The sequence below is a fragment of the Paenibacillus sanfengchensis genome (assembly GCF_036864765.1).
Lineage (GTDB): Bacteria > Bacillota > Bacilli > Paenibacillales > Paenibacillaceae > Fontibacillus > Fontibacillus sanfengchensis.
Window position 1 is genome coordinate 1 of record NZ_JBAGJC010000003.1, and the last position, 115,343, is coordinate 115,343.

Consider the following 115,343-nt stretch of genomic DNA (forward strand, 5'->3'; position numbering starts at 1 on the left):
TTTTCCATATCGATTTTTAAGTAATTGGCCAAAAAATGAAGGGGGTCAGAAAATAGATGCGTTATTCCATTTTATGGATATTAACTTTTTGTTCTATTTTGCCTCTTCACTCAGCTTCATTTTCTTCTTGGCTTGATCATTCCAACCGATGTGTTCATAATAGGCGGTTCCTTGTACATTTTTGTACTCCTTTGACGCCCTTTGTTGTTCTGGCTTTTACTCCTTCGATGAAGCTCGGATTCAAGTAGCAAATTAGGTTTCTCCCATAAAAGACGAAGTGATTGAAGCACTTCCCACAAACTCATTCGGGTTCCACTGATCACATGAATGAGCATGGCCATAGCATAAGCGATCAAAGCGATAAAGATCTGGTTCCCTATCCCTTGAGGATCATAGCTATACAGCTTCACTAATCGCAAATGCTGCTTCATCCACTTGAAAAATAGCTCGATCAGCCAACGCTGCCGATAGATGTCCGCGATTTCCTCAGCACTTAGGTCAAAGCACGAAGTAGCCAGACGATACTTGCGCCCCTTTTCATCCAAAAACTCTACAAGGCGTAAAGAATTCTCTGTCTTGCGAAAGGCACTCCCTAATTGAACGATAGCATCTCGGATGATGTTTGAATCCGGATGAACCGGCAGCTCTTGCTCCACCTGCCAAACCCTATGTTTTTCGTTGATTCGAGTTACGAATTGAACTTTTTGCTCTAGCCAAGTATCGAACTGTTTATACTTCACATAACCGCGATCCATCACGTATATTGTGCCGTCATCTTCGACCAGAAAGTTCATGGTTTCGTAGTCACTCACATTCCCCGTAGTAGGGATGGCCTTCTCAGGAATGACCTCTTTCTCTTCATTTTTAGTCAAAACCAAGACTCGAACATGAATTTTGATTTGAGTGTGGTCACGGGTTACGTACGCCCAGTTGGCCAGTGTCGCCGGAAGTCTTAGACAAGTCGAGTCGATAATCCGAATCTGTGTGCCCTTGATTTCCGATGGAGCTTTCTGCTTGACCTTGCCGATGAGTTCAAGGAATAGACCTTCGAGTATCTCGGTAGGAATCATCTTTAGACGCCTGGAGATTTGAGAACTACTGATGCTGGATAGTTCCAGACTTTCCTGCAGCGTTGTGCTTGTTCGAAGTGGCTTGAGAAATGTGTTCATAAGAATCCCACTTAGCGAGTTGGGAGGCTAAAATTAACTTGATACTTTTTAAGGTAGTAAGCTTGCGAACACGATGATCGGAAATTGGAAAGCTAAAATTTTCTTCAGAAATATAAGAAAAGCATTGACGAATCACAGATAAATTGTGTATGTTACCCATGGTTGGCTCCTTTTGTTGAGATGAGTTATGGGTAACGCATCTAACTCAACAATAGGAGCTTTTTTTATTTTATTCCATGAAAATAACATATAAATTAACATATTTAGTAAATACTGTTCCGTTAATTTCTTGTGTCAGGTTTAATGCAATGCTAGTGCCTAAAAATCCGCTATATCACACCGCCCAGCCAAATTCGACAAAATAGCGCCGCATCGAGCCCTTATCTACCTACCGGCTTCAGTCAGGTATTCAAAAAAATCATACGTAGGCCTAGTTATGCAAATGAATTAAACTTGTTTGCGATCCAATAGCTTCAAGCGGCACTAGTGGGAATAACAACAACCGTTGCATCAAATCTGGAAAAACGAAAATTACGCTAACGGCTGCCACAGCCGTTAATTGCCCTGAAAACACCGATTTCCAATTCTAATGGTCGCTACAGCGCTTATTTCGCATAAACGGGGCTGTTAGGGCAGTAATCCTGGAAAATAACGGCGCTCAAGACCGTTAGAATTTCGAATGGGCTACTTTTCGCAAAATAGCGGCTGCTACAGCCGTTAGACTTCCCCCGGCGTTAGTACCAGCCACGAAAGCCTGACTTTCTTTCGCAGGAATTCATTCTCGATAGCAGCAACAATGCAACAGGGTCTGTCGCAGGTCGTGTGCGGGTTAATGCAGCACCAGTGCTAATTACGGGAGGTTTTCCCGATCATGGCGGGGCAACAACAAGGCCGCCAAGCCAGGAAGATGGCGCGAACAGCTTATTCCGCCGGATAGACCGCGGCTCCGCTGCTTTTGTGGGCGATCCGGGCGGATGCGGCCGCGGCGAGACCCGCGACCAAATCATCCAGAAACACGTGGATGCGGCCCTCATCATTGTTGAGCCCGCCGATAATTTCCGGCTTCATCTTGTCCAAATACCCGAAGCTCGTCAACCCGATCATGCCGAAGACGCTCGTGATGCCGAGGGCCATCGTCTCGTCCACCCCGTACAGCGGCTCATCCGCTTCGAGAATCGCCTGCAGCGGCTCCGGCAACAGCTTGCGCTCCGCCAGTTCATCGAGGGCAATCCCGGTGAACAACGTATACTGCACCTCGCGCTTGTTCAGCACCGCCCTCACGCTGTCCAAGCATTCCTCCGCTTTCAGGTCCGCATGATACGGAGCCTGAAGAGCGTACACGATCCCGGCGATTTCCTCCAGCGCCACTCCCCGGCGCTTAAGCCACGCCTCCGCTACCTCATAGGACAAATCCGATCCCTCCCGAATCTAATGGACACTTCCCTCTCGTGTTCCTATGTGTATGCGGGGCAAACTTGAAATGTTCATGAAAAAAAGAAGCTGAGGGTACCCGATCATACGCCCCCAGCTTTACAGCTTATTTGACTTTCACGGTATCCGGGCCCAGCAGCCGCTCCATCTGCCGGAGCAGTTCCGGGGACGGCTTGACGCCGTACCGTTCGTTCAAGGCGAGCAGCTTGCCGGTGCTCTCGTAGAACAGCACGGTCCCCACGGGACCGGCATGCTCCACGAGCAGCGCCTTCAGCTGCTCCAGCAGGCCGGCGTTCTCCGCCGCCGCCGTGATCTTGATGAAGACGCGCTGCTGCGCCGGCGTCTTCCGCTCCTGCGCCGCGGCCTGCGCCCCCGCAGGCGCGGCGGGGGCGCGGCCGCCCCGGGCGAGGCCGCGCTTTAGCTGCGCGAGGCTCTGCGCGCTGAGCGGCGCCACCTCGTCGGCCAGCAGCTTGAAGCCTTCGTCCTGCTGCTGGACGGTGGCGCGAAGCGCCAGCAGAGCCCCTTTGGCGACGTGCCCGGAGCACCGCCGCCACACCTCGGGGAACAGCACGACCTCGCAGCGTTCGATCTGATCCTCCAGCTCCATAAAGGCCATCGCCTTCCCCTGTTTCGTGGTGATCGACTTCACCGAAACGACCATCCCGGCGGCGACAATTTTGCTGCCGTCGGCCGCATCGGCCAGCTCCATCAGGCGTTCCGCGGCCTCCTGCTCCAGCACGTCCTCGTAATCGTCCAGCGGATGCCCGGACAGGTAAAGACCGAGCAGTTCGCGCTCCAGCTCCAACTGCTGGGTCGCCGTAAACCGCGGAATCTCCGGATACTCGATATCCCAATTCGGTGTCAATTCGAAGTCGAACAGCTGGATCTGCAGATCCTCCCGCTCCTTGCGCCATTTCAGCGCCGCCTCCACCGTCTCGTCCAGCATGGCGAGCAGTTGGGCCCGGTGGCCCGGTAGCGCGTCAAATGCGCCGCCCTGGATCAAGGACTCGATCACCCGCTTGTTGCAGACCCGGAGATCGACCCGCCGGCAAAAATCGAGCAAACTGTCGAACGGGCGCTCTTTACGCTCCTGCAATATGCTCTCCATCGCCTGCGTACCGACGTTCTTGATGGCGGCCAGCCCAAAGCGGATAATGCCGAGAGAAGGCGCGGAGTTCTCGTCTCCGCTTTGCTTCTCACGGTCCGCTCCCTCACGTTGCGCCCCTGCTTGGGGCGTGAAAAGAATCCCGCTCTCGTTCACATCGGGCGGCAGCACGGTAATGCCCATCCGCCGGCATTCGACAATATATTCCGCCACCTTGCGGTGGCTTCCCATGACGGCCGTCAGCATGGCGGCCATAAAATGCACGGGATAATGGGCCTTCAAATAGGCCGTTTGAAAGGCCAGCACGCCGTAAGCGGCGGCATGGGCGCGGGGGAAGCCGTAATCCGCAAAGCGGACGATCATATCGTATACCGCGTTCGCTTCCTCCTCGCGATATCCCTGCGCCTTGCTTCCGGCGACGAAGTGGCCCCGCTGCTCGTCCAGCACCTCGCGCTTTTTCTTCGATACAGCCCGACGCAGCAAATCCGCTTCTCCGAGCGAAAAACCGGCCATCCGGGAAGCGATCTGCATAATCTGCTCCTGATACACGATGATGCCGTACGTATCCTTGAGGATCGGCTCCAGATCCCCGTGCGGGTAATCCACCGCCGTCTGCCCGTGCTTGCCCGAAATAAACTTCGGGATAAATTCCATCGGACCCGGCCGGTACAAGGCCAAAACCGAGATGATATCTTCGAAGTCCGTGGGTTTCAGCTCACGGAGCACCCGCCGCATCCCCGCCGATTCCAGCTGGAACACGCCGGTCGTTTCCCCGTTTCCGAGCATTTCATAAGTGAGCCGGTCGTCGTCGGGAACCAGCCGGAAATCCGGCGCATTTCCCGTTTGCTCTCCGATCCAGCGCATGGAGCGCTCGATGATGGAAAGCGTGCGCAGGCCAAGGAAGTCCATCTTCAGCAGTCCGACAGACTCCAGATTCTCCATGGAATACTGGGTCAAAGCGGTTCCTTCGCTGCCGGCCTGCAGCGGTACCGCATCCGTCAGCGGGTCGCGCGAAATGACCACGCCGGCGGCATGGGTGGAGGCGTGCCGGGGCATGCCCTCCACTTTCCGGGCCGTATCCAGCAATTTGCGGATCCGGGGCTGCGCGTCGTACAGCTGCTTCAGATCCGGGCTCTCCTTCATGGCCCGTTCAATCGTCATCCCCAAGTTCCCGGGAATCAATTTGGCGACCTTATCGACCTCCCCGAACGGCACGTTCAGCGCCCGGCCCACATCGCGGACGGCAGCCCGGGCGGCCATGGTTCCGAACGTGATGATCTGCGCGACATGCTCGGCGCCGTATTTGTCCGCCACATAGGCGATCACTTCGTCGCGCCGCTCATCGCTGAAATCGATATCGATATCCGGCATCGTCACGCGCTCGGGATTCAGAAAGCGTTCAAACAGGAGCTGGTATTTGATCGGATCGACGTTGGTAATATGCAGCACATAGGCAACCAGGCTTCCGGCCGACGAGCCCCGTCCGGGGCCCGTGGCGATGCCGTGGCGGTGCGCATAAGCGATAAAATCCCAAACGATGAGAAAATAATCGGAGAAGCCCATGCTGCCAATGACCCCGAGCTCATAATGTAGCCGCTCCTTCAGCTTAGCCCGCTCCGCTTCATCCCGCCACAGTTCCTGGTGTCCATACCGCTCTTCAAGTCCCCGCTCGCATAACGAGGCCAGGTAAGACGCCGACGTCAACCCTTCCGGAACAGGCCGATATTCGGGCAAAATATGGCGCCCGAACGTAAGCTCCAGCTCGCATTTGTCCGCGATCTTCGCCGTATTGTCCAGCGCTTCGGAAATATGGGGGAACAAGGCGGCCATTTGCGGACCGCTCTTCATATATAGCTGGCTGGTCCCGATCTTGAACCGCTCCTCATCGTCCACCGTCTTGCCCGTTCCGATGCAGATCAGCACGTCCTGGACCTCGGCATCGCCTTCCCCGAGATAATGGACATCATTGGTGGCCACCAGGCTGATCCCGGTTTCGCGCGCCAGGTCGACGAGCAGCGGGTTGACCTTCTTCTGCTCGGGCATCCCGTGATCCTGGAGCTCGAGGTAGAAGTCCTCCCCGAACGCGGCCTGGTAACGAAGCGCGGCCCGTTTTGCCTCCTCCAGCCGGCCGTGCAGCAGATGGTGCGGCACCTCGCCGCCAAGGCAGGCGCTTAGGCAGATCAGCCCCTCCTTATGGCGCTCCAGCACCTCCCAATCGATCCGCGGTTTGTAATGAAAGCCTTCCAGATGGCCGATCGAGCAAAGCTTCATTAAATTCCGGTACCCGGTCTCATTCTTGGCCAGCAAAATCAGATGGTGGATCGGCTGGTCCTTCCGGCTCCCCCGCTCCTTCCGGGATCCCGCCGTAAAATACATCTCGCAGCCGATGATCGGCTTGATGCCGTGCGAGCGGCACAATTTATAAAAAGGAACCGCGCCGTACATCACGCCGTGATCGGTCAGCGCCAACGCTTTCATGCCGAAAGCGGCCGCTTGGGCAACCAGCTCTTCCAGCCGGGCCGCACCGTCGAGAAGGCTGTATTCACTATGTACGTGGAGATGAACGAAGCTGTCCATGCGTTTCCTTCCTTTCCAAGTTGAACCGAAAATTTAGTTGGGTTAGGACTTAAATCAAAACGTTTGTTCCCTTTTTAAATATTTTATCATAGATTGCCTGCTTGCGCCCATAGAATGGTATAGAACCGGAATGGACAAGCGAAAACGGACGGAACGCAAAAAAGGGAGGCCAGCGGATGAGTACGTTTCTGACCAAGGCGGTCATGGATTTTTTCGTAGCGTTCGGCATCGTTGTAGGGGGAGCCATGGTAGGCGGGCTGGGTGCCATCGTGTCCATGCAGCCGCCGACGCAGACGATGCTGGATATCGCGGGAAGGATTAAGATATGGGCGCTCGCCGCCGCGGTCGGCGGTACGATTGACCCGATGCGGGTCATCGAAAGCAATTTCTTCGACGGAAATTTGTCCCCGGCGATCAAGCAAATTTTATATTTACTATTCGCATTTCTTGGAGCGCATATGGGTTCGGAGCTCGTGAGGTGGATGTGCGGAGGCAGCCGGGGATGAACGAACGGAGGGTCACAACGCGGGAGGCCCTAAGGGGATTTAAGCGGTTCATGCAAATTGCCGCCGTTTTTATTCTCGGCATGGTCGCCGGCAGCATAGGGTTCAACGTCGTCTATCAGGCCAGCTTCAACAAACTCTGGCTCGAAAATAAAGATTTGCAGATTCAACTCTATCAGGCCGAGGAAGACAACAAGACACTGAAAAAGTATCACAAACGCTCCACCGTCATCAAGGAAATCCAGGTCCGGGTCGAAGAGCGGGACCCTCCCCTGGACGCGCTGGCCGTCAAAGAGGTCGTACAGCAATTGCACGAGGAACTGGAGGTGCTGCGCGGCCGCAGCATCTTCGAAATCGACTCCGACGGCAAAATGGCCCGGACGCTGCTGAACCGGAAAATTTACGCGGTGCGGGACAAAGAGTACGCAATTCAGGTGAAAACGATGCTGGTAAGCGAGGGCGTGCTTCAGATCTGGGTCGATATCCGGCCCTATGTGCGAAGCTGAGGAATCATGCTACAATGAGAAATATCACAATCTATTATTCCAAAAGGAGCCGTGACCTTTTCCCATGATTGAAGTTTTAACTTATATCCTGTACGCCGGCCTGATTGTTTCCAGCGTCTGCTCCATCTTCTTCAGCATCAAATCCCGGCGTTCGCTGGATGCGCGCACCCGGGGGATCGCCCAGGCCAAATCGAATATCAGTATGGGCACCATGCTGATCGTGCTGGCCCTGATCCAAATGCTAATTTTTAGCGGCTCGACGGTCCGCGTCGTCGTCGGCGCTCTGTTCATGGTGCTCGGGGCTTTCAATATATTCGCCGGCATCCGCAACCATGGCTTCTTCTCCCGCCAGAACCCGGAATAAACCGGCCGCCTGATCGCCGCATTAGGCGTGGTCGATGGACTGCAGCGTCATGACGGCCTTGGACACCAGGAAATCCTGGTAGGTCATGACGATTTCCAGCTTGCACGCCCGTCGGCTCATCTCCAGGACGACCGGGGTAATCACGACCGGATTCTCGATCTGCACCGGACGCACGAAGTAAGTCGTCAGGTTGTCCACCACGTAGTCCGCCCCGCTCGCATCCTTCGCCGCGTTCAAGCCGGCCTGGGTCATCAGCGAAGTCAGCACCCCATGGGAAATCGTCCCGAGGTCGGTAGCCATTTGCGGCGTAATCATGCCGTGAAAAAACAACCGGCCGTTCTCGTCCCGCTCCTCCGCGAATCCGTTCCACATGAGATGCTCAAACGTTTCACCGAGCTGCGGCTGATTCCGGGCGTCCCGCATCGCCTGCAGCACTTCCCGCCGCGTCACCGAAGAAATCAGCTTCCGGTTGCGGTCGACGACGGGCAGAAAGTCGATCCCTTCCCACACCATGATCTGGGCCGCCGAAGCGAGCGACGTTTGCAGCCCGACCGTAATCGGATGCCGTGTCAGACACTTTTCAATGCTCTGATCCCCGCTGAGATCTTCCACATCCTTGCGGCTGACGATGCCGATCACCCGGTTCCATTCGTCCACCACCGGAAAATGCTGCGCCCCGGTCTCGATCGACAGCTGATCGAAATCGGAGATGTTGCTGGTCACCTTCAACATGTTGACTCTCGGCTTGCGCACGACGATATCTTCCACAAGCATAATCTTCTTCTTGATCAAGCGGTCGAAGATCGCCCGGTTGATCATCGAGGCTACCGTAAACGTATCGTGCCGCGAGGAAATGATCGGCAGCGATAAGCGGTCGGCCAGACTTTTGACTTCCCGGCTCGTTCCGAAGCCGCCGGTAATCAGCACGCCCGCCCCTTGCTCCAAAGCGAGCGAATGGGCATCCTCCCGGTTCCCCACGATCAAAAGGCTTCCCGCATCGATATAGCGGGCCATGGCATCGATCTTCATCGCGCCGATCACGTATTTATGCAGGTTTTTATCCAGACCGTCGGCTCCGCCAAGCACATGTCCCTCGACGATATCGACGACGTCCCCGAACGTCAGTTGATCGGTAATATTCCGCGGCTTCTTCTCCACGCGAACGGTCCCGATCCGCTCCTTCGTAATAACGATTCCGAGATTTTCCGCTTCCTTTACCGCACGGTAGGCGGTTCCTTCGCTGACTCCCATTCCTTTCGCCAGCTTGCGCACCGATATTTTGGTTCCGATTTTGAGACTCTCGATATGCTGTAGCAGCTGCTCGTGCTTCGTTACACTTTCTTCATGCCCCTGCAACTGTTACACCCCCAATCTCAATCTGTACTATTCTGTATCTATTATACACCATATCAACGCAAAAAAAAGCGGACATTCCGTGAGCAAATTTCGCCGGAAGATCCGCTAAACACTCGATCGCTTCATTTCGCCATTTCCTGAAATTTTGCCCTGTTCCGGAATGAACGTGAGGCGAATCACTCGGACTTTGACGGAATACCGAAGCCTTATGCAGAAACATTTTGCGTTGCGCCAATATGTGATTTGTATCACAATGCCATGATGACCGGTTGATATAATGATCGCAAATGCTTCAATATTTAAATAAACAGGAGGACCAAACTTATGAGCCAAACCTTTAAAACCACCGTCAACGCTACGGAGTACCCGCCGCAATTAAAGCATAAAACGATTTTTGCCGCCTTCAACAGCCTGGAGCCTGGAGAAGCGATGCTGCTTATCAATGATCACGATCCCGTGCCGCTGCGCTTTCAATTCGAAGCGATGCATCCCGGACGCTTTACCTGGGACTATCTGGAGCAAGGCCCGGACACTTTTCGTGTAAAAATCGGGAAAACGGAATAACCGAGGAGGAGATCCCATTGGCCACGATTGAGGTCCTCGATGAGAAGACCCTAAAAATCAAGGTAGGCCTTGAAGACGCACTCGCCATGATTGCCGAGGCCGAAAACGATCCGGAGCGTTATGCCGCTGAAATCTTGATGATTGCCGAGAAAATGCCGGAGTTTGAATACACCTACTTCTGTTTCTACGCCTACGACACGGCGGCTTTATTCGAAAAAATGCTCGGCATCGATCCGAAGCAGTATCTCTCCTTCTCGCTGGATGCCCCCGATTCATTCTTCTATACCCTCTATGGAGGTATGAAGGGGCTCAGCGGAATGGCACGCCTGTCCAGCGCTTTGGCTGCCGAGGCGTAAGCAAGCCCGAATTCCAAATCGGCCGGACCCTTCAACGCACCTTCAAGGTGAGCGAGGGTCCGGCCGATTTTTAGTTATCAGCGACCGAGAATGCGGAACCGCTTATTGTCACATCGACTTGCGCCTTTCCATTACCGCTCGTGTACGTGTAACTTGAAGCCCCATGCTTATATCCGGGCAATGAATCCGGGATGGTTAACGCGCTTTCTTTGATCCCCATAGAGAGCTTGTAATTGCTTGCGCCTTGATCGATGTGGAGACTTCCGGCACCGTTTTTCAACTCAAATTTGATTGTTTTGTTAAATCCTTTCGGCAGGATGGCCGACATACTCCCCTCATTGCTCGTAAGATTCAGATCCGCGTTCACGGCCGGCAAAGAGATGCCGGCTTTGTTGCCATTGACCGTAATCGTCCGGAATTTTTGGCTGGGTATGTTCAAAGTCACCATATCAATATCCTCCGTCGAAACACCTTGCTTCGGTCGGATTGAGATTTGCGTCGCCGAGTTCTTGGCGTTTTGTACCACGTTCATTACTTTGGCATTGTAGTCAACGGAGAGCTGTTCGCCCCGACTGATCTGCACTAGAACATTGCAATTCTCCGCGGCGAGTTCAAGTGTTTCGGCCCTGGCGGGAGAAGCCTGCCGATTGGCGGCTCCAGCTTCCGGAGAGTTCCAAACGGCTGTCATCAGCAGCAATCCCGTCAATAAAGAGGCGAGGATGACAATGCCGTTCTTTTTGGGCCGTATATCCATAATAAAATTGATGCGACTACGCAAGTTACGTTTCCCCCCATACAGATTGGTGAATACAGCGGTCCGGGCTTTTGACCCGTTTCGAACGACTTTAATCAAGGTTTCACCGTAGTTTTTTCGCTGCTGAAAACTCATACCTCGGAGAACCCGTTCATCGCACGAGAGCTCGCATTGCAAGGAAACCGCCCGGTCCATAAAATAAACCAAGGGATTGAACCAGTGGACCGCCTTCACCCCCAAAATAATCACCTTGTGCCATAGATCGAACCGTTTAAAATGAATCAGTTCATGCTTAAGAATGTGCGGATAGTCCTCTTCCTTCAAAATATCCCGGGGAAGCAAAATCACCGGATGAATCAGACCTGTTAACATCGGCGATGAAATGCTGTGGCAAAATTTTATCCTGACACCGGTTTTAATATTTAACTCCGAGGCCATGTTCTCAAAAGCTCCCAAAATCTCCGGATCCGTCACCGGCTCGCTCCAGCGTCTAGTCAGGTTCATAAACCGGATATGCCGATACACTTGGCAGAATAACGCAATTAAGGCGCCGGTCAACCAAACCACCGCCAAGATCCGCCAAACCGGATAAGGGGCGAAGGCCGCTTGATTGGCTTCATGAACTGTGGAGATCGGAAATCCGGCAAGCCCTTTCCCTTGCCCGGACATAGCGGGGAGCGGATCGGTAGTCGGCGCGTAACGGACCGGAGCAAAAGGCAACACAATATGAGGATGTACGGGGACCAGCCAGCCGATCGTGATCACCCACCAAATGATATACAACCATTTTGCGGCATATTTTTTGGCCAAGAAGGGGACCATCGCCATATACACCAATGTTACCAGCGACATGGAAAGCGAGCATCGAATAAACACAGATAAAGTTTCCTCCAACTCACTCCCTCTTTTCCTTCAGCCACTTCTCAAGCTCGTCCAGATCGTCTTCCTTAAAACGCTGGCTGCCGTGCAACGCTGCGATCAGACTGGAGAAGGAATTCCCGTGAAATCGCTGGATAAAGTCGCCGGTTTCAAATTTCAAATACTCCTCTTTACTGATCAGCGAAAAATACCCTCGTTCTTTGCTCTTTTTCTCACTCCGTAAAAAACCGCGTTCCACCAGCCTCTTCATCAAAGTAATAATCGTCTGCGCCTTCCATGCCCGTTCCTTTCCTAGCTGCTCCATCACCATCCCCGTTGTAATCGGCGGTTCATTCGCCCAAACCACCTTCATGATCTCAAATTCGGCATCCGGGAGCTTCTTCATCAAATTCATCGCGAACCTCCTTTTTCTACAGCTGTCTATAATGTATATTCTACACCTGTCTACAATAATGTCAACCAGTTTTTTCCTGAAAAATAGCCCGCCCTCTTCATTAAATGTGATGTGCGGTTCACGGGCGAGTTAGTTGGTTAGTTGGTTGGTTGGTTGGAGTAAGTTTACAGAAATATGGGGATTTGGAGGTTTAATGCGGAGGTTGGGTTGTTGTGGCATGGCTGCCTACATAAGGCCCCAAAAGCACTGGCGTTGCATGAAGCAATTTGAATGCCGTGGAGAAATAAGGGCCTGATGCGCACTGAAGTTGCATCAAACCTGACTTGGTGCTGCCTATTTTGAAACTTGTCGCCTCGGTGTGGCGAGTTGGATCCGGCGCGCCCCATCTCCCTAACCGCCGTCGCATGAGCAGCCTTGCAAGAAAGACGAAAATTAACGCTAACGGTTGCCACAGCCGTTATTTGCCCTGAAAACGCCGACTTCCCATTCTAACGGTCGCCACGGCGCTTATTTTGCAAAAACAGGCTGTTAGGGCGAGAATCCAGGTGAAATAACGGCGCTCACGACCGCTAGAATTTCGAAAGGGTTACTTTTCGTTAAATAGCGACTGCCACAACCGTTAGACTTCCCAAGTCTCACCATAGTCGCACGATGTCAGGCTGGATGCAACGCCAGGGCCTGATGCGGCGCTATTTTGTCTAATTCAGCTCATGGGTAGGGAATAGCGGACTTTTGAGGCCTTATTATTTGAAAAAGCAGGCCAACCCCCTATTTCGGGGCCCATAACAGGGCAATAAGGCCTTTTTTGACCGCTATCATTCCCCCGAAGCCGAATCGGGACGAAATAGCGCCCAAACGGCCGCTAGTGCGAGGGGCGGCTAGGGAAATGGGGGCCCCTGCCGAATTCAACTCGCCGCACCAAGGCGAAAAGTTTCAAAAAAGCGTTAATTTGAACAAAAGCATGGTCCCCCCATTATGGGAGGACCACTTATTCCTTAATCCTTAGGCGGACGGGCTCTACCTCGCCGAATAGTTCCGCGGCACGTAAGCGCAATAAGGATCGCTCTCCAGGTAGTCGCCGGTTACCGCATAGGCCCGCGCCCGGGAGCCGCCGCAAACCGTTTTGAATTCGCAGGCTCCGCATTTTCCTTTGAGCAGCGATTTATCCCGCAGCTGCCGGAATACGGGAGAGTTCCGGTAGATGTCCGCCAGGGATTGCTCCCTGACACTGCCGCAGTTTATCGGCAAAAAGCCGCTCGGGTACACCTCGCCGACATGGCTGATAAACACAAAGCCATCCCCGTCATTCACTCCTTTCGGGGAACGGCCCAACACATCCTTTCGTTTCGACGGCGACGCCCCGCCAGATCCCTGGCCAAAACCGCCGTCTTTTGAGTCCACGTTTCGTGCGGCGCTTAATGAGGCATTCACCACGCCGCCACCCGTGCCGTTCAAAGCTTCATCCCTACCAACGCCCGCTTCGGAATGCTTCTTCTGCAAAATGACCCGGCGGAAGTGAGGCGCCTCCGTCGCTTTCACACCGTATGGCATCTCCCGCTGCAGCCGAACAAGCCATTCCATGACGCGCTCGTGCTCCTCCGGCGTAATCATGTCGCGGACCATTCCTCTTCCCGTAGGGACGAGAAAAAAGACGCTCCATAATACGGCGCCGAATTCCCGTACTTTCTCCGCGATCTTGGGCAGGTCTTCCAAATTGTAGCGGGAAACGGTCGTATTGATCTGGATCGGAATGTCCAGCTCCCGCAAATATTCGATGCCTTTCATCGTCATTTGGTAGGAGCCCGGGGTGCCGCGAAAATGATCATGGATGGCCGCATCCGAGCCGTCGAGACTAAACGCCCAGCGGGATAACCCTACCTGCTTCGCCCGTTCCACGGCGGAGAACGTTACCCGCGGCGTCGCGCTCGGGGTCATCGAGACAGGCAAGCCTTTTTCATGAATCGCGTATCTGGCCAAGTCGTAAAGATCGGGCCGCATCAAGGGATCGCCTCCGGTGAACACAAAGAGCGGGCGGTCCATTTCGGCGATATCGTCGATCAGCTTCTTCCCTTCTTCGAACGTGAGCTGGCGGGGATCGGGACGGTATTGGGCCTCGGCCCGGCAGTGCAAACACTTTAAGGCACAGGCTCGTGTAACCTCCCAGATCACAATGAACGGATTGACGCGGTAATCCCTTTCCTGAACGATATTGGGTGTAAACTCCACTTGCTTCATCTCCCGAATAATTGATGTAACACCTTTTCAGCGGACTGCTTTCCCTGACGAATACAATCCGGCACGCCTACTCCTTCGTATGCGGCGCCGCAAAGCTCCACGCCCGGCAGATTGGTCCCAAGCTTGGCGCGCAATGCCGCCAGGCGTTCGACATGGCCAACCGGATACTGGGGCATGGATTGCGGGAGCCGGATGATTTCGCAAAACAACGGTTTTGCGGTAATGCCCATCAACGCGCGAAGCTCGCCGGCCAGTTCTTCCTTTATCGCTTCGTCCGGCTTATCGGTCCACTGTTCATCCCCCAGCCGACCCAAAAAGGTACGGAGCAGGACGACTTCCCGCGGGGCGGTATGCAGCCATTTCGACGAACTCCAGGTACATGCCGTCATTTTCCTGCCTTCCCCCCGCGGGACGAGAAAACCCGACCCGCCCAGTTCGGCTGGTATATCTTCCGCGCGAAACGCAAAGGTGGCGTTCGCTACGGATACGTAATGAATTTGCTCCAGGTAAGCCACGTCCGAAAACTCACCCAGCAGTCGAGCTGCCTCAAAGGCGGGCGCCGCAATGATCACGGCGTCCGCCGTCAACCGCTCCCCGCTCTCCAGGCTTAACTCGTAGCATGGTGTTCCGGGCGGATTCCCCGGCGCGGCGCCAAACCCGGGCCCGTGTCCCTTCCCGACCAAAGCCAGCGACGAGACGCCGTTCCCGTGGATCAGCCTCTCGCTCTCCAGGGAAGCCACAAGCGCCTCCACCAGCCCGTTCAGCCCGGTCTTGAGCGTTAAGAACATGCTTCCGGCCTCCGGGGCCGGGGTGCTTCCCGCCGTCTTCAATGGCTTGGGGGGTTGTTTTTTTCCCGCCAGCAGTCCAAGAATAAGGCTCCGATGCTTACGCTCCATTTCCATAAACTGGGGAAAAGTCGCCCGAAGGCTCAGCTGCTCCGTGTCCCCCGCATAAATTCCCGCAAGCAGCGGCTCGGTCAAATGCTCCAGGACTTCCCTGCCCAAACGCCGGCGGATGAAGCCTCCCAGCGACTCGTCCTCCCGGTCCCGCCTGGCGGGCAGGAGCAGATCCAGTGCGGCCCTGGCCTTGCCTGCAGGAGACAGCAGACCGGTCTTCACCATCGGCCATATCCGGGTGGGAATGCCCAGCATCAATCCGGGCGGCATCGGATGAAACCGGCCGCGGTGCAGAATAAAGTTCCGCTTGGCCGCCGGATTCGTCCCTGTCAGCAGATCTTGGAGGCCCAGGTCCTTCGCCAGCTCCAGTGCGGCCACTTTGCGGGCGAGAAAGGAATCCGGCCCTTGTTCGACAATGCATCCATCTTTATGCAGCGACCTGATTTTCCCTCCGAATCTCGCGCTATGTTCTATCAGAGTAACATTTACGCGCATTCCGTTCTCCCGGGCATACTTCCGAACATAATAAGCCGCGCTTAATCCGGAAATACCGCCGCCGATAACCGCTACCGATTTGACCACTAAGGCCAGCCTCCTCTTCCTCTTCCTCTTCCTCTTCCTCTTCTGGTATCGCTGTTCTATTTCGTTATCATATCCCGAAAAATATGCCCGCTTTATGACTGGAGTCACTCCGGTCCATCTTCCTTTCCGCTAGAATGGGTCAAAAAAACACGGGAGGGAAATAAATGACAAATCATACTGCAAATCGCACTGAGCGATCCGCCAAAACGGTCACCGGAGCCGAGCTGCTAATCCGCTGCTTGCGGGAGGAAGGGGTCGACACCCTCTTCGGCTATCCCGGCGGGGCCGTGATCCCGATTTATGACGCTTTGTACGATTGTCCGGATATCCGCCACATTCTCACCCGTCACGAACAAGCCGCCGTTCATGCGGCTGACGGTTACGCGCGAATTACCGGCCGCCCCGGCGTGGCGCTGGTCACCAGCGGCCCGGGAGCGACGAACGCCGTGACCGGCATCGCCAATGCCTTCATGGACTCCGTCCCGCTCGTCGTGCTGACCGGACAGGTCTCGACCGATCTGATCGGACGGGACAGCTTCCAGGAAGTGAATATCTTCGGCATGACGATGGATGTGACCAAGCATAATTATGTCGTCATGGAGGTGGACCAGCTTCCCCGCATCCTCAAAGAGGCGTTTCACATCGCGACTTCCGGCAGGCCCGGTCCCGTGCTGGTGGACCTGCCGAAGAACATCATGAACGCCAAAACGGAGCAAGGCCCTTTACGTCACGTTTCTCTGCGCGGGTACGCCCCCGTGCCGTCCATTCCGCAGGAAACGATCAACCTGATCGCGAATCGCGTCTCCGCCGCCGAGCGCCCCGTCCTGCTTGCCGGCGGCGGTGTGGTCTCTTCGGGAGCTTCCGAAGCGCTCCGCCAGCTTGCCGAAAACGCCGATATCCCGGTCGTGAGCACGCTGATGGGCATCGGCGCCTTTCCATCCGGCCATCCGCTCTATCTCGGCATGGTGGGGATGCACGGCACTTATGCGGCGAACCGGGCCGTCCATCAGGCGGACCTCCTGCTCGCGCTCGGGGTGCGTTTTAACGACCGGCTGTCGGGAAAGATCCAAGCCTTTTCGCCGAACTCCTGGAAGGTTCAGGTCGACATCGATGACGCCGAGTTGGGCAAAAATATTCCCGTTCACCTGGGAGTTCACGGCAACTTGTCCGAACTGATGGACGGGCTTGCGGCCTTGACATCCCCCGCTCCGCGCGGCGGCCGGTCCTGGGCGGCGGAAGCGGCCGGCTGGCGCCGGAGCGTGCCCCATTTCACCGCCAAGCCGGGGACATTGAATCCCCAGGAGGTGATCTCGCTGCTCCATAAGTTAACGGACGGCGAAGCGATCGTGGCCACTGATGTCGGTCAGCATCAAATCTGGACGGCCCATCATTATAAGTTCAAGCAGGCCCGGTCGTTCCTGACCTCCGGAGGCCTCGGCACGATGGGGTTCGGGCTGCCTGCCGCGATCGGCGCCGCCATCGGCGCGGCAGCCGCCGGACGCCGTGAGCCCGTCATCTGCGTCACTGGAGACGGAAGCTTCCAGATGAATCTGCAGGAGCTAATGACCGCGGTGGACTACGGGCTGCCGGTCAAAATCGCCATTTTGAACAACGGTTATCTCGGCATGGTGCGGCAATGGCAGCAGTTGTTCCACCAGCGCCGCTACTCTTCCGTCCAAATTTCTTCACCGGATTATGTCGCGTTTGCGGCGGCCTATGGTGTAACCGGTCTGCGCGCTTCCACCTTGTCCGAAGCCGAAGCGGTCATCCGCCAGGGCCTGGAATTGCCCGGCCCTGTCCTGATGGAATTCCGCGTAGTGGAAGAGCAGAACGTGTATCCGATCGTCCCTCCCGGGGAGAGCCACGACCGCATGATTCTCGAATGAAGAGAAGGGAGTGTCCCTGCCCGGAACGAAAAAACTGTCGAAAAAGCCGTCATCCCGGCTTTTCCGACAGTTTTTTTACATCTCTACATGCTCTGGCCATGTTTGCCTTCCTCCGACCACTTGCTCTGCCATTCCCGCAGCTTCGCCCGGCGGACCGCGTCGAGCGCCCGCTGCTTCTCCTCGTTTACGCCGAGAATGAAATGCAGATGGGCACCGATCACGAGAAACGCAAAGGCGGCCCAAACCGATCCAAATATGGATACCCAGCCCGCGCCAGGCTTAAAGGATATCATGGGCAGGGCGTAAACGAGCATCGCCAACGCAAGGATCAAATACACGACATGCTTGATTTTACTTTTCTTTTTTACCGTCTTCATTTAAGACCGCAGCTCCTTCGTCTTCAAATCTATATTTCTATTCTATGAAGACGCCGGAGAAATATGAGACAAGATTTACATCTGCGGTCCGTATAAATGCTGAAGACTGTCCGTAATGATTTTATTCACGTCCTGGATAATCACGCTGAGCCGCCGCTCGGCATCGAACAGCCGGCGGATATTCAGGTTCATGCTGAGCACCTCGAACAGCTTCTCCATCTTTTCCATCTCCTCGGGAGAGGGCATTTCACCGGTCATCATTTGCTGCTGCAGCTCATTTTGCCGGTTGCGGAAATCGTCCAGCATCCGCTTGCTCTCGGGATCGGCATCGACCAGCTTCATGGCGGAGGTAATCTCCGCCACCTCCGGGCTCTCCTTAAGCGCTTTGGCCAATTCATTCGCCTTATCGTAAATATTCACAGTTCCATCCTCCAATTTGTTTTTTGTTCTACCTCATCCACAGCATCAAAAGCGACTGAAACAAGCCGATGATGCCCCCAAGCAGCACCCCGAGCCAGGTAATGGCCCTGAACTCCTTGCCTGACACGCTCAAGATGACTTCTTCCAGCCGTTCCACCGGAAATTTCTGTACCTGCTCCTGAACCAGCTTCGGCAACTGAATCGCCCTCATCGCGGCGGGGATGCCTTTGACGATCCAGGAAATCAGCCGCTCCGTCACGGACGGCAGCGCCGCTTCGGCCCGGGAAAGCCAGGGGGCGACCAGGGAAGCGACTTGTACCTGCTCGGCGGAAGCGATCCACTGCTCAAAAGGGAGGTTTTGGAGCCGATCGGCCAGCCATTCCCCCGCATCCCGGCCGGACAGCATTTCCAGCAGTTCCGCGGCGGTCTTCTCGCCAAGGAGCTCCATTCTGCTCTGGATCGCCAAGGCGACTCTGCGCCCAGCCTCCTCTCCTTGAAGCGCCTGAACCAGCGTCGGCGTCAGCTTGCGGACCAGCTTATCCTCGTCCACAAAGATCGCCGCCATCGTTCCGAGGAAGCCGCCCGCCCGGTCGACCATGTTCGCCGCCATTTTGGTCAGCATCCGCTGGCCTTCGGCCGAGAGAAGCTCCTCTTCAACGGCGCGAAGCACCGCGTCCGCCGCGGCCGCGCTCCACCGCTCCCGGTTCTCCCCCGTCCAACCCGGAACAAGCTCGCTCAGTTTCCGTTCGCTTAGGCCGAGGCGCTCCCAAAGATACCGGCCTCCCTGCTCGGCCAGCGTCCCTCCCGCTTCTGCCAGGCGTGCCTTGACCGCTTCCCACTGCTCGGGCTCCCAAATGCTAAGCGCCGCTTCCTTCAACGTGTCCGGACTTGCCGCCAGACGGTGAAGCGCCGTAAGCAAGTACTGCTCCGCCTGATGTCGGAACGCCGGCCGAAGCATCAATTCCTGCAAGCCTTCCGCCGTGACGAGATATTCCGCGACCACGTTGCCCAGCGACTCCGCAATGTCGTCCCTCCGCTTGGGGATCAGACCGGGCGTGAACGGAACGTGATATTTTCCGATATAGACCGGATTTCGGGGATGAAACAACATTTTAATCGCAAAATGGTTCGTGACCCCGCCGACAAAGGCGGCGACTGCCACGCTGACGACCACATAAAGCCAATCGTCCACCGCAAAAACCTCCTTCAACCGCTTGCCTGGGTTAATCACCAAGGATTCTATGTCCTCATATGATGCATTACATGCGCTTATGCAGATGACCATTCAACATCCAAGATATCAAGCCTAAGCTTGGAAGGAGATCCGCTTCATGCCCTCCAAAAAACTGAAAATCCAGATTATGAGTCCGAATTTGCTGGAGAACGATTACCTTGTTCTAGGGGAACAGCTGGTCAGACAATGGAAGATCCCCGTTCATCATCAGATGCAAATCGTCTTCGGTTCCTTCCGGCAGACCGTTCGGGTCGTCCCGCTGGCCAGATATGACGGAATGCGCATCAGTCAAGAGCTAGCCGACAGGATGGGCCTGATGCCGCGGTCCTCGCTGCGGCTGACCTACCGGTCCCACTCGACAACCCTGCAACTGGGGCCGCTGGTCGGCGTACTGATCAGCAAAGACTACCCGGAGTCCGTCGAACGACCGTTCGGACCGATCACCCTGTTCTGTAAAGAGCTCGTTAACGCCTGTCAGCGTCAAGGGGTGTATGTTTATTTTTTCACACCGAATCATATCGGTTCCAGTTCCAGCCGACTATCGGCCTGGGTGTACGGCGACGGATGGAAAAAAGCCCAGGTTCCTGCGGCGGATGTGTTCTACAATCGGCTAACTTCACGAAAGCTTGAGAACAAACCTAGCGTACAGCATTTCTTGAAAGAAGTAAAATCCCGCTACAGCAGTCATTTTTTCAATGAGAAGTTTTTAGACAAAACCGAAGTTTTCGACGCGCTGCAGCGTGACGCCTCGCTCTCGAGGTACTTGCCGGAATCCCATCTCTTTCGTAACTTTCTTACACTGAAAAACATGTGCGCCAAACATCCCGTCGTCTTTCTCAAGCCGATCAGGGGAAGTCTCGGAAAAGGCATTATCCGGATTTCCAAGCTGGACGGCGGCTCATATCAAACGCTCACCGCCCAGGTGGGAGGAACGCGGCGGCAGGTGTATCCCAGCCTCGCCAAGCTGTTCTCCTCCCTCGCCGGCAAGATGAAAGCGACGCGCTATCAAATTCAGCAGGGGCTGACCTTGATCGAGGCGGATCGCAGGCCGATCGATTTTCGCGCCTTGGTGCAGAAGAACCAGACGGGAAAATGGAGCGTTACCTCTATCGTGGCCCGGACCGCCGGAAGCCAGCACTTCGTATCCAATCTGGCCCGGGGAGGATCGCTCAGCACAGTCAAGGAAGCCGTCGCCCGGAGCACGCTGCCGGCCGGCATCAAAAGCAAGGTCCCGATCCGGCTGCGCAAAGCCGCTTTGGACATCGCTGAGGGCGTCGATCATCAGATTCCCGCCCATTTCGGAGAGCTCGGCATCGATCTCGCCCTGGATACCTCGGGTCGGATCTGGTTAATCGAAGTGAATTCCAAGCCTTCCAAAAACGACAACACCCCGCTCGGAGGCGGCAAGATCCGTCCCTCCGTCAAGCAGGTTGTTGAATACGCACGCTATTTGTCCGGCTTCTGAGGAGGAAAAAGATAGATGTTCAGCAAACGATCCAAAGGCGTCATCGGCATTTTGGTCGCCGAAGGCCGGAATCCCGTTCCTTTCGCGGAACCGGGATACTGCCGCAAGCTGTGTCAAATCGGCTCCAGCCGGGGCATGGCCGTATATGTATTTTGTCCGTCGTTCCTCCGTACGGGAGGCGAGTCCATCCCCGGCTACAGCTATGAGAACGGAGGATGGCACCACAAGCTTTTCCCCCCTCCGGACGTTTTGTACGACCGGTGCTTCACTCATGACCGAAGGCAGCAGCAACGCAAAAGACAGGCGCTGGCCCGGCTATCGGAGCAGCATCCCTTCGTTTATCTGACGCGGGGGTTAACCGGGAAATGGCAGGTATATCAGGCTCTCCGGAAATTTTCGGAGATCGAACCCTATCTGCCGGAAACCGCCCGCTATGAAGGCCCGGAGCATTTGGCCGGCTGGCTCCAGCAGCATGGCGGCGAAGTTTTCTTAAAGCCCGAGCACGGGACCCACGGCAAACGAACACTCCATGTGAAGAATTCGGAGCTGCACGGCGGGCTTAAAATTACCGGAAGAGACCCGCGGAACGGCATACTCCAGAAGCAATTTTCCTCCCGGGAAGAGGGGCTCGATTGGGTTCACCGCTTCACGGCGGGCCGGTCTTTTCTGATCCAGCCCTACCTGGAGCTAAACACCGCCAGAAGAGAGCCGTTCGATATCCGGGTTCTGGTGCAGAAAAACGACACCGGGTCCTGGGAAATCACCGGGATGGCGGGGCGGGTCGGCGTAAGAAACGCGCTCACCTCGAACCTGCACGGAGGTGGAACCGCCCACCGGGCGCTTCCGCTGCTAATCCGGCAATTGGGAATGACGGAGGCCAAAGCCGCGATCTCCTTGATCCGTGAGCTGGCGTTAAAGATTCCAGCGGCGCTTGAATCACATTTCGGCCGCCTGGCGGAGCTCGGGATCGACTTCGGCATCGATCGAAAGCTTGGCCGCGTATGGGTGCTGGAGGTGAACTCCAAGCCCGGCCGCTCCTCCTTCTTCCGGATTGGAGACCGCAGGAGTGCCAGAAAGTCGGTGGAGAATCCGATTCTGTACGCCCGTTATTTGCTGATGAGCAAACCTTGAATGAGGCACGGAAGACTTTGTTAGGAGGAAAAATTCATGAGTTTGACTTTTTGCAACGTACATTTTACGCAGCAACCCCAGAGGGTCGTCTACGTGTCCGGCTCTTTGATGAAGAACCTGAAGCTATCGGGAAAAAAGTCGGTTCACCTCAGATTCGGCGGCGAGCGGATCCCCGCGGCCGTCAAACCGATCAAAAAACCGGGGAAGCATCTTTATATCGCTTCCGGCATCCGTAAAGGCATTAAAATTCCCAAAGCGGGCGGCGTGTTTTTACGCAGTTTGCAAGAGGGGGAAGTCCAGATCGGGCCGCTGATCGGCGTGCTTTCGGACGGTCCGGCTTCTTCCGCCACCAACCCTTTCGGTTCCCGGACCGGATTCATCAAGCAACTGCTGAGACAGGGAAGCAAATTGTCCTACATCTTCGCCTTCACGCCGCGGGATATTCAGTGGGACAGCGAGACGATCAACGGCTATTTCCTTAACGAAGCAGGCCATTTCATCAGGAAAAAGGTTCCCCTGCCGGATGTCGTCTACAATCGTCTCCCGAGCAGGCGGGCCGAAACCACCACCGCCATCACCCAGCTTCGCGAGCGTTTTATCCGGCGCAGAATTCCATTCTTTAACTGGAGCTTTTTTAACAAGTCCGATATTTACCGCATGCTTGAGAAAGATTCCCTGGTCGGCCGTTATGTGCCCGAATCGATCATGAGCCCGAGCACGGAACAGGTTAAGGAACTGCTGGACCGCCATTCCTTGGTTTATTACAAGCCGAACAGCGGGAGTCTAGGCAACGGTATTTATCGGCTGTCCAAAATCCAGAAGAGCGGTTATTACGCCAGATACCGGAATAACGGGAGAAACGCGCTGCTCCGCTTCGGCTCCTTCGCCAGTTTGATGCGCACCCTTCAGGCCAGGCACGGCCGCTCCTTGCGCGGTTATGTCGCGCAGCAGGGCATTCGGCTGATCGAAATCGACGGCTGCCCGATCGACTTTCGCTTTCACATGCATAAGAATGGGAGAAACCAGTGGGCGGTTGTCGGCATCGGAGCCAAAAAAGCCGGGAAAGGCAGCGTAACCACCCACCTCAAAAACGGCGGCTCCCTGCTGACCCCCGATCAGGCGCTGGCCCGCACCTTCGGTCCCCGCTCGGATGAGGTGCTGAGAAACGCCAAGAGCGTAGCCATTACGCTCGCGGAAGCGATCGAGAGCCACCACCAGCACCTGCTCGGTGAAATCGGCTTTGACATCGGGATCGACCGCGACGAGAAGATCTGGATGTTCGAAGCGAATGCCAAGCCGGGACGCTCGATCTTTAAGCATCCGTCACTGCGGGCGGAGGGCCGTGCTTCGGTGGATCACATTCTGGAGCATTGTCTGTATTTGAGCAAGTTCCGGAGGAGGGAAAACGGATGAGTCAGCTAGCAGGCGAAGTCAAGCCCGTTGTGGCCATACTCACGGTTGAGGACGACCTGACACAATTCCGCGGCAACCGGGCGAATTTTCGGGATCTCGTCAAAACCGGCAAAGAACTGGATTTCCCGGTCTATGTCGTGACAACCAGGGATCTGAAGTTGACCGCGAAAAAAGTCCAGGGTTATTTGTACCATACGGAAGAAAAGCAGTGGAAAAGGCAGTGGCTTCCGCTGCCTCAAGTCATCTACAACCGGATTCCGCGGCGGGAGGATGAGCGCAGACCTTCCGTCCGGCGGAAAGTCGAAGACTGCCTCCGGCATGGCAGCATCCAGCTGTTCAACCCGTTCTTTTTCAATAAATGGACGCTGTTTGATTGGCTGAAAAAGAACCGGGCCACCCGGGCGCTCGTCCCCAACACGAAGCGGCTGCGCTCTTCGGCCAGCCTTCTGTCGATGCTGGAGGAGTACGGAAGCCTGTACTTGAAACCGGAGAGCGGGAAGGCCGGGAAAGGCATCATGCTGCTCCAGTACGACACAGAGGAAAATAAGCCTTATCGGCTCACGATTCAGGGGGTAAGGCACAAAAATGTTGTGTATAAAACCGGAAAGCCCCAGCTGTTATGGAGACGCATAAAAGCCGAAACCGGGAACACCCGTTATATCATTCAGGAGGGAGTTGAACTGGCCTCCTACAGAGGCAGGCATTTCGATTTGCGGGTGCTCGTGCAAAAGTCAGGGAAAGGCATCTGGACCGTTACCGGAGTTGGGGCCCGGCTGGCCGGCTTACGGCGGATCACGACGCATGTGCCGCAAGGCGGCAGCGTAGAGGACCCCGAAAAAATGCTCCTCTCGGTTTTCGGCCAGGAAATGACGAATTACCTGATGAGCCGCCTGAAATCAAACGCTCTCTTAATCGCCAAACAAATCGAAAAAGGCGCCGGATATACGCTCGGGGAAATGTCGATGGATCTCGGGATCGACAGTGAAGGGAAAATCTGGTTTTTCGAGGCCAACGCCAAGCCGATGAAGTTTGACGAGCCCCATATCCGCAAAAAATCGTTGGAGCGTATTTTCCAGTTCAGCCATTATTTATACCGGCAGGGCAAGGAATAAGAGCGCATAAAGAGGTGAGCAATCCGATGTTGGTGAAGGCCTGGCAGCTCAATGACGGAACCCCTTGGGAACTCCAGCAGGCCGAATTGATCGCATTTACGCAAAAATACGGACGAAAAGCCTTGCCCGCAAATACGATCCGGGAACTGATGAAGCTGTCTTCGCGCGATTTGCTTCAGCCTGACTCCCTTCTCCTGCTCGCCGAAATCGAGGCGGAGGACGGCCCGAGGCTGGCCGGCTTTTCCTGTGTGACCCATTATGGACGCGGGCTGAGCCTGGTCGTCGTTCATCCGCTTTATCGCGGAAGAGGGCTTGGATCCAGACTGCTGAGCCGGCAAATTTCCGCGCTGGGGCGGCTCAGTTGCCGTGTCCCCTTAAGCAGCGTCTCCGGCCTGCAGATGTGTTTCCGCGCCGGGCTGTACGCCGGCGGCATGGTCAAAACCCCGGGCGGGCCGGCCGAGCTTATCCTGGAAGAAAGAAGGTGATGTTCCGTGGCGCAACCCGTCCTCGGTATTTTGACTTTATATATGAACGATAAGAAGCAATTGGAGGAACGGCATATTTACCAAAGAATGATTACAGAGGGCCAGAAACTCGGTCTTGATATTTTTGTATTCACCCCCATGGATGTGTATGACAAAAAGAACTTGATACATGCCATGGTCTACGATCCGAAATCGAAAAAATGGTCGCGAAAATGGCGGAGCTTTCCCCATCTGATTTTCGACCGCTGCCGGATTCAGCGGAGCAAGCGTTTCGAGCAGCTGCTGAAATTCAGGGCCAGATACGGGAATTTGAAGTATTTAAATCGGCCGCTTCGCAACAAATGGACGATTTACCAGTTGCTGTCGCGCAAATCCTCCTTCCGCAAACACTTGCCCGAGACGGCCCTGTTTCAAAACAGCGGCGATGTCTTCCGGCTGCTCCGCACCTATCCGTCCGTTTACGTCAAACCGATCAACGGCACCGGCGGCCGGGGGATCGTGCGGGTGGATCGGCTGGGCGGCGACCTGTTCCTCATCCAGGGCCGGCGGCAAAACCGCAAGATTATCCCCGCGCAAAAGATGCATAAATCCCGGCTCGGCGCTTTTTTGCTGAATTGGAAAATCGGGGGCAAGTTCCTTGCCCAGCAGGGCATCCAGATCAAACTGCCGGACGGCCGGGTACACGATTACCGGATGCTGGTGCAGAAGAACGGGCATGGCCAATGGGAGGTAACCGGCTGCGCCGGCCGGATCGGACCGCCCCGCAGCGTGACCTCCAACCTGCACGGCGGCGGGAAAGCCGCATCGATGAACACCCTGCTCCGGCAAATTTCGAACAGCGAAGAAAAGCGTGCCGAAATCCGCAAGACGGCCGAAAAGCTGAGCCTGGAGATCGCCGCCTACCTGGAATCGACCATCGGCGCCTTATGCGAACTGGCGCTGGATCTGGCGATCGACCGCAGCGGCCGGGTCTACCTGCTTGAGGTTAACCCCAAGCCGGCGCGCGAGGTGTTCATCCAAACGGGAGATACCGAGGCCTATCGCCGCGCCATCATCAAACCTTTGGAGTACGCGCTTTGGATGTACAAACGCGAAGCCGCCCCTTCCTCATCGTGAGGAGGAGCGGCTTCATCGTTTCGCAGGCTACTGTTCTTCGCCTTTCAAGTAAACCGGCGCCGATTTGTTCCCGGCGTAGTCTTCCATGATGATGTACACGTTTTTCGCCGCAGAGGTAAAGCGGAGGCTGGCCTTCGTCGTCCGCCCGCGAATGATCCGGTCCTTGTCCCCGACATTATAAGTCGTCGGGAAAGAGCGGAGCTTGCCGTCTTCGTATACATACATGTAGCGCCAGTCCCGGGTATTCGGCATCGGGAGGTTTAAGGTATTGCCTTCCCAGGACCATGCTTCGGCATAAGGCTCGGATACCGTGTCGATGAACCGGCCGCCGACGGCAACAGCATTCTTGTCGCCCAGGGCGACCGTTACGAGATAATCGTCACCGTTCACCGGCATATTCTTGAACGCCGCGGTTGTCGAGCCGGCCGGAACGGTCGTCTGCTCGGACACCGGCTTCCCCGTCGTAATCCAGTTCAGGGACTTCACGCTGACCGTGACGTCGTCGCCGGCCTTGGCCGGCAGATCCCAGTTGACCGTGAAGGTGCCGTCGGGCCGGGAGTCGACCCGCAAATTCGATGGGGACGCGGTCAAGTCGAATTTCAGCTCCGCGGCCTTTCCTTCCAGTCCATTCGCTCCCACGGCAGCCACTTTAATCTTGCCGGAGCGGGCAGGGAGTTTTTTGATGTAGAATACTTCATCGTATTTCCCGCCTACAAATACGTCGTTCACGTAGACATTATACTGCTTGACCTTGGTGTAATCCGGGTCGCGGTTCCACTTCAGTTCCAGCTCCCCGCTGTCGGTATAGGCCGCCTGAATGGCCAGTCCGGTAGGCGCGGACGGCTCTACGGCGGAGCCGTCAAAAATGCGGATCTCCCCGATGTTCATCTGGTAATCCGCCACGGCTTTTTTGCCCGGCTCAAATACCAAGCCGAACGCGGCGATCGATTTGCCGGCGTAGACGCCTAAATCCAGCTCGGCGGTCTCCCATCCCTTCGTTCGCTTTCCGCTCTTCGGAACCTCCACCTTGACGGCCTTATCCGGTGCATCCTCGAAGATCAGGCCGACACCCATGGTGGAATTGTCGTTCTTGGAGCTTTTGTTAAACGTAAGGGAGAGCTTGGAGTTCGTATTCACGGCGAGGTCGGTTTTATACAGCCGCAGGAAGTTTTCCGCGTTCAAATCCCCGCTGACAACCAGCGAGCTGCCGCCCTGATAAGCGCCGACTCGCTCATAGTCGAAGCGCTCCGCGCTGCCGATGTTATATTTCGGACCATAGTCGAAATCCACGGTGAGCCGGTTCCCTTTGGTATCCTGCCACCACTGCCAGGTGACGGGGATATCCTGGAGGCTCATGTTCGACCATTCGTCCGGATTGGATACTTGGCCGCCCACATAATAGGACAGACCGTGTCCTGTATTGAACCGGGTATAGAAATGATTATCCCCGATTACCGAACGCTCGGCGATCACCGAGGCGATGCCCGGCCAATACCGGTTGTCCGCATAAACGTCGGAAACCGTGTTTTCCGCGGAGACTCCGGTATTCTTCGGATCCGCGTTCGGTCCGGACCACCAGAGCCGTTCGCGCAGATGGGTCATCCATTGGTAATCGTTCTCGGCGCGATGGCGGACGGGCCAAGATTGATTCATGTCCTCATCCAGCCCGGCATGGACAAAGTCCGCGCCCAAGGTAGAAATGCTGAGACGGGGAATGCCGCCTTCCAGCTTATCCTTCAGGGCCTTGCCGTTGATATCCTTGAACCGGTCCCGGCCCGCTTCCAGTCCGGCGAAACCGGCTTCATACAAATCCAAATCCGTTCCGTGCGCATGATTTAGCTGCTTCAGATAGTTTTCGGCGGCATCGATCTGGCTGTCCCCCATGCCGTAGTCAAAGAAAAAGGATTGGGAAACCCGCTCGCCGGCATGCTTATCGTAGAGGAACGAAATGTTGTTGTCGCTAAAGGTGCGGGCAAATTTATTCGCCCCGTCCCTCGTATCCAGGGAATCATACCATTGGACGTAAAGGCCGCCCTCCTGAAGCGCTTTCATAAATGCGATATAGTCGGGAATATCCCGGGTCGCCACATTGGGACTCTGTTCCTCCTGATTGACGAAATAACCGTCATAGCCGAAATAGCGCGCCATTTCGATCAGCTTTTTGGCCACCGGGAATTCTCCGTTCTCATCCTTCACAAGCATTTGCTTATAGGTCTGCTGTCCGCGGTCATTGTTCGAGAAGAAGATTCCCGCCAGGGAAAGCACGCCGTTTTTATGCGCGGCATCGGTATAGGTCGGGTTCGGGATGTTCAAGATGCCGAATTCGAACCATTTTTGCTGCCAGTCTTTCTGCGCCAGTTCGTCGTAATATTCCGGCGGGGTATAGGCGGTCGCGGTACCGTGCCAGTAGGAGTAGTAATCGACATATTGCCAGAAGTTAAAATGATACTGGGCGAATTTGTTCGTGTAAGGCGCATTCTCGATAAACGCGTTGCCGTAATCTCCCGCTACGTTCATCATCCGAACCTCGGGATTCAATGCGGGGTTGGCCTGTGTGGCGGCCAACGGCTCAATTCTTTTTTGCAGCGGTACATGAGATCTCAACCATTCGGCATCGGGATCCCGCTCGGGGCTCCAGTCGAGAATATGTCCGCTGGTGTATCCATGGACGCTCGGCTGATTTTTTCCGTGCGCGCTATCGCCTTGAAACGGCCAGGTATCCCCCGCCTGCGCGGAAAAAGGGAATGCCGTGAGCAGCAGCGCAGCCGTCAATACTATCGACGTTACTTTGGGAAACGCCCTTTTCCTGGATCGTACTTTCATACAATATCCTCCTCTTCGTTTGTCATGATGATTCCAATTTATCTCATGAAAGCCCTTGCAAAAAGGGTTGAAATTAAAGATACACTGGACAAATTAAAGAAATAGGGCAGAGGCGTAGTACCGTTGTAAGCACTAACGTTGCATTAAGTTAGTTTGATCCTATAGAGATTGGATAGCGGCCAGCCTCGTCTAACGCCGTGCAGGTGAATAAGTACCTTTTGCGGCGCTATTTTGTCGAATTTGGCTCATTGATATGAAATAGCGGATTTTTTGGCCCCTATGTAGGTTGAACTAAATAATTGGCGCCAGCAAGGATGTGATAGGATTTCGGAGATATGTTGCCAACATCCACAATTGTAGATATAAAGTCCCAGCGTCGGAATCTACATCATTAACGGGAAAATTTCCCGTTAGTGTACCGCTCCTGGCTCCTTGATCGTATTTAGCTGGAAAAGCTCCATCTATTTCGCGACCCTATGGCCAATATACACAATTTCAGGCGAATTAGCGTGAGGTTTTCCAGCTAATTCGCCTCTGCAGTCGCATATGTACCAAATTAACGGGAAGAATTCCCTTTAATTCGAATCAAACCATATAGTTGCAGGTCAAGAGTGTGAAGAGAACTATTTACACCGCTGTCTAATATGCAAATCAAAAGAAGAGTATGGTTAAAAATGGGAGCCCTATCTTACGCATGGCGTAGTCTTCTTTTTTTTTCGCGAAATTTTATTTTGCCTTTCAAGACTTACCTGCATTTATATAATCGAGTATGAATTCCTGCAAAAGGTCAGTTTTTCCAGCTGGTACTAATGCCTGAGAGGACTCTAACGGCTGTAGCAGCCGCTATTTAACGAAAAGTAGCCCTTTCGAAATTCTAACGGTTGTGAGCGCCGTTATTCCCCTGGATTCTCGCCTTAACAGCCTGTTTATGCGAAAATAGGCGCCGTGGCGACCGTTAGAATGGGAAATTGGCGTTTTCAGGACAAATAACGGCTGTGGCAACCGTTAGCGTTAATTTTCGTCTTTCTTGCAAGGCTGCTCATGCGACGGCGGTTAGGGAAATGGGACACGCCGGATCCAACTCGCCACACCGAGGCGACAAGGTTCAAAATAAGCAGCACCCTGTCAGGTTTGATGCAACTTCAGTGCCCTTTTGACCGCTATTATTCCCACGGAGCCGAAACAGGCCAAATTAACGCCCCAAAAGGCCGCTAATCCGGTCGGCTTGGGAATCCGTAAATCAGGGTTGGCTCGCTTTTTCCCAAAGATAAAACCCATAAAAACCGCCCCTCAAGTCATTTAGCACCTGAGGGGCAGCCCTTTAACTTTATATTTCTTTACTTCATCGCTTGCGCAGCAGCCGTCCGAATACGCCCAAAATCGGGAGCAGCAATATCGCAGCCGCCAGCAAGGAGGCCCGGATGGAGAACCGGCTTCCGATCCATCCCACACCCGGCCCGCCCGCAGTTTGGCCAAGAGCGTCGGACTGGCTGACCATCGACAGGACTGTAGCCCGGGTGTCGCTGCGCAGATTCATGTTCAGCCACGTCGCATAGATCGGCTCGCTTACGGTAACAACTACGCTTACAGCCAGCACGGACGCCAGCGCCCAGACGAAGTCCGTTGCCAGGAAAAGCGAAAGTATGCCGGCAATACGAATGAAAGTGAGCAAAAAGATAGCCGCGGACACGGCCCGTTCATTGCTCATGTTCAGCTTCTTCTCGGTATAGCCTACCGCCAGCATTCCCGAAATGGTGGATGCCGCGCTGATCAGGCCAAACCATATGGCCATCGAAAACGACCGGTCCGGAAAGCCGATTTCCCGGATCAGATGAATTTCCCAAAGTCGGTCATAGCCCTCCGAGGCCGCACCGCTAAACAGCGTAACGAACACAAGCATCAACAGCAGCGGGCTGCGGGCAATCACCCTTGCCCCGCTTTTCCAGGTCCGGCGCATCTCCTTAAAGTGGGAGGTTCTGCCGCTCCGCGGCGGCCGGACAAAGCGCGTCTCCTTCATATGTCGGATCAGGAGCAAGCCGAGAGCAGCATACATCAGTCCTCCCGCCAAATACGGCAGATTCGGCGCAAGCACCGAAAGGCCTACGCTAAGACCGATACCCAGCAGCGTTGCTGTCAGGGACACTCGTTTGGCGCGCATAAAAATGACGCCGGCCGAGTCCTCCCCCACCTCATCGACGATCCAGGCGCTGTCGGCGCCGCTGATAAAGGTGTGGCCGATGCCGAACAGCACTTGGGCCAGCAATACCCAGACGACGAGCGGGATCATCGGCCCGAAGCCCTGCAGCCAAATGATGCTGCCTTCAAACGCAAACCCCGCCCCCAAAATGAACATGCCGATAATGATCGACAGCTTGCGGCTGTACGTATCGGCAATCACGCCGGTAATCCCTTCGAAGATCAGCACCGTTAACTCCAGCACGGTTCCGACCATAACTAGCTCAAAGGGATTCAGGCCAAGCTGTGTAACATAATAAATGCTGTATGTCGTAAATATGGTACTGCCCGCAAGCGAGGTGATAAAATTCATTAAAAAAAATACTTTTGCCGCATGGACATTATACAAAACGGATTCCGCCTTTCGGGTAGGCGGCGCGTCATAGGTCCAGAAGGTTATATTCGCTATTTCGCTATGTTGCTATTTCGCTATTCACAATCCATACCGCACCTGCGGCCGCTTACCGCTTTCTTTTTTGATTCTGATTAGTTTCGGTTTGTTTGTTGGTTGGATTGGAATGAACTTGTCGCATATAAAACACCTCCAAAATATTTAAAAACCCGGTTCTACATTTCCTCTGCCCGATCCGAGAGAGAAATCAGCTCGCCGAAGGAACGGATAATCACATCGGAACCGGTCAGCTCGGCGCCGTCTCCGAACTCGGCATAAGCGCATCCGACGACGGTCTGCCCGTTCTTCTTGCCCGCCTCAACGTCCGAGGAACGGTCCCCGACCATCCAGACGCTCGTCAGGCCGTGATGGTCCATAAGCAGCCGTACAAGATCGACTTTGGAAGGAGTCAGGTACTCGCCCGCGCTGTAAATCCCTTCAAACAACGAAGAAATTCCGTGCACTTCGGCCACTCCCTTTACATAATGCTCCAGCCCGTTGCTGGCCACAAACAGCCGGATTCCGCGGGCCTTGAGCGCCTCAAGCGTCTCCTTCACTCCGGGATAGAGCTCGGAGGTGTTCTCCTTGAGACCCGAAAGCTCCAGCTCCAGGAGCAATTCGTCCGCCCGCCGGTGCACGGCCTCATTGCAGTCCGGGATCACCTTCCTCCAAATATCCTCCAGCAGCATCCCCAAACAGCTCAGCATCAGTTCATCGGGTGGCGTCTCTCCCTCGTACAGCTTCTCTTCTCTAAGCCGGTCGAACAACTGGTGATAAGCGGGAATCAGCAATGTCTCGGTCTTGAACAGCGTTCCGTCCATGTCGAATATCATCGCTTCAGGTTTCTTAAGTTTCGCCTCGGTCCTCTCCATCTCCACATTCCTTCCTGTCTATATTGGTATAGCCCCATAATATGCCAACCTGTACTCCTTGTAAAGTTTGCGCTTTGCCGCCGGGTCCTTTACAATTACGGTAAATTCAACGCATCGTATGCCGGGGAGAAATATATTCGCATGAGTAAAAAAATTATAGCCGTCGACATGGACGACACGATCTGCCATCTCATACCGAAAGCTATCCATTACCATAATATGATGTATCCCGATCTGCCGCTGACCCTGGAACAAATCGTCAGCTTCGATTTAAGCGGCATCTGGCATCCCGCCTGTACGGACGATCTGTTCTTCGGCCGGCCCGGCCTTTATGAGGAACTGGAGATTTTTGACGAATACACGGTGGAAGAAATCCGCAGAATGACCGCCGATTATGACGTTATTATCGTCACCGCCGCCCGGCCGTCCTCGGTCGCCGAGAAGTGGCGGTGGCTGCAAAGGCACCTGTCGTTTATCCCGTTCGAGAATTTCTTCGTGGCCAAGCGCAAGTACTTGCTCGGTTTTGATCTGCTTATTGACGACGGGCCGCACAATATTCTCGCCGCCAGGGACGCCGGAAAGCGGACGATTCTGATTCCGAGGCCGTGGAATGCGGGAATTCAACAGGACTTCGTACTGAAGGATTCCTGGAAGGGCATGAACGAACTGGTGCGAAGCATGCTGAGCTGAAGGATTCCGGGCCGGGTGGCACGGAGCCGGGCTTCAGCAGTGTTCGGATTATTTTTTCAAATGATACGGAACGGTCGCAACGATTAAATCCCGGCGATAGAGCAGGAATGCGCGAATCAATAAGCTCGATTGATTATGAAGCGCGTTGTGCCACCGTTTCTTCGGAATAAACTGCGGAATCAGCACGGTCACCCCGTAATTCAACTCCTTGGCCTTATGCTCGACCGTGTCGATAAATTTGGTCAGCGGCTGGATGATGCTCCGGTACTGCGAATAGATGGTCACCAGGCGGATATCGGGCTGCCACAGCTTCCACTTCTCTTCAAACTGCTTCTCCGCTTCCTTATCGAAAGCCACGTATACCGCGATAATTTGATCGGGCTTTAAGGATTTGGCATAGTTCAGCGTATTCTCCACCACATGCGTAATTCCGGCGACCGGAATAACGAACACATTGCCATTAACGCGAGCCGCAGGCTCGCAAGTGGTGATGCGAAGCTGATCGCCGACGGCCTCATAGTGCTTATGAATTTTGTGAAAGACCATGACGATCGCCGGTAAAAAAATGAGTGCGGGCCAAACCTGCGTAAACTTCGTAATGAAAAACATCATCATGACCGTAAAGCTGATCACCGCGCCTACCGCGTTAATGGTGAGCTTTACTCTCCACCCTTCGGGTTTCTCCCGGATCCACTTCACCAGCATCCCGGCCTGCGCCAGTGTGAACGGGATAAAAACCCCGACCGCATAAAGCGGAATCAAATGCTCGGTCTGCCCTTTAAACACGATAATCAATAAAATCGAAGCCGCCGCCAGAAACACAATTCCGTTCGAATAGCCAAGGCGATCTCCACGAACGGTGAACATCCGGGCGATATATTTATCCTTTGCCAGGTTGACCGCCAGCAGCGGAAATGCCGAATACCCTGTGTTCGCGGCAAGGACGAGAATCATTGCGGTGATTCCCTGAATCGCGAAATACATCCCGCCTCTGCCGAAGGTTGCCGAGGCGATTTGCGAAACGACCGTTTCCTCGCCTTTTGGCGAGATGCCGTAGTAATACGCGAGCCAGACGATTCCGGTAAACAGCAAAGCCAGCAGAATGCCCATCGCCGCCAGGGTTTTGGAAGCATTCCTCGGGGCGGGGTCCTTAAAATTCGGGATCGCATTGGAGATCGCCTCCACCCCGGTCAAGGCCGAACTCCCGGACGCAAAAGCCTTCAACAGCAAAAACAAGGTCAGCCCGGCGACAGGTGTACCGATCGGGGCGTGCAGATCGCTCGGGACCTGGCCGGTCATAATCCGATACAATCCCGCACCGATCGTTATGAAGATGATCAGGACGAACAAGTACACCGGATAAGCCAGAATGGAAGCCGACTCGGTAATGCCGCGCAGGTTGAGAACGGTAATCAGCACAACCAGCAGGCAAGCGATCAGCACATTATAAGGATGCAGCGACGGAAAGGCGGAAGTAATGGCGTCCGTCCCCGCCGAAATGCTGACCGCCACCGTCAAAATATAATCAACCAACAGGGCTCCGCCCGCCAGCAGGCCCGCATTAACACCAAGGTTCTCCTTCGACACCACATAGGCGCCGCCCCCGTGCGGATAAGCGAAAATCACTTGTCTGTAGGACAGGACGAGAGCCGTCAGCAGCACGAGAATTCCTACGGCAATCGGGATGGAATACCAAAAGGCCGCCGCCCCGATGGCCATCAGCACAATCAGGATCTGTTCGGGACCATAGGCAATGGAGGACAGGGCATCCGAAGACAGAATCGCCAGCGCTTTCGTTTTACTGAGCTTTTGTTCCCCCAGTTCCGTAGACTTCAGCGGCTGACCGATGAGCACTCTTTTTAGCATGGTAAACATAACTGCAACACCTCATAGTTGGTTTAAGATAGAATACCCATTTTCTTCGGAAAAAAAAGCATAGGGGAGCACAGCAAAAAACCACAGAGGTCAGAACCCCTGTGGTCCATGTCATGTCTGCATGGTCACAGTATCATCCTCTCCCGAACTACGCTTACGAGGTTAGCTGTCGGATTAGGGTGGCGAGAATCACCCCTCCGCGAAAGCCCTGACTGAAAGCTGCCGCGGATTCACCCCCTGCCGCTTTGATTTGGCCGATACTCTCCCGGCCAAACGTTGACGACAAATCGGTTCCCCCGTTTTCCCTTACTGGAAATTCAGCGAATTTTGATATGAAATCCATGAGTGAATATACTCCTTTCACTTATCCGTGTAAAACCCTTGATGTGCCCGATTTCACGAAACATTGACCCAAAAGGGTTCGATTAAGCGCTTACTTCCCTTATTTTCATTTCCTTTCATGATTTATCAGCCCACGTCAAATGTAAGAAAAGGTCCTGCTCTCCGCACAGGAGAACAAGACCTTAAATGGAGGGCCATGGTTTTATTGCTCGCCGTTCAAGCGATACCCCGCGTGAAAAACGGGACCTACAAATTCGTTAAATGCGTATCCGGAGCGGATCGCGGCCGTCACGAATTTTTTCGCTTTCTCCACCGCCTCCTTGACCGGCATGCCGCAAGCCAGCCCGCCGGTTACCGCGGCGGCAAATGTACAGCCCGCACCGTGGTTGTGGGCCGGTTCGATTTTATCGCTCTCCAGGATCGTAAATTCGGAGCCGTCGTAGAATATGTCGAGCGCTTTTTCGCCCTCGAGAGCCTTCCCGCCTTTGATAACGACGTTCCGGGCCCCCCGTTCCCGAATTCGTTTCGCCGCTTCCTTCATATCCGCCACCGAGGTCAGACGCCCCATTCCGGACAATACGCCCGCTTCGAACAGGTTCGGCGTGGTCACGGTTGCCAGCGGCAACAAAGAATCGCGAATCGCATCCGCGCTTTCGGGATTCAGCACTTCGTCCTCGCCCTTGCAGACCATTACCGGGTCGATGACGACATTTTGCTGCCGATTCCGCTTAATGCAGGCTTCCACGACTTCGATGATCGCCACGCTGCCCAGCATTCCCGTTTTCATGGCCGCAACGGGCCCGCCGGCAAATACGGTCTTCAGCTGTTCGGCAACGAGGGCCGCATCCACCGGATATACGCTGTGATGCCAGCCGCGGTCCGGATCCATCGTCACGATGGTGGTCAACGCGCTCAATCCATAGGTCCCGTATTCCTCAAAGGTCTTCAAATCCGCCTGGATTCCCGCCCCGCCGCTGGAATCGCTGCCGGCTATCGTCAATGTTTTCAGTATGGTTGTCATGTCCATTACCCCTTTGCGAAAAACTTTACTGTTTCGGCCTTTATTGTAGCATTATTTTCAGAAAGTCAGTGGAGTTATTTTCAGCTTTGGTTCTGTACCGGTCTTACAGAGAGAATCCTTTTTCCAGATGGCTTAGCGCTTCCTCCAAAAGCTCGGCAAAATCGGTCTCCGGATTTTTCGCATAATGAAGTATCACCGAAATATTCACACCCACCACAGCTCCGGCTAAAGTGCGGATCGCCAGATCCTCCGGGTGGCCGCCGACCCGCCCCGCGACGATATCCGCGATCAGATGCATCATCTGCGTCATGTTGTTCACCAACGCCGCCCAGAGCTCCGGAATCGAAATCACCAGCTGATTCCGCTCGCGCATCGTGGACAACTCCTCGGCGGACATATTAGAAATCTCCGAGATCATGGCGTTTTTCAACGCATGAATAGGACTTAAACCGGGAGGCTGCTCCTCAAAAGCGCGAATAAGCAGGGAATCATAATTATCACGGGTCAGCACATCTTCCTTACTGGAAAAGTACCGAAAAAAAGTGCTGTAGGATATCTCCGCCGCCTCGGCAATCTGCTCCACCGTAGTGGCCCTATAGCCCTGTTCGCGAAACAACCGCATCGCGTGCTTCTGGACTTCAGCCATAGCTTTTGCCTTTTTGCGCTCGCGTAGGCCTCCGCCCTGGTTTCTTTTCTCTGATATAGCCCCCACCCCAATTCAATTTTTGTTCCACCCACTGTAGTTTACAGATTATCACTCCGAAAGTATTTGGACAATGCCCTGCCCCCCATCGACAATGACCCGGTCTCCCGTTTTCAACAGAGAAGTGGCGTTTCCGCATCCAACCACCGCGGGAATCCCCAGTTCTCTCGCTACGATGGCGGCATGGGACAGCGGAGCTCCGATATCGGTTATAATGGCGGATACTTTGGGGAACAAAAGCGTCCATCCGATGTTGATCGTGGAAGCCACCAATATTTCACCCGGCAATAGCTGGTTCCCTTCTTCGGGGTGTCCGAGAACGCGTACTACGCCTTTAATCCTGCCCGCCGCTCCCGCGACTCCTCTCAGACTGTCGGTTTCCACATTGGTCAGCGGAAGAGAAGCATCGAAAACATCGGTTCTGCGGACCGGTTCCTCGGCCCAAGCAAAGGGGTCAAATCTTCCCCGAATCATTGACGGAAACGCCGGCAGCGTCTGATATCTCAGGTAGGTTTGTTTACGCGCAGGCAGATGTCCCGCAGCGGAGGTTTCCTCACCGGACAACCAGGCCAAAAGTTCATGCATATATAAAAAGAAAACATTGTCTTCTATTCCGAGAAACTCGCCGGCTTTTAGGGCGAAAGCACGGTTTACCCGATAAGTTCTTGTCCATTCCGAACGGACTGCCTCCCGTAATCTCGGGCCTTCCGAGACGAGCGGCAATTTCCTGATTGTCTTTTTTGCCGCTTGAGGATCGATTCGCCGAAACCTGTCCCATGCCGCCTCATTCTGAACTTGCCGATGCCTCAAAAGATCATTCACATTTGTGGAGCCCGCCGAGTATTCGGACATTTGCCGCTCCAACCACACAGGGTCTTCACCAGGTCCGGGGATCGACAGTTCAAATTCGTGCGGACCCCGGTGCCCGTATTTCTCAATATATTTTTCCTCAGTCAGTTCCCCTCTCATCACCTTCGATATCCCCAGGAGCGGGCCGAGACTTTCCAGTTCCGCAGCGTCGCCAAAGGACAAAAGCTGATTTGCCTCTTCCGCTCCAACCCGCTTGCTTAACTTAAAGTGTAGCTTTTCGAATTTCTGCATGGCCTGCGAAGGCGCTTCAAGGGCGTGCCACATTGCGGAAACATTATGGGGCCATATTTCCCGCTTCCACAAATCCAGCAATTGTTCCCTGGTTTCTGTCTGCCTGATCCGCTCCGTTATAGTTCTGCACCACTCCGGCGTCTCTTCCAAAAACCGCGGGGCATTTTTAACGGCCTTTTGGGTTTGTTTCACATTATAAAAAAATTTGGCCCGGATTTTCCCGAGCAGTTCCCTTCTTGAGAACGGAATCAAAGGGACCTCTATTCCCTCGGGAATCTGTCCGAATACCCGGCTCATCTTGCGGAGAATGGTACTTGGGTTTACCCCAAATGCCGCAAACATCGAGAGGGGATAGCTGATGTTGGAATAGACTCTTCCGCAAATGTTCCCCGATATCATATATTCTCCGGGAATCAGACTGTGTTCTTCGTCCAACAAACGAAGGATGGACCAGCTTAATGGGGTCATGACATTGGACATGGATTCGCCCACATTGGTGTTTGTCCATAAAAAATCACCCGTCAATGAATCATTAATCTCATACGTATCCCGATTCCCGGCACTCAATGTAGTAATCGGCCTGCTTTGCAGAATGTTAAGCTTCCCGTCTGCAACCGCCCATTCGATATCCTGGGGACTACCGAATTCCTTCTCAAGCCTGGCTGCGTAGTTGTATAATCGGCCGGCATACCTTTTGAACGCGGCAGGGCCGGAATACTTCCCCTTCGGTCGGATGAAGGAAAATGCTTCAGCATTGCTCTCGCCGGACACAAGCTGCTCCCCCAGCCCATACACTAAATTTCCCTGCATCAATTTACCGCCCGTAATGGGATCTACAGTGAATAAGACACCGGAAATCTCCGATTCAATCATGATCTGGACAACTATGGCTATTTGACGGGTGAAATCCACGCCCTTGGCGGAACTGTACATGCGAACCCGCTCCTCCTCCATGGAGTGATGTACCTCGTATATCGCTTCCAGAATCTCCTCATCCGATTTCCTGTTCAAAACCGTCCCGAATTCTCCGGCAAAAGACGCCTCCTCCGAATCTTCCGCCAACGCCGAAGACCTGACGGCGAATGAACGGTTTTTATGCGTTTTCCTGAGATGGTTTAGCCGGGACCGGATTTTGGACCAAGCCTCCTCGGTCAGACGCCCTTGTTCAAATGCCGAAGGCATCACGATGAAACCTTCCGGTACAGGATATCCGGCACAAAACATGCGGGATAGCATCGCTCCTTTTCCGCCCGCGACTGGCCAAAGTTCTGGGTTCATTTCAGCAAAACCGATGATCATTGCAATCGTCCTCTCTTCATTAAAATTCACCATTTTATTAAATAAGATATATTATATCTTTTGATACTAAGTTTCAAAAGATATAATATTCCCGTTAAACTATTCCGTCAAGTCTTATCTCGTCTGAAAACATAAAAAGGTCCGGTTCCGTTATTTCTATAAACCAAAAAAAGGAAACCCGGATGGTTATTCCGGGTTTCCCGTCAGGCAATGAAGCGGCCTATCGACCTACTTCTTTACCCTTTTCGCAAGATCTGTAATTTTTGTATCTCTGAGATGCCGCTCCATCTTCTCCTCCGCTTCCACCATCACTTGTTGGATCAGGCATTCCGACCCATGGTCAAAATTGCAGTCAAAGAGAGAGGCGGTTCCTTCGATGGCCTGGATAATATCTAGGAACGTCATTTCATCTTTTTTTCTCGTCAGACGGTAGCCTCCGTTCGCCCCCGATACGGACTCGATCATTCCCGCCTTCACCAGTTTGGTCAAAATCTTCGATAAATAGGTCGGAGAAACGTCCTGGGCATCGGCCAACTGCTGGACCCCGACAGGCTTCACCGGATCTTCGGTCACGAGCGCCAGCATCGTGTGCAGGGCGTAATTCGTCGCCTTGGAAAATTTCATATGCTCACCCCGAAATATGGACTCATGGTGCCTATAATATCCGTGAAGCCAAAAGGTGTCAAGCCAACCGGTTCCAGGCTTCGGTGATCAGTTCCAAATTAATGCCCGCCGCCGCCGCGGATCCCATAGACGCCGCCCAAATCGCCTGGTGCATCTCCGTTGCCGCGTCTCCGGCACTATAAACGCCCGGAACGCTGGTTTTCCCGAATTCATCCCGCACGATCACCGTTCCCGCGTCCGACATCTCGCATCCGATATATCCCGGCAGGTCCGAACCGGCCGCCAGTCTCGGCGCAAAAAATATACCTTCACACGGGATGCGTGTTCCGTCCTCCAGCAGCACCTGTTCCACCTGACCATCGCTGGATTCGATGTGCCGAATCGGGGCTTCCGTCACAGGAATGTTATGCCGTTCAAGCTCCAAGCGTTCCTCGGCACTCCATCCGCTCGGGCCATTCGTGCAGAGGACCGTTTGATCGGTCCACCCCGTAAGCATTTTGGCCATATGCATTGCCCGGTCGCCCGAGGCGATCAGGACCAGCGGCTTGTCACTAAGCTCCCAACCATCGCAATAGGGGCAGACGAACGCGGATCTGCCGTAAACCTCTTGCAGGCCGCTGATTTCGAGCGGCAGATCCCTTTTCCCGGTTGTGAAGAGCAGTTTCTTCACACGGTAAACATCCCCTCGGGCGGATGTAATTTCAAATTGCCCGTCCGCACCCGATATCCCTTCGGCCCGCTCCTCCACCAGTTGGATCGATGGATACCTCCGCAGTTGTTCCGCGGCAATCCGGCGAAATTCCGCCGGGGCGATGCCGTCCCTCGTCAAAAAACCGTGCGCCTCACGGGTCACCCGGTTCCGCGGCCTGCCTTCGTCCAGAACGACCGCGCTTCTTCTCGCCCTTCCCAGCACAAGCGCGGCGCTCAATCCCGCCGGCCCTCCGCCGATAATCCCGACATCCCAACCATTTATCATTTACACAACCTCGCTTTTTTCTGAATGTGTCACATAAAAACACCATTTATGGAGTTTGTGTATCCATAATAACTCCGATAAATTTAATCCGTCAAGTTATTAAGGTTCTTGACTTGATAATTTTAGCACTTATACATATTGCCCAACTCGGACATAATTTTGGAGAAAATCAGAACTACAATATCGTAACTGTTAAGAAAAAAGGACGGTGCTCATAGCTTTATGTATTTGACTCCTCGGTTGTATCACTCCTTCGTACGCCCAAGATGGTTTACCGAAAGATACATTCATCATCATATTAGGAACCATTTCTCACTGGAGCATAAAACAGTTCTTGATTTTGGCTGCGGCACGGGGGCAAACTGCCGCATAAGCCAAGCCGAGCATTACACCGGCATTGACCTGGATGTGAAAAGAATCCAATTTGCCAAACAGCTATTTCCGCATCATACATTTATGGTTTTTGACGGAAACCAAATTCCACTCCCCAACCAAAGGGTTGATTTCATATTAATCGTGGCTGTTCTTCACCATATCCCGAACGAACTGATTAACAAGTATTTACAGGAGTTCCAGAGAATTCTGAAACCGGATGGAAATCTGGTGATTATTGAGCCTTACTACTGCCAGAAACATAAATTCAGCAACTGGTTTATGAACCGATATGACGACGGAAATTACATTCGGAACGAGGAAGATTACCTCCGCTTATTTATCAACCAAGGATTTGATTGTCGTGTGTTGAAAAAGTTCAGAAAGTGCTTCCTTTATAACGAAATATTTTTTACGGCTAAAAACGGATGAATGATGTACGGAAGCTGGCTGCCGGGACACCTCCCTTAACTCCTCTGCCCCCACCGCTTGATCCAGCAGCATCTGACCTTTTTCGGAGATACGCTCAAGCGCTTCCTTTAAATCCGATTCTCTCCGCACGACCTTGCCCATCTCATTACTCAGCAGATCCTTGAATTTTTCCTTAAACGAATCCGGAAGTTTCGCTTCACGGCTATAATCGACCTTTAATGGCCGCAATCGGTAAAAAGCCTCCACACGGTTTTCGTTATAATGATGATTTCGCGTCAACAAGCTGCTGCCGACTACACGCGCTTTTATTGCGGCAAACTCCTCGCTGTTCACGTATTTCACGAAATCCCAAGCCGCCTCCGGATTGGGCGTGCCCGAGCGAATGGCGAAGATTTGTCCGACCTCAACATCCCTTGAAGCGGACCGATCCGCGGGATCGACAGGCCCCGTGACGGTATCGAATGAAAAGGCTTTGTACTTCGGCATCGTATTAGTCAGGCTCCCCAGAGTTTCCAGCAAACTCGCATCATCCAGCTTCATCGCTACCCGGCCCTGCAGAAATAAATCATTGTCCAGATAGTCCTGCAACGAGCCGCCGTAAAACGGGGTGTCAGGCAAATAGATCGCACTAGATCGAACCCCCGTTATCGCCATTTCCCAGACGTTTCTCCACGAGTCCGTATTTAAGGTCACCTGCATGGTTTCCGGGTTTACCGCGGACAATCCATCTGTTCCGGCAATCCTCTCCGCCAAAGAATCAACCGTTTGAACGAATGGTACGCTTAACCCATAAACGCGTTGTTGTTTCCCCCCATCCACAGGAAACCGCCCAGCCAAATCCAATATTTCCTGCCAAGTCATATTATCGTGCGGAGGATCGATTCCATACTGCTTGAACAGGTCCGCATTATAATAAAGAGCCGTGCTGTAAAAAGTCGGACTAAGACCATAGATCTGCCCCCCTCCCAATTCTCTTAAAAAATCGATGATCGTATCTTGCATCCCGGAAAGCTCGTAATGATCCGCCTTGATGTGAGGCTCCAGGCTTGCCAGCAGCCCTTTCCGGACAAAACGTTCATATTCCTGCGACGATAAATAAAATACATCCGGGTTCTCGCGTTGAATAAATTCGCGCAAGGCCTCACTATAATTTTTCGTCGGGTCAAACGTGCTTGAATCCAGGACGGCGACCTCCAGATCAACATCCCCGTACTTGCTTAAAAATAAATCGCCGTAGTCTTCATAAAAACTGTTCTCTCCAAAATACATCACTTTCAAGAAACGATGCGGCCTTGTTTTTTCAGGTGTCGGGTAGCATCCTGCAACAAGCAGACACAGAACGATGAAGCCTATGACCAACCGCGTCATTTTTCGTCGGAACATTCCCCGGTCCCTCCTTAAAGGTTACTCAATTCTACCGTCACCAGATCGGCGGGCAATTTCAGGTGGTCCGCCAACGTTTGAACGATCTCGTCCCGAATGGCGTCAGGGTCGCTGACGTGGTTGTTCAAAGACTCGATTACCCAAGCGTCAATTCGCGATTGTTGCTTATCCAGTTGCGCGTAATTCGCATAATCCAACACCTTGCTGGAAGCATACACTTTAGCTACAAAAGGACTTTTCTCGCTCCCGCAACTGCTGCTCAGCGGAATCTTGTCGGCCCCGGGGAACGTAATCGTACCGTCCGCCAATTCAAAATCGGTCGGATCGGAGTATGGAATCCCCTCTTGTTTATAAATGTCATAGATTTCCGCATCGGTTAGCTCGTTTATTTGACGATCGAGTTTTACGAAATGTCGTTCCTCTTTCCGTTCGTCCTCCGTTATCGAGGATTCGCTGCCGGTCGGAGCCTCGTAAATCATGTCACCTTCATCCGTTCCGGACTGGGACGCGGTTGCGGGTTCGAAAATAAATGTGGCAGGACTCACCTTCGCATCCACCACCGTAGCGACCCCGACTCCGGCAAAAGCGACAACAACTGCCGATATCCCCGATAGAATAGCCGAACGCCTGTTTTTTTTCGTTGCGCTCAAAATATGTACCAGCCTGTCTTGAATCCATGCGGTGTTTTCGCTAAAGCCGGTAAATACCCCTGCCGGCCGGGAGGGTGTCGAGCGTTCGAGCACATTGAGGATCGTCTCCCCGTAGAAACGTCTTTCATTTTCGGGAATTCCGCCAACAACTCTTTCATCGCAGGACATTTCCATGTACCGGTCAAGGTTTTTACGCCAAATATAGACCGCGGGATTGAACCAATGAATCGAATTAGCCAGCAGAGCCAGCGCCTTGATCCACAGATCCTTCCTTTTGTAATGAATCAATTCATGGCGAAAAATCAGCCGCAGTTCCCGTTCATCCAGCTCGACTTCCGGTAAAATCAAGGCCGCTCGCCAAATTCCGATCAGCATCGGCGTGCGGACGGCATCGTTGGATTGCAGCGAGACGCTGCTGTGGATGCCCATCTCCTGTTTAAGGGAGGCAAATAACTCCAGGGCCGCCCCTTCCATGGGGAGATTGGTGCGCCGAAGTCTGGCGCGGAACCGCCGATAGGCCGACAATGATCGAAAACCGGTGAACACCAAGCCGGCCAGCCAAACGAACGGCAGCCAAAACCCGATTTGCTGCAGCAAAACTTGTAACTCCGTCGACACTCCTTGATTGATCCAAGTTGCTGCGAAGCCGGATGCATTTGTCCAGCTCCGGCTGGTCGCCACCCCCTGATCCGCAAGGTATACCGCAGTTTGCTGCAGCATAGGGCCAGATGCGGCCGGCACACCTACTCCATCAAAGCGCATATATAACAATCCGCCAATAATCCCGACCGGCAGGAGCAAAAACAGCAGCACGATCTTCTGTGTGCGGTAATGCCACTGGGCGTCGAATAATTTGTACGTGAGCGGCTTCGCAAGCCGCAGCGCGCCAAACAAGACCGTTCCCGTAATCGATAGGACGACTACCGTTAACGTCAACATAATTCCCATTTGTTCAACCTACCTTTCGGAAAACCATTTCTTCAATTCCTTGATTTCCTCCGGACTAATATCATCGGCATCATATAAAGCCGCTAGTAAATTTTTGACCGAACCTTCATGAACCGTTTCAAGAAATGCCCTCGTTTCCAGATGTTTATATTCTTCCTCGGTAACCACGGGGGTATAGAAGTTGACCTTCTTCTGCTTCTCCACCCGCAGCAATCCTTTTTCCGCCAAGCGGGTCAAAAAGGTCAGAACGGTGGTCGGCTTCCAATCCTTCCGCTTGTTAAGCTCCGCCAGGACCGCCTGGGACGTGACCGGCCCGTCAGCCGCCCATACCACACGCATCACATCCGTTTCCGCATCCGACATCTTTTGCACGGGTTTCATAAAAACACTCCTTTGTCGTTCCTTGCTTATTTTCTACGCACTGTAGTTTACATTGATTCTACATCTCGTAGAATAAAAAGTCAAATAGGGGAAACAGCTTACAAGTCGGCACGCTTTGCTTATACAAACTAAAATCGCCCGCTGTGACCAGCGGACGATTCCGGGTTATGAAACCTTATTGTCATCCTTTCGTCGCTCCCGCCGCAATCCCTTTGACGAAATATTTTTGCAGGAAGACGAACACGATCAGGATCGGAACAACGGACATCGTCGTCCCGGCGAAGATCATATCCCAACGCGACGAGAACTCACCGATATACCGGTAAATTTCCACGACCATCGTCTTGGGCTCACCGGAAGGAAGCACCAGCATCGGCATCAGGAAATCGTTCCAGATTCCGAGGCCGTTCAGCACGACCATGCTGGCCGTAACCGGTCCGAGGAGCGGGAACACGATGTTCCAGAAAGTTCGGGCTCTGGTGCAGCCGTCGATTTCCGCCGCCTCCTCAATTTCCGTCGGAATGCCCTTAACAAAGCTCGAGTACAGCAAGCTGCCGAATCCGACCGAACCGGCGACATAAATCATGATGGGACCCGCCAGGCTGCCGTACAAACCGAACATCTTCAGCTCTTTGAACAGCGGAATCATATAAGCCTGAAACGGAATCATCATCCCGGCGAGGAAATACAGGAAGACGAATCTCGTCCATCTGGCGTTTCTCCGCTGGATGGCATAACCGGCCATCGGGATGAAAAGAACCTGGAACACGATGGATACCACCGTTAAGATCAGGCTGTTTTGAATCGCTTTCGGGTAGTCCGTTTCCGTCAAGAGATACTTGAAGCTTTCCAAATACACCGTGGTCGGGAAGGACAGCGCATCCCTCATAATTTCCGCGTTGCTCTTGAACGCGGACATGATATTGAAGAAGATCGGAAAAAAGAAGACGACCGCAATCAGCAGCGTAAACGCAAATATCAGGATATCCAGCGAAAGTCTGCGTGTCTTTAATTTCATTACAGCTCGACCTCCCTCTTCTGGAGGAACTTCACCTGAATGACGGTAATGACCATAATGATGAGGAACAACACGATCGCCAGCGCCGTACCGAATCCTTGCCGCAGTTCGCCGAATCCGACCTTGTAAATCAGATAGGTCAGCGTTTCGGTGTCAAATCCCGGACCGCCGTCCGTCATGACCGCAATCTGATCGAAAATTTTGAGCGCGCTGATCATGGAAAGAACCAAACAGACGGTGACCGATCCGGCGAGCAGCGGGAACGTGATATGGCGGAACTGCTGCCACCCGTTGGCTCCGTCGATGCTGGCCGCTTCGTTCAACTCTTGGGGGATGCCCTGTAATCCGGCGAGATAAATAATCATATAATAGCCGGCGCCTTTCCATACCGTGGACAAAATGATCGCCAGCATCGCGTATTTCGGATCGCCCAGCCAGTCCACCGCGAACGCGCCCAGGCCCATTTTGTCCAACATCTGATTAACGACGCCAAAATTGTAATTGAGCAGCATGGCCCACACAAATCCCATCACAATGCCGCTAAGCAGCGTAGGGAAATAAAAAATGCTTCTGAACAATTTGCTCAGCCACCGTACTTTATCCACCAGCAGGGCGAGCAGTATGGCGATCGCGTTCTCAAGCAGCACGAGGCTGATCGTCATGACCAAGGTGTTTTTTAGAGCGTTATGGACCCGCGGGCTGTTCCAGATCTCCACGAAGTTGGCGAGGCCGATAAAGCGAACGTCGGGACTGATGCCATCCCATGATGTAAAGCTGTAATACACGCTGCCGAGCGTCGGAACAATGACGAACAGGGTATACAAAATAAAGGATGGCAGAATGAAATACAGCGCATAGGACCGCCACTTTCTTTTCTTTGTCACGGGAGCTTGCGGCTTGTCGATAGCCGCTATGGGTGTAGACATGGTACTCTCCCTCCTTTTCTCTTTAGAGAGGGAACCTTCCGTGAACGAAGGTCCCCTCGCCTCATCCGGCTTGGTTACATGGAGTTGGCTTTTACCTGATTGTCGTATTCCGTATCCGCCTGCTTCATATACTCCAGTACATCCCCATCTTTGACCACAAGTTCCTGAAGCAGCTTGTAATACCAGTTGCGGAATTGCGGAGGAATCAGGTTTTCGCCCCACCAGTTGTTGATCGCCAGCGACTTGGTCACATTCGGATCGCCCATGATGTCGAGAACCGTCTGCATCTGCTCGGTCGCATTATACGTGATATTTTCCTTTGTCGAAGGGATTCCGTTGATCGTTTCCAAATATTTCGCATAGTTTTCGGCCTTGAAGAAGAAGCGGATGAATTCTTTTATCGCCTCCACCTTGTCCGGATCCTTGGAAGCCTCCGTCGAGAGAGACCAACCGCCCGGAGTCGGCAGCCCTACGACATTTACTTTGCCTCCCCGGTCAGGAATGGCGTAGAAACCGAATTCAAAATTCGGGTCGGCTTCGGCGATTTGCGTAAACATCCACGGTCCGGAGAAGAGTTGGGCCGCCTTGCCGGTAACCAGGAAGGAAGCCGTCTGATTGTCGCCGGTGCTCATCCAGCCCTTGTCGACATACTTCCGGAACAATTCCTTGTAGTCCGTGATCGCCTGAACCACGTTGGCATCGGTGAAGCTGACCTCCTTCGCCGTACGCTTGGAGTTCCAGTCCGGGTCCTTCACGTAAACCTGGTCGATCAGGAACTTGTTGACCCAGAAGCCCATGTGGAAAATATCTTTACCTCCGACCACGAGCGGCGAAATCCCGCTGGCTTTCAGCTTTTCCTGTAACGCGATGAATTCGTCCCAGTTTTTGGGCAGCTCCGTGACCCCGGCTTTTTCGTACGCCTTTTTGCTGTAGATGATTCCTTGCGGGGAAGTCAGCGTGAGAGGGGCATTGTATACCTTCCCGCCGTCCACCTCCGGAAGCGTACTGAACAGGTCCCGCAAATCGGCAGGCAGCTCCACGATTTTCCCGGCGTCCGCAAACACTTCCGTATCCCGCATTTCCACAAGATCAGGGAACTCGCCGACCGCATCCTTCGTTTTTAACCAATCCAGGTATGCGGATGAAGTCGTTTCGCTCAAGTCCTTGATTTTGATGTTCGGATGTTCTTCCATAAATTTTTTAATCGCGTCGGCAATCGCTTTTTTACCGGCCGGGTCGCCGGACGCGTAACCGATCGTGAAGCTGATTTCTTTGGGTTTGTCCCCTTGCGCGACTCCGCCGCCGCCCGATTCCGGGTTATTCCCCGCATTTCCGCCGGAGTTGCCTCCCCCGCATGCGGTTAGTACCAAGGACGTCGCCAACACCAGCGCGGATAATTTCAGCCATGTTTTTCTAAACATTTATATTAACCTCCCTTTTGTCCTTCGAACTGGAACCGATATGAACGATGTGCGCATCACCGCTCCGAAAACGCTTCCTCGGTTCAAGCATAGCATTTGCCTCATACGAACTGAATGAACTTTTTTAAGCTCCGCCTGCGCAGTTTTAAGAATATAAACCGTGGGGATCTGCGCAAAAAAAAACGAACGGAATGTTCAGATTTCCGTTCGTTCCGCCCCCGTCTCACCGACTAGCGGAAAAGTGAGTACGATGGATGTGCCGATGTGTTCGCGGCTGTTGATGACGATGCCGTAAGGCTCGCCGAATACCGATTTGATGCGTTCGTGCACGTTTTTGAGGCCGACGTTTTTCCCCGGAGCTTCGGGGTCGCTTAACACGAGATTCAACCGCTCCAGCGTTTCGCCACTCATGCCGATGCCGTCATCGTAGACGGTGATCACGAGGTCATGGTCACGCTTTTCGATGGTGACCCCGACCGTTCCCTTTCCTTTTTGCTTGAGACCGTGCTGAATGGCGTTCTCGACGATCGGCTGCAGGGAGAGCTTTAATATTTGCCAGTTCAAGTCCACTTCCGGAGCGATTTCGCACATTAGCTCGAAACGCTGATCGTAACGTACCGAAATGATATAAAAGTAATCCTTCAGGTTGTCCAGTTCGCTCCGGATACTGACCTTCTCCTCGCCGTAATCGATGACGTATTTAAGCTGATTGGACAGGGCAAGAATCAGGTCGGCCACTTCATGGTCGTCCTTATCGACCGCGCTCATCCGGATCACTTCGAGGGTATTGTACAAAAAATGCGGCCGAATTTGACTCTTGAGCGCGTTCAATTCCGTCTGCTTCTGTTTAATCTGCGCCACGTAAGCCTCGTCGATGTACTCTTTCAGGCGGTCGACCATCCGGTTGAAGCTGTGGCTCAGCCTGCCGAGCTCGTCGTTGCTGCGCACCTCGACACTCGTATTCAAGTTCCCGGATTCAACCTTGGCCATCTGCCTCATCAGCGTCAGGATCGGCGCCGACAGCCGTTTGGAGAACCAGGCGCCCATCACGACCAGCGCGGCGGAAGACAGCCCGATGGCGACAAAAACGGTCATTCTCACGGAGAGAAGCTGCTGAAACAAGGAATCGCGGTGAACCCGGACCGTCAGAGCCCCGTTCAAAAACGGAATCGGCTCCGACATGACCATCATCCCTTGATCCGATTTGATCTTCTCCCGGCCCCCCGCCGAAGGAGCGCCCTCCCGATTGCTGAAATAAACATTGCCGCTTCCGTCAAGCAGGTATAGTTCATCCTTCTCCCCCAAGTTGAGCTCCTGAAAAAACTGACCGAATATCGTGGCGTCCACGTCCATAAATAACGTCCCGACGATCTTTGGCTCGGCCGTCACTTTGCCGGAAATGTCGATCAGGCTTCGGCCGATGGTAAACACCTTTCGTTGGGAAGTAAAAAAATAGTCGTCGGCATGCGTGGGGAATATCGCCACTTTTGAAGGATTGTCGCGCATTTGCCGCAGCCATGCCTTGTAAGGCAGCAGCTCCGCGTCCATCCCTCGGTTTTCTTTTTCCTGATAATAAAGCTTCCCGTCCCGTTCCCGGACAAAATAGACGCTGCTAATGTAATTATCGCTGTACAGCACCGTTTTCAAAAACGAATCGATCGGGATATTGTTGATCTGCTCCAATTCATTTACATTGTAAGTTTGATTTTGACTGGAGCTATCGACGAAGCCTTCGTATTTCCCGGTATACATCAGCTTCGACACTTCATTATATTGATTGAACGAGGTGTTTAAATTGTAGCTCATATACATGATCATCTGTTGCAAATTTCCGGTGGTATACCGCTGTACATACCCCGTAAACGTGTTCACCGAAAAAAGGCTTAGCGCAAACAGCGGAATCAGCCCGACCAAAATGAACGCCCCCGCAAATTTCACAAAGATGCCGGTGAATTTTTTGCCCCGTATCCCCATAAGCCGCGTCCCCTATTCCACGCTGGCGGATTGCCGGTATTCCTGCGGCAGTTTGCCGTACATTTTTTTGAACATATCGCTGAAATGACGGGCGTTGTTGTAACCGACGCATTCGGCAATTTCGTAAATCATCAAATCCGTGTCCAGCAGCAAACGAAGCGCGTGCTTCATTCGCTCCTCGGTTAAATATTGTTTGAAGTTTTTTCCGGTATGCTTCTTAAAGAAGCTGCTGAAATAATACGGGTTCATATATATAAGGGCGGCCATGGATTCCAATGTGATGTTCTCGGCGTAATGCTCCGCCATATGGGCTTTGACCTGACGCAGTTGGGCGACCTCTTTGTTCGACAGCTTGCGGGCGAACCGCTCGAAGGCTTGCCTCACAACAGCCGACAATTCTTCCGCCACGCCTGCAAAGGTGGCATGACCCGACAAACTTTCCAGGAGTGAATTTTGACCGTGACCGCCCTGAAAAGACCCGATAGGCACCCCGATGCTCGCCATTTCCTGCTCCAGCAGCAAAATCGTATTGTAGACGTTCGTAATGGCCAACTGTTTGCTGCCCCCGGCAAGATGCTTGACGATAGCCAGCAGCAGATCGGTCATTTCCGTAAGCATCTCCTCGTTCTGGGAGGTCACGGCTTTGAAAATTCCCGCCTGCGGCTCCGATATACTGCGCATTTCTCCGGCAGGAGGCGCGTCTTCCTTTCCCGCTTCGACAATCCGGTTCACCCCGGTAAAATACCTCGTTTTAAGCGCTTCCAAAGCGGAGCGGTAAGACTCGTCCGCCGCTTCGATCCCGGAGACCGGAACGCCGATGCCTAACGACACCTTCAATTTCAAAAAAGCGTTTACTTTACTGTGCAGATCTTCAGCCAGCTTGAGCGGCTCGCCCGGCTGCTCATACGGAATCAAAATGCCGAACCTTCCGTCTTTATGGAACATCAGACCATTGCCGCGGCTTTCCAGCGTTTCTTTGATGATATTATTCAGGGCGAACTGAACGAGCTTGCGCTCCCGTTCTTCCCAGCGGGAATCCCCGCCCATTTCTTCGTCCGGTTCAAGTACGCAAACACCCGTATACCTGCTTAACGCGATGGCCCCCATGCGAATCAGTTCCCCGGCCGCGCGCTTGTCTCCATCCATCAAGCTGTCCAGCAATTCCTCAATCGTCACGGTCCGGTTTTTCCGCTCGTAATGATCCAGCATCTCCTTGGCCCGTTCCCCTTCGCTCTCCTCGCGGATTAACGAAGCGGCCTTGCTCACCACGTCCTCCAGATGCTTCTTGCTCACCGGCTTGACCAGATAATCGAGCGCCCCGTACTGAATGGCTTGACGGGCAAAGGCGAATTCCTGATAAGCGCTGATGAACACCACTTTAATCTGGCGGGCCTGCTCATAAAGCTCCCTAACAATATCAATCCCGCTGCCCCCCGGCATATTGATATCGCTAATAATCAGGTCCGGGCGGGCTTCACGGATCAGCTGCCTCAGTTCGTTCCCGTCATTGGCTTCGCCAACGATGGCGAACCCCATTTCCTCCCACGGAATCAACTTCTTCAAACCCCGCAATATTACCGGCTCGTCATCCGCCAACAACACCCTGATCTGCATGTCTCTTATCCTCCCAACGGTACGGATGTAATCGCGAGTATGTGAACTCAACCTGTCAGGTCCTTTCTCTCATTATACAGCCTTGCTTCCTTTACTGTAACATGCGGCTTTTCACAGCATAACGAAAGTTTTTTAAGGCGGGTGTCTGCTTTTTTAAGATGGTGTCGGAAAACAAGAAGCGCCTCGCATGACGGGAGCCAAGGAGCCATGTCCTTCAACCCTTCAAGGAGGCGCATAACAAGCGAATATTCAGCTAAAGTTCTTTGCTTCGTCCGCAGTACCTCCAGCGGCGTTACCCATTTGCTCTCAGCTCTCCGCTCTCCGTCCTTCTAAACGCGCTGCGCGATCGACTCCGCATTCAGTCCCAAATGCTCGCGCAGCGTTTTCCCGGTGTACTCCGTGCGGTAAATGCCGCGATTTTGCAATTCGGGTATAACCTTGCTGACAAAATCCTCGAGCCCCGACGGCAGCAGCGGCGGCATCAGATTAAATCCGTCGGCGGCATCTTCCTCAAGCCAACGCTGCATCGTATCGGCAATCTGCACCGGTGTTCCGGCCAGCGTGAAATGGCCGCGGCCGCCCGCAGTGCGAATGATGAGCTCGCGAATCGACAGCTTCTCCTTGCGGGCCAGATCGGTATATAGCCGAAACCGGGCCTGCTGGCCCTGAACCAGCTCCGGCGCAGGCAATCGCTCGTAAGGCAGCGGGCCGTCCAGCGGACAGTCGGACAGGTCCGTTTGAAGCAGCGCCGACAAATTGTACAGCCCGTATTCGGATACGCTCAGCTCGTTCAACTCGCGTTCCTTCTCCTCCGCCTCCGCTTTGGAATCGCCGATGAACGGAATCAGCCCGGGCAGTATTTTCATTTGTTCCCTTCCGCGTCCCCAAACCTTCAACCTGCCTTTTAAATCGGCGTAAAACGCAGCCGCCTCGCCGATGCCGGGCTGGGCCGTGAACACCATCTCCGCCCACCGTGCGGCGAACGCCTTGCCGTCCTCCGAAGAGCCGGCCTGTACAAGCACCGGCACGGTCTGCGGCGAGCGCGGCAAATTGAGCGGACCCGCGACAGATACATGCTTGCCCCCGTAATCGGCCGCCTTGATCCGGTCCATATCGGCATAGAGGCCGGCTGCTCGATCGAGAAGCAGCGCGTCTTCCGCCCAGCCGGTCCACAGCCGGAGCGCCGCCTCGACGAACTCGTGCGCCCGCTCGTAACGAAGCGAGTGGCTCAAATGCCGCTCTTTGCCGAAGTTGCGGGCGGTCGCATCTCCGGTCGAGGTCACAATGTTCCAAGCCGCACGCCCGCCGCTGATATGATCGAGCGAAGCGAATTTGCGGGCGATATGGTAAGGTTCGTTGTAGGTGGTTGAAGCGGTCGCCGTCAAACCGATGTTTTCCGTCACCGCCGCGAGCGCCCCCAGCATCGTAAACGCCTCAAGCTGCGGAATGACGCGGTATTTCGTCATTTGGTTCAACCGGTATTTTTCCGCAAGAAAAACCGAATCCATCTTCGCCTGCTCGGCCAACTTCGCCATCCGTTCGTAATAACGGAAGTCGGTCGCCAGTTCAGGGCTGGCGGACTGGTGGCGCCAACTGGCCTCGTGATGGCCGGTGCTCATCAAAAACAAATTTAGGTGCAATTTCTTTTCTTGCCGGGTCGGTCTCATCTTCCTTCCCCTCCTTTTCCGATATGGCCGTATCCGAGTTTGTCGCGGCTGCGCCGCTCCCTTTGCTGTTTTTCCAGCGCGGCCCGACCGAGTTCCTCCGCCCGGAGCGGGTCGATCGCAAACAGACCGTCCTCGTCGCCGATGATCAAATCGCCCGGTCGCACCGCCACGCCGCCGACGCTGACAGCGGTGTTGACTTCGCCTTCCAATTCGAGCGAGCGTGTCGTCAACGCGCTGATACCGCGCGAAAACACCGGGAAACCAAGCTGCCGAAGCGCCGCGGCATCGGAGACGCAGCCGGATACAACCGCTCCGGCGACCCCTTTGGCCATTGCCTTGTAGGCACGGAATTCGCCCCAGCAGGCCCGCTCCTCGTCGCCCGACATGTCGATGACGAGCACATCGCCCGGCCGCGCCAGTTCAAGCGCCTCGCGCAGCGCGGAGGAATCGGTATGGGGAAGACGCACCGTGAGCGCGCTGCCGAGCAGGCGAATCGGACAAAACAGCGGCCGGATTCCGCGGACATAGCCGAAATCGGTCAAATGCCCGATCGTGGACGCTTGTATGCCGCGGTATAGTTCCAGCAGCTCCGGTTGAAGCGACGCGGCGTGAGGTTCAATACGCAGCATGCGGCACCTCCTGCGGCTCGGCGGCGCGCAGCGGATTCGGCATTTCGCCTTTGCCGTACGGCATGCTGCCCGGAACCTTCGCCGACTGGGCAAGCAGCGGCCGCACCACCTGCTTCCACGGCCAACACTCGGCGCGGAACAGACCGGCGTGAATAACCTCTTCCTGCCGCTGTGGCAATGCGGCACGATCAAGCGCTATCTGCAGCACTTCCTTCAATTCGGTCCACAATCGTTCCTCGGAAATACCGTAAACATTGGACAGACTGTCCATAATGGCGAACAGATTGACCTGGATGCCGAGCATCTGGAAAAACGCCAGCAACTGCTGCGGCGAATCGTGATACAGCGAGTTCGGCACGCCGGGGCGCAGCAGATAGCCGGGGTCATCGAGACCGGCCTCGCGCAGCCAAGGCACATGGACGCGCAGGGCGTCGTGGTCGCGAAGCAGCAGGCCGCATACCCGCCCCGCCTTCAAAACGAGCACCGCATTTTGTCCATGCACCTCCGGCACAAGGCCGAAACGCAACAGCCGCAGCGACAGCTCGCCGAACATCAACGCAATTTCGCGGAACAGTTCCAGCGTTCCCTGCGCCGCGCTCGGCAGGCCGCGCTGCCGCAGCCATTCGCCAAAGAGCTGCGATTCGGCACCGTGTACCGCCAGCGCCGACATCGGCACAAGCCGGTATCCGACATCCCCGGCAAGCTCCCGTGGATAGCTGCGAATCATCGCCGACAAATGGCGCGGATCATCCGCAAACAAGTCGTTATCATGCGGAGCCAGCGCCCACCAGCTACCTTCCTCGCATAAATACAGCTTCTTGCCCAGCACCGGATCAAGCCGCCGCGCCTGCCGCAGCAGTGATTCGGCGCGCACACCGTTCATCAGCTTGATCGCCGACAAATAGCGAAGACCGCCAAGCGAGCGGATGCCGAGCGGCAGTTTTACATGCCTCGGCGAGCTGCCCAGGCTCATCAGCGATCGGACCGACGATGTGGCATAGAAGGTGCCCGCCGCCGTGTCCAGCAGCACACACACGCCGCTTGCCAGCTCCGAGCGAAGCCGCTGCGGCAGCATCTCCTCCATCTGCCACGGATGCACGGGCAGGGCGATATGCGTACCGTGCAGTCCGCGCGACATCAACTCGCGGTCCAGTTCCGCCTGCTCGCCCGCCGGAAGCAGCAGCGACTGCGGCAGCGCGTCCCCCGCACCGTCGCCGGTCAGCAGCCGGTCGCGTCGCACAGCCATCCAACGCAGCCGGATCGGCTGCTCCGCTTCGGCCGTATAGCGGCCGCATTCGCCGCGGCCCCAGCCGAGCTTGGCTTTCGCGACCGGGTGAAACGGCCGGTCGCGAAACGCGGCGCAGCGCTCCAGCGCAAGCAGCGACCGGTCCGGCGGTAGCGCCAGCAGGTCCGGCGGGACCGGCACGCGCCGTTCCAGGGACCAGGCGATTTGCTCGGCCGTCTGTCGCAGCATATCGATGAACGCCTCCGTCCCTTCCGGGCGCACATCTCCCGCCTCGGCGCGGCTGTCCGCAACGCGGCGCATCAATTCCGGCGGCGATACCAGCCTCGCCTCGCCGGCAACGTTGCTTGCCGCGACGAGCGCCGCCGGCTCGCAGCGCAGCCGCTGCACCGGTGAGCGGCGCAGCCCGAACACGATAGCGTCATCGCCACCCGGCCGCCACAGGCCGATTAATCCGCCTCTCTCATCGAATGGCGTTTGGCCGGCCTCTCCTGCCGCTTCTATCCGATGCGCCGTGGAACGCGTCTTGCCCTTACCGTTTTTCCCGTCTGCACAGACCCTGCCGTTTATGCCGCCGGAGGGGGAACCGCCTTCAACTCCGATTTCCTCCGTGGAGCTAAGCAGCAGTTTCCGGGCCGCGGCGAACGCCTTGTCGGAACCGGTGAGCGCATTAGCGTCCTCCGTTGCGATTATCCGCAATCCGTCCATCAGTTCCTCGGCCAACAGCGCGTTGAGCAAGTCCTCCATGACGCGCCGCGCCGCTTCTTCTCTTATCAGCTTATCCGGCATAAAAGCTCTCTCCTTTCGCCGCGCGAAACGCGTGCAGCGGATTCGGCACCCATTTCGGCTCGACCTCCGAATCGGGCCAGAGCCGCCTGCGCGCCAACTGCTCGATGCGGATCGTTTCCGAGAATAAATCGTAAAGCGCATATTGCCGCGCAAATTCGGGATGACGGTTTTGATACCCGAGGATAACCTCAGCGACGCGCTCCCAGAATGATTCCTCAGCCAAGCCGAATCGTTCGTTTAAGCAGAGGCCCAGATCGCCCAGGCAGACGAAAAAGAAAGCGCTGTGCAAAAAGTCCCGGACAGCCTCGGGATCCTCCGTTTGCATGTACGAGTGACGGTTAAGCGCCAGATGGGAAGCCGGTTCGGGATGGAGCTGCGGGCATAGCTGCGGCTCCGGCAGCAAGCGGCGGCAAAAACGCACGCCATCATGGAAATCGCGCAGCGCGATGCGGACGGGACGTCCGTCCCGATGCAGGAGCAGGATGTTCTGCGCGTGTGATTCCAGCGCCACGCCATGGGCGTACAGCATATGGATCAGCGGCGTCACCGCCGCCTCCAGCAGCTCGCCGAGCCATGCGTGCAGACCGTAGCGGGAGATCCATGTCTCGACATGGGCCGCCGCTTCGCCTTCGGCATACGACAGCGCGGCAAACGGCAGCGCCTGCTCACCGTCCTGCAGCACGGCTTCCTGCCCGCGCCTCATGATGGCCCCCAGCGCGCCGTAGGCGCGATCGCGTACCGAGGGGGACAGCTCCCGCGTTTCAAAGGCGATGCCGGCATATTCGTCAAGCAGCGCGAATTCCGGCTTGTCCGGCGTACGGTCGTAGGCGATCAGATCGTGCAGCCAATCCGACACAAGGGCCGCGTTCAGCACCGTATGAAGCGCCAGCATGCGCCGGGTCGACGTATTGACGATGCCCAGCGACAGCTTCAAGGTTGCCTTGCGGCGGTCGGTGACATTTTCCAGGCTGCGGATCGATTGCTGTGCGCGGTAGACATCATCCGCCCACCCGAGCGGAATCAGGAGCCCGTCGGCTATTTCCCGGTGCAGCGCCGGAACGACGACATGCTCCCACTGCCACGGATGGACGGGCATGAACCGGTAGTCGCCCGGGCGGTGACCCCGCCGCTCCAGCTCGAAGCGGAAGCGTTCCAATGCGGCCGGGCCCAGTTCCTCACGCAGCCAGGTCTCCTCGTCCAGTCCGCGCCGCAGCGACAAAAGGGCGTACGAGCGGGAGACGGCGACCCACAGCGGCCGCAAAGATTCGCCGAACTCCGGCCCGTACAGCCGGTTGTCGGCGGCGTCAAAGCCGATGCGGGACTTGTAGCAGGGATGGTACGGATGGCCGTCCAGTTCCCCCTCCTCGTGATCGCGCGGCCGCCGGGCCCCTTCGAGCTTGCGCCAAGCGCGCGACTCCGCATCGTGCAGCAGCGTGCGGGCCAGCTCCTCCTGCAGGCGGAGCAGCAGTTCTCCCTGCTGCCGCTGCCCGAGCACCTCATCGACGAAAAGCGCCAGCCGCGCAGGGCCCGTCTCCCCGTCCGTCGCAATGCGCCGCAGCGAGCCGCGATCCAACCGGATGCGGCCGAAGCTGAAACTGCGCCGGCAGACGAAACGGTAACGGACCGCCTCGCCTGTTGCCGAGCGTCCCGCCAACTCCACGGCGCGGGTTTCGCCCGGTTGCGGCAGCCCTTCGTCCGGCGCGACGATTTCCTCGTACAGCGACGCTTCGATCAATTGCCCAAGCACTCGCCGCTCAGCCGCCTCATAGGAGTCCGAGCGGATCGCGGCAGCGCGTTTGTCGATTTCGTTCCAACTTTTCATTTTCGCCTCACCTCGTATATTTTTGATTCGCATCCTTTCGTTCGTGACCATGAGTAGTTTCTGTCTTCGGTGTCTTCGGGTATTATCTCAAGCGTTGCGGCCGGCATCCGGTTGTTCAGACCTCATCCGCCCCTCCTTCTCTCGCGGCCTGCCGCGCCGTCGCCTTCATCCACAACAGGTTTAACGCAAAAAGAACGGCCGAGCCCGCAAAAATATAGCGCAGACCAAAGGTTGCGGCAATCCATCCCATGCCGACGGAGCCGAGCAAGCCGCCGGCCATCTGGGCGCAATTGAGATAGCTGTAGGCGCGGCTTTCCATGCCCGGCGGAGCGTGCCGCCGCACGAGCGCGTTCAGCGACGGGCCGAGCCCGCCAAGGCAGGCGCCGTTGCAAAACCTCAGCGCGATCAACTGCCAGAGCTGCTGCACGAACGTTTGCGGAATCGACAGCAGCATCGCTCCCAGCAGCGAAGCCGTCAGTACGCGGCGCTGGCCGCGGCGGTCGCCCAGTTTGCCCAGCTGCGGCGCCGCCAGCATATTCGCCGCCCCCATCGCGGCGGAGGCGATACCGGCGAGCAGCGCCACACTGCCGCTGCCGGGCGCGAGCATCTGCACGTACAGCGGAATAAGCGGCAGGGTGCCGACCGTCGCCGCTCGCTGCAGCGAAGCGGAAACAAACAGGGCCGGCAGCGGACGCCGCGACATAATTTCCCGCATGTCGCCCCGCAGTCCGGCCGTTGGCGCTATCGGCGGATGCTCTTCGCGCCGCTCGCGGACCCCGAAGAGAACGACCAGCGAAGCGGCAAAAATGCCGGTCCCAATATAGAGAAACACCTCCGCAAAGCCGAAGCGATCCGCCAGCAAACCGCCCAGCAGGGGTCCGCAAATCGTGCCGCCAACCGAGCTGGCGTGCAGCAGCCCGAGGGCGTAACCGCCTCGCTCTTTCGGCGAGCTTTTGGCCGTCAAAGCCACCGCGGCGGGGCTGAAGCCGGACATCATGCCGTTGAGCAGACGCAGCAGCAACAACTCAAACGGTCCCCGCACCACGGCCATCAGCGTAATCGTCATAGCCATGCCGAAGCCCGAGCGCAGCAGCATCGGCTTACGCCCGTGCCGATCGGCCACTCTTCCCCATACCGGCGCCATGACAAAGGCGCTGAGAAGATTCGCGCCATAGATCGCCCCCGACCAGAGCGTCACTTCGGCATGCCCGCGCACGCCGAGCTCCTGCAGATACAACGGCAAAAACGGGGTAACGCAGCTGACGGAGGCCATCGCCAGAAACTGCCCGGCGCACAGGATATACAAACTGCGCTTCCAACTTTCCATCTCCGTCAGGCTTCCTTTCGTTGTCGGTCGCCAGCACCGCAATCTTCAAGCGGGACCGGGCGGCTCACGGCCGCCCGCCCCGGATTGGATTAGCGATCGGTACATACATTGGCGTATCTCCTTTGTCCGCTAGGCAACTGGCGAAATTGGCTTTCGCCGGAAGCGTTTTTTGATTTAGCAGCCCATCCACGTATGGACGCAGCCGTTCACCCGCCCGCCGCCGTTCCTCCAGCAGCAAACTGCGGACGACATCCCAGCCTTCTCGCTCCGGCCGGCCTTGCCAGAGCGCCAGCGCGTGAATGAGCGCCCCAAGATGATTGACGAAAAAATAGTATTGCGTGCGGTGCCAAGCCTTCGCCGCATCGTACAGCAACGGGCTGTCCTCGGGCAGCAATCCGCCGATCCAGCCGGCCGCCTCGGCAACCCGGCGGTCGACGCTCATTCCCTCCAAATCGCGCGTATAAAAGCGGCTCGGCCAGCCATTCTCAAGCGAAAGCAGCGAATTTTGCGCATGCGCCTCAAAGCTGATGCCAAAGCGGTCCCAGACGCGCAGCAGCGGCAGCATGGACAGGTGCAGATAACGCTCCAGCCACTCCCGCATATCCGGCAGTTGCAGCGCTCCGCAGGTTCGCGCGTTTTCGGCGATCGCCTGCGCGATTTTCGGCGTCCGCTCGTCCGGCCAACTCTCCAGCAGCGAGGCCAGCACAAACGTTGCGGACGGATCAAACGCCATCGGTCTGAACAGAACCGTAAACGCCGGGTTAGGCTGCGTCCGATCGGGCGCGGCGATTCCGGCATACCCCGTTTCCGGCAGCAGGCCGGGCAATTCCCGCTTCAGTTCGGCCCCCAGATGCATTGCCAGACGCGCGGCGTGCATCGTGCGGGCCGTCTGCTCCGCAGTGTTAACGCGGATCAGGTTTGTGATCCGCACATCCAGCGGCAGCTTCCAGCCGCACCCGCTTTGCGGCTCCCATACGGTGCGTACCGACGACGTCGGGTAAACTCGCGGTCCGAGCGGCCCCAGCGGTACCAGGTCACCCCGCGCAAGAGCCCGGCCCGCCCACGGTTGTTTCGGCAGGCGTTCCGCTTGCCACGGATGCATCGGCAGCGGCTCATACACGGTCTCCGCCCGCGGTCCGAGCCGCTCCGTCAGCGCCCGCAGATACGGCTCCCTTACCGTCGGCGGAAGCGTTTGCATCCGCTCGCCCGGCAGCCACTCCCCCAGTTGCTCGGAGACGCGCACGGCGAAATAATGCAGCGGAAAACCCGCGCCCCGTTCGGGACTGAACCGATTCAGATCCGGTTCGTTCATGCCTTCCACGCTTTTTGGATACGGGTGGAACGGATGGCCGGCAAACACGCTTTGCTCGGAGGCGATGTAATCAAGCTTGCGGACATTCATGCCGGCCTTCCCATCGGCCGCCCGCCGCTCGAGATGTCCGCGCAAATTCCGCACGCTGCATTGTATGCGTTTCAGCGTCGCATCGGCGGCCGGAGCCCCCTCCGGGGCGAACCGCAGCGCCAATTCGCGGACAAGCGTCTCGGCAAGCTCGTTGAACGGCAGCGGCCTTGTGCAATCGCCCCGCTCCAAAATCCATCCGTCCTCGAACAGATGCTGACCAGTGAGCGAAGCGTAAGCAATCGTCCCTTGGATCTGTGCCCCGTCCCGAAGCCGAATCGCGATCGGGACGGACGCCCCCGTCTCCGCCGCTTCCGCCAAACGGCATGGGCTCTCTGCCGCTTCGTCGTTTTCCCGCAGAAAAGCATTGATCAGCGACCTGGCCGCCAAACACTCCGCCAGCCTATCCGTCGAACTCACCGCCGGATTCCCCGCCAGACTCGCTGCGCGGGGCGCGGCTTCCGTGGTAGTAACCGTCCGCCGGTTCGTCAGCATGGCAGCGCCTCGCGGGCGGCCCGTACCGACTCGCCGAAGCGGGCGGCGATTTCGTCCAATTGCTCCTCGGTTACGATGAGCGGCGGCAGGAAGCGCATGACCGAGGAATTTCGCCCGCCGACCTCCAGGATCAGCCCGCGCCGGAGGCATTCCCGCTGGATTTGCGCGGCGAGTCGCGGAGCGGCCGGAATATGGCCAAGCCGGTCGGGCTCGCCGTTCTCGTCGATGATTTCAACGCCGATCATTAATCCCAGCCCGCGCACGTCGCCGATGCAGCGCTCCCGCTCCGCCAGCGAACCAAGCCGTTCCAACAGCCGCTCGCCGAGCAAGCGCGCCCGCTCGTGAAGCTCCCGCTCCTTGATATAGCGCAGCGACGCCAGCCCGGCGGCCATCGCCAACTGGTTGCCGCGGAAGGTGCCGATATGCGCGCCAGGCTTCCAGACGTCGTAGCGCTCGTGATAGACAACGACCGACAGCGGCAGACTGCCGCCAATCGCCTTCGACAGCACGACCGCATCCGGCTCGATTCCGGCATGCTCAAAGGCGAACAGTTTGCCGGTACGGCCAAAACCGGTCTGTACCTCGTCTACGATCAGCGGAATATCCCGCTCTTTCGTGATGCGCCGCAATTCCGTCAGCCACCCGGGCGGCGCGGGGATGGAACCGCCCTCTCCCTGAACGGGCTCGACGATCATCGCGGCCGGTGGTACGATACCGCTTTCCGGATCGCGCAGCACGTTTTCGATATAACGGAGGCTCAAGCGTTGAGTCTCGTCGCCGCCCACCCCAAATGGACAACGGTAAGCGTACGGATAGGGCAGAAAATGAACGTCCGGCATCAGCCCGGCCACCCGCTCCTTTTGCCCGAGCGTGCCGCTGAGGCTCATCGCCGCGTGCGTCGAGCCGTGATATCCGCCATGAAATGACATCACGCTGCGTCTGCCGGTGGCTGTCTTCATCAGCTTGATCGAAGCCTCGACGGCGTCCCCTCCGGTCGGACCGCAGAACTGGATACGGGCGTTGCGCGCAAACGACGACGGGAGGCTGGCGAAGAGTTCATCGACGAAGCGTTCCTTAAGAGGGGTCGTCAAATCAAGCGTGTGCAGGGGAGCCTTCTGATCGAACAACTCCCTCATCGCCCCGATGACGACGGGATGGTTATGCCCAAGCGCCAAGGTCCCGGCGCCGGCCAAACAATCATAATACACCTTTCCGTCCATATCCCGGACATAAATACCCTCCGCTTCGGCAATGACGATCGGAATTCGCCGGGGATAGGAACGGGCTGAAGATTCGCGCTCCTGCTGGCTCTGCAAATAACGGCTGTTGGCGGTTGCTTCAGTTTCTTTTGTCGCTCGATACATGACGGGATTCACTCCTTTGGCAAGATATTCAAACCCACCAATAATGATAATCATTATCAATAAGATAGGAAAATCATACCATTTCCTTGTCCGATTGGATATCATCCCAACGGATTAACTGAATACTCCGACTGGATAAATTAACCATACTTTTTAGCGCCCTTCCAGCTTCTCCGCCAGCAAAAAGACGAAATCATCCCCGGCATGTTCGAGACAAAGGGCTTTTTTGATATTTTGCACATGCTTTTTAACCGTATTGACACTGATATACAATTCCTCGGCAATTCGTCTGATGCTGTAATGGCGGCACAACCGTTCGGCAATTTCAAGCTGCCTTCCGCTGAGCGCGGACGGCTTCGGGCGCTCCCGCGTCTGTGAACCGGATGCCTCCGGCGCCGCGGGAGGAATTTCCGATGCGACCGCCACATACTCCAGCGTCACCTGAACAGAGTCGCATATATTCATTTGTACAACCCGGTTCATAATCAGACTGTGCAATTCGGCCAACGCCTCGCGCTCCCGATCGTTTTCCGCGCTGGAGGCGACCGTAAGCCGTAGCTTTGTAACAGACATTTGTCTCTCACCGTCCAGATTGGAATGGTTTTTCGATGATAAAGCCAAAGGCATGAGGGCGACAACAACGCTCGGCAATTTCGTCGACGACCCTGTTCATGGCGAGCGGTCCGTAATAGCCGATCCAAAGTGCCGTATGAAAATGGCGGACCCGGCCGGTACGCACGGCGTTCGAATCTTTCCAAACCGGGCATATCGGCGACTCTTCGCTGCGGAATGTCACACCCTTGCCGACATGAACGACCGGAACTCCCTTCGAGCTCCGACTGACGTCCCCCGCCCCGATTCGTGCGACCGGCTGCCGAAACGGGAAAGAGCAGTTTTGTTTAGACACTATTATAAATTCAGTGAGAATCATTATCAATATTTTTGAAAGCGTTGTTGAAATGTTTCACCGATTAACGCTTCCGCATTGGAATTTTTGTCTTATGCTCCAACAACAAAAAACACCTGTTGGATGTCATAGTCATAGCATCCTAAATCCAGGTGTTCGTTGTTTACGATGAATATGGAGCGTCAAACTTGATGATATTCCGGTCGGGATCAAGCAGAAAGATTTGGGCAAAACCTGCAACACTGTCAGGCCGGCCTCCCTAAGTGATCCCCTGCCGTTCCGGCCATTTGATCCTATCTTTATAGCTCCTAATTTCAATTGTCCGGATGTTCATCTATTCGGAGACTCCACTTGCGTTGCATTAACCCTGACACATGATTACAACGGAGCTTGATGCCTTAATCGCTTTTAAAGAACTTCGCAAAAAAGTACAGGCCTTTAAACAAGGTTCTGCAGTTAGGAAGTCTAACGGCCGTGAGAGCCGTTATGTTGCGATTGAATCACGTATTGGGATTCTAACGGTCGTGTGGACCGTTATTTACCTTCATTTCGACCAAAACAGCCATACTTATATGAAATAAGGGCCATGGCGGCCGTTAGAATTTGGAGTCAGCGCAAACAGGGCAAATAACGGCTGTGGCGACCGTTAGCATGGTTTAGAGGGTGAGATGACGATCTAAGTTCGACATGTTGCTTGCCGAAGCGGCGGATCGGCCCCAAATGGGCAGCATCAAGGAAGGTTTGATGCAACGTCATTGCGGAGACTCGACATATTCGAAATAATCGAAATCGGCATGCTTTCTAAAGCCGGTCAGATCCTGACAGCACAGGCCGACGAAGGCTCCGGTAAACCAGCCCTCATCGCAGGCTTCGTCCGATAACGTGCTGGCGTCCAAAACCGGACCGAGGTTCTTGAACGCATGCTCGCCGTCCGTGGAATACGAAAACTGCAGCTTATCGTGATCCACCTCGACACGGAGCCATATCCGGTTCGCGTCAACCGGTAAAGGAACGTATCCGGCCGGCGATGCGTACACATTGTTGACGGCGGACAGGATGCTGATGCAGCGCCCCAGATCTTCATCGTGCGTCACGTGCAAATAATAGTAATTATGCGTGTCGTATAAGCAGATCAGGCCGGCCAAATGCTTATAGCTTGCCGGCTCGAATTCAAGGCAGGTACCGGCCGTAAACGTAAACTCCTGCCAGCGCCGTGCGATCAGGCTTTGTCTGTACTTCGAGCCGAGCCCTTCCCTTCCGTACAGGCGAAGATACCCTCTCCGCTCCGTCAGCGAATAAAAGGTGTGATCAAGCGGGATGCGCAGGGACTGGAAGTGGATATCCAACGTATCGCCGTCAAAATCGTCCCGCGGCGGCCGGCCGGGAAACGGATGCGGCCGAAGGTCGGGGGCTTCCACCTCCGTATCCGGCAGTGCGGTTCCATTCGCCAGCCGAAGCCAGCCGTCCTCGGTCCATTCCACCTTTTGAATCGCCGTTTCGCGGCCCAACGTGTACTTGCGGTCCCCCTTTTCCGTCCGGTTCTCCAGCGCCCTCCCGCAGAGGTGAACCATATACCACTCGCCGCTTTGCGTTTCGACAAGATCGCCGTGCCCCGCTTTTTGCAGCAGCAGGTCGGGGTGATTTCTTGCCGTCATTAGTGAGTTGCCCGGATAGGCTTCGTAAGGACCGAACAAATTTTTCGATCTCAGCATGGACTGCCCGTGCCCTTCGCCCGTGCCCGTATCCGCCGCGAACAAATAATAATAGCCGTTTCGCTTGTAAATGTGTGGTCCTTCCAGAAAAATATCGTTGCTCGCATAAATGGTCACGGCCTCGCCAACCATGCGCCGCTCCCGCTCGGAATATTCCTGAATGACCAAATGCCCTTTGTACCGCTTGGTTACCCGATGATCCGTAACCATGCTGACGATATATTTGCGGCCGTCGTCGTCATGGAACAGCGAAGGATCAAATCCGTAGCTGTTCAGAAAAACCGGCTCCGACCATTCCCCGCGGATATCCGTCGCCGTCACCAGGTAGTTGGGCGTATCGTACATTTTGACGTAGAAGGAATTGACGACGGTATAAACCAAATAATAAACGCCGTCGTGGTAAGTCAAGCAAGGCGCCCAAATCCCTTGCGAAGCGCCAACTCCCCGAAGGTCCAATTGCGATACGCGATTCAGCGGACGGGTAATCAGTTCCCAATGCACCAGATCCCGGGAATGATGAATTTGCACGCCGGGAAACCATTCAAAGGTGGAAGTGGCGATATAATAATCGTCATTCACCCGGATGACGGACGGATCGGGATTAAATCCTCGCAGAATCGGATTTTTAATCGTTTTCATAATCTTGCCCCCTTTAGCTCGCATGCCTACGCCCTTGAGGCTACCACAAATAAAGATCGTTGCCTTTTAGCTTAAAGAGCGCTTCCATAAAATAATAATCGCCATAAATAATCGCGTGATGATGCGTTTTGCTGTGGTATGCCCCCGTGCCGTACAGCAAGATGTGGTCGGTTTCCGGCGACCAATCGATACGCGATTCGTCCAGCGCTCTAAGCAGCTTCAACGCCGCCGCTGCATACGAGCGGCTTTCGTAACCGCCGACGGCCTTGGCGATTTCGATGAGCCCGCAGGCCGCGATGGCCGCAGCCGTATCGTCCGCAAATTTAGGCTCCTCCGGCTGCCTGAAATCGACCGGGATGATGCCGTCCTCCGGAATATTGGCCATAAAATAATGCGCAACCCGCTTCGCCGTCTGCAAATACTGGTCCTTTCCGGTATGAATGTAGCTCATCATATACCCGTAGAGCGCCCAGGTCTGCCCGCGCGTCCAGGAAGATCCCTCCCCGTAGCCCTGTCCTCCGTGCGTCCGCACCACTCCTCCGTTAAAAGGATCGAATTCGACGATATGGTTGACGGAGCCGTCGGGGCGGACAAAGGCCGACATGGACGTATCCGCGTGCTTCATGGCGATTTGCTTGAAACGCGGATCCCCCGTTTCTTCCGTCGCCCAGTAGAGGAGCGGGATGTTGAGCATGCAGTCGATGATCGCCCAGCCGCGTGTATCGCCCTCTTCCAGATCATTCCATGCGCGAATGAAGCCCCCCGCCAAATTGAAGCGGCCCGCCAGAAGGTTTGCGGCATGGAGCGCCCGCTTCCGGGATTCCGGATTACCGGTCACTTTGTAATTCGCGACGCTGGTGGGCAGCCACATAAACCCGACATCATGATGCAGGCCGTAAAATTCTTCAAAACACCGGTCCAGCTTGGCTTCGGAAATTTGGGCGATTCCCTTGTATTTTTCGCTGCCGGTTTCATGGTACATAAGCCATAACATGCCTGCCCAGAAGCCGTTGGTCCACCAGTTGATCCCGTCAGCCTCATTACCCGAAGGATTATCGATAGCCCGGTCGTCGTGCGTCCCGTTCACGGTCGTATAAGGTATTTTGTTCCGGGAGCGCTCGCTGACCGCGTTCATCTTGGCCGTCACCTTGGCGATGACGCCATCCAGCCATTGTTGTTCCATAGCGTGTAACAAAGGAGGTTCCTGCCCTTCTATACGTAAATTTTTCATCCACACGGTATCCGACTTTCCGCTTAGTGAAAGCGTATCATTGCGGCGATGCGAAGGAAATGAAGTTTTTTAAGCCGTAGATGCGGTGATTTTAGAAGTTAACCAAGATCATAGCAGCCCGGCGCAGACACGGCTAAATGAAGCCGGTTGGCCAATAAAAGGGCCCTGATGGAGGATATACGTTGAGATTCCCCCCGGAAGGATGAACAAGAAAGCGCAAATCACCCGAATGAAAGGCGATTTGCGCTTTACTCCAGTCCGTCCCGATACGGCCGGATGATGCCGCCGTTTAACGTCAGCCTGCCGGAGATGTCGTCCTCGGAGGCAATGCCGCGCCTTAGCCGTAATAATCCGCCAAAAAACAGTCGATTCGATAGTGCTTGCATAGGATTAAAAACGCACTTAATATGGGATGTACAGTTAAGCAAGGCATTCATGCAAAATAGGGTTGGACTGTTCGACCAAAGGGGCTTGATATATGAATTTCTATGAACAGCGAATATTACCTGCGTCGCGGCAGATGAAAGATTTGGAGAAGGCCGTGGCGTCATCGTATGAGTATCTGGTGCTGCTGGATGTCCATATCGCCCAGCTCAAGCACGCCTGCGGCATGGTGCATCAAGCGAACAAGAAGTTGTTTTTGCATATGGACCTGATTCAAGGCCTGCAGAGCGACGGACACGCGACCGAGTATCTTTGCCAGGAGTACCGGCCGTACGGGATATTGTCCACCAAGTCCAGCGTCATTCAAAAGGCAAAGCAAAAAGGCGTCGTCGCCGTGCAGCGCATCTTTTTGATCGACAACAGCGCCTTGGAGAAGAGCTGCAAGCTGCTGGAGAGCACGCAGCCGGATGTCATCGAAGTTTTGCCCGGCGGCATGCCGAGCGTGATCCGCAAAGTGAAAGACAGAACGAACCTGCCGATTCTGGCGGGCGGATTCATCTCTTCAAGAGAGGATGTGGAACTGGCTCTGCAAGCGGGCGCCGAAGCGGTGACCACCTCGAACAAGAATTTATGGCGAGATTTTGAAAAAAAGTGATTGACAACGTTTACAAATTTAAATAAAATTTGATTCAAGTTAATAATGTTATGGAGACTTGGAGATCTACATGGAACGTGCCCTCACCTTGCAGCATGGGTGGTTTAGGCGCATACTTTATGTAGGTCTTTTTGTGTTCTCTGAACATTCATAATCATTGGGAGGGGTTTTCATGTCAGCGTTTTGGGGAGAGTTGATTGGAACCATGATACTGATTGCACTGGGCGGAGGCGTATGTGCAGGCGTATCGCTGAAAAAATCTTTTGCGGCGAATTCAGGGTGGATCGTCATTACGATGGGATGGGGATTGGCGGTCGCGATGGGGGCCTATGCGGTAGGTTCGATCAGCGGCGCCCATCTCAACCCGGCGCTCACCTTGGGCCTGGCGCTGATCGGGAATACCCCCTGGGCCGACGTCCCCTCATACATCGCGGCGCAAATGCTTGGGGCTATCCTCGGGGCCGTGATCGTGTATCTGCATTATTTGCCGCATTGGAAGGTAACGGAAGATCCGGGCACCAAGCTGGGCGTGTTCGCAACAGGTCCGGCCGTGTACCATCCTTTCTCCAACTTGATGAGCGAAATGATCGGAACATTCATCCTGGTGCTCGGGATTTTGGCGATCGGCGCCAACAAGTTTACGGATGGGCTAAACCCGCTGATCGTCGGCTTTCTCATCGTCAGTATCGGCTTGTCGCTGGGCGGAACGACCGGGTATGCGATCAATCCGGCGCGCGACTTGGGGCCGAGAATTGCGCATGCGCTGCTGCCGATCGCGGGCAAAGGCGGCTCCAACTGGAAGTACGCCTGGATCCCTGTCGTAGGGCCGCTGCTGGGCGGGTCGCTGGGGGCGTTATTTTACAAGAACGTATTTTTGGGCCAATCGGACCCGGCCATTTGGGTCGTTGTGGGCATCGCGGTCGTTATCTTCGGTATCGCGCTTATTTTCTCCGGCAAAAGCGTCAAGCACAGCGTATCAATGTAAGCGTCATCATATAATTGATCATACACAAATCTATAAATGGGGGAACTTCACATGGAAAAATACATTTTGTCGATTGATCAAGGTACAACGAGCTCCAGAGCCATTTTATTCAATAAAGCGGGCCAAATCGTCCACGTCGCTCAGAAGGAGTTCAAGCAAATTTTTCCCCAACCGGGTTGGGTGGAGCATAATGCTCTGGAAATCTGGGGAACGGTGCTTGCCGTCATCGCGACTTGCCTGATTGAGTCCGGCGTGAAGCCGGGCCAAATCGCCGGCATCGGGATTACGAACCAACGCGAGACGGCGGTCGTATGGGATAAGGAATCCGGCCGCCCGGTCTACAATGCGATCGTGTGGCAATCCAGACAGACGAAATCGATTTGCGACGAATTGCAAGCCGCCGGCCACAGCGAATTGTTCCGCTCCAAAACGGGGCTGCTGATCGACTCTTATTTTTCGGGCACAAAGGTCAAATGGATTCTCGATCATGTCCCGGGTGCCCGGGAAAGAGCGGAGAACGGCGAGCTGCTGTTCGGCACGATCGATACGTGGCTGATCTGGAAGCTGACCGGAGGCGAGGTCCACGTTACCGACTACAGCAACGCTTCGCGCACACTCATGTACAATATTCATGAATTGAAATGGGATGATGAACTGCTGGAGCTGTTGACGATCCCGAAGCAGATGCTCCCCGAGGTGCGCTCCTCCTCCGAAATTTACGGCAAGACGGTCAACTATCATTTCTTCGGCGAGGAGATTCCGATTGCCGGCGCCGCCGGCGACCAGCAGGCCGCCTTGTTCGGGCAAGCGTGCTTCAAAGAAGGCATGGCCAAGAACACCTACGGCACCGGGTGCTTCATGTTGATGAACACCGGCGAACAGCCCGTTCAATCTTCGCACGGTCTGCTGACAACGATCGCCTGGGGCATCGACGGCAAAGTGGAATATGCGCTTGAGGGCAGCGTATTCGTGGCGGGCTCCGCCATCCAATGGCTCCGCGACGGCCTGCGCATGATCAAGGAGTCGAAGGACAGCGAACTGTACGCAAGCAAAGTGGATACAACCGACGGCGTATATGTCGTTCCGGCGTTTGTCGGGCTGGGGACGCCCTATTGGGACAGCGAAGTGAAGGGAGCCATCTTCGGCCTGACGCGCGGCACATCCAAAGAACATTTTATCCGCGCCACCCTGGAATCGCTCGCTTACCAGTCCAAAGACGTGCTCAGCGCCATGGAAGCCGACTCTTCGATGGAGCTTACCAAACTGCGCGTGGACGGCGGAGCGGTGCAGAACAATTTCCTGATGCAGTTCCAGAGCGAAATGCTCGGCGTTCCGGTGGAATGCCCGCAAGTCTATGAGACGACAGCGCTCGGTGCCGCTTATCTGGCCGGTCTGGCCGTCGGATACTGGGAGAGCCGGGATGAGATAGCGGCGCAGTGGAGCATCGACCGCGTCTTTACGCCGACGATGTCGGAAGCGCGGCGCAGTGAATTGTACGCTGGCTGGAGCAAAGCGATTAAGGCCACAATGGTATTCAAATAAGGCCGGAAATATGCTACAATTTTTAATAAGTTAATATTTAAATTCGGTTGGAGAAGCTTGAAACCGCAATTGCACTTTAGCCCGGGGCTGAGGTGTTATTGCGGTTTTTTTGTTCACTCCTAATAGAGGTTGTTGAACACGTACTATTATGCCGTCTTTACGACGAGGGAGGTTATTGGGATGACAGTGACATTTTCCGCTGCGAACCGCAAAGCGATGGTAGAAGCTATGAGGCAACAGCCGCTTGATCTTATTGTGATCGGCGGAGGGATTACAGGGGCCGGCATCGCCCTGGATGCGACGACGAGGGGGCTGCGCACGGCGCTGTTCGAAATGCAGGACTTTGCCGCAGGCACCTCCAGCCGCTCAACGAAGCTGGTGCACGGCGGTCTTCGCTACCTGAAGCAGTTTGATGTCAAAACGGTGTCCGAGGTGGGCAAAGAACGCGCCATCGTTTACGAGAACGGCCCGCATGTGACAACGCCGGAATGGATGCTGCTGCCCCTCTATCGCGGCGGTACGTTCGGCAAATTCAGCACGGGCATCGGCCTGCGCGTCTACGACTTCCTGGCCGGAGTCAAGCGCAGCGAACGGCGCCGGATGCTGCCGCGGCAGGAGACGCTGGCCCGCGAGCCGCTGCTGAAGCAGGAGGGGCTCGTGGGCGGCGGTTATTATGTGGAATATCGGACGGACGACGCCCGCTTGACGATTGAAGTCATGAAAGAAGCCGTTCGTGGGGGCGCAAAGGCTATGAATTACATGAAGGTCGAATCTTTTTTATATGAAAACAACAAGGTTGCCGGCGTGCGCGTGGTTGATCAATTGGACGGCTCGGCGTACGAATTCCGGGCGAAGAAAATCATCAACGCCTCGGGGCCCTGGGTCGACGAGCTTCGCGACAAAGACGGATCCAAGACCGGGAAGCACCTTCAATTGTCCAAAGGGGTCCATCTGGTCATCGATCAGTCGAAGTTTCCCTTGAAGCAGGCGATTTACTTCGATACGCCGGACGGGCGGATGGTCTTCGCCATCCCGCGCGACGGCAAGACGTACGTAGGCACGACGGATACGTTCTACAAGGCCGATCCTGTTCGGCCGGTCATGACGAAGGAAGACCGTGATTATATTATGGCGGCGATTCGTTACATGTTTCCGACGGTTCAGCTTGCCGAGTCGGATATCGAATCCAGTTGGGCCGGCGTGCGGCCGCTCATTTATGAGGAAGGGAAAAGCGCTTCCGAAATTTCCCGCCGGGATGAAATCTGGCAATCTCCGTCGGGATTGATTACGATCGCGGGCGGCAAGCTTACCGGCTACCGCAAAATGGCCGAAACGATCGTCGATCTGGTCATGCGGCTATTAAGCCGGGAGGAAGGATTGGCGTTCGTGGCGGCGAAGACGAAACACATGCCGATCTCCGGCGGCCATGTAGGCGGCTCCGACGCCTTTCCGCAGTTTGTTCGGCAGAAAAGCGAGGAAGGTGTTCGCCGCGGTTTGGATGCCGCGCTTGCCGAGCGCTGGGCGCGTCTGTACGGCTCCAACGTCGACCGGATCTTCGAACTGGCGGAGCGCCGCCGGGAAGACGCGGAACGGAGCGGACTGCCGCCGGAAATTCTCGTCCCGCTCCTGTATGCCTTAGACGAAGAAATGACCGTCAAACCGGTGGACTTCTTCATTCGCCGCACGGGCGCGCTGTTCTTCAACATCCGGTGGGTGCGCGAATGGAAGCAGCCTGTGATCGAATTTATGGCCTCCGCCCTCGGCTGGACCCTTAAGCAGCGCGATGAATATACGCAAGAGTTGGACATCGCCCTTCATCAAGCGGTCACTCCGCAGACGGAGCAGTGATCCAGGGCCCCCGTCCGCAGATGAACCATATTATATCCGGATCATTCTATTAGTATATGCTAGGCAATTATTGGATCCCAACGAAAATCGCGGCTGGGTAAATCTCCTTCCTTTCGATAGAATAGAGACAATAGATCGAAACGGTAAAGGAAGCCGCTACTGGTTGAATCCCAAGATCAAAGACCCCGAGCAGAAAAATAGGCCCCGCAGTTTACTTGCGGGGCCATCTTTTCGTACATCACCTCAAAAAATCTTCTTCTTATCCCGGTCGTCCTTCAAAATCTCCACGGATTCGCGGAACCGCAAACTGTGCACAATCTCCCGCTCGCGCAGGAACTTGAGGCCGTCCTGCAGGTCGACGTCGTCGGTCATGTCGATCAGCCACTGGTATGTAGCCCGCGCTTTTTCCTCGGCGGCGATATCCTCGTACAGATCGGCAATCGGATCACCTTTGGCCTGGATGTAGGCAGCGGTAAAAGGAACTCCCGAAGCGTTCTCATAAAAGAGCGCCCGGTCATGGGCCACATAATGGCTGTCCAGGCCGGCGGCTTTGAGTTCCTCCACGGTGGCGTCTTTAGTCAATTTATAGACCATGGTGGCGATCATTTCGAGGTGCGCCAGTTCTTCGGTGGCGATATCGTTAAGGACCCCGATCACTTTATCCGGGATCGTGTACCGCTGATTCATATAACGCAGAGCAGCCGCCAATTCGCCGTCCGCGCCGCCGTACTGCTCCATTAACAGCTTCGCCATATGGATATCGCATTTGCCGACCCGAACCGGGTATTGCAGCTTTTTCTCATAGATCCACATTGCTTCGTAGTTACCTCCTTTAGCTCTTTAAGTGCGGGCGGCAGGTTGTTATACCTGCCATGGCCACGGGGCCTGCGACCATTCCCACGGATACTTGGAAAATGCGCGTCCAAAATTTTGCAGTGGCCCGTAGAGTTGCTGAAAATGGTTTGCCAATTGCGTCCGCTCCTGGGTTAACTGGTTGAACTGCTGGATCGCAGCCAAATCGTCCGGATGGGTATCGAGATAAAGGTTCAGCTCGACAAGCACGAAATCCAGCGCCTGAAGCTTCTCTAATAACGCGTAGTACTCCGGATCGCAATGCGGTTTGGATGTGGAACTCATTTCATCACCGTCCTTTTCCCCATCTGGATTCATAGGGACTGTACAATGCGGGCCACAACGTGCCATGTCTCAAAGCTTCCTGCGGAGTGAACTGGGGCCAATTAGGCGGCTGAAAGCAAATATACAACTGCGGAGGCGTGCTGTATGTTTTGCATGTTATGGGTGGGCATGGATCGCATGGGCCGATAAATGGGGCATAAGATTGCTCATTCGGAAAACTCAATCTTGGTTCCTCCTTCTAAGGGATTCCATTTCTGCACGGGACAACTAAGCCCCCGGCATCCTCATCATTAACATATGACGTTCGCCCAGTTTCTGAACCCTATTTCCCGGGAAAAGACAAAAAAACGTCAGATCTTGTCCGTAAGATCTGACGTTTGCTCACGCTCAACTACTTATGCTTTTGTGTATGCTCACATCCTATACTTAGTAATCGATGCCATCTCTTTGCAAATTTCAAATGGAGCGCAGGTAAAGATATTTTTGTCTTTATCCATTGCCAGTCCAAACACGTCGGACTTTCCTAAAGTATAAAAGGTTAAATCAATTTCCCCTTTGGGCAACCTCCCCAAAAATGTGACGATCTCGCTTATATCAAAAAAACCATCCTTTGTTTTGACTAAGACAACACCGGATACTTCTTTTATAGTTTGATTTTGTTCTTTTACCGAAGGAATTGAAAAAAATAATCTAATTTATTTACTATAAACGGGGCTGTAAAAAGAAAAAGAACAAATACAAAAATACTTACAGATACTAAAAACTCACTTTTAGTTTTCTTTAATTGATATTGCAGTATTAAAATAAAGAAAAGTACAACGATGAGTTGTAAGATGATTAAACTTACTAAATAGCTTTTGGAGCTATAGCTTGAAAAAATTATACCGCCAATAATATAAGTACTACTTCCTCCTAATAATCCGCATAATATCACCAATAATGAGTTTATGATTCTATACCTATTCATTCAACCAGAGACTTCCTCTCAATCATTGAATTCCTGCATATCTGCAAGTTTTTTTCCTGTTCGGAACAAAAAATTCAAGATTCCTGCAATTCTGCAGGAATTTTCGACGACATAAGCTCATTTCTCTAAAATCGCTAGAAATATCTGCAGATTTGCATCTTTTTTCGCATACCCTCGTGGATCGGCCGAAATTCCTGCAGATTTGCAGCTTTTGGAGTTGGAAGTGCGCCCGGCACCTTGATAGCCGTGGACTTTTGATCACTTTGATATATTTTTTTGTCGTAAACATCCTTCCTATTTGATTTCATCCTCATTATTTATTTCGGAGTATAAACTTAATACCTTATAGCAAATTTTGTTGATATTTTCAGCACCTGAATCACATTCCCCAAGGGAAAAGACAAAAAAACGTCAGATCTTGTCCATTCAAGATCTGACGCCAATATTTCGCTCTCTACCGCCCCGGCTCAAACTCCTGCTGTCCCTTGCCGGCGGGCTTTTCCTTCGTAATTTTCACCCGGGTAATCCGCAGTCGTCCCGCTTCCGCCACCTCAAAGGTGACGTTTCCGACCGCCTTTTTCTTTCCTTTAGCCGGCATCCCGTCCAGCTCCTTGAACAGCCAGCCGCCGACGGAATCCACCTCGTCGTCTTCGATGTCGATGCCGATCAAATCATTGACGTCCTCCAACAGCATCCGCCCATCGACGGAGTAAACGCCCTCGGCCGGCATTTCCACCTCCGGCCGCTCATCCTCAAATTCGTCGTGAAGGTCGCCGACAATCTCCTCGAGAATAACCTCGACGGTCAACAGCCCGGCGGTTCCGCCATACTCATCCACGACCAGTGTCAATTGGGAATGCTTTTTCTGCATTAACCGAAGCACATGGCTGACCTCCATCGACTCCGGCACGTTCAGAATCGGCCGTGCCAGGTCTTCCAAATGGAGCGGTCTGCCCGGTTCGGGAAGAAGCAGGTCCGTAATATGCACGAACCCGATAATCTGGTCCTTATCCTCCACCGCCACCGGATAGCGGGAATGCTTGGTTTCCGCGACAATCCGCATGTTTTCCTCCCACGTCAGATTCGTGTAGAGGCAGTCCATGTCCGTGCGGGGCAGCATGACCTCGCGGGCCAGCATGTCGGAGAAATCGAAGATGTTGTCCATCAGCTTCATTTCATCCTTGTCGATGACCCCGCTCTTGGCGCTCTGGTTCATCAGGATGCGGATCTCCTCCTCGGAGTGGGCCGCTTCCCCTTCCCCCGCCGGCTCAATGCCGATGGCCCGGAGCATGCCGTTGGCCGCCGAATTCAACAGCCAAATGACCGGCAGGAACAGCTTGTAAAAAAACAGCAGCGGAGCCGACAGCCACAGGGAAGTCGCTTCGGATTTTTGAATCGCCAGCGACTTCGGCGCAAGCTCACCGATGACGATATGTAAAAATGTGATGATGGCGAAGCCGACCGCAACCGAGACGGTGGAGATCAAGGTCGGATCGGAGACGCCAAGCTGATGCATCAACGGCTCAATAAGCAGCTCCGACACCGCCGGCTCCCCAACCCAACCGAGCCCCAGCGAGGCAAGGGTAATTCCGAGCTGGGTAGCCGACAGGTAAGCGTCGAGCTTCTTATTGACCCTCAAAGCGTAGACTGCGCGGCGGTTCCCTTCGCTCACCAGCTGCGTCAACCTGGATTGACGCACCTTGACGAGCGAAAACTCCGCAGCTACGAAGAAACCGTTCAAAAACACGAGAATAAAAACGATCAAGAGATTAATAATGAGCTTGCCCCAATGAAATTCGGTATGTCCGTCAATGATGGCATAGTGCATGTAAATTGCCCTCTTTTCTATAGTGTGATCGCTTTACGGGATTTGAAGTCGATGTCCTTGTAATACATGTCGGCGACAAGCAAATTCGGCCCGCAGCAACCCGCTGCATCGCAGTGGCAGTTTACTTTTCGATTCAAGGGATGGTTGTTCAGCCAGTCGTCAAAGATCGCATCCAGCCCCGAGTCCGTTACGTTTCCAAACGCGGGAATGGCCGCGAAATCCGTCACGTACACGTCCCCCGTGAACATATTGACGTTCACCCGGTTGCGGCCGTCCGGGTCGTTGCGCACCGTGACGTTCGGCTCCCGGCGCAGCCGCCGCAGCAGTTCGGCGTCCTCCGGATTACCGTTGCAGGCGAAGAACGGAAGCGTGCCGAACAGCATCCACACCTCGGGGTCCCGCGCGTCGAGCAGGGAATGAATCGCCCGGCGCATATCGGCGAGCGGAAGAACCGGCAAGCCTTCGGCGAAATCGGCCGCATACATCGGGTGCACCTCGTGGCGGCGGCAGCCCATCTCCAGAATAAGCCGGTGGATTTCCGGAAGCTTGGCATGCGTTCGGTAGTTGATCATCGATTCGGCCGAAATGAACATCCCCGCCTCGCTTAATCTTGCCGCGTTCTCGATCATTTTATGATACATGCGGTAAGCGACGTCCGGATTCACGGCATGCCCGCTGCGCGCAAATCCCACTTCGTGAAAATCGCGCTCGCTCGTGTAGTTGAACGAGATATGCATCACGTCCAAATAGGGGAGCAGCTTCTCGTAACGCGCATAATCGAGCGTCAGGTTGGAGTTGATCTGTGAGCGGATTCCCCTCGCCTTCGCATACTGAAGCAGCGGCACGATCACCTCATCCACGGTTTGCTTACGGAAGGTCGGCTCCCCGCCCGTGATGCTGATCGTGCGAAGATGCTCCACCCGGTCCAGGGCGTCCAGCATGACCTTTAAAGGAATCATCTCCGGCTCACTCATCACCAGACTGTCCCCTACGGCACAGTGCTCGCAGCGCATATTGCACAGATTGGTCACCGTCATTTCCACGCTCGTCAGCACATGGCGTCCGAACTCCCGGAGCGAGACGATCGGGTCCCACGGGTCGTTGCCCGGGCTGATCTCCAACTGCCTGTTTCTATTATGGTTCTCCAAATTCAACATTTACTCACCTTATTTCTTTTATTAACCTAAAAAAGAAGAAAATGCACCCTAAGCGGTGCAGAATCTTCCTGGAAAGGATTCACCTAAGAGGCCGGTCTTAGACCGTCTTCTCCGTTTTATTCTCCATTCCGTCCACCTTGGTAATCATGATGGACAACTGACTCAACAAATCCAAATCGTAAGGCGATTTCAACTCCGCGCCGTAGGGATCCGTGATAACCCGGATCACCGGGCGGTGCGGGATTTCCTTATGGATTCTGACCACCACGCCCTGCTCTCCCGTGCTTAGCTTCACGGTCATGCCAAGCGGGTAGATGGCCACATGATCGCGGAACAATTCCAGTTTGGGCTTCTCGTACCATTCCCCGCAGCCGGTGTACAATACTTCCAGCGCTTGATCGGGGAGCATCGCCGGGCGGTAAACCCGGTGGGTCGTCATCGCGTCGTAAGCGTCCGTAATCGCAATCCAGCGAGCAAACTCGGAAATATTCTCCCCCTTCAAGCCGCGGGGATAACCCGTTCCATTAATCCGCTCATGGTGCTGGTAAGCGCAGTGAGCCGACTTTAACGGGATTCCCGGCTCATCCTTCAACATTTGAAAACCGATAACCGGATGCTGCTTGATCTGTTCGAATTCCTCATCCGTCAACCGTGAAGGTTTATTCAACAGCTCGAGCGGCAGCCTCGTTTTACCGATATCGTGGAGCATCGCCCCCAAGCCGAGCAGCGTCAATTCCTCCTTGCTGTACCCGTAAATCTGGCCGAGCAAAAGCGTATAGACGCATACGTTGAGCGAATGCCGATATAAGTAGTGATCCATGCTGTTAATGTTCATCATCATGATCATGGCATCTTCCCGGGAACTCAGGTCGTCCATTATGGATTCCACAAGACCGGTAAAAGCTTTGCCCATATAAGGATAAACAAGTCCTTTCATCGTCGGCTCCGTCAGCTTCCGAAAGCTGGTGCGGATTTCCTGCAGCGCCTTCCGGCGGGTTTCGTCTTCAATCAAGTCCTGAATGACCACATCCTCCGTCCGCATATCGGCCACGTAAACGTAATCCAATCCGTGTGCCCGCAAACGGCGAATAATCGTATCGCTTAACTCAGCATTCTCTGACAGCAGAATAATTCCATCTTCGTTGTATATCTTTTTTCCGAGCTTCATTCCGGGCTGTAAGGAGCTCACTGGGATAAGGCGCACAAAAAACCACTTCCGTCTCTCATTGTTTGCTGTTTCTCTGGTAGTAAGGTGAGGATGAAAAAACTTCTATCTATTATAAAATAGATTGACGTATTAGGAAATGCTCAAAGCGTTTAAACCGCACATTTTTTCCACCTCGGCAGGAAGCAGGTTTCCACCGCCCCCGCCGTCTGCAGTTCCATCCGCAACAGATCCCGCAAAAAATCCGGCAGCATGTACTGAGTTCCGGTTCCGTTTTTCAACCGTTCATAACCGATGCCGAACGTAAACATATCCAGAGTGCCGACCAGATAGTGTTGATCCGGGTCGACCGGAATCCCCTGCACACGGGCCTCGATAATCTTATGAAAAGGCCGGGCTTCCGCATCATACATGATCTCCATCCCGTCCACGCAAATGCCGCCGAGCACCTTCCCGCGGAAACCGTAACCGTAAATGGACTTGTGCGCATTTTCATCCAGGAGTGATTGCTCTAAACTGTAGAGGATGTCCTCCCCCCTCAAATGCATCCGGCAAGGGTTGATCGGAGAAGGGCAGCTCTCATGCAGCATGCCTTCGCTGATTTCCCCTGCAGGCAGATCCATCAGCAATTGGCCGCTGTTCACGAGTGACAGATCCGCTCCGGTATATCTTCGCACCGCCTGCGCCAGCAAATTGCCGAACGGGGATTCGGCGGTATAGCCGATAGGCAGCGCCCGATCATTGACCGCAACGGTCCGGTCCAAACGCCGTTTGGCGCCCTGCCTGTGAATGAAGATCGCTTTCTCGATACTCTCATTGACCCGCCCCTCTTGGATCGGAAGACAATGTCCCTCCACGATCACCGGTTTGCCTGGAGCCGCGGGATTTTTGCGGAACACGATCCGACCCAGGTAGTGTCCGAATTTCCCCGCCGCCGTAATCGCGGTGTTCCCGATCCGCAGCGGCTCCTCTAACAGGTGATGAGTGTGGCCGCCGATAATCAAATCGATGCCGGAAATCGTTTCCGCCAGCTCTTTGTCCACCGTCAGTCCGAGATGAGACATCACGATCAAGAGATCGACCTGGGGACGCAGCCGTTTCACCGACGCCGCGATCGTAACGCGCGGATCCAATGCTTCCAGTCCCAGCAGCTTGTAAAAATCCGGGTAAGAAGCGGTCGCTCCCACCAGCCCTACGGTAAAGCCGCCGCGGCGGAGAACAAGATGCTCCTTCGCCCATTTGGGCAGTTCTCCGGTGGCGAGATCGCGCAGGTTGCCGCACACCACGGGACAGGCAAGCCCGGCATAAGCCTGCTCCAGCAAATCCGGCGTAAAGGTCAAACCTTCATTGTTCCCGACCGTTATCGCATCGTAACCGGTCAGGTTCAAGATATCCACATTAGCCTGCCCCAGGGTTCCTTCCGTTTCCGGTGCGGCCCGATCCATATGATCTCCAATATCCAGCAGCAGCAGGGAAGTATCCGGAATGCCGCGCTGTTCGTCAATCATACCGGCGATCCGTCCCATCGCCCCGAAATGACTGTGCAAATCATTGGTATATATCACGGTTAGCGTTTCCTGGTCCGTCTCCGGCAGCATGTTGGGCCTCCTTGGTGTCATAAAATTGACGCAATACTGACACTTAATTATAAGGAATATTATATACCTTTCGTTTACGTATTGTCTTCCTTATATGATATATTATAAGGGCTAAAAATCCATTCCGAGGTGAAGTAACATGGAGCTTCAAATTTCATTATTTGCGGGCCTGGCCGACCGGATCGGCACGTCAAGCCTTCGATTTGCCTGCGAGGAACCCAACCTTACCGCCGGAAGGCTTAAACATCTGTTGGCCGAAGCGTACCCTTCCGCCGCCTCCTTGATCGACGTCTCATTTGTCGCCGTCAACCAGGAATACGCCGCCGCGGACAGCCCCATCGCCGAAAATGATGAAGTGGCGCTGATCCCTCCCGTTTCCGGAGGAGAAGACACGAAAGAACGATTCGGCTGCGAGTCCGAAGACGGCATGTTCGCCATTACCGACAGCCCGTTATCCATTGACTCCATTTCCAATAAAGTCATTACCGCCAATCATGGGGCCACTTTAACATTTATCGGCACAACGCGCGAAATGACGGAGGGCCGCCGGACGATTCATTTGGAATACGAAGCTTACGTTCCTATGGCCCTATCCAAATTACGGCAGATTGGCGCTGAAATCGGCGAGAAGTGGCCTGGAACCCGCTGCGCCATCAGTCACCGGGTCGGGGTCGTCGCTATCGCCGAAGCCAGCGTGGTCATCGCCGTCTCTTCGCCGCACCGCGCGGCCTGCTACGAGGCAAGCCGTTACGCGATCGAGCGGTTAAAGCAGGTCGTACCGATCTGGAAGAAGGAAGCCTGGGAGGACGGCAGCGAGTGGAAAGGTCACGGACTCGGCCCTTGGGACCCTTCGGCTCCGGGGACATTTTCCTAATTCCGGGACCTTTTGTCTCATCAAGAGCATTGTCATCCCAATTATTCCCTGCTATGATTAAGAAAAACTGCAGATTAACGAGGTGTCAATGTCCTTGAAAGTACATATTATGGATCTCAGTCCCGGTGATCGACTTGAAGCCGACGTCTTTAATAACTTTGGTGTTCTTGTTCTTCAAAAGGATAAAGAACTGACCAATGACGCGATTGTCAAACTTATGCAGCATGGCATCGATTTTGTCGACGTCGTCCCCCAAACCTCCAAGGTTCAAATTGCAGCCGCAAGCCAGCAGATTCCGGAGCATGTGCTTAAAGTTAAGCCTTATTTCAATGAGGCCGTGGACGGGTTTGAATCCATTTTTCTGGAAGCCTTGTCCGGGGGCACCTTTGACGAGGGGAAAATCAATCATTTGCTTACGCCGATGATGAATGAACTGGTTACCCAAAAAGACGTGGTATCCCTGCTTCTGCTGCTAAATGACAGCGACAATTATACATATAACCATTCCTTGCAGGTGGGAATGCTTTCTTATTATATCGCTTCCTGGCTGGGCTATCCGAAGGAGGAAGCTTTCGCAGCGGGAAAAGCCGGTTATTTGATCGATATCGGCAAGAGCCTTGTCCCCCAAGAGATTCTACATAAACCGGACAAATTGACCCCGGAGGAATTTGAAGAAATCAAGCGACATACGACTTACGGCCATGATATTATTTTAAAATCAACCGGAGACCCCCTGACCGCCCTCGTTGCTTTACAGCACCATGAACGGGAAGACGGAAGCGGATATCCGAAAGGAATATACAGTTCGGAAATTCATCCTTACGCCAAAATAGCCGCTGTCGCCGATGTATACAGTGCGATGACCTCCAACCGCGTTTATCAATCCAAACAAGAGTTCCTGTACGTATTGCGAGAGCTTAACAGCCTGAGTTTCGGAAAGCTGAGCCCGGAGCCGACCCAGGCGCTGATCCGCCACTTGCTTCCGAATTTTATCGGCAAACGGGTGCTGCTAAGCTCCGGCGAGATCGGTTCGATCGTCATGACGAATCAGACGGATTTTTTCCGGCCCCTCGTACAAACCGATACCCGCTTTGTCGATCTGTCCAAAGAAAAAGAAACTTCGATTTCAGAAGTCTATATGTGAGACAAACCTCATAACATGATAAAAAAAACAGCCCGTTCATCCGATATAGATAGAAGTAAGATCAGGAAGGTGGCTGAAATGAACAACATGCATGAATTAAAAATGGCGGTTACATTGGAACACCAAGTCGTCCTGACATTGGAGAACGGAGATTCGATCGTCGGATTACCCAAATGGTCCTCTCATCCCGAGAAAGTACAAGTCCGCACGGTTGAGGGAGCGGTATGGCTGATGCTGGATGAAATCAAACACGTCACGAGAATTATTCCGTTCCAGTGAGTATAGTACATAATTTTTCAGGCACAACAAACACGTGTCCATCTGCGACTCAACCTCGCAAACGGACGCGTGTTTTATTTTGCCCAACTGGAAATCATTTTGTGCGCTCATGGGGATGGTAAACTGATAGAAACAAATTATACAATTGAAGAAGACGAACTCAAAGAGTTCGCCTCCTATATGAAAAGATGAAAATTTGGATCGGCACAAAATCGGCACAGCCTCTATTGTCCCCGTTTCGACAAACACAAAGACCCTTGTTGCGGCAAGGATTTTAGGATATTACCCGATACTGCCTTCCATCTCGAACTTGATTAACCGGTTCATTTCCACCGCGTATTCCATCGGCAGTTCCTTGGTGAACGGTTCGATAAAGCCCATCACGATCATTTGCGTCGCTTCGGCTTCGGACAAACCGCGGCTCATCAGGTAGAAGAGCTGCTCCTCGGAAACCTTCGATACGGTAGCCTCATGCTCCAGAACGATGTTATCGTTCATGATTTCGTTGTATGGAATTGTATCGGAAGTCGATTCATTGTCCAGAATCAAAGTATCGCACTTGATGTTGGATTTCGCCCCTTCCGCTTGGCGTCCGAAGGAAGCCAGACCGCGGTAGGTCACTTTGCCCCCATGCTTACTGATCGACTTGGAGACGATCGTCGACGTCGTATCCGGCGCCAGGTGGATCATTTTCGCACCCGCGTCTTGATGCTGGCCTTTGCCCGCCACCGCGATCGACAGCACGCTGCCTTTCGCACCACGGCCCTTCAGCACAACCGCCGGATATTTCATCGTCAGCTTGGAGCCGATATTTCCGTCAACCCATTCCATCGTCGCGTTCTCTTCCGCAACCGCACGCTTGGTCACGAGGTTGTAGATGTTCGGCGCCCAGTTCTGGATCGTCGTATAACGAACACGGGCGTTCTTCTTACAGATGATCTCCACCACCGCGCTGTGCAGGGAGTTCGTGCTGTAGATCGGCGCGGTGCAGCCTTCCACGTAGTGTACGAAGCTGTCCTCGTCGGCGATGATCAGCGTACGTTCGAACTGCCCCATGTTCTCCGAGTTAATCCGGAAGTAAGCCTGCAGCGGGACTTCGCATTTCACGCCCTTCGGCACATAAATGAAGCTGCCGCCGGACCATACGGCACTGTTCAGCGCGGCAAACTTGTTGTCCGCCGGCGGAATGACCGTACCGAAATATTCACGGAAGATTTCCGGATGCTCTTTCAGCGCCGTATCGGTGTCCATGAAAATAACGCCTTGATCTTCAAGGTCCTTCTGCATGCTGTGGTATACGACCTCGGATTCATATTGCGCGGATACCCCGGCCAAAAATTTCTGCTCGGCTTCGGGAATTCCCAGCTTGTCAAAAGTTTCCTTGATTTCGGAAGGAACCTCTTCCCAAGTCTTCCCTTGCTTCTCCGACGGCCGAACATAATATTGAATATCGTTAAAATCCAGTTCGTCCAGATCCCCGCCCCAACGCGGCAGCGGCATCTTTTCGAACTGCTCCAGGGATTTCAGCCGGAAATTCAGCATCCATTCCGGTTCTTCCTTGATGCGGGAAATTTCCGTGACGATTTCGCGGGTCAAGCCTTTACCCGTTTGGAAAACCGCCTTGTGCTCATCCCGGAAGCCATATTTATACTCTTCCAACTCAGGCGCCTTCTTAGCCATGCTGCATTACCTCCTTAAGTTATGATTCTTCGTTGATCCCCTTCTTCAGGGCGTTCCACGCCAACGTCGCACACTTAATGCGGGCGGGAAATTTATTGACGCCGGACAAGGCCTCGATATCCTCGTAATCGTCGAATTCCGCGGGCTCCCCCTTCATCAGGGAAGAAAAACGCTCCGCGAGTTCCATCGCCTCGTTAAAGGTTCGCCCCTTGACCGCCTCCGTCATCATCGAGGCGGAAGACATACTGATTGAGCAGCCTTCCCCCGTAAAGCGAGCATCCTTGACGATGCCGTCTTCCACTTTCAGTTGCAGCGAAATGCGGTCTCCGCAGGTCGGGTTATTCAGGTCGACCGTCAGGCCGCCATCTTCAAACTTTCCGCGGTTGCGCGGGTTTTTATAATGATCCATAATGACACGGCGGTATAAATCGTCCAATTGCATTACGCGAAGTACTCCTTTGTTTGGATTAAAGCTTCCGCCAAACGATCGATGTCCTGTTCCGTATTATACAAGTACAGACTCGCTCTTGCCGTAGCACTCGCTTCCAGCCAGCGCATCAACGGCTGACAGCAGTGATGGCCCGCCCGGATCGCGATCCCCTGCGCGTCAAGCACAGTAGCCACGTCATGGGGATGCACATCGAGCAAATTGAACGTCAGCAGCCCGACCTCGCGTTTGCGCGGCCCGTACAGCGTGACGCCTTCAATCTCCGACAACCGCTCGATGGCATAAGCCGCCAGCCTGGTTTCATGCCGGTGGATTTCATCCAGACCGATGCCTTCCAGGAAGTCGATCGCTGCCGCCAGCCCAACCGCCCCGGCGATGATCGGCGTCCCGCCCTCGAATTTCCACGGAAGCTCCTTCCAGGTGGATTCATACAGGCCGACATCGTCGATCATTTCGCCGCCGAACTCAATCGGTTCCATCGATTCCAGCAGATGCTTCTTACCATATAGTACCCCAATCCCGGTCGGAGCGCACATCTTATGTCCGGAGAAAGCGTAAAAATCGCAATCCAAATCCCGGACATTGACCTTCATGTGCGGCGTGCTTTGCGCACCGTCGACCACCATGACCGCGCCGTACCGATGGGCGATTTCCGCCATCTCCTTAACCGGGTTGACCACGCCGAGCACGTTGGATACGTAGTTCGTGGCGACGATTTTCGTTTTGTCCGTCACCGTCTTCTCCACGTCCTCAATGGCGATATGGCCGTCCGGTTGGAGCGGAATGAATTTCAGCGTCGCCCCTGTCTTCAGCGCGAGCTGCTGCCACGGAATCAGGTTGCTGTGGTGCTCCATCTGCGTAATGACGATTTCGTCCCCGGCCCCTACGGCCGAAGGGCCATAGGAGGAGGCCACCAGGTTCAGCGCGGTCGTCGTACCGCGGGTAAAAATAATCTCCTCGGTGCGCGCCGCCCCGATAAACCGGGCCACCTTCTCCCGAGCGCCTTCATAGGCATCCGTCGCGCGGCTTCCCAGCGTATGGACACCGCGGTGAACGTTGGCGTTATCGTATTCGTAATAGCGCTGGAGCGCCTCCAGTACGACCCACGGCTTCTGGGAAGAAGCCGCGCTGTCGAGATAAACGAGCGGGTGGCCGTTGATCTCCTGGTTCAGGATCGGAAATTGCTCCTTAATCAGCTGCGCGTTCATTGACCCAACTTCCTTTCCACCAAGCCTTGCAATTGCTGCTGCAGCTGCTCCAGTGGAATGTCGGAAACGACCGGAGCGAGGAAGCCATAGATGATCAGACGCTCAGCCTGCTCGCGGGAAATCCCCCGAGACATCAAATAGTAGATTTGCTCCTGGTTCACCTGGCCGACGGAAGCGGCGTGACCCGCCTTAACATCATCCTCGTCGATCAAAAGAATCGGATTCGCGTCCCCCCGCGCTTTTGGGCTCAGCATCAGCACTTTTTCCGTCTGCTCGCCGTTCGCTTTCGTGGCGCCTTTTTCGATCTTCGTAATCCCGTTGATAATCGCGGTCGCCTGCTCGCGCATTACCGCACGGGTAATCATTTGGCTTTCCGAACTTTTGCCGAAATGAACCGCTTTGGTCGTGTAGTTCAGCTTCTGGGAGCCGGAACCGACCGCAATCACCTTCGCATCGGACAACGAGCCGTTGCCTTTAAGAATCGACAGCGTTTCGCTCGCGGAATCCCCGGCGTTCATTTCGCCGACGATCCATTCGATGCTGCCGTCATTGTCGATCACGGCGCGGCGGTTGATCAGGTCCGTCGTCTGTTCGTTCAGATGGTGCACCGTGGCAAATTGAACCTTCGCCCCGGCCTTAACGAACACTTCCGCCGCTCCGTTGTGAACAATTTTCCCTTCATAGGAACCGGAAATGTAATTGTCGACATAGGTGACGCGGCTGTTGCTGTCGGCCACGATCAAGACGTGCGGCGTAAATGAAGCCGATGGGTCGTCGATCAGGAAGATACTTTGCAGCGGAATCTCCACCTCGACATTTTTCGGCACGTACAGGAAAACACCGCCGTTCCAAAGCGCGGCATGCAGCGCGGTCAGCCGGTTTTCCTCCGGGTTGACCGCCGTATGGAGATAAGTTTTAACCAGATCGCCATGCTCGCGCACGGCGGTTTCCAGGTCGGTGAAAATAACGCCCTTGGCCGCCAAATCGGCGGACAACCGGGTGTAAACGACCGAGCTGTTATGTTGAACAAGCAGGTTGCTGTCCTCTTTCAAGTCCACCAGGGAAGCTACCGCGGCAGGCAGCTCCTGCGACAGGGCGGGACGGCCGGAACGCAGCGTTCCGAAGTTGCCCAGATCCCAGCGCTCGAGCTTCGTTTTTTCCAGCTTCGGCAATTCCAATTCCGCAGCGAGCCGGAGGCCGTTAACGCGGCTTTCGGTCAACCAAGCCGGTTCCCCATTGCCCGCGGAAGTGCTTTGCAGTGTATTCGGTTCTACCGGAAGAACGGTTTGAGTGGTCATCTTTGGTTCTCCTCCTTCCGCCTAGGCTTCTTGTCCTACAGTTTCGTCCACGATGCCAAGTTCTTCTTTAATCCAATCGTAACCGTCGCGCTCCAGACGTTCCGCAAGCTCCGGTCCGCCGGATTTGACGATGCGGCCTTGCATCATGACATGGACATAATCCGGAGTGATATAGTTCAGCAAACGCTGATAGTGGGTAATGATCAGGAACCCTCGCTCTTCGCTGCGCATCGAGTTAACGCCGTTCGCTACGATCCGCAGGGCGTCGATGTCGAGACCGGAGTCGATCTCGTCAAGAATGACGAGTTTCGGGTCCAGCAGCAGCATCTGCAGAATTTCGTTCCGTTTCTTCTCCCCGCCGGAGAAACCTTCATTTAAATAACGGTGGGCAAACTCCGGATTCATTTCAAGCTCCTTCATCTTCCCTTCCATTTGACGGATAAATTTGATCAGCGAAACCTCGTTGCCCTCCCCGCGGCGGGCGTTGATCGCGCTGCGGAGAAAATCGGAGTTCGTTACGCCGGCAATTTCACTCGGATATTGCATCGCCAGGAACAGCCCGGCACGCGCGCGTTCGTCAACCTCCATTTCAAGCACGTCTTCGCCGTCCAAAGTCACCTTTCCGTCCGTAACTTCATACTTGGGATGACCCATCAGCGCGGAAGCCAAAGTACTTTTACCCGTACCGTTCGGACCCATGATCGCGTGGATTTCCCCGCCTTTTATTTCAATATCGATCCCTTTCAGAATCTCCTTGCCTTCGATTGTCGCTTTAAGTCCTTCAACAACGAAATGTGTAGCCATTTTGATTGCTCCCTCCATTAGTCGTTAATTTCTAACGTTTTTCTGAATTGAAATCATTATATCATAACAATTATCTGCTTAGAATGATTCTAAACAATAATTATTAGACTAGCGTGTCCTAATGATTCTCAATGATTCTCATTTCATTCTAACCTACTTCTTTAGCTTAATCAACGTACAAGGGCTTATCCCTTTCGCATACCATCAGCTATATAAATTGAACTATCGATTTACATGTACGGCCACGGCCGCCGGTATTAGGCCCTTATTCACTTTCTGCCTTCAGGGAGGAGCTAAACGCTGACAAATTTCTACGTAAGTGAATGGCTTGCTGCAACGCTATATAGGTTGCAGTAATCGATTTGCCTATTAGATAGCGGGATAAGGGGGGCTTCTCACAGTCTGGGCTCACAGCATATGGTTTGGTTCAAATAAAGGGAATTCTTCCCGTTAATTTGGTGCCTATGCGGCTGCAGAGACGATTTAGCTGGAAAACCTCCCGCTAATCCGCCTGAAATTGTGGATATCGGCTATTGGGCCACGAAATAGATGGAGCTTTTCCAGTTAAATCCGGCTCAAGGTCCAAGAGCGGTGCATTAGCGGGAGGTTTTCCCGTTAGTGTGGAGACACCGACCGTGACGCTATTGGTCCAACAACCCCCATCATAAAAAAGGACTTGGCAACATCGGCCAAGCCCTTTCAAGCAATCGTCCGTTTCCTGACTAGTTTAGCCCAGGTAAGAGCGGAGCATCCACATGTGTTTCTCGAGTTCGCCTTTGTATCCGGTCAGCAGGTCACTGGTGGCTTCGTCGCCTTCCTTGTCCGCCAGCTCAATCCCCTCTTGGAACGATTCGGACAAGGTGGCGAAATCCTCGATGAGGTTCTGAACCATTGTGTTCGGATCTTCCTTCCCGGTAGCCTCCTGGATAGTGGCCAGCTCCAGATATTCCTTAAGCGTCGCCGCCGGGCTGCCTTTGATCGTCAACAGGCGCTCCGCGATCGCATCCATTTTTTCACTGACTTCATTATATAGCTTCTCAAATTTAGTATGGAGGGTGAAGAAGTTGTCCCCCTTCACATACCAGTGATAATTGTGGATTTTCACGTAAAGTACATTCAGGTTGGCAACCTGTTCGTTAAGAACCTGCTCCAAACCGGATTTCTTCGTTTTGCCGGAAGCCTTTGAGTCCGTTTTAGCCATGATAAACCCTCGCTTTCGAATAAAGGTATAATACACCAATCATTGTTGATTTACCCGTACCGCCACAGTTCGAAACAACCAAGTATCCCCGCTTCATTATACCCAATTCTAGAAAAAACAAAAAAGAGATACAAAATCAATTACTTTTCCGATATACTAACTAAAAATAAAATTTTAATTGTTTTTATGGACCTTATTCCACCCTGTCCCCCACTCATCAATCCCATCGAATTCAATCATTATATGGAGGTGTCTTTATTGGCGGCGTATACCCCGTTAACTGTAGAAGATGCAATAGAATTTACCCGCAAGGTCCCCGGCTTTTTCTCACCCGAAACCGGGCTGGAATGCGAGGAAATCGGAGACGGCAACCTGAACCTGGTGTTCAGGATCAGCAGCTCCGCCGAGCATAAAAGCCTGATCATCAAGCAGGCGCTGCCCTATGCCAAAGTCGTGGGCGAGTCCTGGCCGCTAAGCCTGGACCGGGCCCGTATTGAACGCGAGGCGCTGATCATCCAGCATACACTGTGCCCGGATCTCGTCCCCGCCGTCTATGGAGGGGATCCCGATCTGGCCATCACGGTCATGGAGGACCTGTCCGATCACGTCATTATGCGAAAAGGCCTGATCGAAGGCCAAACCTACCCCAAGTTTGCCGAGCATATCGGACGGTTCATCGCCACGACGCTGTTTTTCACCTCGGATCTCGGGATGAATCAGCAGCGCAAAAAAGAATTGGCCGCATCCTTCACCAATCCGGATCTGTGCAAAATCACCGAGGACCTCATCTTTTCCGATCCTTACCGGAATGCCGAAAACAACGACATCTCCGCGGATATCCGGACGGAAGCGGAGAAGCTGTGGACGGACGAGCAACTGCATCTGGAGGTTGCGCTGTTAAGGGAGAAGTTTCTGACACACGGGGAAGCGTTGATCCACGGGGACCTGCACACCGGAAGCATCTTCGTGACCGAAACATCCACCAAAGTGATCGATCCCGAATTTGCTTACTATGGACCGATCGGCTTCGACCTCGGCGCGGTGATCGCCAATCTGGTCTTGAACTTCGCCGCCCAGCCGGGCTGGAAAAGAGACCGGACGGCGCAGGACAAACAACGCGCCTGGCTGCTGGATACCATCCGGGAAGTGTGGGTGCATTTCGAGCGGCATTTCTCCCGGCTTTGGGAAGAGCGTGGAGAAGACCCGATCTTCCGGTTGCCGGCTTACCGGGAGCACTATGTCCGTAAAGTGCTGCAAGACGCCATCGGCTTTGCCGGCTGCAAGGTCGTTCGCCGCATCGTCGGGTTGTCCCATGTGGCCGACATCGAGACGATAGCGGAAGATCACCTTCGCCATCAGGCCAAGGTCACCGCGCTGGCCATCGGGAAGGCGCTGATCAAGAACGGGCGGCAGGCGACATCGATCGAGGACGCGCTGACGATCGCCAAAAACGCGGCCGAAGCGGAAGGAGCGATCGTATGACCTCGTCACCGAAGCCCAATTCTGCCGCAAGCATCAGCGCCGGCACCAGCGGGCCGCTGCTGAGCCTCCGCTGGGCGGAGGACAAGCTGCTCCTCCTCGATCAGCGGCTGCTGCCCGGAGAGATCGTCTTCCTCGAGCTTACGACGCCCGAGGAGGTCTGGGACGCCATTCACGGGATGAAGGTGCGCGGCGCCCCCGCCATCGGCATCGCTGCCGCTTATGGCGTCGTCCTTGGCGCCCTCCGCTACGCGGGCGACCCCGCGGGCTGGCTGCCTGCGGTCCACCAGGCGGCCGCTTATTTGGCGACGTCGCGTCCGACCGCCGTCAACCTGTTTTGGGCGCTGGACAGGATGAAAGCCCGCGCCGGGGCGCTTTCCGCCGGGCCGGACACGGACGGCATGGCGGCCTGGACGCAAGGCCTCCTGGAAGAAGCGAAGCGAATCCACCAGGAGGATGAAGAAGTGTGCCGCCGGATCGGCGAGTCGGCCCTTCCCCTGCTCAAGGACGGAATGGGCGTGCTGACGCACTGCAACGCCGGCGGCCTCGCCACGGCCAGATACGGAACTGCACTCGCGCCGATCTACCTGGCCCATGAGCAGGGAATGAAGCTTCGGGTTTACGCCGACGAGACCCGCCCGGTTCTGCAAGGAGCCCGGCTCACCGCTTTTGAACTGCAGCAAGCCGGCGTGGACGTTACGCTCCTGTGCGACAACATGGCCGGAATGGTGATGCAGAAAGGCTGGGTCGAGGCCATTATCGTAGGCACCGACCGCGTGGCCGCGAACGGGGATGTCGCGAACAAAATCGGGACCTATTCCCTGGCCGTGCTCGCCAAAGCCCACGGGATTCCCTTCTACGTAGCTTCGCCGCTTTCCACCATCGACCTCGGCACCGAGAGCGGCAAAGATATTCCGATCGAGGAGCGGCCGAACACCGAAGTGACGGAAGCTTTCGGAAAAAGAACAGCTCCGGAGGGCATTAAAGTGTTCAATCCGTCGTTCGACGTAACGCCGCATGAACTGGTGACGGCGATCATCACCGAAAAGGGCATCGTCCGCGCCCCTTTCCGGGAGAATTTGGCCAATCTCTTTAAAGATTAAAAAGAATGAAAATATTTCCTGCATGAAAATATGCAGGTTAGGGACTATCCTTGTCCCCCCTGGAGTGCTATGATGTTTAATGCTAGCGATATTTAATGATGTTTTGGGGGCTATATGGACAAGCAGAGCGAAGGCAAGAACAAAGAGGAGTTAGGCTATCTTTTTAACGTGGAAATTCTGGTGAGAAACAACACCAATGCCAAAGCGCTGCAGTCTCTACTGCAAGTGCTGAATCAAGGGAAAGACATTATCGATTACAGAATCAATTCGGGGATCGAGCTGGGCGAAATTATCGAATCCTTGCTGACCGCGAAAAAACAGTCCATCATCTCCAAATCCTATAAACGGCTTACAAATGTTGAATCGGATAAAAAGACGCCGGAAGCAAAGAAAAATACGAGTCAATTCGAGCAGTTTGCCGGCAGCGAGGAATTTCAGCAATGGATTAAACGGCACATCGCCGATAACCGTCTCGTTCGCCTCCTCGTCAGCCGGAACGGGGAACGCGTCAGCATTCCTTGCCGGATCCTGAATTATCTGGCCGAGACATCAACGATCAATGTCTATCATGTGGACGAAAAACAGGTATACACCTTCAACCTTAACGAGATTATCGAGTTCAGCGAAAAATAACAAAGCCCCTCGGCTGCATAAACCAAAACGGCTGGAAGCTTCATGACGAAGTCCTTCCAGCCGTTTTTTTGCTATATAACCCGCCTCGGCTTTATGTTATGAACGTCCCTTCCCCATCACGGCCAGGGCGAACATCAACCAGCCGGCGATAAAGGAAACGCCGCCCAAAGGCGTAATCGGGCCGAGCCAGCGCCATCCCGTAACCGCCATCAGATACAGACTTCCCGAGAATAACACAATCCCGATCAGGAATAGGCGGTTCGCCCATACCAGCCGCCGGGCCTCCCCGCCGAAGCCGGCCGCCAGCGAAGCCAGAAGGATTCCCAGGCCGTGAATCATATGGTAGTGAACACCTGTCTCATAAGTTCCAATCGCTCTTTCCCCGATATGCGGCTCCAGAACATGGGCTCCGAACGCCCCCAGCGCTACGGCCAGCAGCATCAGGATGGCCCCGGTCCCCGCAAATTTGCGCTGCATGCTTTCCCCTCCTTTTATACTTCGATGCAAATAAGATACCATTCCTCTTATCATACTCCAGTCCTCCGCGGGTTTCCAGTTCTAAGGAAAGCCGTAATCCCAAGCGTAGGGGGACGGGAATCGGGACTTGGATATTGATTTTTCCCGGAAACTGTGAAAAATTAAATGGGAGAATGATAAAATTTTCCCAAAGGAGACCGACTTCATCATGGAAAATCAAGAGACAAACCATTTGAGCGATTTCTCGCCGTACCCAGATTTGCCTGAGACGCCTAAGGCCGTGCCTCCACACAAGCATTCCGGACCGGGGATCGCTTCCTTCATCCTGGTGCTGCTTGCGATCATTGGCTACATCGTGTCCCTGACCCTGGTTACCGTTGCCGTCCTCAGCATCGCGGACCAGCCGATGGAGGTCATCGCCGAAAGTATGATGAATCAGATGGGAGCCTTGCTCGGCGTTCTGTTAATGATGGTCTCGGCCGTACTTCATCTCGCATCGCTCATACTGGGCGTAATCGGCCTGGTGATCAAAAACCGGAAAAAGCTGTTCGCGATTCTCGGCGTTTCGTTCTCGGGAGGTTCGCTGCTGCTGCTCATTTTCTTGTTTACCGTCGGGTCCCTTGTAAACGTTTAGATTACTTAAATATCCTAAACCATCCCAAGATCCCCAATTGCATCCGGAGGCCCGGTATATTTGGGGATCTTTTGCGTCCGTCTACCAATCCTGCCTCAAAAGATGTTAAACGGCGAAGCTTTTTGATAGAATATAAGCTGGACTAACTGAATCTAAGGAGATATTTATGTCAAAGGTCAAAATTTTCGCCGACAGCACTTCCGATTTGCCCGCAGCTTGGCTTACCGAATATCAGATCGGCATCATTCCGCTCTACGTCGTCTTTGGGGACGAAACCTTCAAGGATGGCGTGGACATTACCCCGACCGAGCTCTACCGTAAAGTGTCGGCCGGTGGCAGTCTGCCGAAAACGACGGCGCCTTCGCCGAAAGATTTTATGGACGCCTTTGCTCCTTTTATTGATAACGGCGATGAAATTATATATATCAGCTTGTCATCCAAGCTCTCTTCCACCTATCAGAACGCACTGATCGCCGCGGACGAATTTCCGGAAGGCCGGGTGCACGTCGTCGATTCGCTCAATCTGTGCAGCGGTATCGGCCTCCTCGTCATGAAGGCGGTGAGAGCGGCGCAGCAAGGAATGACCGCCAAGGAAATCGTCCTCCTGCTCGAGAAATGCTGGCCCCGGGTGGAGACCGAATTTGTCATCGATACGCTGGAATACCTGTATAAAGGCGGACGCTGCTCCGGCATGCAGAATTTCATCGGCAGCCTGCTCCAAATCCGGCCGGTACTCAAGCTTGTGGAGGGGAATATCATCCCCGCCTACAAGGTGCGCGGCAGAAAAGAGAAGGCCGTTCAGCAGATGCTCGACAACGCCCTGGCCGACATCGCAAATATGGACGGGGATCTCATCATCGTCGCCCAAACGCATGCCGAAGACGACGCGCGCCGCCTGGCGGCGATCCTGAGGGAACGGACCGGCGCGGAAGTCGCGATTTCCGAGGCGGGCTGCGTGATTTCCAGTCATTGCGGACCGGGTACCGTGGCCATTATGTACACCCGAAACATTCCCGAATAAATCTTTCGTTTAGCGAAAACCGAAGGAGGATTCCTCATGGGAGCCATTAAAATTTTTGCGGACAGCACCTGTGACCTGCCGCCATCGTGGATCAACGACTATGAAATCGGGATCGTCCCGCTCTATGTCACATTTGAGGATGCGAATTACCGGGACGGCGTCGACCTGAAAACCGATCAACTCTACGAAAAAGTAGACGCCACCGGAAAGCTGCCGAAGACGGCGGCGCCTTCGCCTGCTGATTTCATCGCGGCGTTTGCCCCTTATGTGGGCGAAGGCAGACAGATCCTTTACATAAGCCTTTCCTCGGAGCTGTCTTCGACGTACCAGAACGCCTTGATCGCTGCCGGCGAATTCCCCGAGGGCCAGGTCACGGTTTTTGATTCGCTGAATTTGTCCACCGGGATCGGCCTGCAGGTCATGAAGGCGGTCAGAGCCGCCGCCGCGGGGAAATCGCTTGCCGAAATCGTCTCTCTTCTGGAGAAGGTTCGGCCCGAGGTGGAAACCGAGTTCGTCATTGATTCGCTCGACTATTTATATAAAGGCGGACGCTGCTCCGGCATGCAAAACCTCGTCGGCAGCCTGCTTCGCATCCGTCCGGTGATCAAGGTCATCGACGGGAAAATGACGCCGGCCTACAAAATCCGCGGCAGCCGGGAGAAAGCGCTTGACCAGTTGCTGAACAACGCCCTCAGCCGGGCCGGCGAAATGGATAACGACCTCATCTTCGTCACGCATTCCTTGGCGGATAAAGACGCGCTACTGCTGCAAAAGGAACTCCAGGCCAGGACCGGGGCAAGAGAAGTCGCCATCTCCGGCGCCGGCTGCGTCATCTCCAGCCACTGCGGCGCCAAAACGATCGGCATTCTGTATACCAAAGCCGTTTAACCGGTTAACAAAGAGCCTCGCCGCAAGGGCGAGGCTCTTTCTTATTAGTGGCTTTAGCTTGCATGACGGTGTCGTGCAAAAGGCCAAGCGAACTGTCACTGTTGCCGGTTGCAAACTATCATAATAACGTTTTCAAAGATCTTCAAATACCCATGGTTAAACTGTTTACCAACTTATGATCAGAATGTACATTTTGGAAAAAACCACATTTCTCTAGTACCTGCTCCACTCGCTTTGCATATTATTATTCTATAACCTCTCACTGATAGGAAGGTAGATGAATAGATGACAATTCCTCTTTATATTGTTGCAGGAACTAGCGGTGCTGGAAAATCGACAGCTTCCAAGGAAGTACGCAAAATAATGGGTTCCGGCTTCAATGTATATGATATGGACGCTATCGTTGTCGATAAAAATTTCCAGACGGCTTGCCAACTCTGGCTCAGGATTGCATATGCAAACGCATTAAGTGGGAATACCACAATTTTATTTGGAGCAGTTCCTTCTGCGTACAATGTAAATATATGTGATCATTTTCATTACTTTCATCCCATCCACTATTTACTCCTACATTGCAATAGCGCCTGCAGAACTGAACGTTTGCAGAAGCGCGGCAGCTGGACGGAACAGGGGATACAGGGCACGAATATTTACGCAAAAAAACTGTATAAAAATTATATTTCCGCAAGCTTACCGATAATAGACACTACGAATACACCACCTGCACAGGTTGGGAATCAAATCAAAGAATGGATATTGTTGAAGCGGAAGCCACACACATAGTCAGAGCGGATAAGTCCAAAAGTACGTTAATGTCCTTTGGCAAACTAACAGGCTGCTTCTTGGGCAGCCTGTTGACATGTTAATTTCCCTGACGGGTGGTTATGATTGGTTGCCGGAGGGATTTTCGGAGAGGGATTCATTGTTCATGGGGCTTCTCCCCTTTTGGCCCAGTTCCCCGCTCCACGTCGCGAGCAGCTTGCGAATTTCCTCCTCGTTGACGGGTTTGCTCAAGATGGCGGACATCCCGCTGGCCAGGCAGCGCTCCCGCTTCTCCGTACCACCGCAGGAGCTCAGTCCGATCATCAGGGGGAGCTTGTCTACCGGCAGCAGCCGACGAACAAGCCGGGCCGTCTTGATGCCGTCCATGACAGGCATTTCGATGTTCAGAAAGATCAGATCGTAAGGCTTCTCCGTGACCGCCTGAATGACTTCCATGCCATTATGCACGATATCCGGCTCATAGCCCAAACGATCGAACAGCTGGGCAAAGGCCTGGCAAGTAACCGGGTGGTCCTCCGCCACCAGGATCAAGAGGCCTTCCTTTCCGTCCGCTTCCTCCGCTGCGGAAAGACCGTCTTCCCCCCGCTCAGCCGCACCGCTCAGGACTCCCGCAGCGACTTCTTCGCCGCCGCCAAACGGCCTTTCTTCCGGCACCTCCCGCTGCATACGGTCGGCAAACAGGGTAAAGGTAAAAGTGGATCCGGCCCCGTCGATGCTTTCCACGGTAATCGTGCCGCCCAGCATCTCCACGATTTTTTTACAGATGGCCAGCCCCAGTCCGGTTCCGCCATATTTCCGGTTCATGAGCGGATGGAGCTGAGAGAAGGATTGGAACAAACGGTGCAGCTTGCCCGCCGGAATGCCGATGCCCGTATCGGAAATACGGAATTCCAGCAGATCGGCCGCTTCATGCCCGGAAGACCGTTTCACTTCCACGCGAATCTCACCCCGCTCCGTAAATTTCACGGCATTTCCGATCAGATTGACCAAAACCTGGCGAAGACGGGAAGGATCGCTGTATATTAGCGAAGGGACATCGGGCCCGATAGTATAACTCAGCTCGATTTCCTTTTTGGCCGCTTCCGGCAAGAACAATTCCACCGCACCGGTCACACAGCTTTCAAGATGGAACGTCTCGTATTCCAGCGCCATTTTGCCGGCTTCGATCTTGCTGAAATCCAGCACATCGTTAAGGATGGTCAATAGCGCCCGGCTGCTGCTGGAAATGACCTCGGCATAGTAACGCTGATCCTCATCCAGTTCGGTCTCCAGCAGCAAGTCCGTCATGCTGATGACCCCGTTCATCGGCGTTCTGATCTCATGGCTCATCATCGCCAGAAATTCCGACTTCGCCTGGGTGGCCTTCTCCGCCGATTCCTTGGCCCTCATAATCTCCCGCTCTCCGGTAATATCGTTGAAGACGACGACGGCACCGATCAGTTGCCCCCGTTCGATCATCGGATTCACCCGATATTCCACGAGAAAGCTGGAACCGTCCCTTCTCCAGAACACATCCTCCTTGATCACCCGCGGCTTCCCATCCTTCAGAGTCCAAATAATCGGGCATTCTTCCCAAGGATAAGAGGCCCCGTCGATTCTCGTGTGGTGAATGAACTGATGGTTCAATTGACCGATAAATTCGGAAACTTCATACCCGAGCATTTCGGCGGCGGCCGCATTGACGAATACGGTTTTTCCGTTCTCGTCCAACCCGTAGATGCCTTCGGAAACCGAGCCCAGAATCAGGGAATGCAGATAGCTGAGTTTTTCGATTTGCTCGACATACCGCGTTCTTTCGGTAATATCGGTCGCAATGCCATAAACGCCAACCACCCGCTCGTCCACGACGATCGGCACGTTGGTCACCGCAATCTCCATCGGGCTTCCGTCCTTTCGGATGACGGTCGTCTCGTAGTTTTGCGGGTTACCCTTTTTGGCCTGTTCGAAGTGAAACAAAGTATGGGACAGGTCTTCGCGGTCAATGATCTGCTGAAAGCTCATGCCCAACAATTCTTCACGGTTATACCCGAGCAAGGCCTCCAAATTGGAATTCAACGAAGTGTATCTGCCGTTCAGATCCAAGGAATACACACTGGAAGGACTGTACTCGAACAGGGAGCGATAGCGCTGCTGACTCTCCTGGAGACGGCGTTCGCTTTGCTTCCGCTCGGTTACATCCCGGGAGATGGCGATGATCTCCCCGATTTCGCCGGAATCCAGATAGCGGTACCTTCCCGTGCTTTCAAACCAGATATAGCGCCCGTCTTTATGGCGGACCCGATAGGTGATCGTATAAACACTCCGGGAATTCATGCTCGTTCTCATATACTCTCTGACCGGCCTCACATCCTCGGGATGCAGATAATCATAGGCGCTCGTGCCGATAATCTCTTCGGGCTCGTATCCGAGCAGCGCATATGAGGAAGGAGAAGCATACAGGTAAGTGTTCTTTTCATCCGCCGAATGTCTGGAAATCAAATCCATCGAATATTCCGAAATCAACCGGTATTGCCCTTCGCTTTCGCGCAGCGCTTCCTCCATCCGGTGTCTCTCGGTCATCCCTTTAGCCTGGTTGATTTTCTCGGCCGTAATGTCCCGGGTGATAGAGAACACGCCGACGACTTCAGCTTCATATAGGATCGGGATATAGGTCGTATAACCGTCCCGGATTTCTCCGTCCTTGCGTTTGAAAGAGATTTCGAAGGTGACGGTTTCCCCGTTTAACGCTTTCATAAAATATTCTTCTTTTTTCTTTATCCCCAGTTCACAAAACAGCTGGTCCAGCGACAAGTTCACAAAATGGGAGGCCGGATATCCGGTCATCTTTTCGGTCGCGGGGTTCACTTCCACATAATTTCCGTTAGCATCGATAATACAAATCGCGTCAGGGAGATTATCGTACAGTAACTTGTAAGTGCTATCCTCGGAAATGAGCTGCTTTAAAAGTCCGCATTTATCCTTTGGCACGGTGGTTTACGGCTCCTTTTCTTCTAGAATAGATTTAAACAAGTTAGTTTTACATCACCCTTCATTCTACCCGATTCCCGAAAAAGATGGGTAGGGTCCATATGCCTAATGCCCTCAGCCCGAGGTACGTTGTCAGCATCCATATTTGTAGATATAAAGCGCCACCTTCCGAGTCCACACACTAACGGGAAAACCTCCCGTTAATGTGCCGCTTCTGGCCCTTGGAGCGGTTTTAGCTGGAAAAGCTCCATCTATTTTGCGGCCCAATGGCCGATATCCGCTAATTTCAGGCGGATTAACGGGAGGTTTTCCAGTTAAATCGCCTCCACAGCCGCACAGGTACCAAATCAACGGGAAGAATTCCCTTTAATCTGTGCCAAACCATTAGCCGGAGGCCGAGAGTATGAAGAGAACCTATCAAACCGCCGTTTCCCCCTAAATATCCCCCAACAAAAAATGTGAGGCGCTAAGGGATTTCACCCTTGCACCTCACATGGACAGCCGAGCTTGGTCATTTCAGGTCCGCTCCCGACGCCGATAACCGTTCCTTGATCGGTATTGCTGCGGAGCTCTCGCCGGATACCGCACTGGCAGCGAAAACATGTGAACCAAATGCGTAAACGGAATGGAGGCGAACAGAAGAAACGCCAGAACGATATGGAGCTGGAACACGAACGGAACGGTATCCATCAACCAATATTGGGGCTGGAACGTGAACAGACTGCGAAACCACGGGCCGATCGTGGTCCGGTACTCGTACGCCACCGAAAGGATACCGCCGACCGGACGAAGAAAGGTGGCCAGCGCGATAAAGCCCGCCGTCCGGAGTCCGGCATCGACCTTGCTCAGCTCGAAATAACTGGCGAGGAACCCGGGGAGATAGATCGTAAAAGCCACAAAGGAGCCAAAGGTAATGAAGTAAAAAATACTGAAAAACCACAGCTTTTCATTGCCGTAAACCTGTTTAAGCAAGTAGACGGGGGCAAGCAGGATCAGGAAGCTGATCGTATTCATCCACCTTGCCCCGAAACGTTGGGTCAGAAATCCAGCCGGAATACGCAACAGGGAACCCAAAATGACCGGAATCGCGGTCGACCAAGCTCTTTGCCCCGCCGTCAGCGGAATATCCTGGCTTATGTAGGAGATTAGGGAGGAGATCAGGACCCAGGCCATAAAGGAAACAACCAGACTTAAGGTTTGCAATGGCAGCTGAACTTTTTTGACCATTCGTACCTCCATTGGGAGAATATTCTTTCCATTACCATACCCGCTCCCGTTTTTTTAAACCGGAAATCGCGAAAAAAAGGAAAACAGACATGGGTTACAGTACCCATTTTTGGCAATCTCCTATTGAATATACTCCCGATGTACGGCCATTCGGACAAAAGCCCGCTCACATATCGCGGCTGCGCGTGAATATACTTTATTTACAACTGATCACCGTTCAAGCATGCGATTTGGGGAGGTGTGCACCATGTCATCGTTTCAACCGGACAAAACCAATTTTGTCGTTTCCAAAGAGGATTGGTCGCTGCACCGCAAAGGCTACCAGGATCAGCAGCGCCACCAGGAGAAGGTCAGGGAGGTCATCAAGCAGAACCTGCCCGATCTGGTTACGGAAGAGAACATTATCATGTCGGACGGAAAACAAATTATCAAGGTTCCCCTCCGCAATCTGGAGGAATACCGCTTTATTCATAATTTTCAGAAACAGAAGCATGTCGGCCAAGGGGACGGAGACAGCGAAGTGGGGGACGTTTTGGCCCAGGATTCTCCCAAGGAGGCCGGGAAGGGAGGAAAAGCCGGCGACCAGCCCGGGACCGATGTTGTGGAAGCCGAGATCAGTCTGGAAGATTTGGAGGACTTGATTTTCGACGAACTGGAGCTTCCTTTTATCGAGGATAAAAATAAAGAAGAGATGGAGTCGGTCTCCTTCCGCTTCAACGATATCCGCAAAAAAGGCTTAATGTCCAATATCGACAAAAAGCGCACCATACTGGAGAACCTCCGCCGCAACGCGATATCGGGGGTTCGGGGGATTCACGGAATTTCCCCGGACGATCTCCGGTTCAAAACCTGGGAGGATGTGCGTCTTCCGAAATCCAACGCCGTCATCATCGCGATGATGGACACCTCGGGCTCGATGGGGGCGTTCGAAAAATACTGCGCCCGCAGCTTTTTCTTCTGGATGACCCGCTTTCTGCGCCGCCAGTACGAAAAAGTGGAAATCGTCTTTCTCGCTCATCATACCGAGGCCAAGGAAGTCAGCGAGCAGGACTTTTTCACCCGCGGAGAAAGCGGAGGTACGATCTGCTCCTCGGTCTATCAAAAAGCGCTGGACATCATCGACGGGCGCTATCCTCCTTCCAGCTACAATATTTACCCTTTTCACTTCTCCGACGGCGACAACCTGACGTCCGACAACGACCGCTGCATCCGGCTGATCGGCGAATTATTGGAACGAAGCAATATGTTCGGGTACGGAGAGGTCAACCAATACAACCGCGGAAGCACATTGATGTCCGCCTACCGGAATTTGAAGCAGGACCGGTTTATGTACTACGTGATCAAGGAAAAAGGGGAAGTCTACCGCGCCTTGAAGCACTTTTTTCATAAGCGGGAAAAGGAGGCACGTTCATGACCAACGAACTCGCCCAGCTGGAGTACGCCATTGCGGAAATCATGGAAATCGCCGACGGGTTCGGGCTGGATTATTATCCGATGCGTTACGAGATCTGTCCGGCCGACATCATTTATACGTTCGGGGCCTATGGCATGCCCACCCGTTTCTCGCATTGGAGCTTCGGGAAAACGTTCAACAAGATGAAGATGCAGTACGATTTCGGGCTCAGCAAAATCTATGAGCTCGTCATCAATTCCAATCCCTGCTACGCCTTTCTGCTTGAAGGCAACTCGCTGACTCAGAACAAGCTCATCGTCGCGCATGTGCTGGCGCACTGTGACTTCTTCAAGAACAACCTGCGCTTTAGCAACACCAACCGCGATATGGTGGAGAGCATGGCGGCGACGGCGGAGCGGATCGGCAGGTACGAACTGCTCTATGGGGCCGAAACCGTCGAGTCCTTTATCGACGCGGTGCTGGGCATCCAGGAGCATGTCGATCCGCAGTTAATCAAGCCGCTGCGGTACGACAAGCGCAGGCAGACGGAGGAGAAGCTGCGCCGCGTGAAGGAGGCGCAGTCGAAGCCGCAGCGCAGCGGGGCCTACGACGATCTATGGGAGCTCGACGGTCCCGGGACAGCCGGGGCTTCGGGGGCGGCGGCGGGAACCGCCGCGAAGCCGGAAGCCCCCCTTCCCTTTCCGCCGGAGCCGGAGAAGGATGTCGTATGGTTTATCCAGGAGTACTCCGAATCCCTGGATGACTGGCAGCGCGACATCATGAGCATGCTGCGGGAGGAAATGCTGTATTTTTGGCCGCAAATGGAGACCAAGATTATGAATGAAGGCTGGGCCTCCTACTGGCATCAGCGGATCCTCCGCGAGCTGGATCTCACCAGCGAGGAGACGATCGAGTTCGCGAAGCTGAACGCCTCCGTCGTGCAGCCTTCCCGGCAGAGCCTGAATCCCTACTATCTCGGCTTGAAAATCTTCGAGGACATCGAGCGGCGCTGGGACCATCCGACGGAAGAGGAAGTCCGCCGCTTTGGGCGGGAGCCGGGCAAAGGCCGGGAGAAAATGTTCGAGGTCCGCGAGCTGGACTCGGATCTCTCTTTTATCCGCAGCTATTTGACCAAAGATCTGGTCCGCGACCTGGACCTCTATATCTTCGAGAAACAGGGGCCGGAATGGAAGATCACCGATAAAACCTGGGAGCATATCCGCGACCAGTTGGTCGCTTCCCGCGTGAATGGCGGCGCCCCGTATATCGTCGTCCAGGACGGCGATTACCTCCGCAGCGGGGAGCTGTTGCTGAAGCACCAATACGAGGGAATCGAGCTCGACCTGAAATACCTGGAGCGCACGCTCCCTTATGTATACCGGCTTTGGGGAAGACCGGTTCATCTGCAAACCGTGGTGGAAGAGAAGCCGGCCTTGTTCAGTTATGACGGGGAGAAGCATTTTCGGAAAATGATGTAGTGGGGATAGGCTTTAGCCTATCCCCTTTCCTGATGCAAAGGAAGTATCCGGCTCGACGTACCCATGCGAATGAACTCCGGCTACAGTATGAATTTTAAATAATTCCAATTCAGGTATTGACTTACATAAAGCGGAAATGTTATTTTTTTGGTGAGGAAACCGGTTTCTTCATTTTTGATTACCATCCGCGGAAATTCATTTGTATTGTGATTTTATTAAAATTGGAAGCGTTTCATATATTATTCCCTTCCAGTCTCCACGTTATGGCGCATCCGATTCAAGTCAGGCCAGATTCGAAGAAACTCAATCTTGCATGTCTGAAAGGAGAAGTCGGACAAATGAACAAGCGATCCAAACTATTGACATCACTCTCGCTATCCCTGAGCATGGCGCTGGGGACCGCATTACCTGCATGGGCTTCATCGGATACAAGCGTTGAGAACAAGCTGAATTACAGCACCGACGTGGTTTACCAAATCGTGACCGACCGGTTTATGGACGGCAATCCCACCAACAATCCGGCGGGAGGAGCCTACAGCGGCGATAAATCCAATTTGAAACTGTATTTTGGAGGGGACTGGCAGGGAATTATCGACAAAATCAATGACGGCTATTTGACTGGAATGGGGATCACCGCTCTATGGATTTCCCAGCCTGTGGAGAACATTACCGCGGTCATCGATTACTCCGGCACAAAAAATACATCCTACCACGGTTATTGGCCGCGCGACTTCAAGCGCACCAATGAGGCTTTCGGCAATTTTACCGATTTTGAAAATCTGATTCGGACGGCGCACGAGAATAACATCAAGGTCATTATTGACTTTGCCCCCAATCACACCAGCCCGGCCTCTTCGACCGACGCCAACTTTGCCGAGAACGGCGCCTTGTATGATAACGGAAAATTGCTTGGCACCTACATGAAGGATACCAACCAGCTTTTTCATCATAATGGCGGCACGGATTTTTCCACGATTGAAGACGGCATTTATCGCAACCTTTATGACCTTGCGGACATTAATCACAACAATAATCTGATCGACACCTATTTCAAAGACGCGATCCAGCTCTGGCTGGACATGGGGGTTGACGGCATCCGCTTCGACGCCGTGAAACATATGCCGTTTGGCTGGCAAAAAAGCTATGTCTCCTCCATTTACAGCAGCAAACACCCCGTGTTCACCTTCGGCGAGTGGTTCCTGGGCGCCGACGAGACCAACACGGACAACATCCGCTTTGCCAATGAAAGCGGCATGCATCTGCTGGATTTCGCTTATTCGCAGCAAGTGCGTGAAGTGTTGCGGGATAAGTCCGAAACGATGAAGGACCTCAACGCGGTCATCGAGGATACAGCGGCGGTTTATCAATTTGACAATAACCTCGTCACCTTTATCGACAACCACGATATGGACCGTTTCCAGGTTTCCGGCGCCAGCAAGCGTCCTACCGAACAAGCATTGACGCTGACGCTGACCTCCCGCGGCGTTCCGGCCATCTACTACGGAACGGAGCAGTATGCGACAGGAAATGGCGATCCGAATAACCGGGGCATGATGCCTTCGTTCGACACTTCCACGACGGCCTACAAGCTCATTCAGACATTGGCGCCGCTGCGCAAATCCAACCCGGCCATCGCCTACGGAATGACTCAGGAACGCTGGGTGAATGAGGATGTCTATATTTATGAGCGAAAGTTCGGGAACAACACCGCTGTCGTTGCCATCAATCGCAGCGAATCCAAATCCTATCCGATCTCGAAATTGCTGACCTCGCTGCCTGCCGGTACTTACTCGGATGAATTGAACGGCCTGCTTGACGGCAATTCGATCACCGTGGACGGCAGCGGTACCGTATCCCCCTTCACGCTGGCGGCCGGCGGAACCGCAGTTTGGCAGCATACCGCGGCGGAAACCGCGCCGATCATCGGCAATGTCGGTCCGACCATGGGCAAGGCGGGAAATACGGTAACGATTGACGGCCGGGGTTTCGGGAACGACAAAGGTGAGGTTAACTTTGGCACCGTGGCGGCCACCGGCTCTGATATTTTGAGCTGGGAGGATACCCAAATCCGAGCGATCATCCCCGCTACCGCAACCCCCGGCGAGACCGACGTGATCGTGAACACCGCTTCCGGTGCGGCAAGTGATCCGTTTCACAATTTCAATATACTGACGGCGGAGCAAGTCACGGTACGCTTCCTGGTCAACAATGCGACAACCAGCCTGGGAGAGAACGTCTACCTCGTTGGAAATGTGGCCGAGCTTGGGGCCTGGGACGAAAAACAGGTAATCGGTCCGATGTATAACCAGGTCATAGCCAAATACCCGACATGGTACTACGATGTCAGCGTACCGGCCGGAGCGAAGCTGGAATTTAAGTTTGTAAAAACAAACGGCAAAACCCTTACTTGGGAAGGCGGCAACAACCATACTTACACCGCTCCTTCCAACGGGACTGGAACCGTGACGGTAAACTGGCAGAATTAACTCGTTGTCGCAACGGATTTGGCGCCTCCCGGCCGAGCTTGGTATAATGGCTTTGTATCTTCATAAATTTGTGCAGCATGAACTTGCTCAGGGAACGGAGGAACATTTGTGAAGCTGAAAGCGATACCAATTCAAAAACGCGGTCTCGAGGTCAGCCAATTAGTGCTGGGATGCATGCGCATGGGCGGCGACTGGGACAAAAACAGCCCGATCACGGATCAGCATTACCGCGAGGGACAGGAGGCGCTCGAAGCCGCCCTGGAAATCGGCATTAACATGTTTGACCATGCCGATATTTACACGGCGGGGAAAGCCGAGAAGGTATTCGGCCGTCTTTTGAAAACCAATCCGGGGCTTCGCGAGAAAATAACGATTCAATCCAAATGCGGCATCCGCTTTGCGGAAGGGACGAGCCCGCATCGGTTCGATTTTTCCGAGCGGCATATTTTGAACAGTGTGGACGGCATTTTGGAGCGGCTCGGCACGGAATATCTCGATATTCTGCTGCTGCATCGGCCCGACGCTCTGATGGAGCCGGAAGAAGTGGCCAGCGCTATCCATCAGTTAAAGGCCTCGGGAAAAGTCCGGCATTTCGGCGTATCGAACATGAGCCAGGGGCAAATCAAACTGCTGCAGGCCTACTGCGAGGAACCTTTCATCGTCAACCAGCTCGAAATGAGCCTGCATAAGTACGGCTTCCTGGAGGTCGGCACGCATGTCAATCAGGAGGAGGCCAAAAACAATGTGTTCCCCGAGGGCACATTGGAGTTCTGCCGCCTGGAGGATATTCAGTTGCAATCCTGGGGGCCGCTGGCCCAGGGATTATACTCGGGACGGCCGCTAGAGGGACAGAGCGAGAGCGTCGTCAAGACGGCGGAGCTTGTCCGCAGGCTCGCCGACGAGAAGGGCACGACCGCGGAAGCCATCGTGCTGGCCTGGCTGATGACCCACCCGGCCGGCATTCAACCGGTCATCGGAACGATCAATCCCGAGCGGATCCGCGCCTGCCGCGACGCGACGGAGCTTCGTCTCAGCCGGGAGGAATGGTATTCCCTTTATATCAGCACGCGCGGCAGAAATTTACCGTAACCCCGCTCCAAAGAAAGAGCAGCCGATTCCATCAACGGATCGGCTGCTTTTCTCTGTTATTGGACTTCACTTCCACGACCCGATACAGATGGCTTTGTCTTACCGGTTCAGCAAACTTCCCACATACCGGAGCAGCTCATTCGCGCAAACCGGGCAGTACCCGTGCTCGTCGATCAGCCGCTTGCTGACTTCATTGATGCGTTTCAGCTGATTTTCATCCGGCGTTTTCGTGGAGGTCGTTATTTTTACGATATCTTTCAGATCGGCGAACAGCTTCTTCTCGATCGCCTCACGCAAACGGTCGTGATGAATATATTCAAACTTCCTTCCCTTGCGGGAATAGGCCGAAATCCGGATCAAAATCTCCTCGCGGAACGCTTTTTTGGCATTTTCGGAAATCCCGATCTGCTCTTCGATCGACCGCATCAGCCGCTCGTCGGGGTCCATCTCCTCGTCCGTCAGAGGGTCGCGGATTTTCGTCCAATTGCAGAAAGCCTCGATATTATCCAAGTAGTTCTCGAACAGCGTTTTGGCCGATTCTTCAAAAGAATACACAAACGCCTTCTGGACTTCCTTCTTGGCCAGTTCATCATACTCCTTGCGGGCGATCCCGATAAAATTGAGATACCGCTCCCGCTCTTCTTTCGTGATGGAAGCGTGTTGGTCCAGGCCGTCCTTGATCGCCCGCAAAATATCGAGCGCGCCCATGCAGTGCAAATCCTGTTTGATCAGCGCGCTGGAGATCCGGTTGATGACATACCGCGGATCGACCCCGGACATCCCTTCCTCCAGATACTCGTTCTGGAGTTCCTTTAAGTCGGCGTCCTTGTACCCCTCCACCTCCTCGCCGTCGTAGAGCCGCATCTTTTTCACCAGATCGACGCCTTGTTTCTTCGTCTCTTTCAGCCGGGTCAGAATAGAAAAAATAGCCGCGGAACGCAGGGCGTGCGGAGCGATGTGGACATGGTTCATGTCGCTCTGGCCGATCAGCTTGGCGTAGATTTTTTCTTCCTGGGACACTTTGAGATTATAGGGGATCGGCATGACGATCATCCGGGATTGGAGCGCTTCATTCTTTTTATTGGCGATAAAGGCTTTGTACTCCGATTCGTTCGTATGGGCAATGATCATTTCATCCGCGCTGATAAGCGCAAACCGGCCCGCTTTAAAATTCCCCTCCTGCGTCAACGACAGCAGGTTCCACAGAAATTTCTCGTCGCATTTCAGCATCTCCTGAAATTCCATGAGCCCGCGGTTGGCTTTGTTGAGCTCACCGTCAAACCGGTACGCGCGGGGGTCCGACTCCGAGCCGTATTCCGTGATTGTGGAAAAATCGATGCTTCCCGTCAAATCGGCAATGTCCTGGGACTTCGGATCGGACGGACTGAAAGTGCCGATGCCGATCCGGCCGTCTTCGGACAGAACCACCCGTTCCACGGCCACCTGTTCGATATCTCCGTCAAATTCCGTTTTTAGCCTCATTTGGCATACGGGACAAAGATTGCCTTCAATGCGTACGCCAAGCTCCTTCTCCACCTCGGGCCGCAGTTCGTGCGGGACCAAGTGAAGCGGATCCTCGTGCATCGGGCAGCCGGATATGGCGTATACCGCCCCTTTGTCCGTACGCGAAAATTTTTCGAGTCCCCGTTTCAGCAGCGTGACCAACGTGGATTTGCCGCCGCTGACCGGTCCCATCAGCAGCAAAATCCGCTTGCGGACATCCAGCCGTCTTGCGGCGGAGTGAAAGTACTCCTCCACCAGCTTCTCAATGGCACGGTCCAGGCCGAATATTTCCTGCTCAAAAAATTTATACCGCTTCCGGCCGTTCACTTCCTCTACGCCGTAAGACTCGATCATTTCATATACCCGGGCATGGGCCGTCATGGCAGGCGCAGGATCTTTGGCGAGCAGCTCGATATACTGTTTGAATGTGCCGTTCCAAGCCAGCGAATCGCTTTCCGCCCGGTATGCCGCTATACGTTCAAAAATATCCATGTTCGGTACCTCCTGTCCCCTAGCTCTACACCGTTGCCGGCGCGGCAGTCCATCACCGCGATTTTTGGAAAAAGTGTATTACATACCTATGCAAAAAGGGCGGATAAGTTGACCTGCGGATATGATATAATTTTCGGATAAGACCCATGGCATAATATTGTGGAAAAGGAAGATCCCGATGGCTGTTCAGCATGAGACGGAATTATACCCGCCTTTGAAAAAGTTTTTTGAGGAACGGGGATACAGCATCAAAAGCGAGGTAAGGCACTGCGATCTGGTGGGGATTCGGCCGGGGAGCGACCAGCCGCTCATTGTGGAAATGAAAAAGACCTTCAACCTCCCCCTGCTGCTGCAGGGCCTGGAGCGCCAAAAGCTGAGCGCCGATGTTTACCTGGCCGTCGAACGCAACCGGGCGAAGCGCGGGGCCCATAATCAGCGCTGGAGCGAAATCACCCTGCTGTGCCGGCGGCTCGGGCTCGGGCTGATCACCGTGACGCAGTACAAGACCAAGGCCCCGTTCGTGGAAATCCTCTGCTCGCCCGGCGACAAGGTGATCGTGCCGTCGGCCAAAGTCATCAAGACGCGGGCCAGCCGGCTCATCACCGAATTCAACGAGCGCAGCGGCGATTACAACGTCGGCGGCAGCCACGGAACCAAGCTGGTCACCGCGTACCGCGAGAAAGCCCTGCGCGTGGCCCTCGCCCTCCAGGAGGGCGGCGAGATGGCGCCGCGCGAGGTCCGCGACCGCAGCGGCATCGGCAGCGCCGCGGCCATCCTGCAGCGGAACTACTACGGGTGGTTCCGCCGCATCGCGCGCGGCCGCTACGCCTTGACGCCGGAAGGGCACGAGGGCCTGGCCCTCTACAGCGGCGTCACCGAAGGCTGGGCGCGGGTCGCCGGCGCGGCGGAGGAAGCGGCCCCTGCGGCGGAGCCGCCGTACCGCCCGGGCGCACATTAATCGCCCGAGCGCGCGGTAAACTCCGCGAGGGCGGCCGCGATCCGGGCCAAGCCCTCGCGGATCCGCTCCGGCGGCAGCCCGGCCATGTCGAGCGCGATGGCCTCGCGGCTCTCTGCGGCCATCGCCGCCTCCTCCGCCGCCTCCTCCGCCTCCGGCTCCGCGGCCTTACCCCGCGCCGCAGCGCCTGCCTGCCGAAAGGCCACCCCTTTTGGCAGGCAGGCTTTCAGCAGCGCTTCGGCCGGCAGCCCCGGCGGCAGGAACAGGACCAGCCGTTCGCCGAAGGGGGATGGCGGGGGATCGGAAATCTTCCCCTCTCGATCCGGTCCCCAAACCTCCGACGCACGAAGTATGTCGAAAACCTCCCGTACCTTCCCTTCCGTGATCGGCCCTTTCGCACCTTCTTCGGTAAGTTCGTTGTTGACCCAATCCTCCTCTGAATCCGCCACACCGAGAAACGAAATGAAGTCCCCCTCTCCGATCATTCTTAGTGCCTCTTCCCTCAATAGCGGCGGCAGCCCGCTGACCAGCCGGTCCAGCTCTGTTTTTGCTTCCTTCATGCCTGTTCCGCTCCTTCCGAATGCGTCTCTTGAAGCGATTTTACAGGAGGACAACTTTTTCCGGCAATGCCCTGCCATGCTTCTGAAAAACCGCGAGTTTCCGCCCGAAATCCGGATTTGTCCGAATCTAGCAATTTTTGCGATAATAGAAGCCCCGTGATAGAATGTAGTCTGGAAATAAGAACACCGAGGTGATCAAATGTCTTACAACACGGAGCTCGCGACCGGACCAACCCGCAGCAGGAAAACCCGCAAGCCATCCGCAAAAGGGATTATCCTGATCTGGTTTCTGCTCATTGGAGCGGGAGGGACCTCCGCTTATTTATACAGCAATCATTTAAAGGATGCCATGATCCGGCAGATGGATGCCCGCGTCCAAGAGAAAACGGCGGAGCTCAAGGCCGATTATACCGCCCAACTGTCTGCCCTGAATACCGAAATCGCCACGCTGCAGAGCAAAGTGCAAACCTTTAACGAACTGCTGGAATTTACGAAGGACAATACGACGAACAAGACGGACAACAGCAACAAGCTTTACACGCAATTAAACGAAGTGAAAAAACAGCTCTCCGTCCTGCAAAAGAAGATGGATTTACTGAAATGATTACACCGATGAAGCGAATCAACCGTTTTTTTCTGCTTGCGACAGGGCCGTTGCTCGGTCTGCTGATCGCCATGCTCGTCAGCGGCTCCGCCCTGAGTTGGCAAGAGGAGAAGGTGCCGTTCGCTCCGGCTTCAGACCTGCCCGCGGTCACCGGAGCAATCGGCAAGAAGCTGGACGAGGCCGAAGGCGCGGCGAGACTCACCTCCTCATCGCTCAAGAAGACCGCCGAGCTTTACCGGAAAACGACGTCCACGATGTCTTCCATCGTCAATACGGCCCAAAATTCGGCAAAACGGCCGGAACAGATCTACAACCGGAGAATTACGCTGAAGCTGGGGACACCTTACCAAACGATTCAGAGCGATAAAATCCGGATCGAGCTGTACAAGGTCAACCCGGGGACTTATAAAGGCTACGCCATGAAGGTCAAGCTGAAATCGCCGGACGCGATGAAGATGACGCTGGGCAAGGACATGCTCGGCGGCGCGGAAACGACGCTGCGGGCCGCCGAGCGCCATGGAGCGGTCGCCGGAATCAACGCCGGAGGCTTCGCCGATTCCCAAGGGAAACGCTATCCGCTCAGCACAACCGTGTTGGAAGGAAAGTATGTAACCGGCTTTGAGCCTTCCTACAAAGACTTGTTCTTTGTCGGTTTGAACCGGTCTGGGAAGCTGATCGGCGGGGAGTTCCGGAACAAGGCGGACCTGGACCGGCTGCAGCCCTCCTTTGGCGCATCCTTTGTGCCGGTGCTGCTACAGAACGGTCAAAAGACAACTATCCCGTCAAAATGGCTGACCTCTCCGCTGCGCGCTCCCCGGACCGTCATCGGGAATTATAAGGATGATCAGTTGATCATCCTCGTGATTGACGGGCGCGACGAGAACGGAAGCTCCGGCGCAACGCTGACCGAGCTGCAAAATAAACTGCAGATCATGGGCGTCCAGGATGCCTATAACCTGGACGGAGGCGGCTCCTCCTCCCTTGTCGTCAACGGGAAGGTCGTCAACCATCCGTCGGACGGGCAGCTGCGGCCCGTGCCCACGCACTTTTTATTTTTTAAGTAAACCGTCCAAACCAAAGAGCCTCTCTTGCAATGAAATAAATCACATTGAGATTTATTTTTGCGCAAGGTACGGGTATAATGTAAGCAGGAATTATCCGTAACATGGAGGTGTTCGCCTTGAGTTTCTCGCTGACTTTCTGGATTATCACGCTCGTGTTTGCCCTGTTCCTGTGCGGCATTCTGACCTCAGCCTACAACGATGACAAAACAAAAGGCCTGTAAATAAATGAGCTTCCCGACCGGGAGGCTTATTTATTTGCAGGCCTAATGACAACCGGCGTTTAACGCCACAGAGTTTCTTGGTGTTCACGCCGGAATTAGTGATCGGCTAGGTCAATCGGTTCATTTCAATCAGACATTGGTTGCAAATGCAACGCTCTCTGAAATCGCTCACTTGTTCCATAGAACCGCAGAACACACATTTGGGACGATATCTTTCGAGGATAATATGATCGCCCTGTACCAAAATTTCAACAGGGTCCCCTTCATTCATTTGATATCTCTTTCGCAGCGATTTGGGCAGAACGATTCTTCCCAGCTGATCCACTTTTCGGACTACACCAGCAGGTTTCATAAAACTTACACCTCTCCTGAAAAAATAATATGCAAAAAAATAGAACCAAATACCTATGCCTATTTATTTCGCTATTTTTTTCAGGATTCCTGCTGTTCTCCTACATCTCGACGTATTTTATTATTTTCGCCGGATTTTCGCAGACCACCGCTCCGTAGGGAACATCCTTCGTTACGACCGCACCGGCGGCGATAACGACATTATTCCCGATGGTTACACCCGGAACGATCACCGCCCGGCCGCCGATCCATACGTTGTCGCCGATCGTCACGGGTTTGCCGAACTCCGCTCCCGAATTGCGCTCCGCCGGAACCGAACAGTTCCTTGAGGATGGCGTTCCGTTTCTCCCGCTCCTCCGTCGTCTGGTTATACAGGCGCGTCAGTTGACGGGCTCTCTGTCTGTCCGCCGTTGTGAGTTATAAGATCATTTGAGACATAAACAGCCCATTTTAGGCTGTTTTTTTTAACATCAATGTATAGACTGTTTATAATATCCGATTGGACAAACCTTATATTTTTATAAGATACCCTTAGACAAACATCATTTTCTTAGTCATCTTGATGCTTGCTTCCCGACATAGGAATCAGGTTCGGCAGTGGCAGCTATCATCCGGGTTTATGCGATGATTCCAAGTTCCAAAGCTTTCATAACAGCTTCTTCCTTGTTGCTGACGCCAAGCTTAGTATTTACTGAGCAGGCGTAGTTTCTGACCGTGCCGACCGACAAATACAATTTGGACGCTATCGTCTTGTACCGGTGACCTTTGGCGACAAGCTGCAATATTTCGATTTCTCTGGGTGTCAAATGATAGGTATCGGCCGTATTCGATTGCGGTAATGCGCTGCTCTCATCGGGCTTTTCAAATATTTTGCGGGAAATTCCCTGTTCGATTAACGTGTCTCCACGGTGAATAATCCGTATCTTATTGGCTAACTCAAGCGGCTCCGTCGTTTTCAGCAGGAAACCGTCCGCGCCGTTGCGCAGTAAATCCCGCGCTTGCTCGCTATCCTGAAACGTGGTGAAAATCAATACCCGGATATGAGGCCACTGCTCCTTGATGATCGTGGTCGCTTCCGCTCCACCCTTGCGCGGCATGTCCAAATCCATAAGCACCACGTGAGGCTGAAGACGTCCGCACAAGTCGACAGCTTGCTCGCCGTCCTCAGCCAAGCCGACTATGACCAAATCCGGGAATTTGTCCAGCAGCATCCGCAAACTTTCTCGAATAAACGGTTGGTCATCGACAATCAGCAAGCGTATCTCCTCTTCCAACGTCTCCGCTTGTCGGGGCAAAGTACAAGCGACCCGTGTCCCGTCCCCCGGTTTCGTAAAAACGGATACTTGGCCCTGCAAATTCATCGCTCGTTCCTTCATCGCGTTAATGCCAAACCCCTCCCGCCACTCTTCCATCCCTCGCCCGTTGTCCTGCACCTCGAGCCTCGTAAATTGCTGTTCGAATTGTAGTGAAACGGTCATTTCCGTCGCCTCGCCGTGACGAACGGCATTTGTAAGCGACTCTTGCATACAGCGAGTCAAGGCCATTTTCGCTTGACGTGACAACATATACTCCTCTCCCAACACTCGGAAAATGACATTGACCTGGGCATGCTCCTGAAATTCATCTCCAAGCAGTTGCAGAGACTGAATCAGCGAATCCTCTGCTGATCCCATTTGATGCAAATAGCCCCTCACTTCCTCGATGCTTTTGCGGCCCAGTTCAAGCAAGGAATCTAGTCTTTGTATGCCTGTTTCGGTAACAAGCTCGGCACGCAATGTCTCCATTCCCATGATGATGGAAGTATACGCATGCCCAACCGTATCGTGGAGCTCCCGCGACAGCCTATTTCGTTCTTCCGTCAGCGTAATGCGCTCGATCTGAGACATATATTGCTCGAGCACCGCGTTTTGCTTACGAATCGTTTCATTTTGCCGATGATTGACGATCAATAAATGAAAGGCGAAGCCCATCATATAAGCAAACCCATAATAACTGATCGTAATCCAGTAATTGTTGCTTTGCGCTACCGTATAGAACAAGGCGGGGAAAATAAGGATCGTGGCCGGAGCCGTCCAACGATAAGATCGGTGGGCGCTATTCGCCGCGATGAGAAACGCAGAGACAAGAA

General features: G+C 54.3%; 95 protein-coding genes, 1 pseudogene and 1 riboswitch (1 of these 97 running past the window's edge). Of the genes and pseudogenes, 35 read left to right on the forward strand and 61 right to left on the reverse strand.

The features are described from left to right. Nucleotides 1-116: 116 nt before the first annotated feature. The 3 genes from V4U84_RS06295 to V4U84_RS06305 all read right to left on the reverse strand — a co-directional run bounded on the left by V4U84_RS06295 (nt 117) and on the right by V4U84_RS06305 (nt 6,282). A complete protein-coding gene (locus V4U84_RS06295; protein ID WP_334076942.1) occupies nt 117-1,169 on the reverse strand; it encodes an IS4 family transposase in 1,053 nt (350 codons plus the stop codon). 921 nt (nt 1,170-2,090) lie between these two features. Continuing rightward, on the reverse strand, nt 2,091-2,579 hold the full coding sequence (locus tag V4U84_RS06300) for a phosphatidylglycerophosphatase A family protein (RefSeq protein WP_334073951.1): 489 nt from the start codon (nt 2,577-2,579) through the stop codon (nt 2,091-2,093). 127 nt (nt 2,580-2,706) lie between these two features. After that, nucleotides 2,707-6,282: a DNA polymerase III subunit alpha gene (locus V4U84_RS06305; protein ID WP_334073950.1), complete on the reverse strand. Its 3,576-nt coding sequence runs from the start codon at nt 6,280-6,282 to the stop codon at nt 2,707-2,709. A 176-nt stretch (nt 6,283-6,458) separates the two neighbouring features. On the opposite strand from V4U84_RS06305, the gene V4U84_RS06310 reads away from it, so the two are divergent. From V4U84_RS06310 to V4U84_RS06320, 3 genes are all read left to right on the forward strand, one after another. Further along, a complete protein-coding gene (locus V4U84_RS06310; protein WP_148450524.1) occupies nt 6,459-6,788 on the forward strand; it encodes a YtrH family sporulation protein in 330 nt (109 codons plus the stop codon). Then, entirely contained in the window at nt 6,785-7,291 is a 507-nt protein-coding gene (locus tag V4U84_RS06315; protein ID WP_334073949.1) for a hypothetical protein, read from the forward strand. Before V4U84_RS06310 ends, V4U84_RS06315 begins: the two co-directional genes overlap by 4 nt. Nucleotides 7,292-7,355: 64 nt before the next feature. Beyond that, nucleotides 7,356-7,655: a YtpI family protein gene (locus V4U84_RS06320; RefSeq protein ID WP_334073948.1), complete on the forward strand. Its 300-nt coding sequence runs from the start codon at nt 7,356-7,358 to the stop codon at nt 7,653-7,655. Between the two features lie 21 nt (nt 7,656-7,676). On the opposite strand, the gene V4U84_RS06325 is transcribed toward V4U84_RS06320, so the two are convergent. Then, nucleotides 7,677-9,011 carry a DRTGG domain-containing protein gene (locus tag V4U84_RS06325; protein ID WP_334073947.1) on the reverse strand — a complete coding sequence of 445 codons (1,335 nt, stop codon included), beginning with the start codon at nt 9,009-9,011 and terminating at the stop codon, nt 7,677-7,679. 324 nt (nt 9,012-9,335) lie between these two features. Here V4U84_RS06325 and V4U84_RS06330 point away from each other — a divergent pair, with 324 nt between their 5' ends. Together V4U84_RS06330 and V4U84_RS06335 are read left to right on the forward strand one after the other, a co-directional pair. After that, a complete protein-coding gene (locus V4U84_RS06330; RefSeq protein ID WP_334073946.1) occupies nt 9,336-9,575 on the forward strand; it encodes a DUF2249 domain-containing protein in 240 nt (79 codons plus the stop codon). A gap of 17 nt (nt 9,576-9,592) precedes the next feature. Then, nucleotides 9,593-9,931: a hypothetical protein gene (locus tag V4U84_RS06335; RefSeq protein ID WP_334073945.1), complete on the forward strand. Its 339-nt coding sequence runs from the start codon at nt 9,593-9,595 to the stop codon at nt 9,929-9,931. Between the two features lie 70 nt (nt 9,932-10,001). Here the strand turns inward: V4U84_RS06335 and V4U84_RS06340 are convergent, their stop codons facing one another. The 4 genes from V4U84_RS06340 to hemG form a co-directional block, all read right to left on the reverse strand. Continuing rightward, on the reverse strand, nt 10,002-11,561 hold the full coding sequence (locus V4U84_RS06340; RefSeq protein ID WP_334073944.1) for a M56 family metallopeptidase: 1,560 nt from the start codon (nt 11,559-11,561) through the stop codon (nt 10,002-10,004). A 19-nt stretch (nt 11,562-11,580) separates the two neighbouring features. Continuing rightward, the gene (locus V4U84_RS06345) at nt 11,581-11,958 is read right to left on the reverse strand and encodes a BlaI/MecI/CopY family transcriptional regulator (protein WP_334073943.1); all 378 of its coding nucleotides are present in this window, start codon (nt 11,956-11,958) and stop codon (nt 11,581-11,583) included. Nucleotides 11,959-12,975: 1,017 nt separating this feature from the next. Next, a complete protein-coding gene (locus V4U84_RS06350) occupies nt 12,976-14,184 on the reverse strand; it encodes a TIGR04053 family radical SAM/SPASM domain-containing protein (protein ID WP_334073942.1) in 1,209 nt (402 codons plus the stop codon). A gap of 5 nt (nt 14,185-14,189) precedes the next feature. After that, entirely contained in the window at nt 14,190-15,671 is a 1,482-nt protein-coding gene (gene hemG / locus V4U84_RS06355) for a protoporphyrinogen oxidase (protein WP_334076943.1), read from the reverse strand. 164 nt (nt 15,672-15,835) lie between these two features. Between hemG and ilvB the strand changes: the two genes are divergently transcribed. Further along, complete coding sequence (ilvB, locus tag V4U84_RS06360; protein WP_334076944.1) at nt 15,836-17,557, forward strand: biosynthetic-type acetolactate synthase large subunit; 1,722 nt, start codon at nt 15,836-15,838, stop codon at nt 17,555-17,557. An 83-nt stretch (nt 17,558-17,640) separates the two neighbouring features. On the opposite strand, the gene V4U84_RS06365 is transcribed toward ilvB, so the two are convergent. The 3 genes from V4U84_RS06365 to V4U84_RS06375 form a co-directional block, all read right to left on the reverse strand. After that, nucleotides 17,641-17,934 (reverse strand): hypothetical protein, encoded by a 294-nt coding sequence (locus V4U84_RS06365; RefSeq protein ID WP_334076945.1) that lies wholly within the window; start codon nt 17,932-17,934, stop codon nt 17,641-17,643. Between the two features lie 75 nt (nt 17,935-18,009). Next, on the reverse strand, nt 18,010-18,354 hold the full coding sequence (locus V4U84_RS06370; protein ID WP_148450534.1) for a YlbF/YmcA family competence regulator: 345 nt from the start codon (nt 18,352-18,354) through the stop codon (nt 18,010-18,012). Between the two features lie 28 nt (nt 18,355-18,382). Next, nucleotides 18,383-19,546, reverse strand: coding sequence for a DUF445 family protein (locus tag V4U84_RS06375; protein ID WP_334076946.1), 1,164 nt, complete (start codon nt 19,544-19,546; stop codon nt 18,383-18,385). Nucleotides 19,547-19,685: 139 nt separating this feature from the next. Between V4U84_RS06375 and V4U84_RS06380 the strand changes: the two genes are divergently transcribed. From V4U84_RS06380 to V4U84_RS06405, 6 genes are read left to right on the forward strand one after another with little or no spacing between them, the layout of a single operon-like run. After that, complete coding sequence (locus V4U84_RS06380) at nt 19,686-21,053, forward strand: YheC/YheD family endospore coat-associated protein (protein ID WP_334076947.1); 1,368 nt, start codon at nt 19,686-19,688, stop codon at nt 21,051-21,053. Between the two features lie 15 nt (nt 21,054-21,068). Then, the gene (locus tag V4U84_RS06385) at nt 21,069-22,184 is read left to right on the forward strand and encodes a YheC/YheD family endospore coat-associated protein (protein ID WP_334076948.1); all 1,116 of its coding nucleotides are present in this window, start codon (nt 21,069-21,071) and stop codon (nt 22,182-22,184) included. A gap of 36 nt (nt 22,185-22,220) precedes the next feature. Continuing rightward, nucleotides 22,221-23,597 (forward strand): YheC/YheD family endospore coat-associated protein, encoded by a 1,377-nt coding sequence (locus V4U84_RS06390; protein ID WP_334076949.1) that lies wholly within the window; start codon nt 22,221-22,223, stop codon nt 23,595-23,597. Further along, the gene (locus tag V4U84_RS06395) at nt 23,594-24,709 is read left to right on the forward strand and encodes a YheC/YheD family endospore coat-associated protein (RefSeq protein WP_334076950.1); all 1,116 of its coding nucleotides are present in this window, start codon (nt 23,594-23,596) and stop codon (nt 24,707-24,709) included. Before V4U84_RS06390 ends, V4U84_RS06395 begins: the two co-directional genes overlap by 4 nt. 14 nt (nt 24,710-24,723) lie before the next feature. After that, the gene (locus V4U84_RS06400) at nt 24,724-25,194 is read left to right on the forward strand and encodes a GNAT family N-acetyltransferase (protein WP_334076951.1); all 471 of its coding nucleotides are present in this window, start codon (nt 24,724-24,726) and stop codon (nt 25,192-25,194) included. Between the two features lie 6 nt (nt 25,195-25,200). After that, nucleotides 25,201-26,310 (forward strand): YheC/YheD family endospore coat-associated protein, encoded by a 1,110-nt coding sequence (locus V4U84_RS06405; protein ID WP_334076952.1) that lies wholly within the window; start codon nt 25,201-25,203, stop codon nt 26,308-26,310. 27 nt (nt 26,311-26,337) lie between these two features. On the opposite strand, the gene V4U84_RS06410 is transcribed toward V4U84_RS06405, so the two are convergent. The 3 genes from V4U84_RS06410 to V4U84_RS06420 all read right to left on the reverse strand — a co-directional run bounded on the left by V4U84_RS06410 (nt 26,338) and on the right by V4U84_RS06420 (nt 32,631). Continuing rightward, nucleotides 26,338-29,133 carry an endo-beta-N-acetylglucosaminidase gene (locus tag V4U84_RS06410; RefSeq protein WP_334076953.1) on the reverse strand — a complete coding sequence of 932 codons (2,796 nt, stop codon included), beginning with the start codon at nt 29,131-29,133 and terminating at the stop codon, nt 26,338-26,340. Between the two features lie 1,342 nt (nt 29,134-30,475). Continuing rightward, nucleotides 30,476-31,717 (reverse strand): MFS transporter, encoded by a 1,242-nt coding sequence (locus V4U84_RS06415; RefSeq protein WP_334076954.1) that lies wholly within the window; start codon nt 31,715-31,717, stop codon nt 30,476-30,478. A gap of 218 nt (nt 31,718-31,935) precedes the next feature. Then, nucleotides 31,936-32,631: an HAD family hydrolase gene (locus V4U84_RS06420; RefSeq protein ID WP_334076955.1), complete on the reverse strand. Its 696-nt coding sequence runs from the start codon at nt 32,629-32,631 to the stop codon at nt 31,936-31,938. A 141-nt stretch (nt 32,632-32,772) separates the two neighbouring features. Here V4U84_RS06420 and V4U84_RS06425 point away from each other — a divergent pair, with 141 nt between their 5' ends. Then, the gene (locus V4U84_RS06425; protein WP_334076956.1) at nt 32,773-33,321 is read left to right on the forward strand and encodes a 5' nucleotidase, NT5C type; all 549 of its coding nucleotides are present in this window, start codon (nt 32,773-32,775) and stop codon (nt 33,319-33,321) included. Nucleotides 33,322-33,369: 48 nt separating this feature from the next. On the opposite strand, the gene V4U84_RS06430 is transcribed toward V4U84_RS06425, so the two are convergent. The 6 genes from V4U84_RS06430 to V4U84_RS06455 form a co-directional block, all read right to left on the reverse strand. After that, a complete protein-coding gene (locus tag V4U84_RS06430; RefSeq protein WP_334076957.1) occupies nt 33,370-35,196 on the reverse strand; it encodes an APC family permease in 1,827 nt (608 codons plus the stop codon). Nucleotides 35,197-35,332: 136 nt separating this feature from the next. Next, nucleotides 35,333-35,529, reverse strand: a riboswitch (cyclic di-AMP (ydaO/yuaA leader). A gap of 211 nt (nt 35,530-35,740) precedes the next feature. Then, entirely contained in the window at nt 35,741-36,559 is an 819-nt protein-coding gene (gene thiD / locus V4U84_RS06435) for a bifunctional hydroxymethylpyrimidine kinase/phosphomethylpyrimidine kinase (protein ID WP_334073925.1), read from the reverse strand. A gap of 103 nt (nt 36,560-36,662) precedes the next feature. Continuing rightward, the gene (locus tag V4U84_RS06440) at nt 36,663-37,205 is read right to left on the reverse strand and encodes an acyl-CoA-like ligand-binding transcription factor (RefSeq protein WP_334073924.1); all 543 of its coding nucleotides are present in this window, start codon (nt 37,203-37,205) and stop codon (nt 36,663-36,665) included. A 108-nt stretch (nt 37,206-37,313) separates the two neighbouring features. Further along, nucleotides 37,314-39,662, reverse strand: coding sequence for a PEP/pyruvate-binding domain-containing protein (locus V4U84_RS06445; RefSeq protein ID WP_334073923.1), 2,349 nt, complete (start codon nt 39,660-39,662; stop codon nt 37,314-37,316). Between the two features lie 228 nt (nt 39,663-39,890). Further along, nucleotides 39,891-40,286, reverse strand: coding sequence for an Rrf2 family transcriptional regulator (locus V4U84_RS06450; RefSeq protein WP_334073922.1), 396 nt, complete (start codon nt 40,284-40,286; stop codon nt 39,891-39,893). 58 nt (nt 40,287-40,344) lie between these two features. Then, complete coding sequence (locus V4U84_RS06455) at nt 40,345-41,262, reverse strand: NAD(P)/FAD-dependent oxidoreductase (RefSeq protein ID WP_334073921.1); 918 nt, start codon at nt 41,260-41,262, stop codon at nt 40,345-40,347. 222 nt (nt 41,263-41,484) lie between these two features. On the opposite strand from V4U84_RS06455, the gene V4U84_RS26910 reads away from it, so the two are divergent. Then, the gene (locus V4U84_RS26910; protein WP_416367216.1) at nt 41,485-42,066 is read left to right on the forward strand and encodes a class I SAM-dependent methyltransferase; all 582 of its coding nucleotides are present in this window, start codon (nt 41,485-41,487) and stop codon (nt 42,064-42,066) included. On the opposite strand, the gene V4U84_RS06460 is transcribed toward V4U84_RS26910, so the two are convergent. The 20 genes from V4U84_RS06460 to V4U84_RS06555 all read right to left on the reverse strand — a co-directional run bounded on the left by V4U84_RS06460 (nt 41,971) and on the right by V4U84_RS06555 (nt 67,991). Beyond that, nucleotides 41,971-43,449: an ABC transporter substrate-binding protein gene (locus tag V4U84_RS06460; protein WP_334076958.1), complete on the reverse strand. Its 1,479-nt coding sequence runs from the start codon at nt 43,447-43,449 to the stop codon at nt 41,971-41,973. The two genes, V4U84_RS26910 and V4U84_RS06460, sit on opposite strands and share 96 nt — an antisense overlap. 14 nt (nt 43,450-43,463) lie before the next feature. After that, entirely contained in the window at nt 43,464-45,047 is a 1,584-nt protein-coding gene (locus V4U84_RS06465) for a M56 family metallopeptidase (protein WP_334073919.1), read from the reverse strand. Between the two features lie 9 nt (nt 45,048-45,056). After that, nucleotides 45,057-45,428, reverse strand: a complete 372-nt coding sequence (locus tag V4U84_RS06470; protein ID WP_334073918.1) for a BlaI/MecI/CopY family transcriptional regulator — start codon at nt 45,426-45,428, stop codon at nt 45,057-45,059. Between the two features lie 181 nt (nt 45,429-45,609). Further along, entirely contained in the window at nt 45,610-46,446 is an 837-nt protein-coding gene (locus V4U84_RS06475) for a carbohydrate ABC transporter permease (RefSeq protein WP_334073917.1), read from the reverse strand. Then, on the reverse strand, nt 46,446-47,372 hold the full coding sequence (locus V4U84_RS06480; RefSeq protein WP_334073916.1) for a carbohydrate ABC transporter permease: 927 nt from the start codon (nt 47,370-47,372) through the stop codon (nt 46,446-46,448). The genes V4U84_RS06475 and V4U84_RS06480 overlap by 1 nt, the downstream gene beginning before the upstream one ends. A 74-nt stretch (nt 47,373-47,446) precedes the next feature. Next, nucleotides 47,447-48,793 carry an ABC transporter substrate-binding protein gene (locus tag V4U84_RS06485; RefSeq protein WP_334073915.1) on the reverse strand — a complete coding sequence of 449 codons (1,347 nt, stop codon included), beginning with the start codon at nt 48,791-48,793 and terminating at the stop codon, nt 47,447-47,449. A gap of 195 nt (nt 48,794-48,988) precedes the next feature. Next, entirely contained in the window at nt 48,989-50,767 is a 1,779-nt protein-coding gene (locus V4U84_RS06490) for a cache domain-containing sensor histidine kinase (protein ID WP_334076959.1), read from the reverse strand. A gap of 12 nt (nt 50,768-50,779) precedes the next feature. Then, complete coding sequence (locus V4U84_RS06495; protein ID WP_334076960.1) at nt 50,780-52,381, reverse strand: response regulator; 1,602 nt, start codon at nt 52,379-52,381, stop codon at nt 50,780-50,782. Nucleotides 52,382-52,710: 329 nt separating this feature from the next. Next, nucleotides 52,711-54,048 carry an LLM class flavin-dependent oxidoreductase gene (locus V4U84_RS06500; protein ID WP_334073912.1) on the reverse strand — a complete coding sequence of 446 codons (1,338 nt, stop codon included), beginning with the start codon at nt 54,046-54,048 and terminating at the stop codon, nt 52,711-52,713. Next, entirely contained in the window at nt 54,045-54,677 is a 633-nt protein-coding gene (locus V4U84_RS06505; RefSeq protein WP_334076961.1) for an RraA family protein, read from the reverse strand. The genes V4U84_RS06500 and V4U84_RS06505 overlap by 4 nt, the downstream gene beginning before the upstream one ends. Next, nucleotides 54,664-56,709 carry an IucA/IucC family protein gene (locus V4U84_RS06510; protein ID WP_334076962.1) on the reverse strand — a complete coding sequence of 682 codons (2,046 nt, stop codon included), beginning with the start codon at nt 56,707-56,709 and terminating at the stop codon, nt 54,664-54,666. Before V4U84_RS06510 ends, V4U84_RS06505 begins: the two co-directional genes overlap by 14 nt. Next, nucleotides 56,699-58,531, reverse strand: coding sequence for an IucA/IucC family protein (locus tag V4U84_RS06515; RefSeq protein ID WP_334076963.1), 1,833 nt, complete (start codon nt 58,529-58,531; stop codon nt 56,699-56,701). Before V4U84_RS06515 ends, V4U84_RS06510 begins: the two co-directional genes overlap by 11 nt. Nucleotides 58,532-58,646: 115 nt before the next feature. Beyond that, nucleotides 58,647-59,900, reverse strand: a complete 1,254-nt coding sequence (locus V4U84_RS06520; RefSeq protein WP_334073908.1) for an MFS transporter — start codon at nt 59,898-59,900, stop codon at nt 58,647-58,649. Nucleotides 59,901-59,922: 22 nt separating this feature from the next. Continuing rightward, nucleotides 59,923-61,752: an IucA/IucC family protein gene (locus V4U84_RS06525; RefSeq protein WP_334073907.1), complete on the reverse strand. Its 1,830-nt coding sequence runs from the start codon at nt 61,750-61,752 to the stop codon at nt 59,923-59,925. Then, nucleotides 61,746-63,116 (reverse strand): diaminobutyrate--2-oxoglutarate transaminase, encoded by a 1,371-nt coding sequence (locus V4U84_RS06530; protein ID WP_334073906.1) that lies wholly within the window; start codon nt 63,114-63,116, stop codon nt 61,746-61,748. The genes V4U84_RS06525 and V4U84_RS06530 overlap by 7 nt, the downstream gene beginning before the upstream one ends. Before the next feature lie 153 nt (nt 63,117-63,269). Further along, nucleotides 63,270-63,689 (reverse strand): response regulator transcription factor, encoded by a 420-nt coding sequence (locus V4U84_RS06535; RefSeq protein WP_334073905.1) that lies wholly within the window; start codon nt 63,687-63,689, stop codon nt 63,270-63,272. A gap of 7 nt (nt 63,690-63,696) precedes the next feature. Then, nucleotides 63,697-64,023: a hypothetical protein gene (locus tag V4U84_RS06540; protein WP_334073904.1), complete on the reverse strand. Its 327-nt coding sequence runs from the start codon at nt 64,021-64,023 to the stop codon at nt 63,697-63,699. Nucleotides 64,024-64,775: 752 nt separating this feature from the next. Continuing rightward, nucleotides 64,776-66,374, reverse strand: coding sequence for a glycoside hydrolase family 43 protein (locus V4U84_RS06545; RefSeq protein WP_334073902.1), 1,599 nt, complete (start codon nt 66,372-66,374; stop codon nt 64,776-64,778). A gap of 40 nt (nt 66,375-66,414) precedes the next feature. Further along, a complete protein-coding gene (locus V4U84_RS06550) occupies nt 66,415-67,557 on the reverse strand; it encodes an AGE family epimerase/isomerase (protein WP_334073901.1) in 1,143 nt (380 codons plus the stop codon). Between the two features lie 296 nt (nt 67,558-67,853). Beyond that, on the reverse strand, nt 67,854-67,991 hold the full coding sequence (locus V4U84_RS06555; protein WP_334073900.1) for a hypothetical protein: 138 nt from the start codon (nt 67,989-67,991) through the stop codon (nt 67,854-67,856). Between the two features lie 92 nt (nt 67,992-68,083). Between V4U84_RS06555 and V4U84_RS06560 the strand changes: the two genes are divergently transcribed. The 4 genes from V4U84_RS06560 (at nt 68,084) to V4U84_RS06575 (ending at nt 73,019) form a co-directional block, all read left to right on the forward strand. Continuing rightward, nucleotides 68,084-68,644 carry a glycerol-3-phosphate responsive antiterminator gene (locus V4U84_RS06560; protein ID WP_334073899.1) on the forward strand — a complete coding sequence of 187 codons (561 nt, stop codon included), beginning with the start codon at nt 68,084-68,086 and terminating at the stop codon, nt 68,642-68,644. Between the two features lie 172 nt (nt 68,645-68,816). Then, on the forward strand, nt 68,817-69,629 hold the full coding sequence (locus V4U84_RS06565; RefSeq protein WP_334073898.1) for an MIP/aquaporin family protein: 813 nt from the start codon (nt 68,817-68,819) through the stop codon (nt 69,627-69,629). 51 nt (nt 69,630-69,680) lie between these two features. Next, nucleotides 69,681-71,171: a glycerol kinase GlpK gene (gene glpK / locus V4U84_RS06570; protein ID WP_334073897.1), complete on the forward strand. Its 1,491-nt coding sequence runs from the start codon at nt 69,681-69,683 to the stop codon at nt 71,169-71,171. 186 nt (nt 71,172-71,357) lie between these two features. Beyond that, nucleotides 71,358-73,019, forward strand: coding sequence for a glycerol-3-phosphate dehydrogenase/oxidase (locus tag V4U84_RS06575; RefSeq protein ID WP_334073984.1), 1,662 nt, complete (start codon nt 71,358-71,360; stop codon nt 73,017-73,019). Between the two features lie 243 nt (nt 73,020-73,262). On the opposite strand, the gene V4U84_RS06580 is transcribed toward V4U84_RS06575, so the two are convergent. From V4U84_RS06580 to V4U84_RS06610, 7 genes are all read right to left on the reverse strand, one after another. After that, a complete protein-coding gene (locus V4U84_RS06580) occupies nt 73,263-73,832 on the reverse strand; it encodes a manganese catalase family protein (protein WP_148450561.1) in 570 nt (189 codons plus the stop codon). 48 nt (nt 73,833-73,880) lie between these two features. Further along, nucleotides 73,881-74,156 carry a spore coat protein CotJB gene (locus V4U84_RS06585; protein WP_334073896.1) on the reverse strand — a complete coding sequence of 92 codons (276 nt, stop codon included), beginning with the start codon at nt 74,154-74,156 and terminating at the stop codon, nt 73,881-73,883. A gap of 4 nt (nt 74,157-74,160) precedes the next feature. Then, nucleotides 74,161-74,379, reverse strand: coding sequence for a spore coat associated protein CotJA (locus V4U84_RS06590; protein ID WP_334073895.1), 219 nt, complete (start codon nt 74,377-74,379; stop codon nt 74,161-74,163). A gap of 1,198 nt (nt 74,380-75,577) precedes the next feature. Continuing rightward, nucleotides 75,578-76,936 carry a hemolysin family protein gene (locus V4U84_RS06595; RefSeq protein ID WP_334073983.1) on the reverse strand — a complete coding sequence of 453 codons (1,359 nt, stop codon included), beginning with the start codon at nt 76,934-76,936 and terminating at the stop codon, nt 75,578-75,580. 32 nt (nt 76,937-76,968) lie between these two features. Further along, nucleotides 76,969-78,108 (reverse strand): radical SAM/CxCxxxxC motif protein YfkAB, encoded by a 1,140-nt coding sequence (gene yfkAB, locus V4U84_RS06600; protein ID WP_334073894.1) that lies wholly within the window; start codon nt 78,106-78,108, stop codon nt 76,969-76,971. A 97-nt stretch (nt 78,109-78,205) separates the two neighbouring features. Then, the gene (locus V4U84_RS06605) at nt 78,206-79,312 is read right to left on the reverse strand and encodes an HD-GYP domain-containing protein (protein WP_334073893.1); all 1,107 of its coding nucleotides are present in this window, start codon (nt 79,310-79,312) and stop codon (nt 78,206-78,208) included. 113 nt (nt 79,313-79,425) lie between these two features. Continuing rightward, nucleotides 79,426-80,868 (reverse strand): bifunctional metallophosphatase/5'-nucleotidase, encoded by a 1,443-nt coding sequence (locus tag V4U84_RS06610; protein WP_334073982.1) that lies wholly within the window; start codon nt 80,866-80,868, stop codon nt 79,426-79,428. 142 nt (nt 80,869-81,010) lie between these two features. On the opposite strand from V4U84_RS06610, the gene V4U84_RS06615 reads away from it, so the two are divergent. The 3 genes from V4U84_RS06615 to V4U84_RS06625 all read left to right on the forward strand — a co-directional run bounded on the left by V4U84_RS06615 (nt 81,011) and on the right by V4U84_RS06625 (nt 83,168). After that, nucleotides 81,011-81,745 carry a molybdenum cofactor biosynthesis protein gene (locus tag V4U84_RS06615; protein ID WP_334073892.1) on the forward strand — a complete coding sequence of 245 codons (735 nt, stop codon included), beginning with the start codon at nt 81,011-81,013 and terminating at the stop codon, nt 81,743-81,745. A gap of 94 nt (nt 81,746-81,839) precedes the next feature. Next, the gene (locus V4U84_RS06620; RefSeq protein ID WP_334073891.1) at nt 81,840-82,889 is read left to right on the forward strand and encodes an HD-GYP domain-containing protein; all 1,050 of its coding nucleotides are present in this window, start codon (nt 81,840-81,842) and stop codon (nt 82,887-82,889) included. 78 nt (nt 82,890-82,967) lie between these two features. After that, on the forward strand, nt 82,968-83,168 hold the full coding sequence (locus V4U84_RS06625; RefSeq protein ID WP_334073890.1) for a hypothetical protein: 201 nt from the start codon (nt 82,968-82,970) through the stop codon (nt 83,166-83,168). Between the two features lie 282 nt (nt 83,169-83,450). Here V4U84_RS06625 and sufB read toward each other — a convergent pair whose 3' ends face one another. The 6 genes from sufB to V4U84_RS06655 all read right to left on the reverse strand — a co-directional run bounded on the left by sufB (nt 83,451) and on the right by V4U84_RS06655 (nt 89,807). Continuing rightward, complete coding sequence (sufB, locus tag V4U84_RS06630) at nt 83,451-84,848, reverse strand: Fe-S cluster assembly protein SufB (protein WP_334073889.1); 1,398 nt, start codon at nt 84,846-84,848, stop codon at nt 83,451-83,453. Nucleotides 84,849-84,867: 19 nt separating this feature from the next. Further along, entirely contained in the window at nt 84,868-85,290 is a 423-nt protein-coding gene (gene sufU / locus V4U84_RS06635; RefSeq protein ID WP_334073888.1) for a Fe-S cluster assembly sulfur transfer protein SufU, read from the reverse strand. Next, nucleotides 85,290-86,504 (reverse strand): cysteine desulfurase, encoded by a 1,215-nt coding sequence (locus tag V4U84_RS06640; protein WP_334073887.1) that lies wholly within the window; start codon nt 86,502-86,504, stop codon nt 85,290-85,292. Before V4U84_RS06640 ends, sufU begins: the two co-directional genes overlap by 1 nt. Continuing rightward, a complete protein-coding gene (gene sufD, locus V4U84_RS06645; protein ID WP_334073886.1) occupies nt 86,501-87,802 on the reverse strand; it encodes a Fe-S cluster assembly protein SufD in 1,302 nt (433 codons plus the stop codon). Before sufD ends, V4U84_RS06640 begins: the two co-directional genes overlap by 4 nt. A 21-nt stretch (nt 87,803-87,823) precedes the next feature. Continuing rightward, nucleotides 87,824-88,606 carry a Fe-S cluster assembly ATPase SufC gene (sufC, locus tag V4U84_RS06650; RefSeq protein WP_334073885.1) on the reverse strand — a complete coding sequence of 261 codons (783 nt, stop codon included), beginning with the start codon at nt 88,604-88,606 and terminating at the stop codon, nt 87,824-87,826. Between the two features lie 727 nt (nt 88,607-89,333). Next, complete coding sequence (locus V4U84_RS06655) at nt 89,334-89,807, reverse strand: Dps family protein (RefSeq protein WP_334073884.1); 474 nt, start codon at nt 89,805-89,807, stop codon at nt 89,334-89,336. A 258-nt stretch (nt 89,808-90,065) separates the two neighbouring features. Here V4U84_RS06655 and mtnK point away from each other — a divergent pair, with 258 nt between their 5' ends. The 3 genes from mtnK to V4U84_RS06670 all read left to right on the forward strand — a co-directional run bounded on the left by mtnK (nt 90,066) and on the right by V4U84_RS06670 (nt 93,022). Continuing rightward, on the forward strand, nt 90,066-91,289 hold the full coding sequence (gene mtnK / locus V4U84_RS06660) for an S-methyl-5-thioribose kinase (protein ID WP_334076965.1): 1,224 nt from the start codon (nt 90,066-90,068) through the stop codon (nt 91,287-91,289). Beyond that, on the forward strand, nt 91,286-92,389 hold the full coding sequence (gene mtnA, locus V4U84_RS06665) for an S-methyl-5-thioribose-1-phosphate isomerase (protein WP_334073882.1): 1,104 nt from the start codon (nt 91,286-91,288) through the stop codon (nt 92,387-92,389). The genes mtnK and mtnA overlap by 4 nt, the downstream gene beginning before the upstream one ends. Before the next feature lie 114 nt (nt 92,390-92,503). Continuing rightward, on the forward strand, nt 92,504-93,022 hold the full coding sequence (locus V4U84_RS06670) for a hypothetical protein (protein ID WP_334073881.1): 519 nt from the start codon (nt 92,504-92,506) through the stop codon (nt 93,020-93,022). A gap of 96 nt (nt 93,023-93,118) precedes the next feature. On the opposite strand, the gene V4U84_RS06675 is transcribed toward V4U84_RS06670, so the two are convergent. Further along, nucleotides 93,119-93,499, reverse strand: coding sequence for a DUF423 domain-containing protein (locus V4U84_RS06675; RefSeq protein WP_334073880.1), 381 nt, complete (start codon nt 93,497-93,499; stop codon nt 93,119-93,121). 208 nt (nt 93,500-93,707) lie between these two features. Here V4U84_RS06675 and V4U84_RS06680 point away from each other — a divergent pair, with 208 nt between their 5' ends. From V4U84_RS06680 to V4U84_RS06695, 4 genes are all read left to right on the forward strand, one after another. After that, nucleotides 93,708-94,133 carry a hypothetical protein gene (locus tag V4U84_RS06680; RefSeq protein WP_334073879.1) on the forward strand — a complete coding sequence of 142 codons (426 nt, stop codon included), beginning with the start codon at nt 93,708-93,710 and terminating at the stop codon, nt 94,131-94,133. A gap of 166 nt (nt 94,134-94,299) precedes the next feature. After that, a complete protein-coding gene (locus tag V4U84_RS06685; protein ID WP_334073878.1) occupies nt 94,300-95,154 on the forward strand; it encodes a DegV family protein in 855 nt (284 codons plus the stop codon). Nucleotides 95,155-95,190: 36 nt separating this feature from the next. After that, on the forward strand, nt 95,191-96,042 hold the full coding sequence (locus V4U84_RS06690; RefSeq protein WP_334073877.1) for a DegV family protein: 852 nt from the start codon (nt 95,191-95,193) through the stop codon (nt 96,040-96,042). A 285-nt stretch (nt 96,043-96,327) separates the two neighbouring features. Continuing rightward, nucleotides 96,328-96,825 carry an AAA family ATPase gene (locus V4U84_RS06695; protein ID WP_334073876.1) on the forward strand — a complete coding sequence of 166 codons (498 nt, stop codon included), beginning with the start codon at nt 96,328-96,330 and terminating at the stop codon, nt 96,823-96,825. A 99-nt stretch (nt 96,826-96,924) separates the two neighbouring features. Here the strand turns inward: V4U84_RS06695 and V4U84_RS06700 are convergent, their stop codons facing one another. Then, a complete protein-coding gene (locus V4U84_RS06700) occupies nt 96,925-99,792 on the reverse strand; it encodes a PAS domain S-box protein (protein ID WP_334073875.1) in 2,868 nt (955 codons plus the stop codon). A gap of 516 nt (nt 99,793-100,308) precedes the next feature. Beyond that, a complete protein-coding gene (locus V4U84_RS06705) occupies nt 100,309-101,019 on the reverse strand; it encodes a respiratory nitrate reductase subunit gamma (protein ID WP_334073874.1) in 711 nt (236 codons plus the stop codon). A 247-nt stretch (nt 101,020-101,266) separates the two neighbouring features. Here V4U84_RS06705 and yhbH point away from each other — a divergent pair, with 247 nt between their 5' ends. From yhbH to V4U84_RS06725, 4 genes are all read left to right on the forward strand, one after another. Continuing rightward, a complete protein-coding gene (gene yhbH / locus V4U84_RS06710) occupies nt 101,267-102,433 on the forward strand; it encodes a sporulation protein YhbH (protein ID WP_334073873.1) in 1,167 nt (388 codons plus the stop codon). After that, nucleotides 102,430-103,890, forward strand: a complete 1,461-nt coding sequence (locus V4U84_RS06715; protein ID WP_334073872.1) for a SpoVR family protein — start codon at nt 102,430-102,432, stop codon at nt 103,888-103,890. Before yhbH ends, V4U84_RS06715 begins: the two co-directional genes overlap by 4 nt. 338 nt (nt 103,891-104,228) lie before the next feature. Then, complete coding sequence (locus tag V4U84_RS06720) at nt 104,229-106,376, forward strand: alpha-amylase family glycosyl hydrolase (protein ID WP_334073871.1); 2,148 nt, start codon at nt 104,229-104,231, stop codon at nt 106,374-106,376. A gap of 114 nt (nt 106,377-106,490) precedes the next feature. Then, nucleotides 106,491-107,465: an aldo/keto reductase gene (locus V4U84_RS06725; protein ID WP_334073981.1), complete on the forward strand. Its 975-nt coding sequence runs from the start codon at nt 106,491-106,493 to the stop codon at nt 107,463-107,465. A 99-nt stretch (nt 107,466-107,564) separates the two neighbouring features. Here the strand turns inward: V4U84_RS06725 and V4U84_RS06730 are convergent, their stop codons facing one another. Then, complete coding sequence (locus tag V4U84_RS06730) at nt 107,565-109,460, reverse strand: PrkA family serine protein kinase (RefSeq protein ID WP_334073870.1); 1,896 nt, start codon at nt 109,458-109,460, stop codon at nt 107,565-107,567. A gap of 178 nt (nt 109,461-109,638) precedes the next feature. Here V4U84_RS06730 and V4U84_RS06735 point away from each other — a divergent pair, with 178 nt between their 5' ends. After that, nucleotides 109,639-110,418 carry a DUF2161 family putative PD-(D/E)XK-type phosphodiesterase gene (locus tag V4U84_RS06735; protein WP_334073869.1) on the forward strand — a complete coding sequence of 260 codons (780 nt, stop codon included), beginning with the start codon at nt 109,639-109,641 and terminating at the stop codon, nt 110,416-110,418. On the opposite strand, the gene V4U84_RS06740 is transcribed toward V4U84_RS06735, so the two are convergent. Further along, the gene (locus V4U84_RS06740) at nt 110,415-110,975 is read right to left on the reverse strand and encodes a hypothetical protein (RefSeq protein ID WP_334073868.1); all 561 of its coding nucleotides are present in this window, start codon (nt 110,973-110,975) and stop codon (nt 110,415-110,417) included. The genes V4U84_RS06735 and V4U84_RS06740 overlap by 4 nt on opposite strands. Before the next feature lie 199 nt (nt 110,976-111,174). Here V4U84_RS06740 and V4U84_RS06745 point away from each other — a divergent pair, with 199 nt between their 5' ends. Together V4U84_RS06745 and V4U84_RS06750 are read left to right on the forward strand one after the other, a co-directional pair. Beyond that, the gene (locus V4U84_RS06745) at nt 111,175-111,579 is read left to right on the forward strand and encodes a hypothetical protein (RefSeq protein ID WP_334073867.1); all 405 of its coding nucleotides are present in this window, start codon (nt 111,175-111,177) and stop codon (nt 111,577-111,579) included. Continuing rightward, the gene (locus tag V4U84_RS06750; protein WP_334073866.1) at nt 111,576-112,643 is read left to right on the forward strand and encodes a phosphodiester glycosidase family protein; all 1,068 of its coding nucleotides are present in this window, start codon (nt 111,576-111,578) and stop codon (nt 112,641-112,643) included. Before V4U84_RS06745 ends, V4U84_RS06750 begins: the two co-directional genes overlap by 4 nt. Before the next feature lie 327 nt (nt 112,644-112,970). On the opposite strand, the gene V4U84_RS06755 is transcribed toward V4U84_RS06750, so the two are convergent. The 3 genes and pseudogenes from V4U84_RS06755 to V4U84_RS06765 all read right to left on the reverse strand — a co-directional run. Continuing rightward, the gene (locus tag V4U84_RS06755; protein WP_148450596.1) at nt 112,971-113,216 is read right to left on the reverse strand and encodes an AbrB/MazE/SpoVT family DNA-binding domain-containing protein; all 246 of its coding nucleotides are present in this window, start codon (nt 113,214-113,216) and stop codon (nt 112,971-112,973) included. 100 nt (nt 113,217-113,316) lie between these two features. Further along, nucleotides 113,317-113,526: pseudogene (locus V4U84_RS06760) on the reverse strand (DapH/DapD/GlmU-related protein); the annotation flags it as partial. Nucleotides 113,527-113,832: 306 nt separating this feature from the next. Further along, nucleotides 113,833-115,343, reverse strand: partial view of a hybrid sensor histidine kinase/response regulator transcription factor gene (locus V4U84_RS06765; protein WP_334073865.1) — the 3' portion only. 274 nt of this gene lie beyond the right edge of the window; only the last 1,511 of its 1,785 coding nucleotides appear in the window; its start codon lies off the right edge, out of view — the gene reads right to left on this strand; the stop codon is at nt 113,833-113,835.

Excerpts from the sequence above, each read along its gene's own strand:
- V4U84_RS06295 (WP_334076942.1), bottom strand. The coding sequence starts at position 1,169 with ATGAACACATTTCTCAAGCCACTTCGAACAAGCACAACGCTGCAGGAA.
- V4U84_RS06305 (WP_334073950.1), bottom strand. The coding sequence starts at position 6,282 with ATGGACAGCTTCGTTCATCTCCACGTACATAGTGAATACAGCCTTCTC.
- V4U84_RS06310 (WP_148450524.1), top strand. The coding sequence starts at position 6,459 with ATGAGTACGTTTCTGACCAAGGCGGTCATGGATTTTTTCGTAGCGTTC.
- V4U84_RS06315 (WP_334073949.1), top strand. The coding sequence starts at position 6,785 with ATGAACGAACGGAGGGTCACAACGCGGGAGGCCCTAAGGGGATTTAAG.
- V4U84_RS06320 (WP_334073948.1), top strand. The coding sequence starts at position 7,356 with ATGATTGAAGTTTTAACTTATATCCTGTACGCCGGCCTGATTGTTTCC.
- V4U84_RS06330 (WP_334073946.1), top strand. The coding sequence starts at position 9,336 with ATGAGCCAAACCTTTAAAACCACCGTCAACGCTACGGAGTACCCGCCG.
- V4U84_RS06345 (WP_334073943.1), bottom strand. The coding sequence starts at position 11,958 with ATGAATTTGATGAAGAAGCTCCCGGATGCCGAATTTGAGATCATGAAG.
- ilvB (WP_334076944.1), top strand. The coding sequence starts at position 15,836 with ATGACAAATCATACTGCAAATCGCACTGAGCGATCCGCCAAAACGGTC.
- V4U84_RS06365 (WP_334076945.1), bottom strand. The coding sequence starts at position 17,934 with ATGAAGACGGTAAAAAAGAAAAGTAAAATCAAGCATGTCGTGTATTTG.
- V4U84_RS06380 (WP_334076947.1), top strand. The coding sequence starts at position 19,686 with ATGCCCTCCAAAAAACTGAAAATCCAGATTATGAGTCCGAATTTGCTG.
- V4U84_RS06385 (WP_334076948.1), top strand. The coding sequence starts at position 21,069 with ATGTTCAGCAAACGATCCAAAGGCGTCATCGGCATTTTGGTCGCCGAA.
- V4U84_RS06390 (WP_334076949.1), top strand. The coding sequence starts at position 22,221 with ATGAGTTTGACTTTTTGCAACGTACATTTTACGCAGCAACCCCAGAGG.
- V4U84_RS06395 (WP_334076950.1), top strand. The coding sequence starts at position 23,594 with ATGAGTCAGCTAGCAGGCGAAGTCAAGCCCGTTGTGGCCATACTCACG.
- V4U84_RS06410 (WP_334076953.1), bottom strand. The coding sequence starts at position 29,133 with ATGAAAGTACGATCCAGGAAAAGGGCGTTTCCCAAAGTAACGTCGATA.
- V4U84_RS06420 (WP_334076955.1), bottom strand. The coding sequence starts at position 32,631 with ATGGAGAGGACCGAGGCGAAACTTAAGAAACCTGAAGCGATGATATTC.
- V4U84_RS06425 (WP_334076956.1), top strand. The coding sequence starts at position 32,773 with ATGAGTAAAAAAATTATAGCCGTCGACATGGACGACACGATCTGCCAT.
- V4U84_RS06430 (WP_334076957.1), bottom strand. The coding sequence starts at position 35,196 with ATGTTTACCATGCTAAAAAGAGTGCTCATCGGTCAGCCGCTGAAGTCT.
- thiD (WP_334073925.1), bottom strand. The coding sequence starts at position 36,559 with ATGACAACCATACTGAAAACATTGACGATAGCCGGCAGCGATTCCAGC.
- V4U84_RS06440 (WP_334073924.1), bottom strand. The coding sequence starts at position 37,205 with ATGGCTGAAGTCCAGAAGCACGCGATGCGGTTGTTTCGCGAACAGGGC.
- V4U84_RS06445 (WP_334073923.1), bottom strand. The coding sequence starts at position 39,662 with ATGATCATCGGTTTTGCTGAAATGAACCCAGAACTTTGGCCAGTCGCG.
- V4U84_RS06450 (WP_334073922.1), bottom strand. The coding sequence starts at position 40,286 with ATGAAATTTTCCAAGGCGACGAATTACGCCCTGCACACGATGCTGGCG.
- V4U84_RS06455 (WP_334073921.1), bottom strand. The coding sequence starts at position 41,262 with ATGATAAATGGTTGGGATGTCGGGATTATCGGCGGAGGGCCGGCGGGA.
- V4U84_RS26910 (WP_416367216.1), top strand. The coding sequence starts at position 41,485 with ATGTATTTGACTCCTCGGTTGTATCACTCCTTCGTACGCCCAAGATGG.
- V4U84_RS06460 (WP_334076958.1), bottom strand. The coding sequence starts at position 43,449 with ATGTTCCGACGAAAAATGACGCGGTTGGTCATAGGCTTCATCGTTCTG.
- V4U84_RS06465 (WP_334073919.1), bottom strand. The coding sequence starts at position 45,047 with ATGGGAATTATGTTGACGTTAACGGTAGTCGTCCTATCGATTACGGGA.
- V4U84_RS06470 (WP_334073918.1), bottom strand. The coding sequence starts at position 45,428 with ATGAAACCCGTGCAAAAGATGTCGGATGCGGAAACGGATGTGATGCGT.
- V4U84_RS06475 (WP_334073917.1), bottom strand. The coding sequence starts at position 46,446 with ATGAAATTAAAGACACGCAGACTTTCGCTGGATATCCTGATATTTGCG.
- V4U84_RS06480 (WP_334073916.1), bottom strand. The coding sequence starts at position 47,372 with ATGTCTACACCCATAGCGGCTATCGACAAGCCGCAAGCTCCCGTGACA.
- V4U84_RS06485 (WP_334073915.1), bottom strand. The coding sequence starts at position 48,793 with ATGTTTAGAAAAACATGGCTGAAATTATCCGCGCTGGTGTTGGCGACG.
- V4U84_RS06490 (WP_334076959.1), bottom strand. The coding sequence starts at position 50,767 with ATGGGGATACGGGGCAAAAAATTCACCGGCATCTTTGTGAAATTTGCG.
- V4U84_RS06495 (WP_334076960.1), bottom strand. The coding sequence starts at position 52,381 with ATGCAGATCAGGGTGTTGTTGGCGGATGACGAGCCGGTAATATTGCGG.
- V4U84_RS06500 (WP_334073912.1), bottom strand. The coding sequence starts at position 54,048 with ATGAGACCGACCCGGCAAGAAAAGAAATTGCACCTAAATTTGTTTTTG.
- V4U84_RS06505 (WP_334076961.1), bottom strand. The coding sequence starts at position 54,677 with ATGCTGCGTATTGAACCTCACGCCGCGTCGCTTCAACCGGAGCTGCTG.
- V4U84_RS06510 (WP_334076962.1), bottom strand. The coding sequence starts at position 56,709 with ATGCCGGATAAGCTGATAAGAGAAGAAGCGGCGCGGCGCGTCATGGAG.
- V4U84_RS06515 (WP_334076963.1), bottom strand. The coding sequence starts at position 58,531 with ATGAAAAGTTGGAACGAAATCGACAAACGCGCTGCCGCGATCCGCTCG.
- V4U84_RS06525 (WP_334073907.1), bottom strand. The coding sequence starts at position 61,752 with ATGCTGACGAACCGGCGGACGGTTACTACCACGGAAGCCGCGCCCCGC.
- V4U84_RS06530 (WP_334073906.1), bottom strand. The coding sequence starts at position 63,116 with ATGTATCGAGCGACAAAAGAAACTGAAGCAACCGCCAACAGCCGTTAT.
- V4U84_RS06535 (WP_334073905.1), bottom strand. The coding sequence starts at position 63,689 with ATGTCTGTTACAAAGCTACGGCTTACGGTCGCCTCCAGCGCGGAAAAC.
- V4U84_RS06545 (WP_334073902.1), bottom strand. The coding sequence starts at position 66,374 with ATGAAAACGATTAAAAATCCGATTCTGCGAGGATTTAATCCCGATCCG.
- V4U84_RS06550 (WP_334073901.1), bottom strand. The coding sequence starts at position 67,557 with ATGGAACAACAATGGCTGGATGGCGTCATCGCCAAGGTGACGGCCAAG.
- V4U84_RS06555 (WP_334073900.1), bottom strand. The coding sequence starts at position 67,991 with ATGCAAGCACTATCGAATCGACTGTTTTTTGGCGGATTATTACGGCTA.
- V4U84_RS06560 (WP_334073899.1), top strand. The coding sequence starts at position 68,084 with ATGAATTTCTATGAACAGCGAATATTACCTGCGTCGCGGCAGATGAAA.
- V4U84_RS06565 (WP_334073898.1), top strand. The coding sequence starts at position 68,817 with ATGTCAGCGTTTTGGGGAGAGTTGATTGGAACCATGATACTGATTGCA.
- glpK (WP_334073897.1), top strand. The coding sequence starts at position 69,681 with ATGGAAAAATACATTTTGTCGATTGATCAAGGTACAACGAGCTCCAGA.
- V4U84_RS06580 (WP_148450561.1), bottom strand. The coding sequence starts at position 73,832 with ATGTGGATCTATGAGAAAAAGCTGCAATACCCGGTTCGGGTCGGCAAA.
- V4U84_RS06585 (WP_334073896.1), bottom strand. The coding sequence starts at position 74,156 with ATGAGTTCCACATCCAAACCGCATTGCGATCCGGAGTACTACGCGTTA.
- yfkAB (WP_334073894.1), bottom strand. The coding sequence starts at position 78,108 with ATGTTGAATTTGGAGAACCATAATAGAAACAGGCAGTTGGAGATCAGC.
- V4U84_RS06615 (WP_334073892.1), top strand. The coding sequence starts at position 81,011 with ATGGAGCTTCAAATTTCATTATTTGCGGGCCTGGCCGACCGGATCGGC.
- V4U84_RS06625 (WP_334073890.1), top strand. The coding sequence starts at position 82,968 with ATGAACAACATGCATGAATTAAAAATGGCGGTTACATTGGAACACCAA.
- sufB (WP_334073889.1), bottom strand. The coding sequence starts at position 84,848 with ATGGCTAAGAAGGCGCCTGAGTTGGAAGAGTATAAATATGGCTTCCGG.
- sufU (WP_334073888.1), bottom strand. The coding sequence starts at position 85,290 with ATGCAATTGGACGATTTATACCGCCGTGTCATTATGGATCATTATAAA.
- V4U84_RS06640 (WP_334073887.1), bottom strand. The coding sequence starts at position 86,504 with ATGAACGCGCAGCTGATTAAGGAGCAATTTCCGATCCTGAACCAGGAG.
- sufD (WP_334073886.1), bottom strand. The coding sequence starts at position 87,802 with ATGACCACTCAAACCGTTCTTCCGGTAGAACCGAATACACTGCAAAGC.
- sufC (WP_334073885.1), bottom strand. The coding sequence starts at position 88,606 with ATGGCTACACATTTCGTTGTTGAAGGACTTAAAGCGACAATCGAAGGC.
- V4U84_RS06655 (WP_334073884.1), bottom strand. The coding sequence starts at position 89,807 with ATGGCTAAAACGGACTCAAAGGCTTCCGGCAAAACGAAGAAATCCGGT.
- mtnA (WP_334073882.1), top strand. The coding sequence starts at position 91,286 with ATGACCTCGTCACCGAAGCCCAATTCTGCCGCAAGCATCAGCGCCGGC.
- V4U84_RS06670 (WP_334073881.1), top strand. The coding sequence starts at position 92,504 with ATGGACAAGCAGAGCGAAGGCAAGAACAAAGAGGAGTTAGGCTATCTT.
- V4U84_RS06675 (WP_334073880.1), bottom strand. The coding sequence starts at position 93,499 with ATGCAGCGCAAATTTGCGGGGACCGGGGCCATCCTGATGCTGCTGGCC.
- V4U84_RS06680 (WP_334073879.1), top strand. The coding sequence starts at position 93,708 with ATGGAAAATCAAGAGACAAACCATTTGAGCGATTTCTCGCCGTACCCA.
- V4U84_RS06685 (WP_334073878.1), top strand. The coding sequence starts at position 94,300 with ATGTCAAAGGTCAAAATTTTCGCCGACAGCACTTCCGATTTGCCCGCA.
- V4U84_RS06690 (WP_334073877.1), top strand. The coding sequence starts at position 95,191 with ATGGGAGCCATTAAAATTTTTGCGGACAGCACCTGTGACCTGCCGCCA.
- V4U84_RS06695 (WP_334073876.1), top strand. The coding sequence starts at position 96,328 with ATGACAATTCCTCTTTATATTGTTGCAGGAACTAGCGGTGCTGGAAAA.
- V4U84_RS06705 (WP_334073874.1), bottom strand. The coding sequence starts at position 101,019 with ATGGTCAAAAAAGTTCAGCTGCCATTGCAAACCTTAAGTCTGGTTGTT.
- yhbH (WP_334073873.1), top strand. The coding sequence starts at position 101,267 with ATGTCATCGTTTCAACCGGACAAAACCAATTTTGTCGTTTCCAAAGAG.
- V4U84_RS06715 (WP_334073872.1), top strand. The coding sequence starts at position 102,430 with ATGACCAACGAACTCGCCCAGCTGGAGTACGCCATTGCGGAAATCATG.
- V4U84_RS06720 (WP_334073871.1), top strand. The coding sequence starts at position 104,229 with ATGAACAAGCGATCCAAACTATTGACATCACTCTCGCTATCCCTGAGC.
- V4U84_RS06730 (WP_334073870.1), bottom strand. The coding sequence starts at position 109,460 with ATGGATATTTTTGAACGTATAGCGGCATACCGGGCGGAAAGCGATTCG.
- V4U84_RS06735 (WP_334073869.1), top strand. The coding sequence starts at position 109,639 with ATGGCTGTTCAGCATGAGACGGAATTATACCCGCCTTTGAAAAAGTTT.
- V4U84_RS06740 (WP_334073868.1), bottom strand. The coding sequence starts at position 110,975 with ATGAAGGAAGCAAAAACAGAGCTGGACCGGCTGGTCAGCGGGCTGCCG.
- V4U84_RS06745 (WP_334073867.1), top strand. The coding sequence starts at position 111,175 with ATGTCTTACAACACGGAGCTCGCGACCGGACCAACCCGCAGCAGGAAA.
- V4U84_RS06750 (WP_334073866.1), top strand. The coding sequence starts at position 111,576 with ATGATTACACCGATGAAGCGAATCAACCGTTTTTTTCTGCTTGCGACA.
- V4U84_RS06755 (WP_148450596.1), bottom strand. The coding sequence starts at position 113,216 with ATGAAACCTGCTGGTGTAGTCCGAAAAGTGGATCAGCTGGGAAGAATC.